We start from the raw sequence: 115,343 nt of genomic DNA, 5'->3' as shown, positions 1-115,343 counted from the left end.
GAGGAATACCGTACTCGTTCTTCACACTGTTTAAAAAAAACTTTTGGATCAAAAACAACAAAACAATCATATGCATATGTTTTTCCGTCAATCAGGTTGATATCCTTTCCGTCGGGAAGTTTCATGCTTGTATCATAGGCTTCGCATTTTTTAATGAATTTTTGAAACTGTCCTCTCATCTGCTCTATTGCGTAATCATATCGATGGTCTGTGTTATTGCTCTGCATATAGCACATGCTTATCATATAGGCCTTCAGGTAGAGTGAGGTGGTATAGGCCAGAAAACGGGATTTAGCAGGAATGGTTTGAGAGGACCAGTTATAGCGTGAATTATAAAGATTCACATAGACATCTAAAGTGCTGTCGCTTTCCATGACATTATCACCGAGAATGGATTTTCCGAAAGCCAGAGTGTCTTTTGCAAAGGTGTCGCCGCCCCCAGCGCTGTATGCAACCGTATTATTAATCTGATTGACATAGGTATGATATTCGTTGGAAGCAGTGTCCGTGACTTCCATTAAGTTAGCAATCGCATTATTTTCCTGACTGTTGATTTTATTTACAGTCCAAGAGAGGCGGTCAGCCTCTTTTCCGAATGCAGAAACCTTATTTCGCATTTCTGTATCTTTGATGTGATTTACCAGATATTTTAGATCCTGACTGATAGCATCTGCTTTTTTATTGAGTTCGGCAACTTCAGCATTCAGTGCGATCAAATTATCTTTAATTTCACCCATTCCACTGGAGGATAAAGCATCACCGCCGAGCCCCAGGATTCCGGCACCTATTCCCCAAGGAGCCTCCTTGGCAAAGAAATTGGCAATGCTTAGTATTTTAGAAGTATATGTGAATGATTTTGCGAGAAGATCTTTTCCCGACGCATTTGAAGCTAACAGTTCATCGTCTGAAGCATCACTTTCATAAACGACCATGGCGTATTCAGAAGCCTGAACGGGGACGCCGTAGGCGTCAATGACACAGTTTGTATCCAGATAAAGCTTTTGAGAGTAGGCCCAATAGGCAAAAAACATTTCAAGCCCCTCGTCCTCCTCAGCCCAGTTGGGGAGCTCAGGATCATCGATTGTCACTGTAAAGCTAAAGAGATTGTTGGAATCTCCTGAAATCTTTAAAGGTGAAACACTGACACCAGGCTGCGGCGCGTCGGCAAGAGCGATGACCCCCTGCGTTAAATCAACACTGCCATTGAGCGAGCTTACACGGCCAGTAAACTCAGCTGTGGCCTGAGTCTCTTTTTCAGAGCTGCGTACAGCATTCGCCAGAATTAAATCGGTGTTGATTCTTTCTTCTTCAAGCGTCAGCGGCAGCGTCAGACTGTCACAATTAAGTGCAGCACTGTCAATGGTCATTGTGGCGCCGCGAAGCGCGTTTAGGATGTCCGTCTTGCTCTCCGCACCATCAACACGTACTTCCAGAAGCCCATCCCTGCTGGAAAGAGTTGAGGGTATGGTCAGGTTAACTGGCTGGATGGCTGGATCATCAAAGGTAAAGGCTGACGCGTCCGCCGTTTGGGAGAACTGTGCAGTGTCAATGCTGAATTGCAGAACAGCCGTATCACCCTCGTTAAGGTGCACATTGTCAGTGCCCTCCGCAAAGTACGGTAGCGGAGAGGAGACATCAACCATCAGACGCCCTTGCTTTTCGCCGTCCTGTTTAAAGCAGTTTTTGTTAAGCTCAAGCAGTGCATTGCTCTCATCCTCTTTATCCAAAGGTCCAGTGAGACTCAACGCTAACGTATGCTCGTCCAGAAGAGTGATTGTATCAATTCTGGCATTTTCAAAAGCATTTTTCAGGACAATATCCTCAGCCTTCACAGCGTCAGAAAATGGGTCACTTTGGCTGGAAATAACAATATCGAAAAAGGCAGCGCCAGCGGCGACAGAGCTGTTAGTCTGAAGCGCTTCATATGTAATTTCAGACAGCTCAACCAACTCGACAGAACCAATGGTGACAGTGGTAGAAAGTACTTCTGTGCTCTCGTTTACTGTCAGATCGCTGCTAACAGAATAAGAGATGCTCTCTACTTCATCAGACAAAGAAGTATCCGTATCACTTTCCTCCTCGGCGTAAACGGGATTTGGAAAAGCCGTCAGCAGAAGCTGTGTTGTCAACAGCAGGCAGAGCGCAATCGAGAATACCATCTGCCCCTTTCTTCTTTTGCAGAGCCAAACAGCAAAGACGATCAATGCAGCGGTTAGGGCAATACCAATGCCGATAGTACCCGGTGCTCCTGTTACAGGATTTGAAGGGATGCTGGAGAGTGACACAGGGATCACAGAGCTTTTGTCGCCAACCTGTATTGTAAAGCTGTGAAGGATTTTTTGTCCGGCGGCGATTTTATCATAGGTTCTTGTGGTACTTTCAGAATACAGCCCCTCAGGGAGAGTGGTCTCAAGGGTTACATTCATTAAATCAGCGTTTGTCTGGTTGTCCAGCTCTAAGGTTGCTGTTACCTGGTCGCCATCCTTTACAGATTCTTTATTAAAATAAAGCTGTGTGTGAGGATACCCTTCGGGAGGCCCGGTATCCGAATCCTGAGCAAAAACTGAAAAATTCCCCAGCACCAAAAAGATAAAAAGCATAGAAATCGTTGACAAAATTTTTTTGAACTTTTTCATTTAAAAACACATCCTTTATAATTTATAAAATATTTTCAAAACGTTACTTTTTCAAAATTATCTGTTGACAGACAATCGAGATTCACAAAATTTTTATCGAATTGAGCCGTGCAGGCAGAGAGCCGATGTGGTGGCCGCCGAGGTGGCCGTGCATAGCCATTGAGAGAATTGCTGTCTGAGGTCTGGGCTAAAGCAGGCATACTCCAAAGCATTAAGAACAAAAGAAGCATGGAGATTGTTGACAGAGCAGTTTTAAATTTTTTCATTTTAAAGCACATCCTTTCATATTATGTTTGGCACCATTTTAACACAGGATTTTTTTCGCACAAGTGTTTTAAATAAAATTAAAGAATATGCTTTTGTTTAGTGTTATGGTTTAAAAAACAGGAAAAATGAACAGAACAGTTATTTCAGGCTATAGGCCAATAATAAACAGGTTGTCACAGTGGTGTCAACAATGGTGCGTGAAAAAGTTTTATATTCGTTTCAAAATAAGTTTTTTACTGTTATACTCAAAAACCAGGCATGAAAAGATAAGCGTCAAAGATGACAGGAGGAATTTATATGAAAAAGTTTTACACACGAGAACTTCACAGGTTAAGTATAGGGTTGCTGATCATACTTACGCTGTTGTTCGCGTTTTTATTAAATACTGCCGTTCAGGCAGAAGAACAGGAGTTACTAAAAGCGAAACAGGTGATTTATACCTTTGATATACCCGATGGAAGTTTAGACGACCGGGATGTTGCGTTAGGAACCAGCCAGGAGCAGCTAGACCTCCCTTCTAGCCTGATTGCTAGGGTAAAAAACGCCGAAAAGGAGCAGAAGTTCGAGGTACCAGTCACCTGGACAGCCCATCCCCAGTATGACAGGGACGCTCCGGGAGAATACCGGTTCACCGCAATACCAGCAGAGGAATATACACTGGCAGATCATCTTACGCCCCCGGGTGTTACAGTAACTGTAAATGAAGCGGAGGTGGATGATCCTAAAGCAGTTGATGAGAGGGAAGATGTGCGATTTAAAGAGGAAAAATCGGAAGATCGGAGTCGCTCCAATCAACCTTTCTCATTTGATATCGCCAGTGGAAGTGTTGTCATTGAGCCTGATACGACAGGCCAATCAGATATTCAGGTCACACAGGGCAGTACAGTCACACGTGGGATCGACTCATCAGATACGATTGAGCTTTACAGCACCTCCGGCGCCACCGTTAATCATTTCGTCATGGTGAAAGGCGGGATCGAGACGAATGTTGCTGCAAATGGTATTAACATTAAATCACCCAGCGGAGACGGCTTTTCCATTACTGAGAATTCGACTGTTACACTTACGCTTGTTGGAAATAACTATGTTCAACCATCAGGCTCCTATTATGCGGGAATATTAGTGCGTGTCGGAAGCTCACTCACTATTGAAGATGGAGGCAATGGTTTTATTGAGGCCAGAGGAGGAAACTACAGTGCAGCCATAGGAGGTGCCTCGTCATATGATGGTACAGGTAGTGGTGACATAACAATAAACAGCGGGACAATTAATTGTTATGCGGGAAAATGGAATGCCATTTTGGGAGGTGATGATGCAAATATAACAATAAATGGTGGAAAGGTAAATATTACTAATACTAATAGTAATTTTGATAAAAAAGGAATTTCAGCAGATACGCTGGTTTTAAATGGAGGGACTGTCTCGGCCGATGGGTACAGAAACCGTAGTATAGAATGCAGCAAAGCAATTATAAACGGAGGAAGTCTGTATGTAAATTCCTCAATATCAGGAACTTTTATCAACAGCGCAGGTCTCCCAGTGTCCCAGAATCGAATTGACGCAAGCTCTGTTTATGGACCGAATGAAATGGTAAAAGCAGGTGAGCTTGACGTCCTGATGGCCAGGCTCCACACGGCACAGGTACCGAATGCTTACTCTAACCTTTACGGCGTCAGGGATGTCTATACCGATTCAAGCGCAAGTGTATATTTATGGCTGCCCCGGGTTAATATGCCGCTCACCGATATTGAAGATCCATCTTCCGTAAAGGACTATGATAACAGCGGACTGCCGGAGAGGATAACCGCCAAATATCTAAGTACGCCAGTCACTTTAAAGCTCTTAAACCCCGATGATTATTCATCATCGGGGTTTATCAATGGCAATTGAACGGAAAAGATATAGAGGGCGCAACAGCACAGACTCTGGAAGCAAAAGACATTGGTACATATACACTAAATATAACGGACGGAGGTTCTGTTTCCAGCTATCGTCAAATCATATTTTCCGCTGTCTATACGCTTGCCTTTGACAGTAACGGAGGCAAGGGCGTGATGCCGGACCAGACAAAAAATTATGGCGAAGAGCTGCCATTGAACCCAAATGAATATACCAAAACCGGCTACACCTTTAGCGGCTGGAAAGAATTGAAAAGTGGAGCTGTTTATCCCGATAAAGCCACACTAACCGAAGATTTTACAGTCATAGATGGCGAAGTAGTCAAATTATATGCCCAGTGGCGTGCAAATAACTATAACGTCAAATTCGACGGGAACACCGCCGATGGCGGCATCATGGCCGATCAGGCCATGACCTATGACGAGGCGGCCAGTCTGGCGAGCAACAGCTATACCAAGACCGGCTACACCTTTACGGGCTGGAACACCCAGGGCGACGGCAGCGGAACTGCCTATGGCGATGGTGAGAAGGTTAAAAATCTGACCACAGCCGATGGCGAAGTAGTCAAGCTGTATGCTCAGTGGCGTGCCAACAAGTACAGCATCCAATTCGACGGCAACACCGCCGATGGCGGCAGCATGGCCGATCAGGCCATGACCTATGACGAGGCGGCCAGTCTGGAACGCAACAGCTATACCAAGACCGGCTACACCTTTACGGGATGGAACACCCAGGCCGACGGCAGCGGAACCGCCTATGGCGATGGTGAAGAGGTTAAAAATCTGACCACAGTCGATGGCGAAACCGTTCCACTGTACGCCCAGTGGCGTGCCAACAAGTACAGCATCCAATTCGACGGCAATACCGCCGACGGCGGCAGCATGGCCGATCAGACCATGACCTATGACGAGGCGGCCAGTCTGGCGAGCAACAGCTATACCAAGACCGGCTACACCTTTACGGGCTGGAATACCCAGGGCGACGGCAGCGGAACCGCCTATGGCGATGGTGAGGAGGTTAAAAATCTGACCACAGTCGATGGCGAAGTAGTCAAGCTGTATGCCCAATGGCGTGCCAACAAGTACAGCGTCCAATTCGACGGGAACACCGCCGACGGCGGCAGCATGGCCGATCAGGCCATGACCTATGACGCGGCGGCCAGTCTGGCGAGCAACAGCTATACCAAGACCGGCTACACCTTTACGGGCTGGAACACCCAGGCCGACGGCAGCGGAATTGCCTATGGCGATGGTGAGAATGTTAAAAATCTGACCACAGTCGATGGCGAAACCGTTCCACTGTACGCCCAGTGGCGTGCCAACAAGTACAGCATCCAATTCGACGGCAACACCGCCGATGGCGGCAGCATGACCGATCAAGCCATGACCTACGATACGGCGGTCAATCTGACGGCCAACGGTTACACCAAAACCGGCTACACCTTTACAGGCTGGAACACCCAGGCCAATGGCGGCGGGACCGCCTATACCGATGGTGAGAATGTTAAAAATCTGACCACAGCAGATGGCGAAACCGTTCCACTGTACGCCCAGTGGCGTGCCAACAAGTACAGCATCCAATTCGAGGGCAACACCGCCGACGGCGGCAGCATGGCCGATCAGGCCATGACCTATGACGAGGCGGCTAGTCTGGAACGCAACAGCTATACCAAGACTGGCTACACCTTTACGGGCTGGAACACCCAGGCCGACGGAGGCGGAACTGCCTATGGCGATGGTGAGGAGGTTAAAAATCTGACCATAGTCGATGGAGAAGTAGTCAAGCTGTATGCCCAGTGGCGTTTACGCACACCGAGCATTGTCACAAGCCAGAGTATTGGAAAACATGGCGATACGATTACTTTGACAGGTGAAGACTTTGAACCGAATGCAGAAGTCATTTTTACGCTGCACTCGATGCCAAAAGAGATTGGGAAGGCACCAGCAGACACAGATGGAAAGGTGACACTTACATTTCAGGTGCCTTTTGACACCGAAGAAGGTGATCATCAGCTAAGGGCAGATAACGGTATTCATTCAGCCCAGACTGGGCTTAAGGTGCTGAAAACAGCCAAAGCGGATTCTGAAAAAATTGATAACAATACAAATGGAACACCTGTTGGAACAGGAATACAAAGCCATGGGTATATTCCGCTCGTTCTTGTTTTAGTACTCTGTGGTATCACTTTTGGTGTACTGTTAAGAAGAAATAAATTGAAATAATACACGTTGCAGATAAATATATGGTTTTACTTAATTAAAGGATAAGCTGTGAAAAATCAAATGACTGTTCAAAATTTAGAAAGGAAATTTAGATGATGAAAAAAACGAATGATACAAAATTATACAAAATATATATAAGCCTGCTAATGATGGTAGTCATGATATTTCCGATTTTTCTCAGCACAGCCGTTCAGGCCGAAATAGTAGCTCCAGAAAATCCAATCCAGGTGATTACCGCCTTTAATGTTTCTGACGAAGATCTGAAAAGCCGGAATATTGCTTTGGGGACAAAGACGGAGCAGCTGGGCTTGCCGGACAGCGTGCTCGTTGATCTTGAAGAATCAGACGAAATGCCGGAAAGGGGTGTGGAGGTACCACTTACCTGGACATCGCAGCCCCAGTACGATAAGGATACTCCAGGCGAGTATACCTTTACAGCCTCTGCAGGGGAAGAATACGTGCTGGCAGACGGTCTCGCTGCGCCAAGCATTAAGGTGGTTGTAGAAAAGGAAGCGGATAACCAAGAGAGATTGCTCAGACAGGCGCAGCCCTTGTCAAATGCGGAGCCATATCAGATTAGCAGCGCCGGCAGTGCTTTAGACCAAACAAAATACACGACGCTGAAGGCCGCTTTTGACGCCATTAACCTGGATACAGCGGCGCAGTATACCATCAGCCTGAGCAGTAATGACGATATGACAGGCGATGGAGCGGCAGAGCTTACCCGGGCAAATGTAAAAATAATTTTAAATGGAAATGGACACACCATTCTTCAGGGGGATAACGCCAAACATATTAAAAGCACCAACAATATTGATCTGGAAATGATCAACATAAAATTAACGGCCAGCGATAATACTTATGGCGGCATTGAAGCCAACGGAAAGGTGAGCATAAAAGATTCAAGGTGGTCGAATATGTCGTCAGGCCTTCTGTCAGTAACAGCAAGCTTTACGAACAGCACTTTTCAGAATATCACAGGTCAAATGATATACAGGCCGCAAAGCAGTGCGTTCACCGATTGCACATTTAAGGATATGTCGAGTGATAATTTTATGTTTATTTACTCGTCTGGAAGCACCTTATTTAAAAACTGTATCCTGGAAAACGTGGGCTATCTTCATCATGACCGCAGCAGTCCGCTGACCATTGAGGATTGTACTTTCAAAAACACCGGCCGGATTTTTACATGGAATAACTGTACTTTAATCTTAAAAGGGACAGTCCTTCTGGATGGTACGCCTATTGAAATGAGAAATAATGCTATTTTGACCGTAGAACCCGGCAGCGACCTCACCATAAAAAACACAACAACGTCCGCGATTTACGGCGATAAGCTGAGCAATATCAATTTTTCCGGCGCGAGTGTTAAGTTTGAAAATAATGGCAGAAACATCCGTTCCAGAAAGCCCACCAGTGAGGAAATCGCCCAATACCCGAATATTTCAGCGGTCCGCACCAGCATTGTGGAAAAGTATTATAACTATCTGCATCCTCTGAACAACAAAGATATTGCCTTTACAGGCGGAATAGATTTTCCATCGTATATACCGACCTACGACCCCAACGAGGGCTCAGGCACAAGGTATGAAGACCGGGATACCCGGGAACCGGACTATAAAAATGTGTTTTACGGGACAGGCGCAGGATACATTGTTTTGGATAATACTTCGGACACACATCTGAAGTACTCAAGAGTCGGTTATGAGTTTGTTTCATGGAACACCAAAAGTGATGGTACCGGCCATTCCTATACTGCATACGATGTTGCTACGATAGACGCGGATAACAATACTTTTTACGCTTTCTGGAAAGCGCACCAGTACACAATAAAGTTTGACGGTAACACGGCAGATGGCGGCAGTACAGATGATCAGACCATGACCTACGATACGGCAGCCAACCTGACGGCCAACGGCTATACCAAAACTGGGTACACCTTTACCGGCTGGAATACCCAGCCTGACGGTACGGGAACTGCCTATAGCAACGGTCAAAATGTAAAGAACCTGACAACTGCAGATGGCGATATGATAACACTGTACGCTCAGTGGCGTGCCAACAACTATACCATCAAATATGACGGCAATGCTGCGGACAGCGGCAGTATGAATGACCAGCCAATGGTTTTTGACGTTGCAGCCAACCTGACTGATAATGCCTATGCCAGAATCGGCTATACCTTTACAGGCTGGAATACCCAGCCTGACGGTACGGGAACTGCCTATAGCGATGGTCAAAATGTAAAAAACCTGACCGCTGCAGATGGCGATACGATAACCCTGTTCGCTCAGTGGCGCGCTAACAGCTATACCATCCAATTTGATGGCAACACCGCCGATGGCGGCGATACGGCCAGCCAGAGCATGACCTACGATGCGGCGGCCAATCTAACCGTCAACGGATACACCAAAACAGGCTATACCTTTACGGGCTGGAATACCCAGTCCGATGGCAGTGGAACCGTCTACACCGATGGACAGAATGTGGTAAACCTGACCGCTGTCGAAGGAGAAAAAGTTACACTATATGCTCAGTGGCGTGCAAATAATTATACCATCAGGTTTGATGGCAACACCGCCGATGGCGGCAGTACCTCAGACCAGGCCATGACCTATGACCAGGCGGCCAACCTGACAGCCAACGGCTATACCAAAACCGGTTATAGCTTCAAGGGGTGGAATACCCAGTCCGACGGCGGCGGAACCGCCTATACCGATGGACAGAATGTGGTAAACCTGACCGCCGTCGAAGGAGAAAAAGTTACACTATATGCTCAGTGGCGTGCAAATAATTATACCATCAGGTTTGATGGCAACACCGCCGATGGCGGCAGTACCTCAGACCAGGCCATGACCTATGACCAGGCGGCCAACCTGACAGCCAACGGCTATACCAAAACCGGTTATAGCTTCAAGGGGTGGAATACCCAGTCCGACGGCGGCGGAACCGTCTATACCGATGGACAGAATGTGGTAAACCTGACCGCTGTCGAAGGAGAAAAAGTTACACTATATGCTCAGTGGCGTGCAAATAATTATACTATCAGGTTCGATGGCAACACCGCCGACGGCGGAGATATGGCCGACCAGAGCATGACCTATGACCAGGCGGCCAACCTGACGGCCAACGGCTATACCAAAACAGGCTACACCTTCACGGGCTGGAACACCCAGTCCGATGGCGGCGGAACCGCCTATACTGAAGGGCAGAATGTCGTGAATCTGACATCTGTTGAAGGAGAAAGGGTTACCCTGTACGCCCAGTGGCGTGCCAACAGCTATACCATCCAATTCGATGGCAACACCGCCGACGGCGGAGATACGGCCGACCAGAGCATGACCTATGACCAGGCGGCAGACCTGACGGCCAACGGCTATACCAAAACCGGCTACACCTTCACGGGCTGGAATACCCAGTCCGATGGCGGCGGAACCGCCTATACTGAAGGGCAGAATGTCGTGAATCTGACATCTGTTGAAGGAGAAAGGGTTACCCTGTACGCCCAGTGGCGTGCCAACAGCTATACCATCCAATTCGATGGCAACACCGCCGACGGCGGTAACACGCCAGCCCAGACCATGACTTACGATGCGGCGGCCAATCTAACCGTCAACGGCTACACCAAAACAGGCTATACCTTTGCGGGCTGGAATACCCAGTCCGACGGCGGCGGAACCGCCTATAGCGATGGGCAGAATGTGGTAAACCTGACCGCTGTCGAAGGAGAAAAAGTTACATTATATGCTCAGTGGCGTGCAAATAATTATACCATCAGGTTCGATGGTAACACCGCCGCCGGCGGTAACACGCCAGATCAGAGCATGACCTATGATACAGCTGTAAACTTGACCGCCAACGGCTATACCAAAACAGGCTACACCTTTACCGGGTGGAATACCCAACTCGATGGCGGCGGAACCGCCTATACCGATGGACAATTGGTCAGCAATCTGACTTCAGAAAAAGAAGGGTCAGTCACCCTGTACGCCCAGTGGCGCGCTAACAATTACACCATCCAATTTGATGGCAACACCGCCGACGGCGGAGATACGGTCGACCAGAGCATGACCTATGACCAGGCGGCCAACCTGACAGCCAACGGCTATACCAAAACAGGCTATACCTTCATTGGCTGGAATACCCAGCCCGATGGCGGCGGAATGGCCTATGATGATGGACAAAGCGTCATAAATCTGACGCCAAATGATGGTGAAACCGTCACGTTGTATGCCCAGTGGCGCGCTAACAGCTATACCATCCAGTTCGATGGCAACACCGCCGACGGCGGTAACACGCCAGCCCAGACCATGACCTACGATGCGGCGGCCAATCTAACCGTCAACGGCTACACCAAAACAGGCTATACCTTTGCGGGCTGGAATACCCAGTCCGACGGCGGCGGAACCGCCTATAGCGATGGGCAGAATGTGGTAAACCTGACCGCTGTCGAAGGAGAAAAAGTTACATTATATGCTCAGTGGCGTGCAAATAATTATACCATCAGGTTCGATGGCAACACCGCCGAAGGCGGAGATACGGCCGACCAGAGCATGACCTATGACCAAGCGGCCAACCTGACCGCCAACGGCTATACCAAAACCGGCTACACCTTTACCGGGTGGAACACCCAGTCCGACGGCGGCGGAACCGCCTATACTGATGGACAAAATGTCATAAACCTGACATCTGTCGAAGGAGAAACGGTTACTCTGTTTGCCCAATGGCGCACCAACAGCTATACCATCCACTTCGATGGCAATACCGCCGATGGCGGCGATACGGCCAGCCAGGTCATGACCTATAATCAAGCAGCAGACCTGACGGCCAACGGCTATACCAAAACCGGCTACACCTTTACCGGGTGGAACACCCAACCCGATGGCGGCGGAACTAGCTATATCGATGGACAGAATGTTACAAATCTGACGTCTGTCGATGGGGAAACCTTTACCTTGTTTGCCCAGTGGCGCGCCAACAGCTATACCATCCAGTTCGATGGCAACACGGCCGACGGCGGCAGCACACCAGAGCAGACCATGACCTACGATCAGGCAGCCAGCCTGACGGCCAACGGCTATACCAAGACAGGCTACACCTTTAGCGGCTGGAACACCCAACCCGATGGCGGCGGAACAACCTATACCGATGGACAGAATGTCACAAATCTGACTTCAAAGGAAGGAGACAAGGTAACGTTGTTCGCCCAGTGGCGAGCCAACAGCTATACCATCCAATTTGATGGCAATACCGCCGATGGCGGCGATACGGCCAGCCAGAGCATGACCTATGATACAGCTGTAAACCTGACCGCCAATGGTTATACCAAAACCGGCTACACCTTCACGGGCTGGAACACCCAGTCCGATGGCGGAGGAACCGCCTATACTGAAGGGCAGAATGTCGTGAATCTGACATCTGTTGAAGGAGAAAGGGTTACCCTGTACGCCCAGTGGCGTGCCAACAGCTATACCATCCACTTCGATGGTAATACCGCCGATGGCGGCGATACGGCCAGCCAGAGCATGACCTATGATACAGCCGTAAACCTGACCGCCAATGGTTATACAAAGACAGGCTACACCTTTACCGGGTGGAACACCCAACCCGATGGCGGCGGAACTAGCTATACCGATGGACAGAATGTTACAAATCTGATGTCTGTCGAAGGAGGGACGGTTACCCTGTACGCCCAATGGCGCGCCAATAATTACACCATCCACTTCGATGGCAACACCGCCGATGGCGGCAGCACACCAGAGCAGGCCATGACCTACGATCAGGCAGCCAGCCTGACGCCCAATGGCTACACTAAAACAGGATACACCTTTATGAACTGGAACACCCAGCGTGATGGCGGCGGAACCGCCTATACCGATGGACAGAATGTCAGTAATCTGAGTTCAAAAGAAGGAGACAGCGTAACGCTGTACGCCCAGTGGCGCGCCAACAGCTATACCATCCAATATGACGGCAACAACGCCGATGGCGGAGATATGGCTAACCAAAGCATGACCTATGATCAGGCGGCCAACCTGACGGCCAACAGCTATGCCAAAACAGGCTACACCTTTGCGGGCTGGAACACTCGGCCCGATGGCGCCGGTACGGCTTATGGCAACGAACAAAGCGTGGTGAACCTGACACCAGACGATGGCAGTATCATAACCCTGTACGCCCAATGGCATGCCAATAATTATAAAGTGGCATTTGACGGAAATACGGCTGACAGCGGAAGTATGAGCGATCAGCCAATGGCCTTTGACATTGAAGTGAACCTGACCGCCAACGCCTATACCAAAACCGGTTACACCTTTGTGGGATGGAATACCGAGAAAGGCGGCGAAGGGACAGCCTATACCGATGGACAGACAGTGGTTAATCTGACAGCGGTCGAAGGCGAAACCGTCACGCTCTATGCCCAGTGGCGCGCCAACAAATACATTATCCACTTCGATGGCAATACGGCCGACGGCGGCAGCACAACAGAGCAGGCTATGACCTATGACACAGCGGCCACCTTGACGGCCAATGGCTACACCAAAACAGGCTACACCTTCATTGGATGGAATACCCAGCCCGATGGCGGCGGAATGGCCTATGATGATGGACAAAGCGTCATAAATCTGACGCCAAATGATGGTGAAACCGTCACGTTGTATGCCCAGTGGCACGCTAACAGCTATACCATCCAGTTCGATGGCAACACCGCTGACAGCGGCAGCATGACAGACCAGAGCATGACCTATGATCAGGCAGCCAGCCTGACCGCCAACGGCTATATCAAAACAGGCTATGCCTTTGTGGGCTGGAATACCCAGCCCGACGGAGGGGGAACCGCCTATACTGATGGACAAACGGTCAGTAACCTGACTTCAGAAGAAGGAGGGACAGTTACCCTGTTCGCCCAATGGCGCGCCAATAATTACACCATCCACTTCGATGGCAATACGGCCGATGGCGGCAGCACACCAGAGCAGGCCATGACCTACGATCAGGCAGCCAGCCTGACCACCAACGGCTACACTAAAACAGGCTACACCTTCATGAACTGGAACACCCAGCGTGATGGTGGCGGAACCGCCTATACCGATGGACAGAATGTCAGTAATCTGAGTTCAGAAGAAGGAGACAGCGTAACGCTGTACGCCCAATGGCGTGCCAACAGATACACTGTCCAATTTGACGGCAACACGGCCGACGGCGGCAGCACGCCGGAGCAGGCCATGACCTATGATCAGGCAGCCAGCCTGACGATTAACGGCTATACCAAAACCGGCTACACCTTTACCGGCTGGAACACCCAACCCGATGGCGGCGGAACTAGCTATACCGATGGACAGAATGTTACAAATCTGACATCTGTCGAAGGAGGGACGGTTACCCTGTACGCCCAATGGCGCGTCAACACCTACAGCATCCAATATGACGGCAACACGGCCGACGGCGGCAGCACGCCGGGGCAGGCCATGACCTATGATCAGGCAGCCAGCCTGACGGTTAACGGCTATACCAAAACCGGCTACACCTTTACCGGCTGGAACACCCAGCCCGATGGAACAGGAGCAGCTTTTAACGATGAGCAGACTGTAATCAACCTGTCTCCAAGGGACGAGGATATTGTTATCCTCTACGCCCAGTGGCGGGCCAACCACTATACCATCCAATTTGACGGCAATACTGCCGAAAGCGGCAGTACGCCTGACCAAATAATGACCTATGATCAGACAGCGGAACTGACGGCCAACGGCTATACCAAAACCGGCTTTGCCTTTTCGGGCTGGAATACCCAGGCCGACGGCCAGGGAACCGGCTATACAGAGCGAGAAAGCGTAAAAAACCTGACCACTGTGGACGATGATACCGTTCTTTTATATGCTCAGTGGCGTTTAAGAATACCGGGCATCACCGTAAACCAGAATGTGAGCGCGCATGGGGATACCATCAACGTGACAGGCACCGATTTTGAGCCAAACGCAGAGATCACCTTTACAGTGCATTCAACCCCAAGGGAAGTCGGGCGAGTACATGCCGACAGCAATGGGGAGGCCCTGTTTACCTTCCAGATGCCCTTTGACATTGAAGCCGGGGATCACACCCTTTTAGCCGACAACGGTATCCACTCCGCTCAGACACCCGTTAAGGTAACAGCATCCGCACACGCCGATTCCAATGCGGCGGACAACAGCGGGCATACAGGCGGTAACAGCGCAGGCACCGGAATACAGGGAACCACCTACATTCCGATCATCATGATACTGCTGCTCTGCGGTGTTTTAGTGGTTGTATTATTAAAGAGAAAACATTCAAAACGTTAACTTTTTATCATTGGAAAGACACAGGTAAGTCCACATAACGATGCCTATGTGGACTTACACTTTTGGACTAGGAGAAAAACAATGGAAAATTTCGTTGCAATAACAGAAGTAATCAAAAATGTGGTTTGGAGTAATATTCTTGTTATCCTCTTAATGGGAGCTGGTATTTATTTTTCGATCCGGCTGAAATTTCCGCAGCTTCGTTTTTTTAAGGAGATGATCAGAGTTTTAAAAGGCAACGGCGACACAAGTGATGGGATCACACCATTCCAGGCATTTGCGACAGCCCTTGGGGCGCGTGTCGGCGTCGGGAATATCGCGGGTGTAGCGACAGCCATCTATTTTGGCGGGCCAGGTGCTCTTTTCTGGATTTGGGCCTTTGGATTCTTTGCCACCTGTACGGCTTTGTCTGAAGCTGTGCTGGGACAGGCCTATAAGATTAAAACAGGTAACGAATACCTGGGTGGCCCGGCTTTTTATATTGAGCGGGGATTGAAGTGTAAACCTTTAGCAAAGATATTTGCCATCATACTGATTCTGGGCATTGGAATACTCATGCCCGGTATCCAGATGGACGCGATTGTCACAACGCTGGACAACGCCTATGGTGTCAACACGCTGGTTACTGCCATTATCGGCACAGCGCTCATAGGGATTATCATCTGGGGCGGGATCAAGCGTATCGGACGGGTAGCCGAAGGCATGGCGCCCTTCATGTGCGCCATTTACCTGTTGTTTGGCATTGCTGTCATTATTCAAAACATCACAAAGGTGCCAGAGGTATTCTCAGTGATTTTCACCTCTGCCTTTGGAACAAACGCTATTTTTGGCGGTATTCTGGGTTCAGCGGTTTCGTGGGGCGTAAGGCGCGGGATCTTTTCGACCGATGCGGGCTATGGCTCCGGCGGTATCATGGCAGCGGCGGCAGAAGCGACCCACCCGGCCAAGCAGGGGCTCATTCAGGCTCTGTCCATTTATCTGAGCATCTTTATCGTCTGCACAATCTCAGGCTTAGTCATCCTGCTGTCCGGCATTTATAACGTTGTGGACGAGAGCACCGGCGCCATGCTGGCGCAGGGTGCGCCTAACCTTGAGCAGGGCGCCCTCTGGGTACAGACCGCGCTCAATAACCTGACACCCAACACCATTCCGTGGGAAGGTAAAATTTTGAGTGTCATCATAGCGCTGTTTGCCCTGACCACCCTGCTCGGATATTATTACCAGATCGAGAGCAATGTCCGGTATTTATTCAGAAATGTGGGAACACTGGGACGAACAATCTTACGCCTTGCTTTTTTAGCCGCTATTTTTATTGGCGGTATCGCGGATTCGTCAATGCTCTGGAATGTCATGGATATTGGCGTGGCCTGCATGGCATGGATCAATATTATTGTTGTGCTGCTTCTTTCAAATCAGGTTGTAAAGATTATGAAGGATTATGAAATACAAAAGAAGGCAGGCGTTATGGAGCCCGTATTTAATCCGAAGCTTCTGAACATAGAGGACACAACACAGGTATGGTCTAAATATCAAAAGGAGAGTGACAGTTTATAGGGCAGCGCCTTATCTGCTTTTTGCTGGTAAAATTCACAGCTTTTGGTGCAGAAAACGGAATGATGGCCGATTTCCCAGAATAGGCCAGAATGATTGTAACCTTCAAATGAAGCTGTTAAGATAAAACCAGATGAATAATCGTTATCAAAAGACTGGGAGGGAAAAGTTATGATGCAGAAAATTCAGAAATTTGGCGGGGCAATGTTTACACCTGTTTTGCTCTTTGCTTTTGCGGGGATTGTTGTCGGCATAGGAACACTTTTTACCACCCAGGCCATTTTTGGCGAGCTGGCAAGCCCGGAAAGCCTCTGGTTCAAATGCTGGAACGTCGTGCTTCAGGGCGGCTGGACCGTATTCCGGCAGCTCCCGCTGCTGTTTGTGGTGGCCCTGCCCATCGGTCTTGCCAAAAAACAAAATGCGCGCTGCTGTATGGAAGCGCTGGTCCTCTATTTAACCTTCAACTATTTTGTCTCAATCATGCTCTCCCAATGGGGCGCAGACCTTGGCATTGACCTGACATCTCAGGCAGAAGGCGGAAGCCATTTAACCCAGATTGCCGGTATTGAGACCCTCGATATGGGGATGTTCGGGGCATTGGGAATTTCGGCGCTCGTCATATTTCTGCACAACCGGTTTTATGAAAAAGAGCTGCCGGAATGGCTGGGTATTTTCAGCGGCTCCACCTTTGTATTTATGATTGGCTTCTTCGCAATGCTGCCAGTGGCAGTCTTAGCGATCCTTATATGGCCTCAGGTTCAGCTTTTAATGAGCGCCCTTCAGCAGTTTGTACTGGGAGCAGGCACCTTGGGTGTGGGCTTGTTTGTATTTTTGGAAAAGCTGCTGATCCCCTTTGGCCTCCACCATCTGCTTTACTCCTCTTTCTACTTTGATAATGTGGTCATTAACGGAGGAATCTATTCTTACTGGGCCACACAGCTCCCTCAACTCGCGGCGTCGACAGAAGCATTAAAGGAGTTGGCGCCGTGGGCCTCCTACACAGCCACAGGATTTTCAAAGATATTCGGCTGTCCGGGGATCGCGCTGGCCTTTTATTTCACCGCTAAGCCACAGAACAGGAAACGTTTGCTGGCGCTGCTGATCCCAATAACACTGACCGCTGTTTTGTGTGGGGTGACCGAGCCCATTGAGTTCACATTTTTATTTATCGCGCCTGTTTTATTTATTGTGCACGCTGTACTGTCAGCGCTGCTGGCCATGGTGATTAACCTGCTGGGAATAACCGGAATCTTTTCCGGGGGCCTTATCGAGATGGCCTCCTTCAACTGGATTCCCCTCATGGGAAGCCACTGGCAGCAATACCTGCTCCTGTTTGCCGTAGGGCTTGCTTTTACAGGTATCTGGTTTGTCGTGTTTCGCTTTATAATTCTTAAGCTTAATCTCAAAACACCAGGGCGCCAGGATGAAGAAAACGTCAAATTTTATTCCAAGTCGGATTACAGGGCCAGTAAAAGCGATGAAGAGACACTTATTGTGCAAAAAGTGCTCGAGGCACTGGGAGGAAAAGAAAATATCATCGACGTCACGAATTGTGCGACACGCCTCAGGGTGAATATTAAAGACCCAAAAGTGGTGCTGGACGATCAGGCTTTTAAGGACCTCGGAACACATGGGTGCATTACGAGCGGCAGATCCGTCCAGGTCATTATAGGATTGTCCGTCGCAAAATTTCGGGAACAGTTTGAAAATTTATTATAAACACAGGAGGATAATGCAATGACACAAAAATATACCATTACAGTAGCAGGCGGAGGCAGTACTTTTACACCAGGTATTGTTCTGATGCTGTTAAAAGAGAGCAGCCGCTTTCCGATAAGGAAAATCATGCTCTATGACAACGACCCCGAGAGACAGAAAATAATCGCAGAAGCCTGTGGAATTTACCTCCGCGAGAACGCGCCGGAAATTGAGTTTGGTTATACCGATGATCCAAAGGAAGCTTTTACAGGCATCGACTTTGTGCTGGCGCATATCCGTGTTGGAAAATACGCCATGCGCGAAAAGGATGAGAAGATTCCCTTAAAATATGGGGTTGTGGGTCAGGAGACCTGCGGCCCGGGCGGTATCGCCTACGGCATGCGCTCCATCGGCGGCGTCCTTGAGATTTTAAACTATATGGAAGCGTATTCTCCGGACGCCTGGATGCTGAACTATTCAAACCCGGCCGCCATTGTAGCCGAGGCGACCAATCGGCTGAGGCCAGATTCAAAGATTTTGAACATCTGTGATATGCCCATCGACCTTGAAGAAAAAATGGCGGGAATAGCAGGGCTCAAGTCGCGTAAGGAAATGCAGGTCGGCTACTATGGCCTGAACCACTTTGGGTGGTGGCACCAGATCTATGACAAAGCAGGCAACGACCTGATGCCCGTTATCAGGGCATACATTGCGGAAAACGGCTTTCCAGTCAGTGCAGAGCAGCAGGTCGATGACAGCTGGGCTCACACCTTTAAAATGGCCAGAGAGGTTTACGCGATTGATCCGGAGACAATCCCAAATACTTATTTGAAGTACTATCTGTTTCCCTACGAGATCGCTGCCGGGCTGGACCCAGAATATACCAGAGCCAATGAAGTTATGGACGGGCGGGAAAAAAAGGTGTTCAGCGTCTGCCGCGAGATCATCGAAAAGGGAACCAGCAGCGGCAGTAATTTTGAAGCAGACGCCCACGCTACCTATATTGTCGATTTGGCCAGGGCGATTGCGGAGAACACCCAGGAGCGTTTTTTACTCATCGTTCCGAATGAAGGGGCCATTGAGAATTTTGAGCGGACCGCCATGGTGGAAATTCCCTGTATTGTCGGAAAAAACGGTTATGAGAAAATCTGCCAGGGAAAAATCCCGCGTTTTCAAAAAGGGATGATGGAGCAGCAGGTCAACGTCGAGAAACTGGTGGTAGACGCATGGATTGAGGGCAGCTACCAGAAGCTGTGGCAGGCCCTGACACTTTCCAAAACCGTCCCGAGCGCGGCAGCGGCAAAAGTCATATTAGATGAATTTATCCAGGCCAATGAAGATTACTGGCCTGAGCTTACTTAATCACATAAACATAAGAGGAAAACATGAAACTTGATGAACATATTAACAAGTACTACCATAATCTCAACGAAAACGACTTATATATCTGGAAATACATCAAATCAAACAGGGAGGCGTGCAAAAGCCTGACAATCACTGAGATGTCCAGCCGGTGCCATGTCTCACGGACCACATTATCGCGTTTTGTTCATAAAATTGGATTTAACGGCTTTAGTGAATTCAAAGTGACATTAATACACGACAGCCAGACGCCCAAAGAGGATTACACCAGCATGAAAAAGGTGATCAGCCTTTATAATGAGGTGGTCCACCGCATTGTGGAGCAGAACTGTGATAAAATTTTTGAGCTGATCGACAGCGCAGAGAACCTGTATATCTACAGCTCCGGAATACTGCAGAGTACTGTCGCCCATGAAATGACCCGGATCTTTGTCTCGGCAAAACGGATATTTTATGAGATTAACGGAAACGCAGAGACAAACCGTATGATTGAAAAAATCACCCCAAAAGATGTGATGTTTATGGTTTCATACAGCGGCGAATCCCCCGAGGTGGTAGAATTTGCGCATGCGCTGAAAATCCGTAATGTCCCGGTTGTCTCAATCACCACCCTCCACGAAAACGAGCTGGCAAAGCTCAGCACCGTGAATTTATACACGTCAGGGCTGGTCATAAAAAAAGATGATCTCGATGTGTCTTACACGTCGGTTACCAGCTTTTTTATATTGATTGAGATGCTGTTTCTAAAATATTTGGAATACCGTTCCCACAAGGAGCAGTGATATGGATATTAATCAATTAGTTAATCAGCACTATGAAAACTTCAGCGAAACCGACCATTGCATATGGCAGTATATTTATAAGCATATGAAAGAATGCCCCCAGTATTCACTCAGTGAGCTGGCACAAAGGTGCAGCGTTTCAAATAATTCGATCCTGAGTTTTTGCAAAAAGCTGGGCATGGACGGTTATGGGGAGTTAAGGGTTATTTTAAAGTGGCAGGAACAGACAGACGATGTGTTGGCAGTCAATCTGCTCAACCGTACCTATCAGGATTATTATCTCACCCTGGACTATTTAAAAAATCTTGATCTCACAAAAACCTTTGAGCTGTTCGACTGCCCCGGCCGGATTTTTATCTTTGGGACCGGAGAAGTACAGCGGCACGCGGCCGAAGAACTGAAACGCCTTTTCTTCATACTGCAAAAGCGTGCCTTTGTCATTGAGAGTAAAACAGAGCTGGGAACAATGACAGAGCTTCTGAAAAAGGAAGATACTCTGATCGTTTTTTCCCTGTCCGGCAACAACCGGCCGGTAAACAATCTGGTGCGCGGAGTAAAAAATAAAGGGACGTCCATATTATCCGTTACCTCCTATGAGGATAATGAGCTGGAAAAGCTCAGTGATGAACACATTTATTTTTACAACCACCGCATTATAAAAGGCAGAAGCCAGAAAACAGACGGCTATCTCTGCGCACCATTCTTCACCATTATAGAAGTACTGTTTGTGCGCTATTTAGAAGCGCATTATTTAGAAAATAAGCGTTCATAGAGGACAGGAGGCAGCATGGATATTCAATATTTATTTTTATTACAGAACTTTCGGTTTTATTCAGAAGGCGTATTCAACGACTTCTTTTCATTCATCACAACCCTTGGAGAATCCTTTATTCCCGTCCTGCTGATGGCAGCAGTGTACTGGTGCTTTAATAAAAAAGCCGGAACGTATATGTGCCTGGCAGAGGGCGTGGGGGGATTAGTCAACAGTGTGTTAAAAATCAGCTTTTGCGTTTACAGACCGTGGATAAGAGACCCGGGGATAGAACCCATCGCGGGGGCCAAAACCACAGCCACAGGCTACTCCTTTCCCAGCGGCCATTCAACAAAAGCCACCTGCTATTACGGCTCACTGGCCCTGTACTTCAGGAAATACCGTTTTGTCGTCGTGTTTTTGTTCAGTGTCATCTTTTTAGTCATGCTGTCCCGGAATTTCCTGGGCGTTCATACGCCGCAGGATGTGTTGGTAGGATTTGGCAGTGCATTTCTGGTCATCCTGCTTATGGGTTATGTGTTAAATGATTACCTGGAAAAAAAACCAGAGAAAGATATTTGGGTGGTGGCGGCCATGCTAATCTGCGGCGTCCTGATCATTATCTACGCAATGACAAAAAGCTATCCGCAGAACTGGGTTGACGGCAAACTCCTGGTGGACCCGGCTAAGATGGTCACCGACGTTTTCGGCAATGTAGGTTTTGCGTTTGGCGGCGCGATTGGATGGATCGTGGAGAGAAGGAAAATTAAATTTTCAGTCGAGGGGACACTCTATTTTAAAATCAGACGCTACCTCATCGGCGCGGCAGTCATAACCGTCCTGCACTATATTCTCAGAAACGTGTTTAACCTGTTTTTAGACGCCTACGCCGCGGCCTTTATCTATAATTTCCTGGTCCCATTTTTTATTCTGGCAATTTACCCGGCGCTTTTCAAAAAGTTTGAAACAAAATGTTCATGAATGAACAGGAAAGGAAAAAACCATGAAAACCTTATACCGAGTGATCAGTGTCATCACACTCGCTTTACTGCTGTTGCTGTTTGTGGGGGCATCGACCCTAGCAAGGGGATTTGACGTCACCTATATAAAAGACCTGATCCCCACACAGCTGACCTTTGACAAGCGAACCATAAACAACGGCGAGCAGATAACAGCGACCTTGGCGCTCGACAATCCAACAGAGGCGGGACTTTACAACGTATCGCTGAAGACGACCCTCCCCGAAGGCCTGCACGCGAGCGCTGCCGAAAAAACCTATGACCACATTGCAGGCGGTCAGAAAATAAATTACAGCTTTAAAATAAACAACGGAGAGGTCAGCAAAGCAGCACTCCTGACCGCTAAAAAAGGCGCGAACCCCCATACAGGATACCAGGGCCCCCACGCCATATTCGCCGTATTGATGCTGACCATTTTAATTTTGGGCGTTATCTTTTTTAAAGGAAATGCCAGGCGTAAACAAAAGATGATGTCAATCATACTCTGCCTGAGCATCGGAACACAGCTGGGGCTAGCGGCCCTTCCAAGAGAAGCCCTGGCGGCCGGAGAAGAAGCCGCATCAGAAGAATCCGAGCTGCCCACATCACTCGAGAACATCACCTACGACGTAACAGAGCAGCTGGTGGTAGACGGCGAAGAACAGACGGTTACCACCACTGTTTCCATCGAAAAGATCGCCCCCCTTACCGTGACCACCGCCAGCTATGAACCCATGACAACAAAAACAGAAGTCGCCGCAGACGCCAGGTTCTTTAATGTGGTTGCCACCAGTGAGGAAGACGCCTTTTCAGATTCGATCTCAGCCGCTGATATTGAACTGGCCAATGCCTTTCATGGTGTAAGCATTGATGAAATCAATTTGCTGGATGAGCACACAATCCGTCTTAAAATGTCAGGAGAACTGGACCACAGCGACGAGAGCTGCGGCGTTCTGTATTTCGACAAAAACAGCTTTAAGCAGGAAGGCGATAAAGTGGGCGTTCTTGTGGTCGATGTCATGAAACCGCTGCCGTATTTTGCAGACGGAACCGATAACGTCATGGTCAACGATGACGGCACCGCCGACATAAAATTCTGCCTGGACACCGCCGAGTTTGCAGATACTGCCGGCACCGCCCATTTTTCATTTGACAATACAGCAGTCCAGCCCGTAGCGCTGACCATTCCCTCCACCGATGCCAGAAAAGATGGTGTTTTAAAAGTCGCTGTGAACGGCACAGCCGATAAAACCGAAATCCTGGACGCCCTTGACGGCGTCACCATGACCATCGACAGCGCAGGGCTCAACTGCGGCAGCCTGGAGCTGGAGCTGGCACTGGCGGAAGAGCGGATTACAGCAGAGCTTACGCTAGATACCGTTACCGCCGATCCACAGTCCTCCACTAAGGCAGCCGCCTCCTTCACCGGTACGGTGAGCTCCTTAAACGGCAGTGTAAATTTAACGCCAGGCTCTGTCAGCCTTACAAATGACACACTGCCCGACGCCGTTATTTCGCCAGTTACCATCGAAAGCGGGTCAGACGGCACCTTTGCTTTTACCGTAGCCATTGATAACCCTGAGCTGCAAAAATGGTATGAGGAGGAAGGTGAGGAAGGGCTGAGAGCATTCTTTGCCCATTGGGCCAGCAATGAAAACCTTGTGCTGGCCGAAGGCAGCCTCATTGACGCCTACGGTGTGCCTGTCGCTGCTGACGATTATGAGGTCATTGTTTATGACAACATGCTGGCGTCAAACAGCGCGGCCTCCACAACCGACTTGGTGTCAAAAATCCTCACGATTGTCAACTCCTTTGCCAAGGACGCGCCAATAGGAGGAATCGCAGGTATCCTGGGGCTTGGCAGTCTGGCCATGTCCGAGAGCAAGGAATCAATGAGTGGAATAAGCGACAGCGTTGCTGCCCTCAGCGAGTCAGCGCTGGAAATAAACAAAATGACCACTAAAATTCAAAGTGAAGTCAACTATTTAGTCGATGCATCCCTGGAATCAAAAATCAGTAAATTTCAGGACAACGCCCGTTCCATTAACTTCCGGGCAGGGCTTCTGTCCAGCAGCACGAACGATATTCTGGCACAATTGGCCAAGGTAGAATCCATCGAATCACAGGAATATAAAGATCTTATGGACCAGCTGAATATTATTTTAGGAGGCACGACCACCGGAGGGCAAGGCTTTGTCTACGATGCCTATACCTTTGGGCAGTACATCCTTGGTGAGGGGGTTGTGGGCAGTGTGCTTGATGATTATGTCATGCTATACAACCGGCGCTACAACTGGGATTCACAGACAACAACCGCCAAATCGGAATATTGGGCAAGCAATTACCAGCTTTATATTAAAGCGTACATGATCAGCATGTGCTATATGAATGCCAATAATAAGGATCATATGTATGATGCGCAGATCACCAAAATGAAAGACCAGTTTAACAGCATTGATACTAAGTGGACGACTTTTCAAGAAAATCTGAAACCGCCTGTGGGAAAAGACCGGAATCTCGTCGATAAACAGCTGTATACTGTCAAGACGGCCAATACGGTAACTCTTGACCCTCTAAAAGATATTCATGAAATTTTGGGCGATAAATATAGAGGCAGTTTTAATATGAAAGTCGAAACACTTTTCAATAATCTGATTAAAGACAAGAAAATTACATCATACCAGGCGGATAACAAAAAAATTATTTCAGTGGATACACTCAATACAATGAAAAACCGCCTGTCCTCCAGCGGCCATAAAACGCTGTATGATGAAATGACAGCAGTCGGTATGGTGCTGCCTACAAAATATCTTTATATTGGAAATGAAAGCCTCAATGTTGACGACCGGCTTTGGATTATGTCGATCCTAACGGTCTTTGCTGGAGCCTCAGGGACGGGAAGCTTTAGGGGCGACGTGTACAATCTGGAGACCAATGCACTTGAAAAAAATGTAAAGCTTGTAAAGTTTCGTTTTATTACAGGCGGTGATTTCTTCGAATATAATTTAGACAGTTACAAGAGTGCGTACGATAAAACACCATTTGTGTTTAAAACAACAGCACAGTAATAAGAATCAAATAAAAAAGCATGGCGCATAGTTCCTTACTATGCGCCATGTTTTTTTTGTTTTTATAATTATAACATTAAACAGGAAAAAATGCTAGTATTAAATTAAATAAGGTAAATTTTGACAAACAAAGGAGAGCAATATGAAACGATTAAAAGAATTTATAAACTTTTTTGTAGGGACTGTACCGATGGACATACTTTTTGATAAATGGTTAGAAAGCAAAAACCATTTAAAAGCACAGACAAAAAGGACTTATGTTCAATTAATTAATCGATATTTGCGTCCCGTATTTGGAGAAAAGTCCGTTAAGACCATCAGTGAGGAAGATATTCAACGGTTTGTTAGCGACATACAAAAGGATCTGAGTGCGAAAACTGTGCATGAAGTTTACCGCTGTTTGCGTGCAGTATTTGAGCTGGCAATAGAGAACAAAATTATAGAAAGAAATCCATGCGAAAAAACAGTTTTACCTCAAAAGGAAAAGGTAAAAGCAAAGGCGCTAAGTATAAAAGATCAAGAAAAAATAGAAAATGCTTTGGGACAGAGTTCAAAGGCACTGGATATCGCTATACTGCTTGCTTTGAATTTAGGTTTGAGATTGTCGGAGGTGATCGCATTGCGTTGGCAAGATATACGTTTTAATGAAAATATAGTAATTATTAGGCATAGCATGGAACGTGTTCCGACAGGTGATGGAAACAAAACAGTTGCCCATCTGGGAACGCCAAAAACACAGAGCAGCCAGAGAAGAATTCCTTTGGAATTTGAATTTTCAAAATGTTTAAAAGAATATTTCCAGAAGCAAACATCAGTGCAAAAAAAGCCTGATGCTTTTGTGGTTGGGAAAAAAGATGGAAATTCTTATAATGGACGGACGGTTGAGCGGCATTTTAAAAAAAGGCTAAAAGAGCTTATGATTTCTGAGACTTATACCTTTCATTCATTAAGGCATAGTTTTGCGACGCGCGCCATGGAAAGCGGCGTCGTAATAAAAGTTATCAGTGCTTTGTTGGGGCATAGTCAGACAGCTACCACAACAGATATTTACTTACATTTAAGTGAGTCTTTTATTCGGCAGGAAATGATGAAAATGAAAGATTTTAAAAGGAAAAGACACTCCGGAAGTACGCGGGTGAGGCACGCCGCATAGTAAGGAACTATGCGGCATTTCTAAGTAATTAAATACCCGTTGCCAGAAAAAATACAAAAAACAGAGAGAGGCTAAAGAAATGCTCAAGAATTTAATCAATATGGTACTGCTTTGTCCGGAAGGCGTTCAGGAACATAATAAACGAACCGGTCGATTAATCCGTGCTCTCCTTACAGAAATCGGGCGGAGTGATCTGATTGAAATTTGGCGTTTTGGTGACCTGTCTCCCTGTGACTATCATGATCTGGGTAAAAGAAATGATGATACCGATGATCTGGAACACTGTGAACGTGGATCGGATTTTTTCAGCGATGCATTTCGGAAAGCGTCAGGTAACAAGGAATCAATATTCTGCAGTATTGCCAGTGATCTTTGCCGTTACCACCATGAACGCTGGGATGGCAAAGGGGGACCGGAGCATCTGACAGGCGACAATATTCCAATAATTGCAAGGGCTGCCGCAGTAGCGAATGCCTGGGACCATTTAAAAACAGAATGTCCCGGGACAAACGATACCGAGCTGCTTAAAAAAATTAAAAAACATGAAGGCGTCTACTATGATCCGGAGATGGTGTGCGCCTTGTTTCGTCTATTCCCGGCATAGCCGGTGATATAGAGTCTCTTTTTTACCTTAGGCGGTGTCTGCGCCATTAGACACCGTCTATTTATCAATAGAAAAACAGAATATACCCCGCAGGGGACCATTCATGGACCTGCTTTCATGCAAGCTATATTTTGCATGAAAGCGGGTCCTTTTTATTATGTGTGTGAAGTAAAGGAGAAAGAAAATGGGCTACGCCGCAGCAATGAAACGCTTAAAACAGGAAACGCTCGAACAGCATATCAAAGACCATCCCGACCAGTTTGAGGCTGTTGATACCGGTTATCTTTTAAAAAAAGGCGGAGAACTGGTGGTTGAGCTTATCTACCATGGCCATCATAAGCAAGTCTGCCGCCATTGCCAGAGTCCGCTGAAACAGAAAACCATGCGCCTGAAAGAAAAAGATGGTAAGGTTTGTGTGGTCAATGGCTTATCAAAGGAAATTGAGGATGATGAGGGACTGGTTTATGTTCTCTGGGTATGCTCAAAAGAGTGCGAGCACTGTGCAAAGCGCCAGCGTGTACTGCCCGTCTTTGCAGCGTGTTGGATGCGCCATACCCTGTTCACTGCCGCCCGTACCCTTTTACATTTGTTTGAAAACGATGAACTCCGCGAAAAGCCTCTGAACCCGCGCCGCGGCCGGCCTGTGCTCACCCTGCCCTTTTGCGGAGAACTGAGCACCGTGTACCGCTGGCGGCAGAAAATAAAAATAATTTTTAATTCATGATAATAAAAACACGTTCTCGCGTCCGTTAAAACCATAGAGTCCTGTAAGATAGAACCATCAGCAGGAGCACCGGAAAAAGTGCACCGCTGAAATCGAACCATTATATTTTACAGGAGGATTACAGAATGAATTGTAACCAGATCACCCCAACCGTCCGGGCAGAAGAAAAAGGTTTTCGTCCATGGTGTGCTTCGTGCGCGCTAAAACAGGAGGACCGCATTTTAGGGAGCTTTGAGACTCTGCCCGATGTAGACCAGCGCATCGAGCTCGCCTTTCTTGAAAAGCAGCTGAAAGCCCTGGGGCAGGAATATGACGAAAAAGCCCGGATTTATCTGGAGGATGACAGTGAGAGAAAAGAGTATGAGGACAGCAGGGCAGGCAAGGATGATATACCCGTCGCCCGTCTGGCGGAGATCATGCGGCAGCAGGGCCTGAGCATTGGGAGGAACCAGCTGTATGTGTGGCTTCGGAAAAGGGGATTTGCTTATTTTGATGCGCTGCGCAACCGTAATTTGCCAACCCGGCAGTCCCTGGACAAAAAACGTATGACCGTTGAGTACAAAACCTATGTGGAGAAAAAGAGCGGCCGTCTCAAGCAGTCCCCACAGCTTCGGATCACCCCTTCGGGCCAGGAATTCTTTATCAGCACACTGGCAGAGGAAAGAAACAGGGGATGAACTATCTGACCGAGCTCCTGGCCTTTTACAGGTGGATGGCGGAGAATCCGCTGAGCCCGCTGCTCCAGGCTTACTGGCACTTGCTTATGTACACCAATAACCGGGCAGCCATTCGGACAGCCCAGGACGTGTGGTACTGGCCGGTAGAGTTTAAACTGCCAAATACAGTGGCTATGCCCATTTTAGGCATCCGGGACCGGCGGGTTCTGCTGCGACAAAGGGGGTACCTCATTGACCGCGGCCGTGTGACGTACCAGAAGGACGCTGGCCAGCGGGCGGGAATTTACCGGATGGTCCCCTTCGATCAAGGCCTTGAGGCCATTTGTGTAAGGGATGAAAGAAGGGACAGTGTGACAAAGGTCTGGACACAGGCTGTCCCGTCAACTGTGACAGAATTGTCCCCGTTCATAAACATAAACACTAAACAGGCTTCTCTATCCTATAGTAATCAGGAGGCTGCGGCCAGCATCCACGGCTTCAACCTGCTGCCACCGCTTACGGACGAGGAAAGAGCAGAGATCAAGGCCCAGTACCCAGACGATGATGTAGCTGCTTTTAACGCCATGTGGGCAGCGAGAGAAAGGAAACAAATGGCAGGAAAAGCGCAGGGTTAAACGCCCCGCCTTTTCCTGAAGATTAAAATTTATGGAGGTAACCATATGAATAAATACGGCAGAGGCCCCAGAATCATCAACCGCCGCCGAAGCTACAGAGTTTTAGCGGAGTGCCGGGTTGAGGCAGGCTTTTATGCCCGGGACGCAGAGGAGGCAGAGGATCTGTTTAATGACCTCAGCGCCGCGGTGGAGGACCGTTTTCCAGGCATTGTGCTTGAGATCACAGATGTGTATGAGGATGACTGAAAAGGAGAAGGTGCATGGATTATAAAGAAATTGACCGGTGGGTGCTTCGCGCGCAAAAGGGGGATGGAGAAGCCATGGCTTTTCTGGAGCGTATGTTCCGCCCTCTGATGCTTGCGTCGGCGGATAAGGCCCGGCCAGAGAATTACAGCTTTGAGGACTGCCTGCAGGATGCGCGGCTCTTTTTTCTGGAGGGCATCAGGTGTTATGACGGCACGCGGGGCAGCGGCTTTGCCGCCTATATTAAGACTTATCTTTACCGGTCACTGCAAAATAAACGCAGAAAGTGCTGGCGGCGTCTGGTGCGGGACATCTCCGGCGACGGCGCCAGCCGTGAGGAGGATGAAGGAACACTGTTTGATACCCTGCCGGATTTGTCGGCCGACATCATGGGAAACTATACTCACCGGGAGGAGCTGGCAGCCCTGTCAGAAGCTCTTGGTGAGCTCACCCCTGAGGAGCTGGCTCTGCTGAGAGCTGTCTATGGGCAGGGGCAGACAATAAGAGGCGCATCCCAAAGCCTGGGGGTGGGCTACAGCACAGTCCAGTACCGCCACCGAAGGCTTTTGGACATCCTGAGAAAGCGGCTGACCGGGGTGCCGTCCAAAAAAGAATTGGTCAAAAAGAGGACTTGAAACAACTTATAGAAAAGGGCAGCTGCATTCTTCAAGAAAGCTTCAAGAAATGGAAAAAGGCTTTTTTTTCCTGTGGTCAGGTGCTATGATAAGTGCATGCTAAACATGGAGGTAAATCTGTATGAAAAAATTAGAAGATAAAGTAGCCATTGTGACAGCCGCAACCGCTGGCATTGGTCTGGCGAGCGCGAAAAAACTGGCTCAAAATGGTGCTTTGGTTTATATTGCGGGACTGGAGGATGAACTGGCGGAAAAGGCCCTGGCCGAATGCAGCGAGGAGAAACTGAATGTGAAGTTCCACCCCTTTAATGCCTTTGATTATGAGGGATATCATGTAATGGTAGAGCATGTTGCAAAGGAGGAGGGGCGCCTAGATATTCTGGTGAATAACTTTGGGATCGGGATTCCCACCAAGGATTTTGATATTTTGACAGGGGACCCTTACGCGTTTTTCGATATTCTGCAAAAAAATATCGGCAGTGTATACCTGCCCTGTAAACCGGCGATTCGCTACATGGCTGGTCATGGCGGCGGCAATATTGTCAATATATCCAGCATCGGGGGGCTTTTACCAGATGTTTCCAGGCTGGGCTATGGGGTGTCCAAAGCGGCGATTAACTACCTGACCAAAGCCATTGCCCTGCAGTTCGGCAGCAAAAATATCCGCTGTAATGCGGTAGCGCCGGGGATGATCGGCACCGATGCAGTCAAGAAGAGTATGACCGGCGATTTTCAAAAGGCATTTTTACGCCATGTACCCCTTGGCCGGGTGGGCGAGCCGGAGGATATTGCCAACGCCGTGCTGTTTTTGGCGAGTGACGATTCCTCCTTCATTACCGGACATATTCTGGATGTAGCTGGTGGCTTCGGCATCGGTACCCCAGAGTATGCAGACGCAGTGAAGGGGTAAACTAAAAGAAGGCACCGCTGATTTTGACAGCGGTGCCTTTCTGCGTGCATAGAGGATTAAGGTGTAATGGTCATTAAAATGCCAGTATAGAGCCAGCTGCTCCCTGCGATGGGGTCTCCGACAGTAAAGATCTGATCAGGTTTTTCTTCACCGTTCATGGGATCGTAAACTGTGCAGGGACAGGGATACTTCTGCTCCTGTTTTTTTATAAGGATATAGTGGAGGAGCATATCGCAGGCGGTCAGATCAAGGGTGTTGCTTGTAATGCTGATGGTGTACTGCCCTGGCTGCAGGGCCTTTAGCGGGTCTTCGCAGGTAAAATTGAACAGGGGCTTTAGTCCGTGGGTATTAACAGATCGGATGAGCGCAATAAACGGCGGATCAATAGGCATAAGACAGGTTGGTTTAAGCCCGCATTTTCTAAGATAATCGGCCATTTTGATGGGAGAGCAATAATCGGCGGTCATCACGCTACTAAGGGGATAGCTGAACTCGTGAATGCTGTCCCCAAATTTAGTTTGATTGTGGATTTTGTTTGCATACGCAATGGCGTCATCAGGATTTTCAAACGGACAAGTGTCGTGTTCAAGCTCCCACAGCAGATAGGCAATGGAAAAGGCGCCACAGTTATAAGGTTGGTCTTGTTGGATGTATTTTGGCATTTAATCTTCTCCTTTAGGGTTCGGTTATGATTTTTAGTTTTTTCTGATAGATATTCAGCTGGCTGGTTTCTTTACACTGCTGAACCAGTGTCTCAAGCAGCTCAGCGCAGGCCAGCTCATAATGAGCTTCAAGGGGGGATATCCAGTCGTAAGGAGCTCCGGCCAGTAATGGTCCAACATAGAGATCGGCTGCTCTCTGGCAGTTTTCGATCTCTGATCGTTTGTGATACAGCAGCTCAAACTCCCAGAGGTCACTGTAGACCTGAGAGGTATCCAACCCCAGGGTTCCGCGCTGAGTAATGAGGGGAATGTCGATACCCTGTTGGCGCAGGTTTTTAAACCATTCCAGTGTTTTGTACAGGCAGTACATGGCCTGGCTTTCTGTGCGGCCGGGCCAGATGGTTTCAGCGATTTTTTTCTTTGAGATCAGTGTGCCCTTCTGGCAGACCAGATGGGTTAGCAGCTCCTCTGCCTTTCTGGACTGGAGAATCAGGGGCTTCTGTGCGTAAAAGATGCGCAGGGGGCCAAAGCAGAAGACGGCCAGCAGCTTATCGGTTTTCTGAGAGATAAAGGGTTTACCGGCATACTGGAGAATCCGTTTTTTTTCATGGGATGATTGACAGGTATCAGGCAGATGGTATTTCCAATAATTTCACATTCCAGCGCGTCGCCTGTCTGAAGCTCTAATTGTTCTACCACCGAAGCAGGCAGTGTGATTTGTGATCGTTCCCTGAATTTTATATTCATAATATGAAGGTCCCTTTCTTGTTATTATTAATAAAGTTTGGCTTTTTTCTGCACGCATTATTAAAATAACATACTAATTGTATTATATCAGCAGAAATTGGAAGTTTTTTTGAAGAATTTCAGAATTTAACGAATTCACAGTAAGTCGAGCAGGTTTTGTCGCTTTTATTACCTTTTTACACAATAAAAATTTAAAAATTTACACTAAAATATGAGAATTTTACAATAATAGCAATAAATACCACCATGTTTCTATACTCTTAGAAAATACTTAAAACATAAAAATAGCGGAGGCTGTTAAGCCTCCGCTATTTATACTATTAATAGTTACCAATAACAACATTGCGGTCCTCAAAGAGTGGGATTTCAGTGCCACTGCCAGTCTCGCGGTCTGCCAGGGTGCGGATAACAGAGAAGTCCTCCCAGAAATGCATGGGGATCAGGACCTTGGGGTGCAGTTTGTCAATGAAGTATTCCGCAGCGCGGCAGGCCGAACCGCCAAGGCGGGAGTCCACCGGGACAAAGGCCACATCCATTTTGTGCTTGCCGATCTGTTCCTCGATTTTCTGGATCACTGCTTTAAAGTCACGCTCCTCGACCTCGGGGTTAATATTGGGGTGTGATGCGGTGTCCCAGTCCCACCAGTTTAAATCGCCGGAATGGAAAATATTTTTGCCTTCGGCCTGAACAAAGAAGGAAACACCCAGATCGGTCGAGCCAAAGGTTTCAATTTCGATGCCTGGAAAGCTTATTTTCTGGTAAGGCGCGATGTAATGAATATCGCGTCCTCCCTTTTCAGGGATATCATCGCTGAAAATGTAGGTGGTGTCATAGTCGCTGCCATAGGAAAGAATCTTTTGTGAGAAATGATCCTGATGGCTGTGGGTAACAAAGAAGTAATTTTTCCGACCTTTTCTCAGAAAATGAGGTGGAATATTCGTGATCGCATCAAAGATCAGTGTCATGCGCTCTAATTCTACGATGAAGCCACTGTGATGAAGATAAATAATTTTCATAAAATGCCTCCGGTTAATCATAAATTTACTTTTATTATACCATACTTATGCCCAGGTGATGGAGGGGTTATTCAATCTTTAAGAAAAGAAATCTGAAAATGTTTACGTCTCAAAAAGGTATCCGAACGTTTTAAAAACCATTGAAAATAAAGTTCGGAAATAGTAAAATACAAGTATCATTAAACAAAGGTGGAAGAGTAGTGATCAAACGAATTTTTGTAGAGAAAAAAGCGGGCTTCAATACTGAGGCTCAGGAACTGGCACAGACTTTTCAGCGCATTTTAGGCATTAAAGGTCTGAGCAGTATTCGTATCATTTACCGTTATGATGTTGAAGGATTAGAGGGAGAGCTCTTAGAAAATGTTAAACGGACCATTTTTTCAGAGCCTAATGTAGACAACATTTATGAAGACACCATGGCTTTTGGACCGGAGGAACAGGTTTTTGCCACCTCCTACCTGCCGGGTCAGTACGACCAGCATGCAGATTCAGCGGCTCAGTGTATTCAAATTTTAGCAGGCGAAAAGCCTTTAATTAAGGTTGCGAAGGTCGTTGCGGTTAAGGGCGATGTGAGCACCGAAGAACTTGGAAAAATTAAACAATACATGATCAACCCTGTAGACTCTCAGGAAACGGATCTCGGACCAAGAGATACTCTGACGGATAAAATCAAACAGCCGGCAGACATTGAGAGGATAGAGGGCTTTACTGATTTTAGCGCGGAAGCCCTGGAGGCTTACCGTAAAAAGATGGGCTTTGCCATGAGCGGGGCGGACATCGCGTTTGTACAGAAATATTATAAAGAAGATGAAAAGCGTGACCCATCTCTGACAGAGCTGAAGGTTATTGATACTTACTGGTCTGATCACTGCCGTCACACGACGTTTTCAACCTGTATTGAAGCCATTGACTTTGAGCGCGGACCGGTAACGGAAGCGGTTGAAAAAGCCTTTGAAAGCTACGACGCGACCCGTGATGCCCTTTACGGAGAAGATACTGACCGCCCCATGACCCTTATGGATATGGCGGTGATCGGCACTAAGGAAATCAAAAAACGCGGACTGATCCCGGATTTGGACGAGTCAGAGGAAATCAACGCCTGCAGTGTCAATATGACGGTTGACCACGACGGTGTGGACGAGGACTGGCTGCTCATGTTTAAGAACGAAACCCACAACCATCCCACAGAGATCGAGCCCTTCGGCGGCGCGGCGACCTGTCTTGGCGGCGCGATTCGAGATCCGCTGTCTGGCAGAAGCTATGTTTACCAGGCCATGCGCCTTACTGGTGCATGGGACCCGAGAACACCGATTGAGGATACCCTGCCGGGCAAGCTGCCCCAGCGTAAAATTTCTCAGGAAGCGGCTCATGGCTACAGCTCCTACGGGAACCAGATCGGCTTGGCCACCGGACAGGTAGTCGAGGTCTATGATCCGGGCTTCCTGGCCAAGCGTATGGAAGTCGGCGCGGTTATCGCGGCAGCGCCTAAGGAAAATATTGTCCGTGAACGTCCGCAGCCGGGGGACGTCATTCTTCTGGTCGGCGGCAAAACCGGCCGCGACGGCTGCGGCGGCGCGACAGGCTCCTCCAAGGCACACACCGAGGAATCCATCCATGAAAGCGGCGCTGAAGTCCAGAAAGGGAACCCGGTTGAGGAACGTAAGATCCAGCGTTTATTCAGAAACGGTGATCTGGCCCGTATGATCAAGCGCTGCAACGACTTTGGCGCGGGCGGCGTATCGGTAGCCATCGGCGAGCTGGCAGACAGTCTGGATATTGATCTGGATAAGGTGCCGAAGAAATATGAAGGCCTTGACGGAACCGAACTGGCGATCTCGGAATCCCAGGAACGTATGGCGGTTGTCGTCGCGGCAGAGGATGTCGATCATTTTATTGAGATGGGCAACGCCGAAAATCTGGAGGTTACCCAGGTAGCGGTTGTCACCGACACCGGACGTTTGGTCATGAAATGGCGCGGCGAGGAAATTCTGAACCTTTCCAGAGATTTCCTGAACACCAACGGGGCTGCCCAGTACGCCGATGTTCTGGTTAAGGAACCGGAAACGCTCTGCGAAGAAGCGGAAACCATTGATTTCACACGTAAAACAAAGGAAGTGCTCAGCAGCCTGAACGCCGCCAGTCAGAAAGGCCTGGCCGAAATGTTTGACAGCACCATCGGTGCGGGGACGGTGGTTATGCCTTATGGCGGTAAGTACCAGCTGACACCTCAGGATGGTATGGCGGCTAAAATTCCGGTAATTCACGGGGATACCACCACCTGCAGCATTATGACTTACGGCTACACACCGGAATTATCCAAGTGGAGCCCGTTCCACGGCGGTATTTACTGTGTGCTTGAATCCCTGTCCAAAATGGTGGCCATGGGCGGTGATTTCAGAAAAGCCCGCCTGAGCTTCCAGGAATATTTTGAGCGTCTGAACAAGGACCCCGAAAAATGGGGCAAGCCTTTTGCAGCGCTTCTGGGTGCCTTTGAAGCCCAGAAGGCCTTTGGCATTCCTGCCATTGGCGGTAAGGACAGTATGTCCGGAACCTTTGAGGATATGACAGTTCCACCGACCATTATCTCCTTTGCTGTAGAAGCGGATAAGGTCCAGAATGTTCTCTCCAATGAACTGAAAAAGACGGGCTCCAGCCTGTACCTCTTTGAGGTGGAACAGGATGACAATAAGCTCATTGACTATGATAAGGTAATGGCCATGTACGACCGTATCCGCGGCCTGAACATTGAGGGCAAGCTGCTCTCTGCCAAAGCGGTATCGGCCAATGGCCTGGTCGACGCTCTGGCTAAGATGGCCTTTGGAAACAAGATCGGCGTGGATATTGCAGACATTGATGAAGCGCGCCTGTTTGCCCCGCTTTACGGCAGCATTATCGTGGAAACCACCGAAACTCTGGACGACGCTGAGCTCATTGGTAAGACCACAGATGCTTCCGCCATCACCTGCAAAGGGGAAAGCGTGGATATGGACGAACTGATCGAAGTGTGGGAAAGCGCCATGCGCAGTGTTTACCCGGAAAGCAAGACAACAGAGGGCAAGGTTCAGAAGATCGAATATACTGGCGGCCCTGTCACTTTCGCCAAAGAAAAATTCGCGGCGCCCCAGGTCTTTATCCCGGTATTCCCAGGGACGAACTGTGAGTACGACACCGCTAAAGCCTTTGAGAATGCCGGTGCCAAGCCGGAGATCGTAGTGTTCAGAAACCGGACAGCAGACGACATCGCGGCATCCGTCAAGGAAATGGCAGACGCCATCAGACAGTCCCAGATGATCATGATTCCCGGCGGCTTCAGCGCTGGTGACCAGCCAGACGGTTCGGGTAAATTCATCGCGGCTGTTTTCAGAAACCCAGAAATCCGGGACGCGGTCATGGAGCTCATTAAAAACCGCGATGGCTTAATGCTTGGAATCTGTAACGGCTTCCAGGCCCTGATCAAGCTTGGGCTGGTACCCTACGGCGAAATCGTGGATATTGAGCCTGAAATGCCGACCCTTACCTACAATACCATTGGCCGCCATGTGTCCACCATTCCAATGACAAAGGTGGTCTCAAACCTGTCGCCGTGGCTGGCGGGCGCCAAGGTGGGCGAGACCTACCGGATTCCAATGTCACACGGCGAAGGCCGTTTTATCGCAAGTGACGCGGTGATGGAAGAACTCATCGCCAAGGGACAGGTTGCGACCCAGTATGTCGATTTTGACGGCAACGCCACCATGGACGGCGCTTTTAACCCCAATGGTTCTACCTGTGCGGTCGAAGGGATTACCAGCGCAGACGGGCGTATTTTGGGTAAAATGGGTCATTCCGAACGTATCGGAAAGGGATTATATAAAAACATTCCGGGTGAGAAGGATCAGCTGATCTTTAAATCCGGTGTTGAATATTTCAAGTAAAAGAAGGAGAATACAATTATGCCAAAAGTTGCAGTTATTATGGGCAGCGACTCGGATTTTGATGTTGTTAAAAAATGCCTGATCGCTTTGGAAAAATTTGATATTGAATATGACGCTGAGGTAATTTCAGCACACAGAAATCCGGACAAGATTTTTTCATATGTCCGTTCTGCCGAAGAAAACGGCATTGAGCTGATCATTGGCGCTGCCGGTAAAGCAGCTCATTTACCGGGTGTTATGGCAGGGCTTACCCCGCTTCCGGTTATTGGTATCCCTATTCAGACCTCTTTCCAGGGCGGCCTGGATTCCTTACTGTCCATCGTGCAGATGCCATCCGGTGTACCGGTTGCCACTGTTGCGGTAAACGGCGCTGAAAATGCCGGTATCCTGGCAGCCCAGATGCTTTCCATCAAGTATCCTGAAATCCGTGAAAAGATGAAAGCCTACAAAGAAACACTGGATGAAGAAGTAGCGGCTAAGAATGAAAAGCTTCAGGCTAAGATTAATGGTTAATTCATTATTTCAAATATAGAAAGAGGTATTTAAAATGCAGAAATTAGAACAGTTATACGAAGGCAAGGCAAAAAAAGTTTTTAAAACAGAAGATCCGGACCAGTTTATCATCGAATACAAGGATGATGCGACCGCAGGAAATGGCGAAAAAAAAGGCACCATTGTGGGCAAGGGCGTCATCAACAATAAAATGACTGCCACCATTTTCAAAATGCTCGAAGAAAAGGGTATCCCGACACATTTCATCGAACTGCTGTCAGACAATGAACAGCTGGTTAAGGCTGTTACCATCTTCCCACTGGAAGTGATCATCCGCAACACCGCTGCCGGTTCCATCTGCAAGCGCCTTCCATTTGAAGAAGGACAGGCTCTCGAAGCCCCAATCTTTGAATTCTGCTATAAGAATGACGACTACGGCGATCCAGTCATCAACGACAATCATGCCACTGCCCTGAAGCTGGCAACCCAGGAAGAGCTGGACGCTATCCGCGAAATGACCATGAAGATCAATGAGATTTTGAAAGCATACTTCCTGGAAAAGGGCATTAACCTGATCGACTTCAAGATTGAGTTTGGTAAAACCAACGACGGACAGATTGTTCTGGCCGACGAAATCTCACCGGATACCTGCCGTTTCTGGGATGTAAACACCGGAGAAAAACTGGATAAGGACCGTTTCAGACGTGACCTCGGCGGTATTGAAGAAGCTTACGAAGAAATGTTAAAGAGAGTCAACGGCTAATCGCCCGTACTCATTACGATTTGTCAACAGACTGTACGGAGCTGGCGCAAAACAGCGCCTGCTCCAAAGAAATATTTACGGAATACGGTATAGAGTGTGTTTCAATGGATGACAGCATGATTCCATTTTTGGAGGAAGAACGAATCAATGAGAGAAGACAAATTTCATGACGAATGTGGCGTCGTAGGTGTGTATTGTAAGAGTCGTGAGACAAACTGCGCTTCTTATATCTATTATGGCTTGTATGCGCTTCAGCACAGGGGGCAGGAGAGTGCGGGCATCTCGGTTAACCGTGATGGCAGGATCACAACCCATAAGGATCTCGGCCTTGTGGCAGATGTCTTTAAGGGGAATGTCCTGAAATCCATGAAGGGGAACCTGGGAATCGGCCATGTGCGCTATTCGACCTCAGGCGAGGGCGGCGTGACCAACGCCCAGCCGTTAACGGTCAGCCTGAAATCGACCCAGATTGCTCTGGCTCACAATGGCAACCTGGTAAACGATAAGGCCCTGAGGGATATGCTGGAGGATTCCGGCGTTGTTTTCCAGACCACCATCGACACAGAGGTCATGGTTGATATTCTGGCAAGGGGCCTGCGCCACGGCGTGATTGAGGCCATCCAGCGTATGGTCGAGATCATCAAGGGTGGTTTTGCGCTGGTGATCACACTGGAGGATAAGCTCATCGGTGTCCGCGACCCATACGGCCTGCGTCCGATCTGCCTTGGCAAAAAAGATGACATGTACATGCTCGCTTCTGAGAGCTGTGCCATCGACGCCATTGGCGGCGAGCTGATTCGCGACCTGAACCCGGGTGAAATTGTCGTCATTGATGAAAATGGTATTCAGAGCTATGGGCAGAATAACTGGGCCAGCAAGAGAGCCTGTATTTTTGAGCAGATTTACTTTGCGCGTCCCGACTCTGTCATGGAAGGGCGCAGTGTTTACCAGGCCCGCCATACCGCTGGGCGTATCCTGGCCAGGGAAAGCCCTGTGGAGGCAGATGTGGTGATCGGTGTACCGGATTCCGGTATTCCGGCAGCCATCGGATACGCGGAGGAATCAGGCATTCCCTATGGCATGGGCCTGATTAAAAATAAATACAGCGGGCGGACCTTTATCCAGCCCAACCAGAAGCTGCGTGAAGAAGGCGTGCGTCTGAAGCTGAATCCGCTGAGAGATACCATTGAGGGTAAGCGGGTAGTCATTATTGACGACTCCATCGTAAGGGGGACAACCTCCAAACGGCTTGTTGAAATATTGAGAAGCGGCGGCGCAAAGGAAGTGCATTTCCGCGTGACCAGTCCGCCGGTATCCCATACCTGTCATTTTGGCATTGATACCCCAAAACGTAAATATTTGATCGGCGCCAAGAAATCGGTGGAAGAAATCCGCGGGATTCTGGGTGCGGACTCACTGGCCTATATCAGCCTCGACGGCTTAAACGAATCCGTCGGAGGCGGCACAGAGTACTGCCGGGCCTGTTTTGACGGCGACTACCCCATGGAAGTCCCTGTCTTAAAAAAAGATGATTAAAAGGAGAGAAAAGATGGCACAAACAGATGCTTACAAGGCAGCAGGCGTAGATGTCGAGGCTGGTTATGAATCTGTCAAGTTAATGAAAGCAGACGTTCAAAGAACGTTTAACCAATATGTTTTATCTCATTTAGGAGGCTTCGGCGGTTTGATCGAGCTGCCCGAGGGCTACAAGAAGCCCGTCCTGGTTTCCGGTACCGACGGCGTCGGCACCAAGCTGATGATTGCCTTCATGATGGATAAGCATGATACCATCGGTATTGACGCGGTGGCTATGTGTGTGAATGATATTTTATGCCAGGGGGCAAAACCTTTGTTTTTCCTGGATTACATTGCCTGCGGCAAAAATTATCCGGAAAAAATCGCGCAGATTGTAAGCGGTGTGGCTGAGGGCTGTGTCCAGGGCGGCATGGCGCTGATCGGCGGCGAGACCGCTGAAATGCCGGATATGTACAGTCTGGATGACTATGACCTGGCCGGCTTTGCCGTTGGCGTTGTCGAAAAGGATGAAATCATCACAGGTCAGAGCATCGCGGAAGGGGACGTTCTGGTCGGCCTGCCGTCCTCCGGCGTTCACAGCAATGGCTTTTCACTGGTGCGCAAGCTGCTTTTTAAGGACCTGAAGATGGATGTCCATACGAAGGTTGACGAGCTGGGCGGCACCCTGGGTGAAGCGCTGCTCACCCCGACCCGTATCTATGTCAAGGCCGTTGAGGATCTGCTTGCACCTTACGGCGTTAAAGGCATGAGCCACGTTACCGGCGGCGGCTTCTACGAAAACATTCCGAGAATGATTCCGGAGGGCCTGTGTGCCAAGGTGGACACCGCTGCCATCGATACCCTGCCAATCTTCAAGTTTATTCAGGAAGCGGGCAATATCACAGATGAAGCCATGTACTCTACCTTTAACATGGGAATCGGACTGGTTTCCGCATTGCCGGCGGATCAGGCGGACGGCTTTGTGCAGGCCTTAAAGGATAAGGGTGAAAAGCCTGTGGTTCTTGGCGAAGTGGTCAGGGGCGACGAAAAGATTATATTATGACAAAAATAGGCGTACTGGTGAGCGGCGGAGGGACAAACCTCCAGGCCGTCATCGACAGGGTTCATCATAAATCGGGCGAAATCGCCGTTGTCATTGCCAACAACGCGGAAGCCTATGGTCTGACAAGAGCGCAGAACAGCGGGATACCAACTGCTGTGGTGCTGGAAAAGGATTTTGAGGATTACGACGCCTTCAATGCCGAGATTATCCGAACCTTAAAGGATAAAGGCGTTGAGCTGGTCGTGCTGGCAGGCTACATGAAGATCATTACCCCGGCCTTTGTGGAAGCCTACCCCAATAAGATTGTCAATATCCACCCAGCCCTGATCCCATCCTTCTGCGGTGAGGGATATTATGGGCTGCATGTGCATGAGGCGGTCATTGACTACGGCGTTAAGGTCACGGGCGCAACGGTTCATTTTGTCAATGAGGAGGCGGACGCAGGCCCGATCATCGCTCAGAAAACCGTTGAGGTTGCGGACGATGACACACCGGAATCCATTCAGAAAAAGGTGCTTGAAATTGAGCACACACTGCTGCCCTGGGTGGTGGAGCAGTACTGTCTGGGCCACATAACCGTGGAGGGCAGAAAAACAAAGATAACCAGCGAACAATAGGGTTTGCTGCGGTTTAAATAAAACGATCAAAAACTTGGAGGAGAAACTATGAGAGCTTTAATCAGTGTATCAGACAAAACGGGTATTGTTGAATTCGCACAGAAGCTGGCCGGTATGGGCTGGGAAATTTTGTCCACCGGCGGTACCGCAAAAGCCCTGCGTGAAGCGGGTGTGGATGTTATCGGCGTTTCCGACGTAACAGGCTTTCCGGAATGCCTGGATGGCCGCGTCAAGACCCTGCATCCCAAGATTCACGGCGGTATCTTAAATATCCGTGATAATGAAGACCATCAGAGACAGATCAAAGAACTGGGCATCACACCCATCGACCTGCTGGTCATCAACCTGTATCCTTTCAAAAACACCATCTTGAAGGAAGGGGTTGCCTTTGAGGACTGCATTGAAAATATTGATATCGGCGGACCGACCATGCTGCGTTCAGCTGCCAAAAACTTTAACGACGTTACGGTTGTCGTAGACCCGGAAGATTACGACGTTGTATTAAACGAACTGGAAAAGGACGGCGCTACCAGCTATGACACCCGTTACCGTCTGGCGTTAAAGGTTTTTGAAACCACTGCGGCCTATGATACCATGATCTCAGATTTCCTCAGAAAGCGTGTCGGCGGTGATGTTTTAAAAGATACCGTCACCATGACCTACGAAAAAGTGCAGGATCTCCGCTACGGCGAAAATCCGCACCAGAAGGCGGCGTTCTACAAGGAAATCGGCGTGACCAGGGGTGCTCTGACAGCTGCTGAACAGCTTCAGGGCAAGGAATTATCCTACAATAATATCAACGACACCAACGGTGCCCTTGAAATCCTGAAGGAATACACTGACGAACCGACCATCGTTGCGGTTAAGCATGCAAATCCCTGTGGTGTGGCCAGTGCCGAAACCATTTCAGAAGCCTACAGAAAGGCCTATGAAGCGGACCCAACCTCCATTTTCGGCGGAATCATCGCGTCAAACCGTGAGATTGACGCGGATACGGCAAAACAGATGGTTGAAATCTTCCTGGAAGTCATTGTAGCGCCAGCTTATACCGACGAAGCTCTGGAAGTGCTGAGCACCAAGGAAAACCTCCGTGTGCTCAAGCTGGACGATATTCTGTACAGCGAACCAGGCTATGAAACCAAAAAAGTACTTGGCGGCCTGTTAATCCAGGAACGTGATACCAAAGATTATGAAAAGCTGGAGGTAGTCACAGACCGCAAGCCTACCGACAAGGAAATGGAAGACCTGCTCTTTGCCTGGAAGGCTGTTAAGAATACCAAATCCAACGCCATCACCCTGGCCAAGGATAAATGTATGGTCGCCAACGGACCAGGACAGGTTAACCGGATCTGGCCGCTGGAAAACTGCATTGAACACGGCGGGGAAAAGGTAAAGGGTGCTGTGCTGGCATCGGACGCTTTCTTCCCGTTTGACGACTGCGCTACCGCAGCGGCCAAGGCAGGCATTACAGCCATTATCCAGCCGGGCGGCGCAGGACGCGACGCAGACTCCATCAAGGTCTGTAATGAAAACGGCATTGCCATGGTATTTACAGGCATGCGCCACTTTAAACACAGCTAAGCTCAGAGGAGAAACGACATGAAAGTATTAGTAATCGGCTCGGGTGGACGTGAGCATGTGCTCACCTGGAAAATTGCCCAGAGCCCAAAGGTAGATAAAATTTACTGTGCCCCCGGAAACGGAGGCATGGCCAAAATTGCCGAGTGTGTTGACCTTTCGGTGGAAGATATTGACGGCTGCGTAAAATTTGCCAGAGAAAAAGGCATTGACCTGACCGTTGTGGGCCCTGAGGTGCCGCTGGTAATGGGGATGACCGACGCCTTTGAGAAAGAGGGCATGCGGGTGTTTGGCCCCAACGCAAAATGTGCGGAGTTTGAAGGGAGCAAGGCCTTCACCAAGGATTTTCTCCTGCGCCACAACATTCCGACAGCCGCCTACAAGGAGTATACCGATCTCAATGAGATCATGAAAGATATCGGCGTTTACGGATTTCCGATGGTTATCAAGGCCGATGGACTGGCAGCCGGCAAGGGTGTGCTGATCGTAGAAAACGAGCAGGAAGCCAAAGACGGCATTAACATGATCATGGCTGACCATGAATTTGGCGCTGCTGGTGACAAGGTTGTCGTTGAGGAATTTCTGACTGGCCGCGAAGCCTCCATGCTGTGCTTTGTCGATGGCAATGTCATTGTGCCTATGGAAAGCGCCCAGGATTATAAGCGTGCCTACGATAACGATGAAGGCCTGAACACAGGCGGTATGGGTACCTATTCTCCTAACGTTTTGTTTGATAACGCGGTGCTGAACAAGCGCATTGAAGAAACCATTCTGACACCGATTATTGAGGGTTTCAAAGCAGATGGTATGGACTTTAAAGGGATTCTTTTCATTGGTCTGATGATCGAAAATGATATGCCCAAGGTTCTGGAATTTAATGTCCGCTTTGGCGACCCGGAAGCCCAGAGCGTGCTCATGCGCATGGACAGCGATCTGGTGGACATTATGGAAGCCTGTATTGACGGCAAGCTTGCAGACTGTGACATTAAGTGGAAGGATGAAGCCGCAGTGACGGTGGTTCTTGCCTCCGGCGGATACCCGGGACCTTACGAAAAAGGTCTTGAAATCACCGGGATTGAGGATGTGGAAGGCTGCGAAGTATTCCATGCCGGAACGGCTCTCAAGGATGGCAGGCTGGTAACCGCCGGCGGGCGCGTCCTCTGTGTTTCCGCTCTGGGTGAAGACCGTGAGGCAGCGAGAGCCAAGGTTTACAGCCAGGTAGATAAAATTAAGTTTGACGGTGCACGCTACCGGACAGATATTGCAAAAATGGACTGATGACAGTATAATAAAGGCACGCAATGATATTTGCGTGCCTTTTTCTGAATAATCTGGAGGAGAATAACGTGTGGAATAAATTAAAAAAGAATATTGCACTTGGAATATTTATCGCTGTTTTGGGTGCAGTGGTCGGAGCCATTGTCTGGTTTCTGCTGTGGCTGATGAATCTGGGCATTGACTTTTTCTGGACCTGGCTGCCCGGAAAATTTAATATCCCAGTCTATAATCTGGTGATCTGCGGCGTCGGCGGGCTGCTTGTGGGGCTTTTGCAGACAAAGTTCGGCCCCTGTCCCAGTGAGCTCAGTGAAGACATGGCGGCCATCAAACAGGGCAAACGCCTGCCCTACGATAATCTGCCGGTCATCGCAGTCTGTGCGCTGGTACCCCTCATTTTTGGCGGAAGCCTCGGGCCCGAAGCCGGGCTGACCGGTGTGATCGCCGGACTGTGCTATTGGCTGGCTGACCGGTTTAAGTATGCCTATGAGGAAGTGGAAGATCTGGCGCAGGTCGGGATCGCTGCGACACTGGGTGTTATCTTTCACGCCCCTCTCTTTGGTTTTGTAAATCAGGTTGAGGACGAAAAGGGTGGGCAGGCCATCCCCAAAAATTCAAAGATTTTATTGTATTTTATCGCGATTTTTGCTGGTTTTGGTGTATACATTCTGCTTTCAGGATTGTTTGGCGGCGGTATGGGGCTTGGCCGTTTTGGACACATCACCATCGGGCGCAATGAGCTTCTGGCAATGCTGCCCCTTGCCCTTGTGGGTGCGCTCTGCGGCATTCTGTATTTTTATTTTGCCAAGGGTGTCAAGGTGGTAACCGCTCCTCTTGAAAAACACAAGGTATTTCTGGGAATTATCGGCGGTTTGGTTTTAGGCGGTGTTGGAATGCTGCTGCCCTTTACCATGTTTGCGGGCGAACATCAGATGGGTGAAATGATGGAAATCTGGCAGACCCTGCCCATATGGCTGCTGTTTTTAACAGGAATTGTCAAGCTTTTAATGATCAATATCTGTATCGGCACTGGCTGGCGCGGCGGGAATATTTTTCCCATTATCTTTTCAGCGGTCTGTATAGGCTATGGCTTTGCCGCCCTTTTTCCAATGGTCGACGCGACCTTCTTCGTGGCTGTGGTAACAGCAGCAGTGGCTGGCGCTATTATGCGCAAGCCCATTGCCGTTGTCATGCTCCTGATCATCTGCTTTCCAGTGGATGCCATTATCCCCATGTGTGTCGGCGCTATCATCGCGGCGTCCATTCCTCTGCCCAAGCGATTCCGGCAGATGACTGACGCCCAGGGAGAATAAAAGAACCCATAAAAAACACTCCGCTTTTGCAGAAAAGGGAGTGTTTTTTATGGGTTTGTATTATTCGCTTCTTTTACGTTTGATCAGGGCAATCACACCGATGAGAATCCCGCCGCCAGCAAATAAGCCGATGATGGAAGGAATCATCCAGGCTGGAACATCCCCGTTCATCAGGGCAGCCTGACGGATACTGGTATCCGGGTTGGTGCCTGTAACAGTGGCGGCCAGCTTCTTAATAATATTGCCGTCTCCGCTGCCACCGTCATTGTAGGTCTGGGTGGTACCAGCGCCTTCGTTTGAATCCAGTGCTTTCACTTCGATTTCGCAGGTTGCGGTCTTGCCATTGGCTGTTGTTGCGGTAACGGATGCGGTGCCTTCTTTGATGGCCGTAACCTTGCCGTTTTCATCAACCGTTACGATGCTTGGGTCACTGGAACTCCAGGTAACATCGGCATTGGTGACATTCGCAGGTTTGACAGTTGCTTTTAAAGTGGTGCTGGCATCCGGCTGAATTTTCAGATAGTCATTGGACAGCTTGACATCCGTTGCGGCTACCGGGGTTTTGACAGCTGCGTAGTAGCTGAAATGTGGTGCTTCGAAGGATACGGTTTTGCTGTCTTTGTCTGCTACAGCATTGTCAACAACATTTACTTCATCCTTACTGTCATCAAAATGAACGATTTTGATATCGCCATTATCCTTGTATTTTTCATTCAGATCAAGCTCGACAGAAACAGTCCCGCCTTCTGGCTGTTTTTCTTCATTTGTGGTTTTATCAATGGCTTTGATATCCATGATTTCCAGAATTTCGGCTTCCGGGTCCAGTTTGTTCTTTACAGCCTGATCCGCCTTATTTTTAACTTCATCGCTGACGGATGAAACCTTTAATTCCGCATCTGGCAGAACCTTGCTGTCTGCGGAGACCTTTACCTGGGTGCCATCCACATCCGCAGTTGTTTCGACTTTTTCAGGCTGAGGCGATGGTTCTGGAGTCGGCTGAGGGGTTGGCTCAGGCGTTGGCGCTGCAGTTGGCTGAGGTGTCGGTTCAGGTGTTGGCGCTGCAGTCGGCTGAGGTGTCGGTTCAGGTGTTGGCGCTGCAGTCGGCTGAGGTGTCGGTTCAGGGGTTGGCGCTGCAGTCGGCTGAGGTGTCGGTTCAGGGGTTGGTTCTGGAGTCGGCTGAGGGGTTGGTTCAGGGGTTGGCTCTGGAGTCGGCTGAGGGGTTGGTTCTGGTTCTGCATTGTCTAACAGATAAATATAACCCAAGAAATTGCCGCCCATGCTGTTGGCATTGTCATAGTCCATATAAAAATCACGATAGCTCCAGCCAGAGTTGGAAGTGACAACCTCATTGCCATTGACTTCCTCAACAACAGCCACATGGCCGCACCAGCCATTGGTTATTGAGCCGTCCCATACGGCAATGGCGCCTACAGCAGGTTCAGACCCATAGGCAAAACCGCCGCGGCCTTCGTCGTAAAGCTCTTTATTATCAGACCAGAAATACTTTGCATTGCTTCTGAAGCTTCCCCATCCGTTTGGATTGCTGTCCACCTGTTTATTTGGAAGCGGATAGCCCAGAATTTCGTAAGCACGGCCCCAGGCGTAGTAGGTACAATTACCTCCCGTCAAAGGGTTTAACTCAAACGGATTTCCACTGGACTGGCTGTAAGGATAAGAATAATAGTCCGGTTTTTCAGTCCTTGGTGAGAATTCCGCAGCCTTTACGGTCGGTGCAAATTGCAGCGAATAGGCAAACAATAGGCAGACGCATAAAAGCGAAGGAACAAATTTGTGAATAAATTTTTTCATGCTGTGATTCTCCTTCTGAAATGATTTCGTTAAGCATAATAATGTAAAATAGTGAAGATCAGTTAACTGCTGTTAGAAAATATTATACCTTATTTCATACCGTATTTCCTTAAAATGTAACGAATTCTTAAAGAAGAAAATCCAATTGTAACGGAATTGCAAACAAAAAATATAGTTGTTGATTTTTAAGTTTTCAATAAAAGGCGCTTGTTAAAACAAAAGTTAATTCTAAAAGTAGAATGCCTAATTTTCCTGTGACCGGAGGATTTTATTGTGATAAACGATAAAACCGCAGAGGGCAGTGAGAATACCAGTAGCAATAATGATCAGCCGGACGTCAACCATATCCGCCAATGGGCCAAAGACTGTCATGCCGATCGGAAAGGCTGTGGCGGCCATAATCTGGACAAGGCTGAAAACACGGCCCTGCATGGCTTCCTCCACCCGTTCCTGAAGCAGGACGGTGATGGGCGCGGTGATAAAGGGAACAGTTAACCCCACAAAGAGCATAAACCCTAAAAAGACAGGAAAAACTGGTGAGAGTCCAAGCCCCAGGCAGAAGACGCCGCACAGGGTACTAAAGACCATAATGGTGGTTACACGGCTCTTAAAGCCGCCCCAGGCGGCAATGACGAGGCCGCCGATCATGGCGCCGACACTGTAGATGACTTCGTTGGCAGTCAGATACCATACCTCCCCGCCAAAGGTTCTGGCTATGAGAAGGGGGGTCAAAAAGGCGGTGGGTGTCACTAAAAACATGAGCAGCGCATAAAAAACAAGCAGCACCTTGATGAAAGAATGCCGGTAAGCGTAAAGAATGCCGGTTTTTAAATCGGAAACAGTGCCCGTGTCCTTGGCAGACTCAGCCCGTTTGTGGGGTGGGATTTTGAGAATGGACAGCAGGGAAATGCCAATGATGGCAGTGACAACATCAATGAAAAAGGTCGATTCCACAGACACTGTGGCCAGCAGGGCGCCACTGACCGCCGGAGCCACAATCATGGTCATGTTCTGGAGGCTTCCGTTAAAGCCGGTCACACGCATAAGCATGCTTTTGGGCGTGATCTGCGGAATGAGCGCGTTGACGGTGGGGGTCTGGATACCAGTGCCTACCGAGCGGATAGCGGATACCAGGAAGATAATCCATAACTCCCGGTAGCCCACGAAAAAGCTGAAGGCCAGCCCCAGTGTGGAAAGGGCGACCAGAGCATCGGCGCAGATAATCAGGTGTTTCCGGTTATAGCGGTCCGCCCACACGCCGGCAAAGAGGGAGATCAGTACCTGCGGAATAAAGGTGACAAGTGTGGAAATGGTCAGCATAAGCCCTGAGGAGGTGGTCAGTGTGACATACCAGATGATGGCATACTGGGTGAGAGAAGAGCCGAGAAGGGAAACGGTCTGGCTGGTTAAAAAAAGGATGATCCGTTTTTTCCAATCTTTATCGCGGGTACTGGCTTGCTGGTTCATTGGTTCCTCCTGAGGGCTTGCTGCCCGTTAGTTTAAGGTAATAAAATCCCGAATGACTGGATTTTTCGAGGCTTTAAAGGCTTTGACACTGCCGTTAAAGAGGAGCCTTCCGGAATCCATAAAGCTCAGGGAGTCACAGATGCGGTAGGCCTGGCTTGGATTGTGGGTGATGATGATAACGGTCAGTCCGGCTTCACGGTTTCTTTTAATCAGTGCAGCTTCAATAATTTTCAGGCTCTGAGGGTCAATGTTGGCGGTGGGCTCATCCAGAAGCAGGGTATCTGGTGAAAAGGACAGCGCACGGGCCAGGGCTGTTTTCTGGGATTCGCCGCCGGAAAGCTTTTTGGCGTTCTGCTTTGCGATCTCCTCGATTTTAAATTCCCGCAGCAGCCCCTCGACGATGGGGGCGGCGGCAGCTTTTCCGTACTTGCGTATCTTCAGGGGATAAGCGATGTTGTCATAGACCGACATGGCGAAAAGGTAGGGGGTGTGGCTGGCGTAGGTCAGCTTTTTCAGCACAGTTTCATCACCAGGGAGGCCATTGTAAGTGATGACGCCGCTGGTGGGGGCGAGAAGCCCGGCGACAGATTTCATCAGGGTGGTTTTTCCTGAGCCGTTAGGTCCTAAAATTCCGTGGATTTTTCCGGATTCAAGACGCAGGCTGTCCAGTGACAGGACGGTTTTTCCGTGATAAGTCTTGGTGAGTTTTTCAATCGCGATTTGCATAAGGGTCTCCTACCATATATTTGTACAGGATCGAATTCGTGACAAAAGAGATGACCAGCAGAATAATGCCCATGGCGATGGAAACAGCGTATTCACCCATGTTATTGTTCATGGCAATAAAGGTGGTCATGACCCGTGTATAGTTTTTTATATTGCCGCCCACGATCATCACAGCACCGACCTCGGATACAGCCCGCCCGAAACCGGTGACCAGAGCGATCATGATGCTGGCCTTAAGCTCCCGGATCAGCAGGAAGAGAATATCCCGGCCGCCTGCCCCAAGGGTTTTACCCATGGTTACCACAACCTGGCCGTTGACAGTGGTGTCGTTAAACACAATGCCCATGATAATAGGCGTAACGAGGATCACCTGGGCGATGATCATGGCAGTGGGCGTGTACATGAGCTTTAAATGCCCTAACGGACCGGAGCGGGCGAGCACCAGTGAGGTGAACAGTCCAATGATGACCGGCGGAAAAGACATAAAAGTGTAAAGCAGCCGGGATACGATCCGCTTTCCCCTGAATTCCTTGATGCCGAGCAGGATGCCCAGTGGCACGCCGAGAACAGTGGAATAAATGGTGGAGGAGAAGGATACATACAAGGAAAGCCCGACAATCTGGTAAATTTCCGGGTCGCCGGAGATCAGAAGATGGAAGGCCTCAATGAAGCCATTGATAATATAATCCATAGGAAACCTCGTCAGTCTGTCAATTCAAAATCAGCGCCCGAAAAAACGGACGCTGACAAATTCTAAATTCAGTTAATGCTTATTTGCTGGCGTTTGGTACAAAGGTTGGTTCGCCGTTGATTTTATAATCAGCGATGGCCTTTTGCGCTTCGTCGCTTAAAATCCATTCCTGGAATTTTTTGGCGCCGTCGGTGTTCAGCTCAGCACTGACCTTGTCAGGGTTGACGACAATGACTCCGTACTGGTTATACAGGTTATCATCCTTTTCGACAACAACTTCAAGATCCAGATTATCCTTCATATTTAACCAGGTAGCGCGGTCAGACAGGGTATAGGCTAATTTTTCATTGGCCATTTTCAGGGTGTCGCCCATGCCAGAGCCGGATTCGATGTACCAGGGCTGTCCTGCAGGGGTAACGCCTGCTTTTTCCCACAGGCCCAGCTCCTTGGTATGGGTACCGGATTTGTCGCCTCTGGATACAAATTCAGACTGGGTTTCAGCAATGGTCTGGAAGGCTTTTACCGCGTCGTTTGGAGCGACTTCCTTCAGTTTTGCCGGGTCATCCTTACTGCCCAGAACAATGAAGTCATTGTACATAACGTCAAAACGTTCGATGCCATAGCCTTCCTTGACAAAATCCTCTTCCTGAGATTTTGCATGAACCAGAAGCACATCGGCTTCTCCGTTTTTGCCCATTTCAATGGCTTTACCCGTTCCGACGGCCACAACCTTTACGGCAATGCCGGTTTCCTCTTCAAACTTGGGCAGGAGCACATCAAGCAAACCGCTGTCCTGTGTGCTGGTGGTGGTGGCCATAATAATTTCACCGTTGGAGCCTGGCTCCAGCTTTTCGGTTTTAGCAGTATTGTTGTTGCTGCTGCATCCTGCCAGGCCGATGACCATGGTCATCGTCAACAGCGCGGCCAGAACCAGTGTTAATTTTTTTTTCATTTCTCTTCCTCCTTGATAATGAAAATTAAATATATAAAAGAATAATCTTCTATACCATTATAATTTGCGAGGAGGAAATAAACGCAGTGCGCACGTTTATCATCTATCCTTCTCACAATGGAAAGCACAGCCGTTTCCCGCTGCACTCTGACGATTTTGAATCCATGGATTGACTTTAGGATAAAAAATTCGGATAGATAAATCTTTAAAACGATTTCGATATGACTATTTTAACAGAAAATGGCGAAGAATTCAAGCGGCAGTACTAATTGACAAGGGCTGTCAGGCGTGCTAGGATTAATCTGTCAGAAGAACACAGGGATTAGAACAATATTGAGGAGTAAAAAATGAAGGAAATACATATTTGTATTGGCAGTGCCTGCCATGTCAAGGGTTCCTATCAGGTGGTACAGCGCTTCAAGGAGCTGGTGGCTGAACGGGGCCTCGAAAATGAAGTGGAGCTGATGGGTACCTTCTGTCTGGACGCCTGCAGCGACGGGGTGGCTGTCAAGGTTGACGATCATATTTATACGGTTAAGCCAGAGGGCGTTGACCAGCTGTTTGACCAGATAATGGAGGGAAATAATGGGTGTCATTAATTTTACCAGGGCGAGCTGCCGGAATTGTTATAAATGTATTCGATACTGTCCGGTAAAGGCCATTAAACTGATGGATAATCAGGCTCAGATCGTTGAGGATCTGTGCATTGGCTGCGGTAACTGTTTTCGGATTTGTCCCCAGAATGCCAAATATGTGGCCAGCGATGTGGACAGCATCAGGCAGTGGCTGGAGGAGGGACCGGTGGTTCTGAGTTTGGCGCCGTCCTTTCCCGCCGGGTTTAATACGGAAGACCCGCTGCAGGTACTGGGCGGGCTGCGGGCTCTGGGATTTACAGTGATTGAGGAGACTGCTATTGGGGCAGAGCAGGTCTCAAAATACTATGCCAAGGATTACTGGGGCACAAAACGCCATGTGATCACAACCTCCTGCCCGACGGTTAACATGATGATCGAAAAATATTATCCCGATGTGGTGGAATACCTGAGTGAGGTGGTATCTCCCATGACCGCTCACGGTATGATGCTGAAGGAAAGGTATCCCAACGCGAAAGTTGTGTTCGCAGGGCCCTGCATCTCAAAGAAGATGGAAGCCGTCGACGCTGCCAGTCCGATCATCGACGGCGTGCTGACCTTTGATGAGCTGGATGTGTGGTTTAAGGAAGAAGGGATTAATGTAGCCGATATGCCAGCAGGCAGCTTTGACGCGACGGGCTGTAACGTGGCGCGCTTCTATCCGCTGGCCGGAGGTGTGGAAAAGACCAGTGTACCAGGTGTGCAGGGCGTCCGGCGGGTCATAAAAATTGACGGCCTCAAAAACTGCCGTGACTTTCTGGATGATATCGGTAAGCTGGAGGGCCAGTACTGGATCGAAATGAACGCCTGCGTCGAGGGCTGTGTCAACGGCCCGGGTAATACCCACAGCCCTCTGGTCAAGTATGAGCGGATCGAGCGCGTGACAGATTACATTAATAATAATGCCCGGAAGGACCCGGAAACACCGGAGCAGGCACCAGATTTCAGCCGTGGCTTCGCTGTTGAGAAAAAGGACCCCTTTGCGGGTGTGCCGGAGGAAGCCATTGAAGAAATTCTGCGGCAGACAGGAAAATTCACCCCGAAAGACGAGCTGAACTGCGGTACCTGCGGTTATGACAGCTGCCGTGAAAAAGCCGCGGCGGTTTACTGCGGCATGGCAGAGCTGGACATGTGCCTGCCTTTTATGCGCAACCGCAACGAGGCCATCTCCAATTTAATTATCGCGTCGACGCCAAACGCCATCGCGGTGCTGGACAAGGATTTCAGGATCGTTGATTTTAACGGGGCAGCCGAAAAGCTGTTCAAGACCGCCAAAACCGATGTGCTGCACAAAAATTTCGTTGAAGTCTTTGACTACAACCCGTTCAAAAAGCTGGACAATGTCGAGGGCAATTATTACAGCGGACGGGGACTTTACGCCCGCGGCAATATCCATTTTATGGAAATTCTGACCTATATCCCGGGACAGAAGATGTACATGGGAATATTTGTGGACATCTCCAGAGAGATCAAAAAAGAACGGGCATATCAGAAGATGCAGGAAGAAACCCTGGATATGGCCCAGAAGGTCATCGACAAGCAGATGCGCGTCGCCCATGAAATCGCAGAGCTGCTGGGTGAAACCACTGCCGAGACCAAAGTTACGCTGACCCGGCTGCAAAAGGTTGTAGGAACAAGAGAGGAAGAGGAATAATGGCTTTTTTTGTCGATATTGCCCATGACAGCATCAATAAGCACCACCAGGAGCTGTGCGGCGATAATGTGGAAATCCGCATCAACGATGAGAGCGTGATCGTTGTTCTGGCCGACGGGCTTGGAAGCGGTGTGAAAGCCAATATCCTGGCGACCATGACCTCCACCATTGCGGCGACCATGCTGGAGGACAAGATGTCGCTCAAGGATGTGGTGGAAACGCTGGAGGCCACCCTCCCGGTCTGCCAGGTCCGGAAGCTGGCTTACTCGACCTTTACCATCGTCCAGGTTTACTGGAAAACCCGGCGGCTTTATATCGTTGAGTTTGACAACCCGCCCATTGTCTATATCCGGGACGGGGAAATTTTAGAGCTGGAACGCCATCCCATCGAGTTCCAGGGCAAACAGATCTACGAAACCACCATGAAAATTGAGGAGAATGATGTTCTTGGCTTTTTCAGTGACGGTGTGATCCACGCCGGGGTGGGAACCCTGCTCAATTTCGGATGGCAGTGGGAGGACGCGGCCGACTATCTTCTGGCACGCACCTATGATGAGAAAATGGTCACCTCAAAGGATATCTCCATGCGGATGATCGAGACCTGCAATGACCTTTACGGCGGCGAGCCCGGCGACGACACAACAGTTGTGGTGATGAAGGCCGAGGAGCACCAGTATGTGACGCTGTTTTCAGGGCCGCCCCTGGACCGGACCAAGGACCAGATGATCCGAGAGATTCTGGATGAAGCCAAGGGCACAAAGGTGGTATGCGGCGGCACCGCCAGCAATATTGTGTCCCGGGAGTACGATGAGAAAATCGATATTGATCTTGACACCATGTCGGAACGGGTACCGCCAGTTGGCCGTATGAAGTCCATTGACCTCGTAACCGAAGGGGTGCTGACCATCCAGGAAACTGTCAATATCATTGAGGATTATATCCACAAGCGCCGGGGGCATGAAGTCTTTGAGGGAAACAACGGCGCGTCCATTCTGGCAGATCTGCTGGTAAACCACTGCACCCATCTGGATCTGATTCTGGGCAATTCCATCAACCCGGCCCACCAGAACCCGGATTTCCCCGATGCGCTCAGCTCAAAGTGGAAGATCACCCAGCGCCTTATCAATTTGCTCAAGGAGCTCAACAAATCCATCAATATTGTGTACGTGTAAACAGCCGGCCTGCGGGCCGGCTTGTTTAAGTTGTACTTAAGCGGTAAAATATAAACTTCTAACATAGCATTGATTCTTGACACTAAATTCAAAAAAGTATAAAATAGACTTTATAATGAGTGTCTAAAAAAACAATAATAACAAAATATTTACTTTAGGGAGGTGAATGTTATAGACATATTAACTATATGCTTAATCGTTGGTATAGTCATTGCCTTTGGCGTTGGGTATTTTATCCGCAAAAACGTCGCTGAGGGCAAGATAAATAGTGCTGAAGAAACAGCCAAGAAAATCGTAAACGATGCAGTCAAAGAGGGCGAAGCCCAAAAGAAGGAAATGCTGTTTAACGCCAAGGAGGAATCCTTAGCCTTAAAAGAAGCGATTGAAAAAGATAACCGCGAGAGACGCGCCGAGCTCCAGAAAACGGAAAACCGTTTGATCCAGAAGGAAGAAAACCTGGACAAAAAGGCGGCAAATCTCGAGCGCAATGAGGACAAGCTCGAAAGAAAAAACAAAGAGCTTGATAAGAAACAGGAAAAGCTGGACAGCCTCTATGAAGAACAGGTCAGGGAACTGGAACGTATTTCAGGCATGACCTTTGAGGAAGCAAAACAGATTTTACTGGATGATGTTGCCAAGGAAACCCGCGCCGAAGCGGCGGTAATGATCCGCCAGATCGAGGCTGAATCCAAAGCGACAGCAGACAAAAAGGCCAAGGAGCTGATTGCGCAGTCCATTCAACGCTGCGCGGCAGACCATGTGGCAGAAAATACCATTACTGTGGTCAACCTGCCAAATGATGAAATGAAAGGCCGTATTATTGGCCGTGAAGGCCGTAACATTCGTACACTGGAAACCCTGACGGGCATAGACCTGATCATTGATGACACACCGGAAGCCGTTATTCTTTCCGGTTTTGATCCGATCCGGCGTGAAGTAGCCCGTTTGTCACTGGAAAAACTGATTATTGACGGACGAATCCATCCAGCAAGAATTGAAGAGATTGTAAAAAAATCTCAAAAAGAAATGGATGCTCAGATCAAGGAAGTTGGAGAACAGGCCTGTTTTGACACAGGTATCCACGGATTACATCCCGAAGTTGTCAAGCTGTTAGGACGTCTGAAATACCGTACCAGCTACGGCCAGAACGTGCTCAAGCATTCCATTGAGGTTGCCCACCTGGCTGGCCTGATGGCCGCTGAACTGGACGCCAACGTTAAAATTGCAAAACGCGCAGGCCTGCTGCACGATATCGGCAAAGCCATCGACCATGAGGTTGAAGGAAACCATGTCGAAATCGGCGTAAACCTGCTGAAGAAATACAAGGAAAACAAAAATGTGATCCACGCGGTAGAGGCCCATCACGGCGATGTGGAAGCCACAACCATTGAGGCTGTGCTTGTGCAGGCTGCTGACGCCATCTCAGCCGCAAGACCCGGCGCAAGGAGAGAAACACTTGTCTCCTACGTACAGCGGCTGGAAGAGCTGGAAAAAATCGCCACCTCCTTTGATGGTGTCGAAAAATCCTTTGCGATTCAGGCTGGGCGCGAAGTGCGCATAATGGTTAAGCCAGACTCTGTCAATGATGACGACATGATGATGCTGTCCCGCGATATTGCCAAGAAGATTGAATCTGAAATGGAATACCCGGGAAATATCAAGGTCAACGTCATCCGTGAAACCAGAGCCGTGGAGTATGCCAAGTAACGCAGATGACGAAAAAGCCATCCTGCAAGGGATAGAAAGGCTTTTGAGGAATCTGTGATCCGATTAAAAATAATAAAAGGGGAGGGGCAAAGCCCCTTCCCTTTTATTTATTCATGAAAAGAAGACTGGAGTAACGATGAAAATATTAATGATTGGCGATGTGGTCAGCCGGCCGGGGAGAACCGTGCTCAAGGAACAGCTGGACAGCCTGATCGAGGAATATCAGATTGATTTTACCATTGTCAATGGCGAGAACGCTTCCGGCGGAAACGGCATTACTGAAAAAAACGCCAGGGAGCTGTTTAACCTGCCCATTGATGTCATGACCATGGGCAATCACGTCTGGCAGCAAAAAGAAATGGTCAATTATATTGAGAAATTTCCAAGGATTATAAGACCGCTCAACTATCCGGCTCCCTGCCCGGGCAAGGGCTATGATTTTTTCGAGCACAGCGGCAAAACCATCTGTGTGATGAACCTGTCCGGACAGATCTTTATGCCGGAGCTGGATTCCCCCTTTAACCTGTTCAGCCGCGTATGGCCGGAAATTGAGGGCAAATTTGACCTTTTGATTGTGGATTTCCACGCTGAGGCCACCTCAGAAAAGATCGCCTTTGGGTATTATCTGGACGGAAAAGCCTCCATTGTGGTGGGAACCCATACCCATGTGCAGACTGCGGATGAGCGGATTTTGCCCGGCGGAACCGCCTATATTACCGATTTGGGCATGACAGGCCCTTTAAATGGGGTTATCGGTGTGGAAAAAGACATTATTATAGGTAATATGGTGACCAAACGGCCAGAGCGTTTTGTCATCGAAAAAGCCCGCCCCTGGCAGATCAATGGGATCGTGGTTGAGGTTGACGACATGACAAACCAGCCGGTTAAAATTGAACGGATATACCGGATTTATGAGGAGTAGACAATGAGAGCAAGAGTAGCAGAAAAAGTAGAAAACTGTATTGATTCCCTGACACTGAGCCTGTCGGAAAAGGCAAAGGCTTTTCGCGAAGCAGGTGAATCCGTTGTGAGCTTTGGAACCGGAGAACCCGATTTCACCACGCCGGAGTACATCTGTGACGGCGCCAAGGCCGCCATCGACGCCGGACATACCAAATATGACGCAGTGACAGGAGTAGCGGCGCTGCGCAATGCCATCGCCAAAAAACTGAGGGAGGATAACGGCCTGAGCTATGGCATGGATGAGATCATTGTTAACAGCGGCGCCAAAAGCAGCCTCTCAGTGGCCTTACAGACCATTCTGAACCCGGGAGATGAGGTTATTATTCCCAAGCCCTACTGGGTCAGCTATACAGAAATGGTCAAGCTGGCAGGCGGTGTGCCCGTAGTGGTAGATACAGACCCTGAAAATGCCTTTAAAATGACCGCAGAGCAGATGAAAGCAGCCATTACAGATAAAACCAAAGCCATGATGCTTAACACGCCTGTAAACCCCACAGGGGTATTATACAGCCGTGAAGAGCTCCAGGCGCTTGCAGATGTGGCAGTAGCGGCAGATATCCTGGTGATAGCCGATGAAATCTATGAGGAATTTGTCTATGACGGCAACAAAATGGTCAGTATTGCTTCTTTGGGAGAAGCGATCAAAAATAACACTATTCTGGTCAACGGCTTTTCAAAAACCTATGCCATGACAGGCTGGCGGCTGGGTTACGCCGCAGCGCCCGCGGACATTATCGCAGGCATGAAGCGGATTCAGGGGCATACGATTTCCCACCCCTCGACCATTACCCAGTACGCAGGGATCACTGCGCTTGAGGAAAAGGGTGAGGTGGTGAATGAGATTATCCGTATTTTTGATGAGCGCCGCAGGGGAATGATGGCCCGTCTGGACAAAATCTCACAGCTCAGCTATATCTACCCCCAGAGTACTTTTTATATTTTTGTAGACATCAGCCAGGTTATCGAGGATAATAGATACGGAATTGCGTCCGGATACGAATTTTCACAAAGGCTGCTGAACGAGCAGAAGGTCGTTACCATACCAGGTGAGGCCTTTGGTGTTACCGAGCATATCCGTTTATCCTTTGCCACTTCGATGGAAGAGATTGAAGAAGGATTTAACCGGATTGAAGCGTTTTTAGCATCGGCATGCCCTGCATGACCGCATTAATATATAAATAGGAGAAAGAGAGTAAGAAGATGAAAGAATTTTACGAGAGTCCACTGATTGAACGCTATGCGTCCAAGGAAGTCTGCCGGATTTTTTCTGCCGATAACAAGTTTTCAACCTGGCGTAAGCTTTGGGTTGCTCTGGCAGAAGCTGAACAGGAGCTGGGACTGCCCATCACCGACGAACAGATTGAGGAGCTGAAATCCAAGATTTATGATATTGACTATGAAACAGCTGCCAGAGAAGAAAAAATCCTGCGCCATGATGTGATGGCCCATGTGCACACCTATGGGGAGCAATGCCCCAAAGCGAAGGGGATTATCCATTTAGGCGCTACCAGCGCGTATGTGGGGGATAACACAGACATTATCACCTATACGGAGGGCCTGGTACACATCCGCAAATGCCTGCTGAACCTTATCAGCGCTCTGTCGAAATTCGCGCTGGAATACAAGGACCTGCCGACCCTGGGCTTTACCCATTTTCAGCCTGCACAGCTGACCACTGTGGGCAAGCGCGCCAGTCTCTGGATACAGGACCTGATGATTGACCTGGAAGATCTGGACCATCTCATCAGCATCGTGCGCCTGCGCGGCGCCAAAGGCACCACCGGCACCCAGGCCAGCTTTATGGACTTATTTGAAAATGATCAGGAAAAGGTAAAGCAGATCGACAGGCTGGTAGCTGAAAAAATGGGCTTTAAGGCAACCTATGCCGTCACAGGACAGACCTATCCCCGTAAATTTGACAGCCAGGTTCTGGCAGTGCTCAGCGGTATTGCCCAGAGCCTGAGTAAGTTTGCCACAGACATTCGTTTGCTCCAGCACCTGAAGGAAGTGGAAGAGCCCTTTGAGAAAACACAGATTGGCTCGTCAGCCATGGCCTACAAGAGAAACCCCATGCGTTCCGAGCGTATCTGTTCACTGGCGCGCTACATCATTGTCGATTCTCTGAACCCGGCCATTACGGCGGCTACCCAATGGTTTGAAAGAACGCTGGACGATTCTGCCAACAAGCGTATTTCCGTGCCAGAGGCATTCCTGGCGGCGGACTCCATTATTTCCATCGCCATCAATATTTCCGAAAATCTGGTGGTTTATCCAAAGGTGATCCATCAGCATATCATGAATGAGCTGCCCTTCATGGCTACCGAAAATATTATCATGGAAGGCGTGAAAAACGGCGGAGACCGTCAGGATCTCCATGAGAAAATCCGGGTGCTCTCCATGGAAGCCGGGGCGACTGTCAAGGTTGAGGGCAAGCCCAATGACCTTATCGAACGCATTGTGGCGGACGGTACCTTTGGGATTAAAGAAGAGGACATCGAAAGCATTCTCGATCCTTCTTTATATATTGGCCGCGCGCCGCAGCAGGTGGTGGACTTTATTGAGGAAGAGGTACAGCCTGTACTGGATGCCAACAAGGACCTGCTTACCATGACTGAAATTGACTTGAAGGTTTGAAACCCCAAAACAGAGCTGCCGCAGCAGGCAGCTCTGTTTCGTCAAATTGTACACTGCGTAAAAAAAATAAAAAAAATTTAAAAAAGTACTTGCATTCCAGTATCGATATGGCTATAATATACGAGTACCTTAAATCTGAGGTCACACAAATGGGCCATTAGCTCAGTTGGCTAGAGCACCTGACTCTTAATCAGGGTGTCCAGGGTTCGAGTCCCTGATGGCCCACCATTTCACAATAAAGCAATCAGATTTAAGCATTACTAAAAATTAAACGAGCCTTATATGGGACTCGAACCCCGTGGGGGTTTGAGCGTGAAAAAAACCAATTGGTTTTTAGCGAAAATCTCCGAGGTTTTAAAAACCGAGGAGGACAAATGCAGAGCATTTGTGTCCCTGATGGCCCACCATTTGAATTTAATACACGAATAACACCAGTCGCTTTTGCTATGCAAAAGCCATTTTTCTGTAGGGGTATAGCTCAGTTGGTAGAGCAGTGGTCTCCAAAACCACGTGCCGAGGGTTCAAATCCTTCTGCCCCTGCCAAATTTAATCATAAACTCTAAAATTGGCTAAGACAGCCGACTTTTAGAGTTTTTTTATATTCAGCTTTAGCCAAGAAAATTGACGTATCTGTTTTTTTATATTATAATAACGAACGGTTTGTAGCGTTTTTTAAACAAGTTTTAAGAATGCTGCTTATCCATATACTCAAAATAAAAAAAGAGAGAGGACGAAGAAATGAAGAGTGTAAAAAAACTTTTTGCTCTGCTGCTTGTAGCCGTACTTGCCATCGGTATTGCAGGCTGCGGAACCGGTGGAAGTTCTTCTGGGGGAACATCTTCAGACGGTAAGATCCGTGTAGCAATGCAGGATCCTAATGTGCCGATTGACCCGCAGAAACAGACTAGTAGTTATTTAATGATGGTTGCTGACCAGATCACACAGCCATTAATCAGCCTGAAAAATGATGGTACATTAGCACCAGAATTGATCAAGGAAATGCCAAAAATCTCTGACGATGGTTTAACCTATTCTTTTGAATTGAAGGATAATGTTAAATTCCATAATGGAGAAACTGTGAAAACGTCTGACGTTAAATATTCCTTTGAACGTTTATTAACCGAAGGTGTTATGGGCTCTATGATCGACCAGATCGTGGGCGCACAGGCATTGATTGACAAAACAGCTACCTCCCTGGAAGGTTTTAAAATTATCGATGACCAGAAGTTTGATATTGTGCTGGAACAGCCTTTCAGTCCATTTACTTCTACCATTGCAACAGCTTACGTAGCCATCTATCCAGAAAAGGCCTGTAAAGATGCGGGCGCAGATTGGGGTAGAACAGTGCTTTACGGTACTGGCCCATACAAAATGGACAGCTATGTTGCAGGACAGGGAATCGAATGCTCTAAATTCGATGACTATCATGGCGAACCAGCCAAAAACGCTGGTGTTTCTTTCAAATTTATGGAAGATGCCAACACACAGGTTATGGAATTCCAGAAGGGCAACATTGATATTGTTCAGTTAGACGCTACCTTATACCCACAGTATAAAGACAATGCAGACATCAAGGACAGCATTCACTCCTTCATGCCAATCGGGGAAATCTATTTAACACCGAGTGTTGAAATGATTCCTGAAGTTAAAGTAAGAGAAGCTTTAAGCTATGCGATCGACAGAGAAGCGATCTGCAAAGATTTATTAAACGGTACTGCTGTTCCGGCTAAGACTTTCCTTCCAGAAGGCCTGATCGGATACAATGAATCAGCACCTGCATATGAATATAATCCCGAAAAAGCAAAACAGTTATTGGCAGAAGCCGGATATCCGAATGGTTACACCATTGATGTGCCATTATCTTCAAAATATCCATTCAAAACCAAAATTGCAACCGCTATTCAGGACCAGGCACGCGCAGCTGGCTTTACACTTAATTTAAGCGAAGTTGACGGCGCTGCTTACAATGATATGGATTTAGGCGGACAGATTCCTTTGGGCGTCAGCAACTGGTATGTTGATTACATTGACCCAGATGGAATGATTTATCAGCGTTTTGCACCGATCGTTACAATGACACATTCAAGTAAATATCAGAATCCTGAATTTGATGCGCTGTTGAACGAAGGCCGTCAGATTACCGACGAATCAAAACGTCAGGAAATCTATTCAAAGGCAGATCAAATGATTACACGTCAGGATTATGCTGCTATTCCGATTTGTCATGAAACCAAATATTATTTGATGAACTCTGCAGTTAAGAATTTTGAAGTTACGGATATGTTCCGTTTCCATTTTGAAACAGCAGAATTATCCTAAGTGATATAAAGGGTTATTTATAAGTTTAAAGACACGGTAGGACAACTCGTAAGGTTTTGTTCTGCCGTGTATTTTAAATGGTATAAATTAAAAAAGGAGGAAAACAGTTTGGGTAAATATATCCTAAAAAGACTTGGGCAGACATTGCTGGTTCTTTTCGCTATCAGTATCATTGTCTTCTTATTGATGAATGTGCTGCCCGGTGACCCTGTAGCGTTGATGCTTGAAAAACGTGCAGATCCTGCAACTGTTGAGCAAGTGCGTCATTCGTTAGGATTGGACAAACCTTTATTCCAGCAATATTGGGATTTTCTAGTTGGAATTTTTCATGGTGATTTGGGGACTTCTTATTTCACAAAAGAGCCGGTTATGGCAACATTAACCCGCAGCTTTTTCATTACGCTTCAGTTAGCAGCATGTTCTTTTGTCTTTGCCGTAATTATTGGGGTGACTTGTGGAATGCTGGCTGCTATTTACAGAGGTAAAGCACTGGATTCAACATTAATGACACTCTCTATCGTAGGTATTTCCGCACCATCTTTCTGGGTTGCCATTATTCTACAGATTATCTTCGGCCTGCAGCTTGATTTACTGCCGATTTCCGGGTTTTCATCGCCCATTTATTTTATCCTGCCGAGTATTGCGCTCGGGACGCGGTACGCCGCATCCATTGCCCGTATCACACGTACGAGTATGCTGGACGTTATCGGGCAGGACTATATTCGTACTGCGAGGGCAAAAGGGGTAAAGGAAAGTGTTGTCATGTGGAAGCATGCCTTCAAAAACGCCTTGATCCCGATTGTTACTCTGTTGGGGACACAGCTTGGCTACATGCTTGGCGGCTCCATGCTCATTGAAAAAGTATTTACAATTCCAGGAATTGGTAATGTTCTGGTTACGAGCCTCAATAACCGTGACCTTCCGCTTCTGCGTGGTGCCATGCTCTACGTGGCCGTTGCCTTTGTACTGGTAAACCTTCTGGTCGATATTTCTTATGCATTCATTGACCCAAGAATTCGAGTTACGGAGGGTAAAAAATAATGAAGACACCAAATCTTGGATATAAACGAAACAACTACGCTGAGGAGAAGACAGGACAGGAAATTGTCGTCCAGTCAAAAAGCTACTGGAAGGACAGCTTCAACCGCCTGAAGAAAAATAAGGTTGCCATGGTCTGCATGGGGATCATTATCATTCTGGCGCTTGTCGCCATTCTGGCTCCGCTTATTTCTCCCTATGATCCAAACCAGCAGAATTTGGCCATTGCCCTTCAGTCACCTTCAGGCGAGCACCTGTTTGGCACCGATGAATACGGGCGCGATATTTTATCCCGTGTTATTTACGGTACCCGCGTATCCCTTTCAGCAGGGATTATTGCCCAGATCATCGCGACCATTCTGGGTGTTACCCTCGGTTCGCTGGCGGGCTATTACGGCGGTAAGGTGGATACTGTTATTTCCAGAATCATGGAAATTTTCGCAGCTTTCCCAGACCTGCTGTTAGCTATGGCAATCATGTTTGCGCTTGGTACTGGCCTCACCAGTCTGTTTATCGCCCTTGCGATTGTCAACTGGGTGCAGACAGCCAGAATGGTCCGCGGGCAGGTTATGCAGCTCAAAGAAAAGGAATTCGTTGAGGCCTGTATTGCCAGTGGCGGCAGTGGCTTCCGAATTATCATGAAGCACATGATTCCAAACTGTATTTCAACCATTATTGTATTGATAACCCTTGGTATTCCAAGTGCGATTCTGACCGAGGCGTCTTTAAGCTTCCTCGGTATTGGTATCCAGCCGCCAGATCCGAGCTGGGGCTCCATGATCAGCTACGCGCAGCCATATATCAACAGCGACCCGCTGTATAGTATATTCCCCGGAATCGCCATTATTATCACAGTAATTTCCTTTAATATGTTCGGTGACGGCCTCAGAGACGCCCTGGATCCGAAGTTGAAGAATTAAGATCAGAAAGCGGTGATTACGACATGAAATTATTAGAAGTAAAAGACCTTAAAACCTATTTCTACACCGATGAAGGTGTCGTTAAATCTGTTGATGGTGTTAGTTTTTCTGTAGATAAAGGCGAAACACTTGGGGTTGTAGGTGAGTCTGGCTGTGGTAAAAGTATCACATCGATGTCGATTATGCAGCTGATTGGAAAGCCGGGGAAAATTGTCAACGGCGAAATTGATTTTAAAGGTGAAAACCTGCTGAATAAAGATAAGGAAGAAATGCGGAAAATCCGTGGCAAGGAAATTGCCATGATCTTCCAGGAACCCATGACTTCCCTGAACCCAGTTTACACTGTAGGGCAGCAGATTATGGAAGCTGTCCTGATTCACGAGGATATGACAAAGGAACAGGCCCGGGAACGCGCGATTCAGATGCTGGATCTCGTCAAGATCCCAGATGCCGAAAAGCGTCTTAATTCCTATCCCCATGAGTTTTCAGGCGGGATGCGCCAGCGTGTTATGATCGCCATGGCCCTCTCCTGTAACCCTGAGTTTTTGATCTGCGATGAACCGACAACGGCACTGGACGTTACCATCCAGGCCCAGATCCTCAACCTGATCAATGAGCTCAAGGAAAAAACCGGCACCGCTGTCATGATGATTACCCATGACCTTGGGGTTATCTCTGAGGTTGCCGATAACGTTATGGTTATGTACGCGGGCCAGGTCGTTGAGTATACCGATGTGGACACCGTGTTTGAAAAACCGCTGCACCCTTATACCCAGGGCCTGATTAGCTGTATTCCGAAGCTGGGCGGCCAGGAAGAAAAGCTTTCAACCATCAAGGGCATGGTTCCAAGCTTTAACGATATGCCGGAGGGCTGCCTGTTCTGCCCGCGCTGCGAATACGCAAAGGATATTTGCCGCAAAGAACGGCCAGAGCTTGTTGACCTTGACGGCCATCAGGTACGCTGCTTTAAATATACCGATCGATGGGAGGAAGAAAACTAATGGCAGAAGAAAAAAACAATGTGTTGCTGGAAGTTAAAGACCTGAAAAAATGGTTCCCCATCAAAGGCAGCGGATTCGGCAAGGAAAAAGCCTTTGTCAAAGCGGTGGACGGCGTCAGCTTTACCCTTAACCGCAGTGAAACCCTCGGTATTGTAGGGGAATCCGGCTGTGGTAAATCCACCATGGGACGCTCAGTTCTCCGCCTGATTGAGCCGACTGAAGGCCAGATCATCTATGAGGGTGAAGATATTATGACCCTGGACCGCAAGGCCCTGCGCGCAAAACGTAAGGAATTCCAGATGATGTTTCAGGACCCTTATGCGTCGCTGAACCCGAGAATGACGGTTGGTGAAATTATCGGTGAGCCTCTGGAAATCCAGACGGATATGAACAGCAAGGAGCGTGAAGCAAAGGTTCTTGAGATCATGGACCTTGTTGGGCTCAATACCCAGTATATCCGCCGCTATCCACACGAGTTTTCAGGTGGACAGCGTCAGAGAATCGGTATTGCCCGGGCAATCATTTTACAGCCAAAGCTTTTGGTGTGTGATGAGCCCGTATCCGCCCTCGACGTTTCCATTCAGGCCCAGATCATTAACCTGATGGAGGACTTGCAGCACCATATGGGGATTGCCTTTATGTTTATTTCCCATGACCTGAGTGTTGTACGCCATATTTCGGACAGGGTTGCGGTTATGTACCTGGGCCATGTTGTCGAATACGCGGAGAAGGATGAGCTCTACAATAATCCGTCTCATCCTTATACCATTGCATTGCTGTCTGTTATTCCGACGGTTGAAAAAACCAAGAGAGAAAAAATCATTCTTCAGGGTGACCTGCCAAGCCCGGACAATCCGCCGAGCGGCTGTTGTTTCCATACCCGATGCTACAAAGCGCAGCAGATCTGTAAGGAATGTACCCCTGAGCTCAAGGATTTAGGCAATGGCCATATGTGCGCCTGCCACTTCCCTGGAAAATAGACGGCTCAGTATGAATAAAACGCGAAAAGCCTGGAAATCCAGGCTTTTGCGTTGTATACAGGAACTTTAACAGAATAAAGGGAGAAAGTATCTAAAATGAAAATTACGAAAATCAATACAAAACGTGTCAAGATTCCTTTGGTTGAACCATTTCATATTTCGTTGGGCGTTATCACCCACGCAGAGCAGATTCTGGTTGAAATTGAAACCGATGAAGGTCTTGTGGGGATCGGTGAAGGCTCAGCCGCTGTTTTGATCAGCGGTGAAACCCTGGAAAGCATTGAAGCCGGCATCCGCATCATGGAAAAGGAAATTATCGGCTGCGACCCAATGGATATTGAAAAAATCTACTGGATCATGGACCGTGCCATTGCCCACTGTCCTTCAGCTAAAACAGCCATTGACATCGCCTGCTATGATCTGATTGGTAAAATCACAAACATGCCTTTATACAAGGTTTTAGGGGGAAATTCCAATACCTTTGAAACGGACATGACCGTTGGTATCAACGACCCGGCTTATATGGCTGAAAAAGCAAGAACCCATGTGGCCGAAGGCTTCGACACCATCAAAACAAAGGTCGGCACCACTGTGGAAGCTGACGTAGCCCGCGTTAAAGCCATCCGTGACGCAGTAGGCCCGGATGTTAAAATCCGTCTGGACGCAAACCAGGGCTGGACGCCAAAGGAAGCCATCGCTGTGATCAACAAGCTGGCAGACTATGACATCGAGCTCATCGAACAGCCTGTGCCTTACCATGATTTTGACGGTCTGGCATTCGTTACTGCCCACTCTCCAATTCCGATTATGAGTGACGAGAGCGTCTTTAACTCAAAGGATGCCATGAGAGCCATCAAAATGCATGCCGTTGACCTGATCAATATCAAGCTCATGAAATGCGGCGGTATACGTGAAGCGCTGAAGATCAACGCCATCGCTGAAGCGGCTGGCGTTGAATGTATGCTGGGCTGCATGGCCGAAGAAAGCAACATCGGTGTCACCGCTGCTGCCAGCCTGGGCGCTGCCATGAAAAATATCACGAGAGCAGACCTTGACGCTCATCTGACCCTGACCGACGTAGCTGTAAAAGGCGGCGTTATCATGGAAAATGGCAAGACCATGATCCTGCCTGAAAAACCAGGTCTGGGACTGGAAAAGTAAGAAAAGAATTAAAAGGTTAATCATAAACAGCCACCAGCTGCCTGTTGCAGTCTGGTGGCTATTTTTTAATGGAAAATTGAGAATGGAAAATGGAAAATGATAGAACCCTTTTGCATGTGCAAAAGCGATTGAGACCGCGGCCGAAGGCCGCTGTTTAAATCACTTTTTCGATAGAAAAAGTGTTCGTAAATTTTCCATTTTCCATTTTTCATTCTCCATTGATGACGTCCACAATGTCCATACGGCGGATTTTTTTGGTTGGCCCGATGATGGACAGAAAGGTTGTGGCCAGGGACAAACCGATGATGATGACCAGGGGCAGCCAGGGCAGGCTCCAGGCGTCGCCCCAGCGGGTGGTGATCATCTGGTCATACAGGAAAGCGTGAAGGGGAAGTCCCAGAACCGCGCCGGCTGCGCAGCCCACAAGGGCATAGGCGGCCGACTCTGAGGCCACCATCCGCACAAGCTGCCTGCCGGACATCCCCACAGCGCGCATGACGCCGTACTGGTTAATGCGGCTGGAGACGCTGATGTTCATGCTGTTGATGATATTGAAAATGGTGATCAGAGCAATGATGAACAGGAAGCCGTACACAAAGGTAGACATGGTGTAAAAGGCTGAGCGGGCCTCCTGATTGCCCTGTCTGGAATCCGCCACAGTAATGTCATAGCCTGGGGTGCCGCTGTGCGCGCTCTCCGCTGCTGCGACAAGGGCGTTGACCGTGCCCAGGGTGTCATCGCTGGCGGCTTCATTTACCTGCAGGTCGATGACCGTGTAGCCCTGGCCGCCCGTAATGCGGTCAAAGGTATCTTCTGAGCTGATGAGGATCTCGCCGTTTTCCTCTGCGTTAAAGGGCAGGGAGGAAAGCACGCCGCCCACGGTAACGGTTTTGTCACCGCCTGCGGCTGGCAGGGTAATGGTGTCGCCGGTCTTCCAGTTCTGGCGGTTGTCATAGCTGACCAGCACCGTATCAGGATTTTCCCGGACACTGTCAATGCTGCCGTCCACCAGCACCGCTTCGGACCAGTCAAACTGCTGATCTTCGTAGGAGATAAGGCTGATGGCGAGTCCGTTTTTTTCGGGCAGCGGGGCGTATTTTCTGCCAAAAGCCCGCTCGATTCCCGGAACCTCATTAAGCTTTGCGGCCAGGTCATCGGGCAGATAAAGGCCGTTTTCCTCCAGGGCGACTGTAATATCCGGTGTGCTGGGTTTCAGCGGACGCATGGCATGGGACATAAAATCAATGAACACCGTAAAAGATAAAAAGAGAATAATGCTGATGGCAAAGGAGGCGGCCATCAGAGCCATATTCTTCCGGTTCCCAAAGGCGTGGCTGGTCCCCATGGCGATGTCCACAGGCAGGCGGCTGGTTTTTGCCGCCCGGTGCACCTTGGGCAGATTGCTTTCCATATTGCCGGTAACTGCGTTTAACGGGGAGACCTTTGAGGCTTTTTTGCAGGGGGACATGGCCGCCAGAAATACGGTCAGAAAACCGACGATGACACCAGCGGCCAGGCCGATGGGGCTGAGCTGAAACAGGGGCAGGTTGCCGTAAAAGGTTGGGTTGAAATGCCCCACCACGGCGCAGGAAATCCAGATGATGACCGTGCCTGCAAGCAGTCCCATTGGGATGCCCCGCAGACTGAAGCCAAGGCTCTCGCGCCGCACGTATCGGCGGACCTGTTTTTTGGAGGCGCCCAGACAGCGCAGCAGACCAAAAAACTGGGTCCGCTCCAGAATACTGATGTTAAAGCTGCTGGAAATCATGATGGTGCCTGCGATCAGTACCAGCAGAAACAGCACCAGCGCAATGCCGTAAAGGGCATAGGCGTAAGGGTCGCCGCTGACGCCGTAGAGCCCGAGAAGCCGCTGGTTTTCCTGAATCTGGCCGGGGGACAGGCCATAGGTAGTCTGGATATCCTCGATACCCGGGCGGATGTCAAGCGCGTTTTTAAACTGAAGGTAATAGACGGTCCGGGAATCCCGGTTTTCCAGACACTGTTTTATACCCGCTTCATTGAAAAAAGCAGCGTGCCGGTCTCTTGACTTAAGGGCGGAAAAATCATTGAAGGTACCGCAGATGGTAAAGGTGACCGGCGGGCCGCCCACCGCCTCGGTAGTGACGGTGTCGCCGATGCTCAGGCCAAGCGCATCAAGAAGCTGCCGGTCTACAAGGGCTTCATCCGCTGTCTGGGGAAAGTGCCCTTCGCTCACCGTAAGCCCCATCTCGGCCGACAGGGCTTCGCTGCTTCCCTGGAGCATGAGTTCCCTGCCGCCCAGCGCTGCGCTTGAAGCAGCAGTAAGCCAGCCGGAGACAGCCACGTCGGGCCGAAGGCCGATCATCTGGCCGGCGGCCTCGTCCAGGTCCTTGATGGCGATGTGAAAATTGCCGTCCTCCCGGATGGCCCGGTCGACTTCTGCCCGGATAGCCATATCGGCCATGCCGAAGATCGCGGTGACCAGGCAGACCGCAATGGTGATACAGAGCACGGTGATCCGGTTTTTCCTGCGGTGCACCCTTGCGTACTGTGAAACAAGGTCGAGGTAGCTTTTCATTGCAGGGCACCTCCCAGATCGGTGAGGAAACCGTCAGAAACCTGAAGCACCCGGTCGGCCTGCTGCGCGATGGCAGGGTTGTGGGTGATCATGAGAATGGTCTGACGGTAGTGCCTGGAGGTGGATTTGAGCAGAGAGATAACCTCACGGCTGTTTTTGCTGTCCAGGTTGCCCGTGGGCTCGTCGGCCAGAATGAGCATGGGCCGGGTGACTAAGGCCCTGCCGATGGCCACACGCTGCTGCTGCCCGCCGGAGAGCTGCCGCGGCAGGTGGCTTCTGCGCTCCCTTAGCCCGAGAACCTCCAGAAGCTCCTCCACATAGGCCTGATCGGGCTTTTGATAATCGAGCAGGAGGGGGAAGATGATGTTCTGCTCTACGCTCAGCTCGGGAATCAGGTTGTAGGACTGGAAGATAAAACCAATGCTGCGTCTCCGGAAGATGGTGAGCTGCTCCTCCTTCATGGAGAAGATATCCTTGCCGTCGATAAAAACCTGCCCCTTCGTCGGGGTATCCAAAGCCCCAAGGGTATTGAACAATGTGGTTTTACCAGAGCCGGATTCGCCCACAACCGCCACGAATTCGCCCTTTGTGATATTAAAGGAAACGTTTTTCAGGGCTTCTACACGGGCGTCGCCGTCCCCGTAAATTTTTGTCAGTTTTTTTACTGTGAGTAAATTCATGTTGTTTACCACCTTTCTTGATCTGCTAACAGGATAACACGGGCAGCTTACGGGCAGATGTCCCAAAGCTTACAATTTTGTCATCTTCAAAAAGGTCATGGTAAACAGGGCACCCTGGCCCGGGCTGCTCTCCACCGAGAGCGTGCCCTTATGAGCTTCGGTGATGGCCAGAGCCAGAGGGAGCCCCAGCCCGGCGCCCTGGGTATCCTGGGAGAAGCGGCTGCGGTAAAAGCGTTTGAAAATATGGTGGATATCCTCCGGGTGGATACCGCTGCCGTTGTCCTGGACCGTGATGCGGGTGACTGCTGCGCTCTCATCCCATCCAACTGCAATCCAGCCGCCGGTGCTGGTATGGTCAAGGGCGTTTTTTATCAGGTTGCTGACAGCCTCGGTGAGCCAGTCGGGATCGTAGAGGAGCCGGGCAGCCGGGCTTCCGGAAAAGCGCAGGGCTTTCTGTTCCCGTCTGGCCCTTGTCTCAAAGCTGTGTGACAAATCCTCCATCATCGCCTGAACAGGCCTGAGGACTGGTCTCAGGGTGATGGCGCCTGCGTCCAGACGGGTGATTTTAAGCAGGTTTTGAATCAGGGTTTCCATACGGTTCAGCGAGTCGTTTACCTTATCTGTGAAACGGGCCAGCACCTCGGGGTCGGCGCCGTCCTCCTGAAGAATTTCATTGTACATTTTCAGGGCGGCCAGCGGTGTTTTCAGCTGATGGGAAATATCGGAGAGGGTATCCTTGAGAAAGGACTTTGCCTTTTTTTCTGTATCCAGATGGGCGGTGAGGGAGGTGGCCAGGCTGTTGATGTCCGCAAAGAGCTTATACAGGCTGCCATCCGCGTCGCTTTCCAGACGGGCGCTGGTGTTGCCGCCCATGAAGCGTTTGAGCTGAGTTTCGGCCCGGGTGATTGTGCGCTGCTGCGCGCGGAAATACAGCACACAGAGCACTGTGACACAGAGGGTGAAGAGAAGCCCGTAGGAAAACAGCGAGAGCATGCTGCTGTACCGAAAGGCCGACAGAAAGGAAAGGTAGGCGGCAGGGGTGTCCGGCGTGTAACCCGCCCGGGTGAGCAGCGCCGAACCGGCCTCGCCCTCACTGGCGGTGAGGTCCCGGGTAAAGACATCAGCGACTTCCTCGGCAGGAAGCCCCTTATCCAGCAGCGCGCCGGCCAGCTCAGTGTCTCTGGTGTAAAGAACACTTCGGGCGCTGGAGGAGAGAGAAAAGGCGATGAGCTGTCCGGCGAGCAGCAGAAAAATCGTCGCTATGCCTAAAGCTGTAAACAAGCGCCGGATATCCCGGTTGTTAAAAATTGTGCTCATGATCAGTCACCAGCGCTTTCGGACTGCCATTTGTAGCCCATGCCGCGCACAGTGAGCAGCCGGGCAGGATGGTTGGGATCATCTTCGATTTTGCTGCGAAGGCGTCTTATATAAACCGAGAGGGTGTTGTCGTCCACAAAATCGCTCGGACTGTCCCAGAGGCGTTCCAGAATGGAATTCCGGCTCAGTATCATGCCGGGATTCTGTAAAAACATGATCAGCAGGCGCTGCTCCGCGGCGGTGAGCTCCAGAGACTGGCCGTTTTTAGTGGCGCTGCCTTTCATCAGATCCACCGCGATGCCGTGGCTTTCGAGGATGGGAGACCGGAGCTTTCGGGCGCGGCGCAGCAAGGCCTTTATTCTGGAAACCAGCTCACCCAGATTAAAGGGTTTGGTGATGTAGTCATCGCCGCCGATGTCCAGACCCATGACAACATTGACCTCCTCATCCGAAGCTGTCAGAAAAATGATAGGCACCTCAGAGTGCCTGCGGACACTGCGGCAGATATCAAAGCCGGTGCCGTCGGGCAGTGTCAGATCAAGCAGAAGCAGATCAAAGGAGTCCTTTTCGAAAAGGAGAAGGGCCTCCTGCACGGTCTGGGCAACGCGGACATTAAAGCCGTTTTTGACCAGTGTATATTCGAGTCCGTCAATGAGGCTTGTGTCGTCTTCAACTAAAAGGATACGGTTTTGGATCATAAAAAAACCTCCTGTACATAAGTGCTTTTATTATAGCACAGGAGGTCAAATGGTATTCTGAAAAGACAACATTTATTTAAACGGTCGTTTTTCGGTTTAAACGGTATAGAAAGGGATGTCAAAATTAGTTATAATAATACAAAAAGTATCAGAATGGAGGAAAAAAGTGAAAAAGAAATCATTGCCCAAATCATGGAAAGGACGAATTACCGCAGCCATCCTGGGCGTAACCCTAAGCTTTACGGCTTTTACCGGCTCTGTTGTGCTGGCAGCGCCGGAGATTCCAGTGGATACTAGCGGTGTCGATAATTATGACGGCGGCCGCCTGCCCGCAGGGCTGGATTCATCCTATTACACTCTGCCCCAGGACACCAACGGCATCACGCCAAGGGGCGTGACGTTACCGGAGCAATACGACCTGCGGAATAAGGGGCTTGTGACCGGCACCCGGAATCAGAACCCCTGGGGCTCCTGCTGGTCCTTTGGCAACACCTCCAGCATCGAATCCAACGCGGTGCTGAAAGGCGCTGGCAGCGCCGGCAGCCTGGACTATTCCGAGCACTATATGGCCTGGTTTACCTTCCAGCCCTACCAGGGCGAGGGGTATGAGATCGTGGAGGGCGCGGCAAATGTCCTGGACTTTGGCGGACGTCGGCAGATGGCCACAGCGGACACCACAGCCTGGTTTGGACCGATTGATGAGACGCTGGCGCCCTATGTCAACGCCGCGGGAGAACGGGATGACAACGGTATTCCGTTGAAAACCGGTGACTGGAGCCTTCCGGAAAGCCTGCGGGATGAGGCAGAGGAGGTGCACGTGCAGAACGTGGATTACCTGCCTGAGACGGGCGTCTTTAAAGGCACAGCGGTGGATAAAGATGGTATAACCTATAAAACCGGTTACTCTTTTGACGAGGCTGCCCTAAAGGCCGTTAAAAGCGCTCTCATGGAAAACGGTGTGCTGGACGTGTCCTACTATGCGGCAAAATCACTTCCAGATCAGGATGAGAATACCACTGAAATTTTTAATACCGAAACCCATGCTCAGTACAGCCCAAGAAATGCCTCGGCCAACCATGAAGTCTCCATTGTGGGCTGGGATGATACCTATAGTGTTGATAATTTTAGCACCACGCCGCCGGGACCAGGTGCGTGGATTGTTAAAAACAGCTGGGGCAAGGGGAACGGTGGCGCAGGCTCTGTGGATGCAGAAGGCTACTTTTATATCTCTTATTATGACCAGACCGTCAGTGAGTTCACTTCCTACCAGGTGGACGTGCCGGAAAACGGTCTGTTCAGTTATGATAATAATTATCAATATGACTTTTTAGGCTATAAGTCCTTTGTGTCCGTTCCGCCGAGCGAGGACAACAGAGGTAACAAGGTAGCCAACATCTTTACTGCGGAAAAGGATGAGGTATTAACGGCAGTGTCCGCCATTACCGTGGATACGAACAGTACCGTTGAGGTTGAAATTTACAAGCTCGCCGATGGCGCAGACCTTTCAAACGCGGGCGAGGCGGTTTCCACAATCACTGCCCAACCCACCTACGGCGGCTATCACACCATTGAACTGAACAAGGATGTTGAGCTAAAGGCCGGCGAACGCTTTGCCGTGGTCGAGACCATTACGGGAGATAGCGGTGGCTATCTACCGATAGAGATGGGCTATAGCGGTGTTATTACCCAGGGCAGCGGTGGTAAAATCCAGACCATTGCCAAGATTGAACCAGGCCAGAGCTATGTTTTTTCCAAGGAAAATGGTCAGTGGATTTGGTCTGACATAGCAAATACGCCTCCAACAGTAGTCGGCGATGAAACCAGTAACTATGGCAATGCTATGATCAAAGCCTTTACCGTCGATCAGGATGACGCAGTGGCAGCGGCTCTGACCGTTGAAAGCCTTGACAGCCAGAAGCAGTCTCTGGGAAGCCAGGAGGTAACGGATTTTGCAGCCCCGGTGCTGCTGCCAGCCGGGACAGAAACTATCCGCCTGAGCGCCACAGCCCAGAACGGAACCGCCAGCCTGAGCGTGGCTGAAAATACCGAAGTTGCCAAGGAAGATTTCCAGAATACGCCCATAGTCCTCAGCCTGACCTCTGAGCCAAGGGGGAACAACGGGGCAGAGTATACCCTGAGCTTTAACATTGAGAAAGTGCTGGTATCTGAAGATGGTAGTACAACTCTAATCGACAATCAGGAGCTGCTGCCAGAGGGAACGATCTTTGATGCCAAAGCGCTGACAAAGGGCGACGCCTACGAACAGGCAAAGAAGACATTGAAGGATGGGCATGACGCTTTTACACTTTATGAAGTTACAACGCTGGATAAGGATAACAAGCCTGTCACCCTGGCATCAGGAAAAAAACTGACCATGGAATTCAGACTGCCGGATGGTTACGAAGCGGCTAAAACCAAGATTTATACCATCGGTGATGATGGAAGTCTTAAGGATATGAACGCCGCTGCAAAAACTCCAGAGCCCCAGGCCACTGTACTGCGTACTGCTGAGGCGGCAGAGTCCAAAACCGTGCTGAGTGTGGATACTAACGTACTCAATGGCACCTACGCTATCGCCGTGGTTAAAAATGACACTTCTGGCGGCACAGATGAACCCCAGCAGGGCAGCGGCGGCACAGAAACCAAGTATGCAGAAGCGCCGGCTCAGCCGGGGGTTCTGACAGGCCTCACTTCCGCCGCCAATATCGTACTGCCCATTGGCATTATCGTTTTGGTGATTGTCATTGCGGGTGTTTGGATCTATCTGCGAAGAAAAAATAAATAACGTATACTGAGACCTGGCTGCCTGCCGGGTCTTTTTTAGTACGGAACAGAGACAAAAAGATGATAGGATACAGATGTTGAAGTAAAGGAACAGGTGCCTTTATATGAATGAATCAAGAGAAGATGATCTGTTTTTAGAGCGTTTATCACTTCACTAATGCTTTTCAAACTACAATTTGCTATAATAGAATCATGAGCAGAAATGGAGTGATTGTAAATGAAAATTTTACTATGCGAAGATAATCCGGCAGATCTGGAAAAAGCCCGGGAACAGATCGAGGCAGCTGCAGAAACCTACCCGGAGGAGAGCATGCTTGAAATTTGCCAAACTGCAGAAGCCTGCAGAGCTTATCTGAAAAGCGAGGTGCCGGATCTGGTTTTTATGGATATCTTTATGGCAGAGACCTCCGGCGTTGATTTGGCCCGTGAAATCCGAAGCCTGAGTACAGATGCAAAGATCGTATTTCTGACCAGCTCTAATGAGTTTGCGGCCGAATCCTACGAGGTTGGAGCCATGGATTATATCCTTAAGCCCCCGACGCAGAGTCAGGTGAAAAAAGTATTTGAAAATTATATGAAAACCCAGAAGTCCCAGAGGCGTTATATTTTAGTCAAGCGGGGCAGAGACGAGGTTAGAATTGAGGAAGCTGGCATTCTTTATGTCAGAACCATCGGCAATGAAACCAGTATCCATACAAAAACCGGCGTCATCAGAGCCTACTATCCCTTGAGAGAAATTGAAAAGCAATTGGACGTCAGCCGTTTTCTGAAAGTCCGAAAGGGGCTGATCACCAGCATGGATTATATCGAATCCATGGAAGGTGATTATTGCGTGCTGAAAAATGGCGAGGAGTATGCCATCAGCCGGAAAAACAAGTCGGAAAACCGAAAGAAATTTTATGACTATCAGTTTTCACAGATTGAAAGGAGGTAAAGGGTTGCTCGAATCCAATGTTTTTTTGCGGTATATTCTTGGCTTCTGGGTGCAGGTGGTGCCTGTGGCAGCCCTTTGCTATCTGGCCTTTGACCCGGAGGATTACCGCCTGAGCGTCAAAAAGACCGCTTTTCTTAACCTGGGGGTCATGCTTCTGCTGTCCATTTTGGAGACTTTTTTGTGGGTCTGGAATGAGCAGCTTCAGGGCACTGATTATGAGGCGGCCTTCAGCGGCAACAGTACCATTTTTTACGGCTTTCTGCTGCTTTGCTTCTTTTTGTTTCTGGCCTGCGTGCGCAGTACCCTGGTCAAGAAGCTGCTGGTCTTCTCGATGGGTTTTGCCTACGCGGTCTTTGTGGCCTCCGGCGCCAACACTTATCTGACTGTTTTTCCTGAAAGCAGTTTTTGGGATGCTTCCCGTGAGGCAGGGGTGATGCTGCAGGGGGGCTCCATCTATGTGATTATCGTGCTGGAGTGTGTGACACTGCCGCTCATGATACTGTTCATGCGAAAAATCGTCCGGCCGGCACTGCGGGTTCTGGATACCAAGACAAGCCGTTATTTCTGCCTGGCCATCATTATTATGCTCATGCTGTACTGCGCGAGCTATACCCGCATCACCTTTAATTTTGACACCGTACTGTTTGTGTTTTACTGCCTGACCCTGTGTGTGTTTGGGTCCTTTGGCATCTTTTTTTACACAGCCGGGCAGATGAACAAAAACAGGGAAACAGAAGAAAAGGCACGCCAGCTGGAACACCAAATCCAGCTTGAGGAGCTCAATTACCGGAATATTGTCGGCAATCTGGAGAATGCCCGCATGCTCCGGCACGATGTGCGACACCATCTGCGGCTCATTGGCGAGCTGGCCGAAAGCGGCAATACCAAGGCCATTCAGGATTATATCCAATCTTACGACGACCGTATCCAGTCTGAGACCACCGTACAGGCTTCCGACAATTATATCTTTAACAGCATCTATCAATACTACCTTGCAAAGTGTGAGGAAAGCGGTATCGAGCTGAACGTGAAGGTAAAGCTGGGGCAGACACCAGGTATTGACCAGGTGGATCTTACGGTTCTGTTTTCCAACATTCTGGAAAACGCCTTTAACGCCTGCCAGAAGGTCGTCGGCCAAAAGCCCTTTATCGACCTGCGGGTAGGGCCGGTGGGCAGTTCCATGGTCATTATCATGAAAAACAGCACCACGATGGTCAGCGAAAAACAGACCCTGACCACCGCAGAACTTCAGCGCCTGAAGGAAAACGGGCGTAAAAGCCTTGGACTGCAGAGCGTTCAAAGCATTGTGGACGCCCATCACGGGTATGTGGAGTACCACTGCAGCGAGGGCGTGTTCAGCACGAAAATAAGTATCATCTGTGCCGCAAAAGACACCGATGATAGCAGGGAGGAAAGAATATGAAAAAAATAATATCAGGAATGATGGCGTTGGTCCTCTGCTTTACACTGGCGGCCTGCACTGCCGGGTCTGGTACGGGTATCGCAGGAACCTGGAAGGAGGAGACCGCAGCCGAAACAGACCAGAGCGGTTACCAGCTGACTTTTAAGGATGACGGCAGCTTTGAGGAAAGGATTGAGCCAAAAAGCGATCAGGCATCGCCCACCACTGTCAGCGGAAAATACACTGTGGACAGCGGCAGAATAAAGCTGGAGGTCACCAGCTTTTCCGGAGGCGGTATAGAGGCGGAAAACCTCATGAACCTGGGCGCTGGCAGCAATGTGGTGGAGCGGCAGTACGAAATTGAGGGCCAAACCTTGTATTTGTACGAGAACGAAAAACAGGAGGGCCGTACCGAGAAGGCCTTTGAAGGAAAGTTCATCAGAGAATAAAAAACAGATAAAATGTGACGAGTGGTCAAAACTCGATGTAAACGGTATGCTGTCCGTGGGAAAAGTATGATATAATAAAAAGGATTTAATAAAACCTGAGAGGAGAATCATGTGAAAAAGCGAATTTTAGGCATTATGCTGAGTCTGCTTATGGTCTTTTCCACCGTGCCGGCAGGAGTGCTGGCCCAGGAAGACAGTCCGGCAGATTATGGAACACCCGGTGTAGATTACGCCGAGGGCGAGGCCATCGTCTATGTTGACGGCGGCGCAGCAGCGCTGAACAATACAAACAGCCGTAGCCGTAGCGCCTCAGCCTACGAGACCGAGGAGCTCATGACCGTAGAGGCAGCGGCAGAGCCCGCGGCCGAAAACAGCCCCATGCTGCGCAGCGCAGCCGCCCAAACGGGCAAAAGCCTGGTGCTGGTAAAAAGCGGCCAGGACACCGAAAGCCTGATCGCGGACCTGCAAAACAACCCCAATGTTGAATTTGCAGAGCCGAACTATTTTGTGGAGGCTTATGGTGTAAATGAGCCAACAGACCCGGATTATACTTACCAGTGGGCTTTAAAAAATCAACTGAATCCCGGAAGCACCAGCATTCCGTCGGCGGATATCAACGCTGCAGATGCGTGGAAAGCAGTTGATACAACAGGCAATACCCCCGTGGTCGCCGTGCTGGACAGCGGCGTGGATTATCACCACCCTGACCTTGAAAATATTATGTGGAAAGACGGCTTGAATTACAAATCTCTTACTGATATGGGCGGTGGTGAGTATGGTTACAATGCTATTACAGGTGAGGATAGCAAAGATCCCATGGACACAGATACTGGCCATGGCACCCACTGCGCGGGCATCATTGCCGCCGAGTGGGATAACGATATCGGCGTTGCCGGTGTCAGCCCAAACGCCCAGATCATGGCCGTACGCTTTCTCGGCCAGTCTGGAAGCGATATGGCCGGAGCCATCCGCGGTTACGCCTATATCCAGGCAGCAGCAAAGGCTGGCGTGAACGTGGTCGCCATCAATAATTCCTGGGGCCCCAGCGCCGTTGAGGGCCGGCAGCTGCGGTCTGTTTCCACGGCAGCCACTGCCATCGGCAGAGATTACGGTGTGGTTTCCTGCTTTGCGGCAGGCAACTCCAATACCAACAACGACCTGAACAGCGGCGGCATTGTCAACAGCCCCTATGTGGTAACCGTTGGCGCCATGGACAGCGAGGGCTATCGCAGCTTTTTCTCCTGCTATGGTAAAGAAACCGTGGATGTTTTTGCACCCGGCAGCCAGATTTTATCGACCACCACCACCTTTACGGATGCAGCGCATCCCATGAACACACACGTCATGCCTGTGCAGTATCTGCCGCAGATACAGGAGGATGGGGATTCTTATTTCTATGAAGATTTTGAGAACACATCAAGGGTGGGTCTGCGCCTTTTGGACGCAGACGGTAAAGTTGTTGAAACAGCAAAATCATCCGTTTTATCCCCTGGCTATGCCAGTGACAAAGGCCTGCAGATTTCTTTAGACAGCATCCAAAATGATGAGGCTTTCGCCATTGAGATGGTCTTTAACCGGGATGAATTAAAGAGCATTGATACAAACGCGCTTTTCAATATCGCATTCCAGGCAGGCTGTGACAACGCCATGTACGGCCAGACCTTCCTGCTCCAGTATCAGGATAAGGACGGGAATTGGCAGGGCATTGATTCAACTCAGGTATTGACAAAAGATCCAGTCAGCTATTTACCTGCCCGTCTGCGCCTGTCTGACCACAACTGGAACCAGTCGACCCAGGAAGTCAACTTGCCTGATTTTATGGAATATAAGAACCCAGAAGCACAAAATGAGGTCGTCTTACGTCTCATCCCCAAGCCGGCCGAAGAAGGGCAGCAGGGCGTAATGAGCGGAAAGACAGCCGATACCGCCACCTTCCGTCTGGACGATGTGGGCTTTGGTAAAAAAGCCTCCGACTATTTTTACTCCGACGGTACCTCCATGGCCACCCCAGTGGTCACCGGGATTGCGGCCCTGCTGTCCACGAAATTTGACAGCGCAGAAGAAGTCTGCGCACGCATCAAGGGCGGTGTCAACCGCGAAGAAGCTCAGGAGGATCTGAAAAACGCGTCCGTTTCCCAGGGCTTTGTGGATGCTGGAGCCGCCTTTGACGATACACAATGCGTTCCAGTCCTCAATGATCTGACCATCGACGGCGATACAGCCACCCTTAAAGGCTATTTCTTTGGAACACAGGGAACCGTCAGCGTTGGCGGACAAAACGCAGCTATTACCGGATGGGCAGATAACACCATCACTTTTACCATGCCCCAGGGCATAAAGGGAAAACAGGAGGTTATTGTCACGCCGGAAAATAAAGATTACGGACGGAATATTTTCGAGGTCAGTACCTATGTTAAAGGCTACAGCACCCTGGCAGCCCCAGATCTTAAGCTCGATGAATTCGGTGATTACGACCTCAGATCAGCCGACCTGTATCCTCTGACCATGGCAGCCACCGAAAACAAGCTGGCCTATCTGGGAATTATACTGGAAAGCAGCAAACTTAAGATGTCCGTTTATGACATCGCGGCAGGAAAATGGGATGAAAAGCCCGTTTCGTTGCCAGAAAATATGGTAGAAACGCCAAACCTGTCCTTTTATTCAATGACCGCGGGGAAAACGAAGTTCTACTTATTGTACAGTGCACAGGAAAAAGTGATTAAAGACGGAAAAGAAACCACAAAAGATATTGTCCGGATTGGCACCTATGACCCGTCAGCAGCCACCTGGAAAACAGTGGACACAGAGCTGGGCGGCACCGAAAAGCTTGTAGTCTACGGCGATAAGCTGCTGGCCGTCGGCGGCGATGATATTACCGTAACAGATAACGGCGTGACATCGACCGCTAAAAACAGCGTGCTCATCATCAATCCAGAAACCGGTGCGACCACCGGCAGCCTGAAGGATATGCCAGAAGGCCGCAGCGGAGCAACGGTCAGCGCATCGGGCAGTACACTCATGGTTCACGGCGGCAACAACGGGCTGCTGAATCCAGATCAAAAGACCTATGACAATACCTTAAGCTACGACGGCAGCAGCTGGAACACCTATGACGACAGCTTTCCGGCCGCCGGGCAGTTTGATGCCAACCAGACCCTTGACGCAGCCTATACCGCTCTCAACAACAACGGCATGCTGGCAGTGGGCCCGGTTAAAGACCTGGACAAAGCCGAGATGATGGACACCTGGAGCTTTAACGCCAAAGACAAAGCCTGGGCAGGCGATGCCGGCAAGCTCTACAGCCAGACCAAGACCACCCAGAACATTGGCGCGGCCTCAGGCAACCAGTTTTATGTTTTAGGCTATACTGGAAGAGACACAGAACCGCTGGTATTCCGCTCCACCACCGTGGACTATACCGGCCCGACTGGCGACCCGTCCGGTGACCAGCCCACACCGCCGGAGCCAAGCCCCAGTGTGAACCCATCCCCGACAGCGGCGCCCGCAGATAGCGGCACTACTGGAAACGGATCAAACGCGGGAACTGGCCTCTTTGGCGGCGCCTCAGGCATTGCCCTGACCGCCGCGGCGCTTCTGCTGCTGGCAGCAGGCGGCGGCCTGGTACTCTACCGCAGAAGAAAAGGTTAAACCTGAAAACCCCCGCAGTACAGCTGTACTGCGGGGGTTTTTTAGTGGCTTATTGTGGCTTATGATTGTTTTTTACCCACACGCCGCAGATAAAAGGCACTGAGGCCCACGTAAAGCACAAAGGTGACCAGAACAGTGGGGCTGACACCGCCTGCAGCGCCTGCCGAAGCAGACGGTGAGCCAGCAAGATACTCGACAGCCACCGCTGGGACAATGTCATTGACCGCGTGAAAAATCATCGGCCCCACAAGATTGCCTGTGCGCAGATAAATCGTGGAGAGAAACAGGCCCATGCCAAAGTTGCTGATCACCTGAGTCAGGGTGTAGGAGAGATCTGCCTGGCCGATGAGGTTAAGGCAGTGGGCCAGAGAAAAAATAAGTCCGGCGATCACCGCTGTTTTGATGGATGAACTGCGGGAGGCGCCCAGGCCGTTCTTAACAAGGTTGACCACGCCAGCCCGAAAGACCAGCTCTTCAAAGAAAGCAACCGAGGTCATAAAAACAATTTGAGCCAGCAGCCAGCTCCAGCTAATCCCTTTGTCCGAAACATTGGCAGAGATAAACGAAAGTGCCAGAATGCCAGCAAAAAGTAGAAAAAAGGGCCAGGCGAGTAAAAGGGATTTTCCAAGTCCCTTTCCGGTAAAGCCCAGCTTTTCTGCAACCTCAAGCTTCAGGAGCAGTAAAATCATAAGGGCTCCCAGAATAAAGCGTATGGCCGTGGCCGATAAAATACCAGGCAGCCCAAGGCCTCGGATTAAAAGTACCTCAAATCCAAAAAGAACCGCAATGGCGGCAACACCGAGAACAAGGGCAGCGAGAATACCGTGCCGGCGGCACCCGTTTTTCAGTAAGTCCATATGAAACACTCCTTTACTCAATAATCTGTTTCTATTTTATGCTAAATAAACAGGCCTGTAAACAAAGACTATGCAAACGGTCGTTACTCGGTTTAAACGGTATAAAGAAATGGTTTGAATTATGATATAATAAAAATAATTTAGAACAATGAATATAAGGAGAAAACGATGAAAAAGCAAAAAACATCAACGGTTCTGCTGCTTACCCTGCTGCTCACCATTTTGTTAGCCACACCAGCGCTGGCACAGCAGGCCGCAGTGGTGGATAAAACCGGCCCCAATTACGAGGGAAAAGTGATCATGGCCGAAAACCTGAATCTGGGCATTGGCTCAGACGAGGAGCTGGCCAAAACACAGAACACCGGTATTCCATCCAGTGCATTCGGGAGAAGACCGGGAAGCACAGCAGACAGCACACACATCGAAGAGCCGGAAAACAGGGACGCGCGCTGCCTGACCATGGCACTGCCACAGCATGATTACCCGGAACTTTCCCGGGCGCCAGAGCCCAGAAACGCTCAGCCAGAGGAATATAAAACAGGGGACACCAAAACCATCTATTCCGATTATTACGCAGACGGCAGCGGCAGCTTTACCGCCGAGGTGGCCGCCGTCGGAAAAACCTGTACCATCTGGCGGGATACCGCCCACCGCGACCAGCTGAGCGATGAAGCTGCCCAGGATTACGCCGATGCCATCGATACCCTCATCCACGATCCGCTGGAGAATGCTTTTGGTGGATGGAGCAATGCAGACGTAGACCAGGACGGCAAAACCGCCTTTATATTCTACCCCATGGACGGCAATGCGGGCTATTTCTATGCGGCTGATCTCTACACAAAAGAGCAGGCCGAGTGGGCTACCGGCAATGTGATGGATATGTTGAACATGAACATTAAGAACACATCCAATGTTATGACCACACTGTCCACCCTGGCCCACGAGCTCCAGCACCTCATCAACTATGCCCAGACCGGAGGCGACAGCGACAGCTGGCTTAACGAGACCTTTTCCCAGAGCGCCATTGCCATCGCCGGGCTGGCCAGCACCGAAACCGTCTATGAGGTGCCAGCCTTCATCAATTGGACACAGGACAAAGGGTACACACATCCTTTTATCTTTAAAGAATGGTATGTCCCAGGTGGGAGCGAGGCTGGAATCCCCTACGGCAGCTGGTACCTTTTTGGCCGGTATCTGGCTCACCAGACCCAGGATCTGGAAGGCGGAGGCGACAGTATCTATCAGACCATCACAGATGTCAATGATGGCAGTACCAGGCTTAAAGATATCGAAGACGCCCTTGTTTCCATTGGTTACATGGGCGAAGGAAAAACAGTGGCCGATATGGATGAACTCATCACCAACTATAACCTGGCCCTGTACCTCAGAGAGCCCTCCGGGCCCTACAGCCTTTCCGGCAACGCCCAGGAGCCCTCAAACCTGGACGGCGTGCAGGTCGGTCGGCTGTTCCAGACACCAAATGCCCCAGAAGCCCTGCCCGGCGGCGGCGCGGCCAGCTGGAGCCTGATTAAGGGCGACGACAGCGTCACCCCTGTGGCCTTCGGCCCCAATGTTCACTTTGCGGGCATCACTACTGAAATCATGGAAGGAGCTGCTGCCGAACCCCGTTCAGGCATACTGCTTTATGGTGACACCGTTCGTCTGAGTACTGCCGATGAAAACGCCGAGATCCGTTACACCCTGGACGGCAGCGATCCGGTCAAAAACGGCATGGAATATACCGAGCCCATCACCATGACCCAAAAGACCACGCTCAAGGCCTGTACAGTACAGAGCAGTGGAAATTATTCCCCGGTGAGCACCTGGGAATATCAGGTTAAGACTGGCGCCGTCAGTGCCAGTGTGCCTTCGGGGCGGGTAGAAACCGGCACCCCGGTTACCCTGAGCTGCGCGACGCCGGGCGCAGAAATCCGCTATACCGTAGACGGCAGCGAGCCTTCGGCCACCAACGGAGCCGTCTATACCGGACCCGTCACCATCAGCCAGACCACCACCCTCAAAGTCGGCAGCCTGATGCCCGGCCGCAGCGATGTGCTGCCCGGCGACGTGCGCACCTTTGCCTATGAAGCCGGCCAGGGGATAGGTGACCGCTATGAGCCCAACAACAGCATCACCGCCGCCACAGCATTCAGCTTTCCAGGCAGGCTTGAGGGCACCATCCACAATCCCGAGGATGTAGATGTTTACGCCTTTACACTGGAAAACAGCGCAAAGCTCAGCCTGACCCTGACACCGCCCGACGGCGCATCCTTCAGCCTGACCCTCTGCGACGAAAAGGGCAATATCCTCAAGGAATCCGCCTATGCGGGAAAGAGCCAGAGTATCCGCTACAAGGCGGCCTCGGGCAGATACCTGGTAAAGGTAGCCGGCATGGACGGCAGCGCCTCCGAGGTTCAGCCCTATACCTTAAGCCTGACCAGAGAGATGGAGGAAAGCGCAGTTAAAAGCCTGGATATGTCCGAGATGAACATGCTCACAGCCTTGACCGATAAAAGTGACACCGGCAGCGACTACGCCTGGGATTGGGGCTTAGAGGGCGGCGGACATTTCCTCATGTCCATGGCCTATTATTCCCATTGGAACGGGCCTGTCAGTGAAAGACTGGATCCCTTTAGTGAAACCGGCCCTTTTAATTATCAGAACCATTCCGGACAGGCCGAGTACCATGTCCAGAACGCACTGTACCTGCCCAATGACCAACGTCAGAGCAGCATCGAGCACATTAAAAACGCCGTGTACAGCTACGGCGCGGCCGATATCTACATCATGTCTGCCAATGCCTACTGGACCCTGGACAAGGTAAACCTGTACGTAGATAAGAATAACTACGATTATGAAATAAAGGGTCACGACGGCGGCCACATCGTCACCATTGTGGGCTGGGACGATGCCTACAGTAAAGAGAATTTCAAGGGATGCCCAGAGCTGGCAAAAGCCTGGGGCTACGAAGATGTAAGCATCCCGCAGCCCGAAAGTGACGGAGCCTTTATTGTTAAAAATTCCTGGGGCGATAACGCAGGTGAGCAGGGGTACTTTTACCTGTCTTACGAGGATGCCTTTATGCTGAACAATAACCCGACCGTCTACATGGCCGACGATATGCCCGACAACTATAACCACCAGTACATCAACGATCCTTACGGCACTTTTGATTTCTGGACATTGGGCGATGCCTTCACAGCCACCGAGCGGTTTGTCAACGAAAAGGAAGCGCCAGAGCTACTAAAAGCCGTGTCCTTTGTGACCGGCACAGCCAATACAAGGTACGAGATCAGCGTGACCCAGAACGGCGAGACGAAAAAAGTGGCCGAGGGCGTCAAGAAATACCCAGGCTTCTACACCGAACGGCTGAACCAGTCCATTACCATCCCACAGGGCGGCACCTTTGACATTAACGTGAGGGTTGAGAGTACCGTACCGGGACAGAGCACCAGCATTGGCGTCAGCCTGAGAAAAGAGGGAACCACCAGCGGGGTACAGCCCAGGAGCGATGTGGCCTTCATAACCTTAAACGGTATGACCGAGGACGTTGGAAAAAAAACCATCTTCCCCAATATCCGAGCCTATACCTGTGACGTCAATACCCACGCCTATACCGAAAGCGGCATAAACACCGAAGCGGCAGACCAGAAAACAGAGGCGGCTTCGCAGACACTTCCTGAGGGAGCATTGCAGAATGTCGAGATCACCGGGGAGGATACCGCCTCCGTCAACGGCGCGGTGGCCCTTTCCATCAAAGACTCCGGCAGCGCCCAGGCCCCAGCGAGAGATCTGCCCGCCAGGTTTGACCTGAGGGATACCAGCACCCTTACCCCGGTGCGTAATCAGGGAGCCACATCCGCCTGCTGGACCTTCGCGGCCACCGCCTGTGTCGAAAACAACATCGCCCGGACCGGCGGCTTTGCCACCGACTACCCCACTGGCATCAGCCTGAGCGACAGTGAAAAAAACGTCCTGCTCACAAAAGACGCACCAGAGCAGCCCGTCACCCTGACCGCCCGCCTCACCGGGGCCGACAGCCCGTCAAGCACCCGGATCAACTGGAGTGTAACCGGGGATGTGGACAGTGTGCGCCTGGACAGCACCTTCAGCCAGAACGGCGAGAGCGTTCCAGTGCTCACCGCCTTAAAGCCCGGTGTGGTCACCCTGACCGCAGCCAGCGATGCCGACATGACCGTTACAGCCAGCTGCACCATCACCATCACCGCCCAGGGCGTGGAAACTCTGAGCATCAGCCCGGCCGCCCTCACCCTGAACAAGGGCGAAACCGGAAAGCTCACCGCCCAGACCGGCCCCGAGAGCGCTGTGAATAAAACCGTGCTCTGGGAAAGCGACCACCCCGAAATTGCCAACGTGGACGCAGACGGCAACGTTACTGCCATCTCCGGCGGTAAGGCCACCATCACCGCTAAAGCAGGCACCGCCGTTGCCACCGCCGAGGTCACCGTCAAGGGCACCCCGGCCATCAACCCGGGAGCAGACAGCCCAAAAACCGGCATTATTCAGGACAGCACCCTGTCCGCAGCCCTGTGCGCAGGGCTGCTGGCACTGTTTGCGATCTGCGGTCTGGCCTATAAAAAACAATAGAATGAATACCGTCATTAAGGAGAAGAAATGAAGAAACGATTTTTAGGCATACTGCTCAGCCTGCTCATGGCATTTTCAGCCCTGCCACTGCCAGCCCTGGCGCAGGAGAGCAGTCCGGCAGACTACGGAACCCCGGGAACCGACTATGTGGAGGGCGAGGCCATTGTCTGCGTGTGCGGCGGAGCCGGAGCCTTATCTGGCAGAGCCCAGCGCCGAAGCGCCGGGCCCTCCTACAGCGCTGAGACCCTCATGAACCTGGACAGTAGCCAGAACGCAGGAGAAGCCGTCCCGGCGATGCTGCGCGCCGCAGAGCCCCAGACAGAAGACACGCTTGTCCTTGTCAAAACACAGGACGGCAGCAGCACCGAAACCCTCATTGAGCAACTGAGTGAAAACCCGGCCGTGCGCTTTGCCGAGCCCAATTACATCCTGAAGGCAAACGCCGTGGATGAAAACACCTATGAGGATATGAGCGCCCAGCAGTGGGGGCTTGCCAACAGGCGCCAGAATCACGCCGACCTGAATATCGCGCCGCTGTACCAGTCTGGTGAGAAGGGCAGCGAGGAGGTTGTGGTGGCCGTTATCGACTCAGGCATCGACGCCACCCACCCCGATCTGGCCCCGCAGATGTGGGACAGGGGGCTTGATTACCCTGAGCTTGCCGCCATGGGCGGGGGAGCGTACGGCATGGTCACCAACGCCAACTATGACGATACCCGGAACACCAGTGACGACAACGGACATGGCACCCACTGTGCAGGCGTTATCGGCGCGTCCTGGAACAGCCAGGGAACCCAGGGTGTCTGTGCTGATCTGCGCCTCATGGCCCTCAAATATCTGGATCAGAACGGAAACGGCAATGTGGGCTGGGCCGTCAGGGCCTACGCTTACCTGTCCAAGGCATGTGATCTGGGAGTAAACCTCAGGGCTGTCAACAATTCCTGGGGCGGCGTATATATCAGTAGCGCCGTCAGGGCCGCTGTGGATGAGCTGGGGAAAAAGGGCGTCGTCTCGGTTTTTTCTTCGGGGAATAATGCCCAGAACACGGACGAAAATCCGCGCACCAGCCTCTCTTCAGCCCAGAGCCCCTACGCCCTCAATGTCAACGCCATGGATGAGTACGGTCGTCCCGCCTCCTTTTCCAATTACGGCGCCTACAGCACCGACATTTATGCCCCCGGCGTCCGTGCCCTGTCCACCCTTCCTCAGGATAAGGCAGAGTACAACAGCCTGCTGAGCCGGGACAGTCTTGTTTATACAGGCTTCGAGAAAGAAAACAGTGCCACCGACAAGGCCGATATCCCAGACGCCAATGGCAACGCCCTTACCTTCTATGCTTATGATGATACGAAGGAATACAAGCTGGGCGAGCCTTTTATCGCAGCCGGGCCGGATAAGGTGGCCTATGGCGCCAGCGCCCTGGACATAAACCCAGGGAAGCAGAAAGTCACCCGGATCATCTCCGCCCCCATTACCCTGGGGGCGCCGCAGGAAGGGCTGAGTCTCTCCTTTACAGCTACCGCCTCGGATTTCAGCGCCGTTGAGGTTTATATTCACAACCTTGCAGATCAAAAGACCTACACGCCAAAGCTTTATAATTGCGCCGGCTTTTACAATGAGGATGGCAGCGTTCTCTCCATCACCGATGGCGACTGGGTTAACAACACGGCAGCGCTTGAAGCCGGGTGGGTGGACACCCCCTTCCAGATCGAGATCGATTTGTATGAAGCTTCCGACACCAATGTCCCCACCTATATGGACACCGTAGGTATCGGCAGCCGTAAGGTGCCTTACGGCACCATGAGCGGCACCTCCATGGCAGCGCCCGCGGTTACGGGTGCGGTTGCCCTGCTGTCCGCCGCCTATCCCGATGAGGACGCCGGAAAAATCAGCGCACGGATCAGCGGCGGAGCCAATCGGAGCCTGAACGCAGCCATGAACAGCCAGTGTATCAGCGGCGGCAGCCTGGACACAGCCAAGGCCTGGCAGAACCCCGATCCAGCGCCCAGACATTTTGTGCAGGATACCGGCAGCCTTACCATCGACGGCTATTTCTTTGGCGAGGATCAGGGCAGGGTAGAAATCGGCGGTGCAGAAGCCACCGTTACCAGCTGGTCCGATACCCATATCACCGCAGCCCTGCCCGAGGGTTTTGAAGCCGAGGGCATGACCGAGGTGCGCGTCACCCGGTCAGACGGCAGCTGGGGAAGAAGCTATCATTCATTTACAGCCAGTCCGGCCCAGTCCGCCTTCCAGGCGCTGGCCCTGCCTGCCGAGTCTCCGGATTACACGGGCTCCATACTCGAAAAAGCAGGCACTGCCGGCGGTTTTATGGCCGCCACAGGCCAGAAGCTCTACTATCTGGGAAGTGACATATTCAACGAATCCAACTATGCCGGAATCACCGATTACGCCACAGAGCTCTGGTGCTACGATATTCCGGGCAATGTCTGGCAAAAGCTTGCCAGTCTGCCAGACGTCCCCTATAATTTAAATGGCTTCTGCGCATGGGAGGGAAAATTATACGCCTTGGGTGAGTACCAGCCAGACGAGGACAGCGGCGAACAGTGGGTTTATACCTATGACCCCGAAACCGGCGCCTGGAATGAAGGCCATCGGGTGGATACCCATTATCCTTTGTGCGGCGGCCTCATCAATTATCAGAACAGGCTGGTTATTGTCGGCGGCCTAAACCCATGGGAGGCTGCCGATACCGCGGGCCTGTATGCCCTCGATCCAGAAACCGGCAGCCTCAGCCAAATGGAAGGCGCCTGCCTGCCCGAGAAAATGTCCAATGTCAATATTACTGTCGGCGGTGCAGACCGGGAGCAGCTTATCATCAACGGGTATAGTCAGCTGGTTGGATACATGCTCATCGATGTCAGAAAAACCTGGCGGTACGATGGTCAGAACTGGGCGGAAACCATCATACCTGAGAATACCGCGCCCACCGGAACCACTGCTCTTGGCGGCACCAAAAGCGGCGCCCTGATCACAGGGTACAGAAGTACCAGCGAGAGCAGCCAGGACACCATCGGCATGAGCCCGGATGGGGCAGTCTTCATACAAGACAGTTTTTATCCCACCGCGTCCTGCACTTTTTACAGGGGCATCGCCTACAGCGGACATTACTATGTGATGGCGTCCGCCTCAGACACCTCCAGCCTTGTCTTTAAGCGTATGGCCGCGGATACGGCCGAGCCGGAAGAGCCCGTCGATCCGGAGCCATCCCCCAGTGTGAAACCGGCGCCGTCCGAACCCCCGGCCAACAGCAGCCAGAACCCCGGGGACAATGCAGGCACTGGCCTCACCGGACAGCAGACAGCTCTGGCCGCCGCCCTGCTCACACTCGTCGCCCTGGCAGGATTGGCCCTTTGGAGAAAGTTTATGTAGGGAATTAAGCCGTCAGGCAGCCCCCGCGGCACGACGGGGCGTCGTGCCCTACATGTCAATAAAGAATCGGCAGAAACTGGAAGCCTTTATTCAAAAACACGCAGACTAGTGCGGATGAACCATCCGATTCCGTTTATTGCCCGGGCCACCGATTTAAGCGAAAAAGAAATAGAAGAAATCAAAGCGAGTATGGAGTCCTGAAGGTAGGGAACCACGCCCCGGGGTCTGCCCCCGAGCTGTTTGATCTGCCTGACAGCCTTTCAGACGCGCAAACAGCCCGGTTTTCCACATAGTGAAAACCGGGCTGTTTTTATGTCTTAATCCATAAAGCTGTTAAGCTTTTCTGTTTCTGCGGTAGAGGATAAAGCCGCCGCTGGCTGCCAACAGGAGGACGGCCGCGATGGTCAGACCCATGCCTGCTGTGGTGTCGAAGAGCCCTGTTCCCACGTTTTTGCCGCCGCTGGTAACATTCTGTCCGTTATCATTGGCTGGGGGCGTGGCGCCGGAGCCTTCACCGGTGCCGGGGTCGCCGCCGGAAGGCGTGTCTGGGGTTACGGCCATATTCAGCACATAATGAGCGCCGTTGTTGCCGCGGGGCGCCGAGGTGGTATCAACGGTCACAGCACCTGGGGTGTTTAGCACTGCTGCGTCAAGCTTTGTGCCCTCCTCATAGGCCTCGCCGCCCACTGTAATAACTGCCTCGCCATTCTCTGTCTGTGCGCTCAGGCTAAAGGCTGCCGCGCCCTTGGGCAGGCTGATGGCTGCGGCCAGGTCGGTGACGTTCTGGCTGCCGAGGGATTGTCCCTGGGCGTCAAAGGACTCGCCGCCCAGAGTGACCGCCGGAGCCGTGTCCTGATCGACTGTAAAGGCCTTGATCATAACATTACCAGGGTAGGCCTTGTTATCCCCACCAATAGGTATCACCTGAAATGCGTTAGTAATGGTTTCATCGGTAATATCCTTCCATACCGGCACCGGCGCTTCAGCCTGATCAGTAAACAAGGTGTTAAGGCCGTAGACAAAACTCTGTCCAGGCGCATTGGTCGCTGTCTGCTGAGTATAGTAAGTGTAGACGGTCTGCCCGTTTTTGTCCTTAACATCAACCGGTGCAGCATTTTTCAACCCTATCTCAATGGGGACACCGTCGTGGTCTGGATAGGTAATGGTCTGGACAACGGAGAAATGCTCGCCGGCCTTTAAGCTAATAGGCGTTTCAGATCGGAGCTCAAGGGTGTAGTAGCCCGTATTTGAGAACGTGTCCTCCTGAGTATATACAGGAGCGCCAGAAATAGGACTGCTGGTATCTGGCACGCGGTAGATCTCCGTGGTAACCGTCGCGTTGGCGTCATTGGCGGTAAGGGACACAGCCTTTAAGACCTCAGCCTTGTCCGCCGTGAAAATGTTGGCAACCTTCAGAGGAATATTCTGGGCTTTAGCAATTTGTCCGACAAACGTATCAATATTTACAGCAATGGCGTTCTTGTTACCTAAATAGTCGTACTGATAGTTGTTGTCATAGTCATACAGGCCCATTTCGCCGCTGTCGGCTGTGCAGCTGGCGTACATGGTCATAGTGGCGTCATAGTAGGACAGGTAAAAATACCCATCAGTGCCCCATTTGTCGCTCCAGCTATTTTTGACAATCCACGCACCGGCTCCTGGCGGTACAGTGGTGAAATTCTCAGAATTGGCTGTAAAAGTGTCGTCCCACCCCACAATGCTCACGCCGTGGTTGGGAGCCATAAAGGTATCATGGTAGTAGGCGCTTGTATCGCGCTTAAAGTAAGGGCTGGGAGAGGGATTTTCTTCGGTAACATCCTCCGGCTTAGATTCGTCAGCGTTAAACATTACCGCGACGGCTCCGTTGCTCATGATTTTATCCTTGACTGCGTTTACGACAGCACCAACCTGGGTCATATCGGTGCTGCCGGATTCCCTGTTTACTGCGCCCATGATTAGCTCCATATCCTCCAGATGGTAGGCATTGTCATTGATCTGGCTGTAAGGGACAGACCAGTCGTCTTTCGGGTCAAAATAAGAGACATCGTAGAGGCTGCCATCATGGCTGGGGACTTTACCCATAACGGTATTTCCCTGAGCGCCTTGATATGGGATTTCCTTCTCTGTGCTGGCCCCATACCAGGTAGAAAGCTGAGCGCCAAACCCGTAGAAATTGCCGCCTGCATCGTATAGCTCATTGGCGTTCTTTGAGACAATGGTGGTTCCTTCCTTGTTTTCAGGCGTTGTGTTCTGCGCCTGATAGGTGAACCAGGTCGCAGCCTTTTCAGACAAATCGATACCTGCGGAGGCTTTGCCTTCAGATAAAAGGTTGGATTCCACAGAGCTGATGCCCGCAAAGGCCCAGCAGGCGCCCCAGGGGTTCTGGAACTTTACCGGGGTGGAAAAGCCTTTTTCTCTCAGATCATATTTATCTGGATAGCCCATTCGGTTTTGAACGGGTGCAGATGAAGTACTGGGCAGATTGTCCATATCCATCACAATACCGCCGTGCTGTTCCAGATTCATGGAGAGGCCCGCCCCTTCAGGCAGAGCAGACGCAAAAACCGATGCGCCCGGCAGGGCCAGGGCTGCGGCAAGTGCCAAACCGACAATCCGACTGATCAAATGTTTCTTTTTCATATCTATTTCCTTTCTGATAACGGTTAATTCTATTCTAATATAACCAATATCAGGAGTAAACAGTGATTATGTAAACAGTCATTTTATTATGTAAACGGTCGTACAAGAAAAAGAAAACTTAAGAATTAAGAAAAACATGAAGATACAATGGAGGTACATGATTAATTTTGTGTCCGGAAAAATTATGAAGTTAAAAGCCATTTGGGTATAACGGTCCAAAGGCAGATAAAAAGTAAAGGAGCCTGATCAAATGATCGAAAAAATAACCATGAAAGAATGGCTGTCCCGGCGTGTGCCAAAGGTGAAGAGCAGCAGCCTCAAGACCTACCGAAGCTATGAGCGCGCTCACATCCTGCCCTCTCTGGGGAATATCCCCATAAGTGAGGTGGGGGCCATGCTGCCAGCCTTCAGTGTGCAGCTGGCCGAGCGCCTGGCCCATAAAACCGTGCGGGATATCCTCACCTATGTGCACACCATCCTGAGGGAGGCCGAGGCAAAGGGGCTGGCCGAAGCGTCCAACATGCCCAAAATAACCATGGAACCAAAGGAAAAGGAAGTGCTCACCTACAGCGAGCAGAAAGCCCTGACCGCCCGGCTCAGACAGAGCGCCGCCCCGCTGGACATGGCCGTGCTGCTGGCACTGGCCACCGGGCTGCGCCTGGGCGAGGTGGCCGGCCTGCGGCACAAAGACATCGATCTGGAGGCCGCCGTCCTGCGGGTGCGGCGCAACAGCCAGCGCGTCTATGACGGCCATGACGGCCACACCCCCCTTAAGAATACCACGCCCAAAACCCGGCGCAGCCGGCGGGACATCCCCCTGCCCAGAGCCTTTGTCGCAGTACTGGCCCGATACATGGAAGACCGCGAGGGGCAACCAGCCGCCGCGCCCCTCATCGCCGCGCCGGGCGGCAGCGCCTACGATCCGCGCACCATCGAGCGCCGCTTCGATAAGCTGAAAGCCGAGCACGGCCTGAGCTCAGGCGTCACCTTCCACAGCCTGCGCCACAGCTTCGCCACCCGGGCCCTGGAGGCAGGCGCCGACATGCGCACCGTGTCCGACCTGCTGGGCCACAGCAGCGTGGCCTTTACCATGAACTGCTATAGCCACAGCGCGACAAAGCTCAAGCGGGAGCAGATGGAAAAGATCAACGAATATTTTTAAATGCAATAAAAAATGCCGTTAAGTTGGGAACTTAACGGCAAAAATATAAGTAATATCATTAATAGAATAGCATAAGGGTGAGAAATCTGCAAGTGTTAAATAAAAAACAAAATAGGAAATTAAGCCACCCCTAAATAGGGGAGGTTTTTTGAAATAAACATCAGTATTCTCTTTAAGCTGTCGTTAAGTTCCCAACTTAACGGCGTAAATTCCTGAAAAAGCTTAAAATAACCTGAGAGATCAAGAGAGGATATAGAAGATGAAGGCAAAGCTCAAAGACAAGCGGCTCCTGCTCACCGCCGTATTTTTCTGCGCCCTGGCTGCAATGTTTTTGTGGTCAACAGAGGTAAAGGCAGCGGGCGAAACCGGCGACTTTACCGTGACGGGTGGAACGTTGGGGACAGATTATAGCTATGATAGCACAAGCGGTGTGCTCACCGTCAACGGCGGCGCGAATCTGACCATCAAAAATACCAACCCCGGCACGGCTACCGGCAATCGCATTGTGGTCGCTGGAAATGCCAGCATTACCCTGAGCGGGGTTAACATCGAGGTGAGTGGGGGATCGTCTTCCTGCGCCTTTAATATCCAGACAAGCGCGAGCGTCAATCTGACGCTGTCAGGCGAGAATACTTTGAAAAACAGATACGGTGGCGGGTTGTTTGTGCCGGAGGGCGCGGCCCTCACCATCGGCGGCACGGCCGGCAAAGACAGCCTCACGGCGACCAGCGGTAGTGTGGGGGCAGGTATCGGCTTCGGCAATTATGACTCATGCGGTAAGATTACCATCACTGGCGGCAGTGTCAAGGCCACCGGCGTTATGGGTATTGGCGGCTGGGGTGATAAAGGCGACCAAACAGTCGAGATCAAAGGTGGCGAGGTCGAGGCCAACAGCATCGGAGGTGGATCCACTGCGGTGGCGATTAGCGGCGGTACGGTGACCACAAGTGAGAACATCAGCAGCTCCGGTTTGATGACAATTAGCAGCGGTACGGTCAAGGTTGGAAAAAACATCAATAGTGGCACCGGTACGGTAACGATTACCGGCGGTACGGTGACTACAGGTGAGAACATCGGCGGCACCGGTTCGGTGACGGTTAGCGGCGGTACCGTTGATACCCATAATATCACGGCCAACACGCTTGCCGTAACGAACGGCAAAGTTACAGCAGAGACTGGCATCAAAGGCGGCACCCTCAATGTGAGCGGGGGGACGCTTACCGCTAGTGGCGAAAATGAAAAAGCCGCCATCAACAGCGATGTCACCATCAGCGGCGGCAGTGTCACGGCCAACGGCGGCAGCACTGCTGCCGGTATTGGCGGCAACAATGGAGAAGCCGGTAAAAACGTCACCATCAGCGGCGGTATGGTCATCGCCACAGGCGGCACCGGAAATGGACTGAGCGGAGCCGGTATCGGAGGCGGTAATAAGGAAGCTGGCGGCAAGGTCACCATCAGCGGCGGCAAGGTCGTCGCCAAGGGCGGCGACTACGCGGCGGGAATCGGCGGCGGCCGGGATGGAAAAGGCGCTGACGTCATTATCACCGGCGGCAGCGTCAAGGCATCTAGCATCGGTGGAGGAGGAGCGTACGGCGGCGCCGGTGGCGGTAGCCTGACAGACGGCAAGGGCAACAGCGTCACCCTCAAAACCTTCACCTTACAGGATAGTAGCGGAAGTCCCGTTACGGATACGGCTATCGATGCTTTTACAATCCCCACCTACGGCATCAAGGACGTGCGCACCGACACTGAGGGCAAGCTGTATTTCTACCTGCCCAACAGTATCACGGACGGCACCCCGGTCACCGTCACCGCGGACAGCACAGGATATGAGGGGAGTGTAAGCGGTTCAGCCACGCTCAAACCCTTTGCCGGCGACATCGACCTGTCCCAGGGCTCAGGCAACCTGTACATCTGGGGCGACGGCTATATGCGTGGAGGCAGCGCGGATGAAAGCGCCAAAAAGACCTACACCGGCGATTACACCCTGACCGGCGGTACAGCCGAATCAGCCACTGCCAACACAGTCACTGTCATGGGCGACTACAACGGTAACCCGGTGAGCGGTACGGAAAAGACCATCACCCTGAACGGGGTCAATATCGACGTGAACAGCCAATCGTATGCCTGCGCCTTTAGTATCCAGGCAGGCACAGGCGCGGGCACAGGCGCGGACGTCAATCTGATGCTTTCAGGTGGCAATACCCTGAAGAGCGGCTCATTCGCTGCCGGACTGGGCGTGCCGGAAGGCGCGTCCGTCACCATTGACAGCGTGCCCGACACGGGAAGACTCACTGCCACCGGAGCTGACGCTGCAGCGGGTATCGGCGGCGGTAATAACAAAGCCGGCGGTACCGTCACCATCAACGGCGGTATAATCGATGCCATTGCTGTATCGAGACAAGGCACAGGCGGCGGAGCCGGTATTGGCGGTGGAGCCAGCGGTGCAGGTGGAGATATCACGATCAACGGCGGCAAGGTCACGGCCGCTGGCTGCAACAGTGCGGCGGGCATCGGCGGAGGATATCGCGGAGCCGGCGGAGCGGTCACCATCAACGGCGGCAGCGTCGTAGCTAAAGGCGACGGGGCGGGCATCGGCACCGGCGACCAATACACCAGCAGCGATTTTGGAACGGTCACCATCAGCGGTGGTACCGTTACGGCCACGGGCGGCGACAGTGCGGCGGGCATCGGCGGTGGCTATCAGGTATCTGGGGAAGATGTCAAAATTACCGGCGGCAGCATTGCGGCGATGGGTGGTAGTGGCGCAGAAGCCATCGGCCACGGCACCAACGGCTCCGGATCTGGCACCCTGACAGACGGAAGTGGGAACGACGTCTATCTCAACACGCTCACCGTAGGCGAGGGCGGCCAAAGCATGGAAATTGCTGTGGAGAATGAAGTCACCATTGACGGCGCCACCAACTATGGCACTACAGATGTCACCACTATGGATGGCGGCAAGCTCTATTTCTATCTGCCAAATAACACCACCAATCCGGAAATTGCCGTCACCCACGACGGCACCACCTACAGCCGGAACTACCAACGAAACAGTGCGGCACGGGCCAATACCTACACCGCCACCCTCCTGCCCCCGCCCACCTACACCATCACCATCCCGGAAAAAGTGGATTTTGACAGCCCAACCTACCAGCCAGCGGGGAGCGGGCAGTACAACGACAAAACCTTTGAAGTCATACCGACAACCCTCACCAACCTGACCGACGGCCGCGGCCTGAGCGTCATGGTGAAAGACGGCGGCACCAGTCCCAGCACCGGCACTGATTATCAGCTGACCGGTTCAGATTCAAGCGACACCCTGAATTATCAGGTCTATCAAGGCGCCAGTGCCACAGGTAGTGCTTTAGATGCCGCAGGGGCGACCCTTGTAAATAAATGGGAAAAAGCCGCGGGCGGCAGTTTACCAAGCGCCCAATCCGGCACCCTGCGCCTCGACCAAACCCAGATCAAGTACAGCGGCAGCTACACCGGCACCCTGACCTTCACCGTCAACGTGGTGGACAGCAAGTAGGAGGAGCTCATGAAAAAACAGACAAACATCCTGATTATTGTGCTGCTGGTACTGCTGACCGCTGCGGGCGGCGTGATCGCCTGGCTGGTGACCCATCGTCCCGACCCGTTGGCGTTGGAGCCCAACGTGGTCGCCCTGACGCCCACCCCAGCCGGACAGACCGCGCCAGACGGCATCCAGATCCCCGGCTATCCCACCTTAACTGTGGACAGCGCCACCGGTACGGTGAACACCGTGTTCCAAAACCCCGAGGGCAACCGCTGCACCTTTGAGCTCACCCTCACACGGACCGACACCGGCGAAGAGCTCTGGCATTCCGGCAAATTTAAACCCGGCACCGGCATCCAGAACCCAGCCTTAACCGTCACACCGCCGCCCGGTACCTACCCCGCGGCGCTCACCTATACCACCACCAGCCTGAAAGACCAAAGCCCCATGAACGGCGCCGTCATCAACACCGAGCTGGTCGTCAAATAAAATCTAAGAGAGGATAAAAGAATGAAAATCAGAAAAACACTCACCACTCTGGCCCTTGCCTGCCTGCTCACCGCGACATTGGCCGCTCCCGCGCTGGCAGCAGACCCCACCATTGTCTCGCCAGCCACAACCGCTGGTTCAGCCGTGAACGCAGCAGTCGATAATGCCTACACGGTCACCATTCCAGAAAAAGTTGATTTCGGAAAATTGACTAAGGATTCAACCGGTGACGCTTTGATTAAAGATTTGACCGTCAGCGCAGCCGGTGTTGTCATTCCAGCCGATAAAAATCTGAATGTTACAGTAAAAGGCGATGGAACGAGCGAAGCCTTTACCATTGACACAGCCGCTGGCGGGATCATAGGATACAATGTCTATAATACGGTGGATACCACCGGAACAGGCGTCACTACCGGAGGAACTTTTAAAGATTTTGAAGCAGGAAAGCCCTCCACTACACAAACTGTCAATGGCAAGGTCAAATTGAAAAACGCACCCGTCCATTCCGGCGATTATACCGGCACTCTCACCTTCACCTGCACTGTCGCAGCACCAACCCCATAAAAAGGAGACCATCATGAAAATCAAAAAAGCCCTCATCCCGCTGGTCCTCACCGCCCTGCTGGCCCTCGCAGCCACCCCGGCTCTGGCGACCGAGATCGAACAGGGAACAGCAGCACCGACCTACACAAATACCGGCGACACCAGCGTCACCGCCAGCGTGGACACTACCTACACCATCACCATCCCGGACAGTGATACCCTGAAGTTTGAAAAACTGACCGGCACCGCCGAGGAAGCCGCGCATACTAAAACCTTTAACGTGAGCGCAAAGGGCGTCACCCTGGAACCCGGAAAACAGCTCAACGTCACCGTTTCCGGTGAAAACAATGATTTTAAAATGACCAACGCTGCGCTTTCGTCCGTCAAGCTGCCCTACACCATCACCCCAGCTGCCGGCTCAGCCCTGAGACCCGGCGGCACCATCGCCAGCTTTGCAAACAACAGTACCGAGACGGTCATCAGCACCCTCATCGTCAACGCCCCCACCATGGGCGCAGGCAATTATTCCGACACACTGACCTTTACCTGCACCGTCGCAGATAAAACCCCATAAAAAAATGGAGAATGGAGAATTAAAAGAGCAAAATGCCGCGCATTTTGAAGGGAAGAATGGCCGCAGGCCGTTCTGATCAAATCTGCAAAAGCAGATTTGCACCAGAATTTTCCATTTTCCATTCTCAATTTTCCATTATTAAATCCTGACAAGAAAAAAGGAGATCACCATGAAAATCAAAAAAGCCCTCATCCCGCTGGCCCTCACCGCCCTGTTGGCCTTTGGCGCAGCGCCCGTCCTGGCTGGTGATATTATAAGCCCGGCCACCACCGGCACCGCCGACCTCCGTGCTCAGGTCGATGCCACCTACACCGTGGTTATCCCAGCCTCCATGACCGAGGACAAAAGCCTGAAGGGCGGCACCAACACCATCGGCGCCCTGAGTGCCACCAGTCTGAACCTGGAGCCTGGCACCAGTCTCACCTGTACCCTCAGCGGCGATACCCTGACGCGTGAGAATGGTGTGGAAACCCTGGCTTACAACGCCCATTTCGGCACCGACCAAGCCGCCAAAACCACCACCCTGGCCGAGAGCGCCAGCGTTGACGTGAACGTGGAGGTAGACAGCGCCCGTCTGGCCCAGGCCAAAGCCGGCACCTACCGAGGCACCCTGAACTTCACCCTGAGCGTGCAGTAGGAGAGCGCCATGAAAAAGCTTCTTTCCATTCTGACCCTCCTGCTGGTTCTGATCGCCGGCCTGAGCGCGCCCGTGCTGGCCGACGAGGTGAGAGGCACCGAGCTGCAGCTGATCGTTACCGAAACACCTACGCCAACGCCCGAGCCCACAGTGACACCTGCGCCAACGCCACCAGAAAATTCAGCGCCCCAGGAAAGCCCACTCACTGAGAATCCTGTCCAGACAGAGGTCAGGAACCCTGTCACAGGCAACCCCATGACCCTGAAAGAAATCGGGGTGGCGGGCATGGCAGTGGCTGCGCTTATTCTGACAGCCTGCATGGCCGCGGCACAGCATAAAAAGAAAATTCACGTAAAATAAAATAGCAGAAAATGGGACAACGGCTGTCACCCATCAAAACACCGAGAAAAAGGAGAAAAAATGGCATTTGCAAAACGTTTGAGAGACCTGCTGAAAGCACTGGAACTGGATCTTAAGACCTACCTCAAAAAGCACTACGAGCTCTTTGAGGCCGTGGATACCGGCTATGTGGCCAAAGACGGCAGAGAGCACCTGACCGAGCTCATCTACCACGGCCACAGCGGCCATGTCTGCCGCTATTGCAGGCGCGCGCTCAAAAAGAAAACCCTGCGCCTGGTGGAAAAGAACGGCAGAAACCATGTGGTCAACGGCCTGTCCAAGGAAGTGGAGGACTCCGACGGGCACCTGTACGTGCTATGGGTGTGCAGCTGCGAGTGTGGGCACTGCGCCAGACGCCAGCGCGTACTGCCTGTTTTTGCAGCGCGCTGGATGCGCCACACCCTGTTCACTGTGGCCCAGACCCTTTTACATTTGTTTGAAAACGATGAACTGGACGCAAAACCCCTGAAACCGCGCCGCGGCCGGCCCGTACTTACCATGCCTTTTTACGGGGAGCTGAGCACCGTGTACCGCTGGCGGCAGAAAATAAAAATAATTTTTAATTCATGATAATAAAAACACGTTCACGCGTCCGTTAAAACCACAAATTCCTGTAAGATAGAACCATCAGCAAGAGCAAGAAAAAATTGCACCGCTGAAATCAAACCATTATATTTTACAGGAGGTTTACAATGAATCGTAAACAGACAACCCCAAAGTGTGAAACGGACAAAAAAGTGTTGAGGCCATGGTGTGCTTCGTGCGCCCTGAAACAGGAGGACCGCCTTTTAGGCAGCTTCGAGACCCTGCCTGATGTGAATAAGGGCATTGAGCTTGTCTTTCTGGATAAGCAGATAAAAGTCCTGGAGCAGGAATTTGCCGAAAAAGCCAATATCTATCTGAAGAAAACAGAACCAGAGCCAGAGGGCTGTGCAGTGGCAGACACGGCGTGCAGTGTGGAGGAACTGGCCGAAAAGCTGCAGGAGTACGGCGTCGATATTGGCAGAAACCAGCTGTTTAAATGGCTGCGGGACAATGGTTATGCCCGCTACAGCAACGGCAGTGCTTACCAGAACCTACCCACCGAGGAAGCCTTAGAAAAAAACTATCTGATCACGGTACAAGTACCCTATCGAAAAAAAAGAACCGGGAAACTCATGCACAGCCTGCGCATCCGGGTGACCCCTTTGGGTCAGGATTTCTTTGGCAGAGCCCTCATGGCAGAGTACGGCACAGCATCCAAGGCGGTGCGCCAATGAGTCACGATTGCCTGAACCTTGAAACCTGCTTCTGCCATACCGCCTATATTTTTGGCAAAAGCCATGAGCCCCTGCGCGCCATGATCGTGGGCGGCCGCTCCCTGGCCTGGCATATGGAGGACCTGGCCGCCCTGCTGGGCCTGGACGATGAGGACGGTTTCCTCGATAAGCTGCGGAACAACCGGCGTGTGGGTGTATGGCGCCGCCATTTTCCCTCCAGAGAGGACCCGATGCGGCTGGAGGTCATGGAGTTTGTGGACATCGGCGGCATGTGCGACCTGCTGCAGTACGCCCGCGACAGCGGAAAGCTCACCCCGGACGAGGCAAAGGACTGGCACTTTTTCCTGGACGGCTTGATGATCATGCAGCTGCGAAAAAGCCAGGGCTGCGGCACCGCGCACCTGCTCTTTTCCACCCGATGAATTACCTGACCGAGCTGCTGGCCTTTTACAAATGGCTGGAGACGCACCCCCTGAGCCCGCTGCTCCAGGCCTACTGGCACCTGCTCATGTATTACAACAACAAAGCCGCTGTCCGGGCAGAGGACGGTGGCTGGCACTGGCCCGTAGATTTCAAGGTGCCCAACACTGTGCTCATGCCCCTTTTAGGCATCAAAGACCGGCGCGTACTGCTGAGACAAAGAAAGTACCTCATAGACCACGGCCGCGTGACGTACCAAAAGGACAAAGGCCAGCGTGCAGGCACCTACCGCCTGGTGCCCTTTGACAGAGGCCTGAGCATGGCAGCCCTCAGGGCAGAGACAGGGGACAGCGTGACACAAATCTGGACACAAGCTGTCCCGCCCCCTGTGACCGGAGTGTCCCCGTTTATAAATATAAATAATAAACATGCTTCTCGATTGTATTCTAATCAGGAGGACGCGCCGTTTATGCCCCAGTTCAATCTGCTGCCCCAGATCACCGAGGAGGAGAAAGCCGCCATCCGGGCAAAGTACCCCGGCGACGACGTGGCCGCCTTTAACGCCATCTGGGCCGCGAGGGAATTAAAACAAATGGAGAATGAAGAATTGGAGGTAACAACATGAATCAATATGGCAAAGGCCCGGCCATCATACGCTGTCGCCGGGCTTACCTGGTCGAAGCTGAGTGCCGGATGCAGGCCGGCTTTTACGCCCGCAGCGCCGAGGAGGCCGAGGATGCCTTTAACGAGCTCAGCGCCGCCGTTGAAGACCGGTTTCCCGGCCTTGTGCTTGAGATTACAGACGTCTATGAGGACGAATAGGAGGCTTATTGAAAGAAAAATACGCGTTGATCGACACCTGGGTCCAGGAAGCAAAAAACAATGACAAAGCAGCTAAAGAGCAGCTGATCAACACCTTTAAGCCCCTGATCCTGTCCGTCATGCAAAAATACATCTACGACACAGACGCCTATGAGGACGCCCTGCAGGACGGCGCCCTGGTCGTGCTGGAGGCCGTACAGGCCTACGACCCGGATTTAGGCGTCGTATTCCCCTTTTATCTGAAAAACCGCCTGTTCCATCATTTTGTCAATGCGGCCAAAGCCATCAAAAAACAACAGGAAAACGAGCGCGCCGTCACAGGCGGTGGGGAGGATGGGGAAAACAGCCTGGAACAATATCCAGATGCTGGGCCATCGCCAGAAAAAGAAATGGTCAGACAGGAAAAAAACGCAGTGCTTGAGCAGATGCTCGCAGAAATAAGAGCAGAAAGAGCAGACGTTATCCGGCTGCGCTACTTTGAGGAAAAAAGCCTGAATGAAATCGCCCAGATACTGGACATTAGTCCTTGCCTGGCCGGCGTACACGTGCATCGGGGAATAGAAGCCCTAAGGAAAAATAAGCACCGCCTGCAATAAGAATAATCTTTCAATAAAAACAACCAAAGCAGCAAATTTGGTTGTTTTTATTTTTTTTGAAATAACTGTAAAATTTCCACCCTTTTTTCCATTGTAAGAGTGTAAGGCAAAACGCCGAAACCAAAAACAGGAGGTAAGCACATGGCAATTGAAAAAACAGTGGAATCGGTAGGGATGAAGATCACCGTCAATCATGGCGAAGTGGGAGGCAAGATCGTCAAGTCCTCCAAGACCTACGGCGACGTTAAAGAGGGCGTGACCGACGACGCCTTTGTGGCCACCGCCAAAGCCATCACCGGCATGCAGGAGCCCATCCGGGAAAAGCAGGTGAAAGTGACGGCCGAAGAGATGATCGAAGTGGCTTAACAGGATTGGAACCCAGAGCACAAATTAAAAAACCAGGAGGAAACAAAACATGGCAGCAACAACCAGCAAAGATTTAACCATCACCTTTCAGCGCGCAGACGGGAAGGATCATAAAATCACCATCCCAGATTACAAGGACGGCATCACCGACGCCGAGATCAAAACCGGGGCCCAGGCCATCGTGGACCAGGGCGCCTTTGAGCCCGACGGTTTTGCCCTCGCCAAGGTCGTGGGCGCAGTGCGGGTAGACACCACCAAGACCGACGTGGCAGTGGAGTAAGAGAAGCGGTAGAAAAGGGCGAAAGCCCTTTTTTAAGTGGAAGCTTAACCGTTGATACAGAAAGGAGATTCCATGAAAAGTGTGCACAAACGTATTTTTATCCTATTAATAGCAGTGCTAATCATTGCGGCCAGTGGTGTGTTTTTTAAAAGTTTTCAGACAGGGTCAGAGGCGTCAGTTCTCAAGCCATCGCCCCCGGCACCTCAGCAGGAGCGCGCGCCAGAGACCAGCGTACCAGAACCAGAGCCACCGTTACCGCCAGAGCCCGAACCCCTACCCGACGGGGCCGTCATCGACCACCCGCTGCCTGAGGACCCCATCCTCACCAACGGCCCCTGGGCCTCGGCCCACTTCCTCATGGACGAGTACGCCTGCGACTGCGCGGGCTACTGTGACGGCTGGCCCGCAGCCATGGACCCCGAGCTGCTTGAGAAAATCGAAGCGCTTCGGTGTTATTTTGACCAGCCCATCATCATCACCTCCGGCGTTCGCTGTGAAAGACGCAACGCCGAGGTGGGCGGCATCCCAAACTCCTGGCATCTGTCCGGCCACGCGGCCGATTTGTACTGCCCGGGGGTACCTTATGACGAGGTGGCTCGGGCGGCCAGAGAACTAGGGCTTGGGGTCATCGAGTACCCGGACCAGCAGTTCGACCATTGTGAAATATGGCATTAAAAGGATGTCCCGTAACAGGGACGTCTTTTTTTGTGCAGCAAAAGCACCATGTTATAAAAAAGCTGTTCAACAGCTAAAAAAGAGGTTATAATGAAGAAAAAGAAGAAAAAATGAAGGAGTATCAATGGAGAAAGAAAACTTTATCGAACGGTTCTGGAAGGTCAAGGCCTCGGGCTCAACCGTCAGGACTGAGATCATTGCCGGGTTTACGACCTTTTTGACCATGGCCTATATTGTTTTTGTCAATCCGGCTATTATTTCGGCGCCGGCAGGGGTGGATGCCGCTTATTTTTTTGGGGCGGATGCCCAGACGGTGCAGTCTGCACTGTTTGTGGCCACCTGCCTCTGTGCCTGTATGGGGACGCTGCTCATGGCTTTTCTGGCAAGGGTCCCCTTTGCCCAGGCGCCGGGTATGGGGCTCAATGCTTTTTTTGCCTACACCATTATGCTGGGCATGGGCAAAACTTACGCTGAGGCTCTGGCCATTGTGCTGATCTCGGGCCTGCTGTTCATTGTTTTAACGGTTACAGGCCTGCGGGAGGCCATTGTGCGGGGGATACCGGCCAATATACGGGTAGCCATATCGGGTGGTATTGGCCTGTTTATTGCGTACAGCGGCCTGAAGAACGCAGGGCTGCTTAAGTTCACCCTGGACCCGGGCAGCTATCTGGTAACCGACCCGTCCGCGGCCACGGGCCAGAGCACTGTAGTGGCCAATGCCTCGGCGATCCCGAGTCTGGTGGATTTTTCGTCCTGGACGCCTGAGACGGCCGGCGCGGCCCTGGCGCTTCTTGGGCTTATTATCATCGGGGTGCTTTACGCCCGCAAATGCAAGGGGTACATTTTCATTGGGATTGTTGTTACAGCCATCATCGGGATTCCCCTTGGCGTCACCACCTTACCGGCATCCATTGATTTCAGCCGTATCGGCCTGCAGTTCCAGGACTGGGCCCAGGTTTCACTGCTGCATCTGGATTTTTCATCGCTGGTTCATGAGGGCAGCCTGGTGGGCACGCTCTTTAATATTCTGATGGTGGTCGTGGCTTTCTCGCTGGTCGATATGTTCGACACCCTGGGGACCATCATCGGAACTGCCCAGCAGGCGGGCATGCTGGACGAAAAGGGTGAGTTCCCGGCGCTCAAGCGTACACTGATGGCCGATGCCTTTGCCACCACAGCCGGCGCGCTCATGGGCTCCTCTACGGTCACCACCTTTGTGGAGTCCAGCACTGGCATCTCGGAGGGAGGCCGGACAGGGCTGACTGCTCTGGTCACCGCGGTGCTCTTTCTGGCGGCGCTGGTGCTGTCACCGGTGCTGGAGATTATCCCGGCTGCGGCCACTGCGCCGGCGCTCATCTTTGTGGGCGTGCTGATGGTCGGCCCCGTCAGAGACATTGATTTTACGGACATCACAGAGGCGATCCCGGCCTTTGTCACCCTATTGTTTATGCCGCTGACCTTCTCCATCGCCGACGGCATTGCCTTTGGGCTCATTACCTATGTGCTGTTAAAGGCTCTGACCGGGCACTACAGAGAAATTCAGCCGGTGACGGCGGTTCTGGCGCTTTTGTTTATCGTCCGGTTTTTATTCATGCAGTAAAAAGAATTGGGTGCTTTCCAAATCATAAAGGGCAGAGGACGTCAAACGCGCTGGCTGCAGATGGGTTATCCTTTAGGTGAAGGAGGTGCTTACAATGCACGCATGGGATGCGATCCAGACCACTCTGGATTATATTGAGACACATATGGATGAGGAACTGAAAATTGAGGCGCTGGCAGAGCAGGCGGCCTTATCGCCCTTTTATTATCAGCGGCTGTTCTCTCGGCTGGTAAAAAAGCCAGTGCGGGAGTATATAAGACTGCGGCGTCTGGCGCGGGCCAGCACGATGCTGAGGGAGGGGGATGCCCGGATTCTGGACATTGCCCTGGACTGCGGCTTTGGCAGCCACGAGGTTTTCAGCCGGACCTTCAAGGACGCCTATGGCATGACCCCGGCGGGCTTCCGGGAGGCTCCTGTGGCCCTGAACCAGTTTGACAAGCCGGATTTGCTGTTAAATTATGTGCTGATCGACGAGGGGGTGCCCCTTATCAGCGAGGGTCTGGTGCTGGAAATGAATTGCCGGCATCTCGGTAAGCCTGTCCGGTTTATGGGCATCAGCGGCGCTGTGCCCATCGACGGCCAGATGCCCCTGGGCGAGGCCACCGGTGTGGATATCCCCGGAGAAATCTGGGAGCGGTTCCACCGGGAAAAACACCGGATACCGCGGGCAGCTGCCAGCCGGGAGGTGGGAGTGGCCTACATGGGCGGCGCGCCTGAGGGCTGCTTCACGTATTTTACCGGCGCCGAGGTGGCCGCAGATGCCGAGGTTGATGGGTTTATGACCTGGGAGCTGCCAGCCCGGGAATACGTGGTCTGCGGCTTTGAGGCCGAAAGCTTTGAGGAGCTGGTCACTGCCGCCCTCAATAAGGCGGTCAAATACAGCGCCCAATGGCTTGAGCATAAGGGCCTGACCATGGGGGCCTACTCGCCGGAAATCTACTATCACCGGGATCAGGCAGTACCTTATATGGAGCTGTGGATGCCAGCAGAGAAAAAGTAAAAAAAGGATGCTCCTGTAAAGGGAGCATCCTTTTTTAATGGTTTAGCCAAGGTTTCGTTTCCGGTAGAGCAGCAGTCCTGCCGCGCAGGCGGCCAAAAGCACGGCGGCCAGCAGGATACCGGCATTACCGCCCACAAAGCCTGTGGATGCGTTGCCGCTGGTGCTGGGGCTGTCCGGCGTCGCTGGATTGACCGGATTTACGGGGTCGATGGGTTTTTCCCGCTCCTCACCGGGCTGGGGCAGGGTTTTTACACTGCGGTCCACGCTAAACACGCGGTTGTTTTCGGCGTAGTTGGTTTCACCCAGAACGTAGAAAGCATTCCGGTAGGCGGTACCGGCGCCGCTGAAAACCCGGGCGGTGTTCACAATTTTACCGGTTGGCTCAAAGCCGCCTGTGTCAAAGTTCAGGGTATAGGTATCGGCAGTGACCTGTCCGCTGTCTGTGTCTGTGACCACAGGGCCGGAAAGGATCATGCCGCCGTCGATGGTGCCAAAGGCGCCGGTGTAGTCCTGGCTTTGAGCCAGATCCTGAGGCAGGATGTTTTCGCGGACTGTTGCGCTCTGGCCGTTCTCAATTTTTTCGAGGCCATCGGCCATGCTGCCGTCCGCCGCGGTTCCGGCGGCCACATAGACGCTGTTGTCTGCCGTGTAGGCCACTGCCGGTGAGACGCGGGCAGTGATGAGATCGCCGGTTTTTTCAGTGGTCTGGCTTTCCATATCCACGCGGATGATGGCAGTCTGGGCAATGTCTTTGCCTTCCACTGTTTTTTTACCGCCCACGAGCAGAACCTCGCTGCCGTTGTTGATGAGCGCCGGCATGGAGAGGTCTGCGGTCAGATCGGTGGTAAAACGGCTCCATGTGTCTGTGTCCGGGTCATAAATGCCAATACCGGCGCCTTGAGGCCCTTCGGTGTAGATGACGAGACGGCCGTTCCAGGTGCAGGCGTTATTTGCTGAGGGGAAGATGCTCTCATCGCAGTTGAGCCGTGTCCAGCCGTTGTTTTCGGCCTGCCCGGGGGTATAGCGCCAGAGCTCGACTGTATCGTTTGAGTTGAGGCCCGTGTAGTACAGGCTGCCATTCAGGCCGGTGAGGCTGCCGTAGTAGCTGTTGTAGAAGCGCGCGTCATCGGGCAGGGGCAGGCGCTCGTAAAGGTTTTTGACTGCGCCCAGGTTAAAGGACTGGTGGCCTGAGCCTTTGTCTGAGGTCACCTCAATGCGCTTAACGCCGGCCTCCATGCCCTGGGGCAGATTGACCACAATGCTTTCATCCGATGAGGATACCACCGGGACGGCTGTGCCGTCAATGGTAACTGTTGGCGCGCTGCCGAAGAAATAGCCGCCGATGGTCAGCTGGCTGTCGCCGGTGGCGGCAGCGCTGTTGACAACCGGAACCGTGTTTTCTGCCAGTGCCCGGTCGACCTGGGCCAGACCCTCGGAGACGCTTTTGCCCTTCTGGCTGTCAATTTTTTTAACACTGCCGATGACCCGGGCAGCGGTTTTGGCAGCGTCTTTATCATCAAAATGTTTTGCCACAATGGCAACTTCGCCGGTGACAGCTGGCGTGGCCATGGAGGTGCCGCTCATGTAGTCATAGGCGGCGGTGTCATCGCTGAGACCCAGATTGTCGATGTAGACATCGCCGGGGACAGTGGTTTGGCCGTCAGGAAGCACACGCAGCGTAGCGATGCGGATCTGGAAGCTGCTGTAATCGGTATTGTCGGGCAGTGTGTAAATTGCCGGGCCCCAAGCTCCGGCCAGTGTAACGGACTGGGCGAGGGGGTGCCATTTTGGCGTGCCGTCCTCGTTTAACTCAGTAGTCTTAACGCTGACACCGGTTAAGGCTGCCAGAATGGTCTGGTCTGGGGTGGAATCGGCACGGTACATATAGGACAGGTACTTGTATGGGGTGGCGGAAAGGTTCAGGGCTTCGCTTTCAATGGTGCCCTGGTTTGCGGCGGCAGTCACCCTGAAGCTTTGGCTGCCCTCAAAGGCCATGCCGCCCGAATAGGCGGTGGTGGTGCCTGGGTTGGGTTTAAAGGTTATTTTGGCAGCCGCTTCATCCTCAAAGTCTTCAAGGAATGGTGCGGTAATCAGGCGCGGGTCGGCCTTCCCCATGCTGGTGGGCACAGTGGAAAGAATGTCGACGCCCGGAGCGGCCACGTCGGTGGTGGTGGCGCCAAAATTGCTGAAGCTTGCCATGCTGCCGCCGACGTCAGTCGCGTTGACGGCAATGACATAGGGGTTGTCCCGCAGGGTAGAGACAGTTTTAGAGGCATTGTCACAGTCGGCGCTTTCATTGCCTGCGGCAAAAACGCTGACCACACCCTTTTCTCCCACAGCGGTGACTGCGCGGTCCAGCGCCTTGCCGCTGCTGCCACCGCCCCAGGAATTGTTGATGGCTGTGACGGGCACGCTGTTTTCCACGGCGCGCTGAATGTAGGCATAGCCCCTGAGCACGCCAGCGGATGCAACGCGTCCCTGATCGTTTGCGGCCTTGACGGCCATGATCTGCGTGCCGCTGGTGGCGCCGCTGACGCCCATGTTGTTCCAGGACGCGGCAATGATACCTGCACAGTGGGTGCCGTGGCTGTGGTCGTCCATGGGGTCGGCGGCATCGTAGGGAACGTCCTCGGAGTTGGCTGCGATGGCGTTATAGCCGTGGTCGCCGCCGCCGATAATGGCTTTAAGGCTGCTGTCGGCAGTCCACATGACGGATTTCAGATCCTCATGGTCGTAGTCGACACCGGTGTCCAGTACGGCGACCACTGTACCGCTGGTGTCCACTGCAGGGGCTGGCGTACCGTCTGCTTTGTATTGGTTCCAGCCATCAATGGCCATGCTGAAATCGCCGTTTTTATCATAGGCCCACTGCATACCGGTGAGATCCTTGGTGCCTTCGGAGACAGTGTATATGTAATTGGGCTCTGCGAATTCGACCGTGTCCAGCTTTTGAAGCTCGTCGATGAGCTCTGCGGTGCTCAGGGTGTCGGAGCGCACCAGCTTCAGGCTTTCGGCGGGTGCGGCGCTGCGGCTGTAGGCGTTTGCGCTGCTGTCCAGAGCCATGAGGGTTTCGGCTCCGGCCAGCAGCGCAGGCTCAGCCGACCGGCCGTAAAAGCCTGTGTCCTTTACGCAGACAATGGCCTCTCCAGGGACGTAGTCGCCAGTAAGGGCGTCTGAGCCGCCGTTTTCCTGGGCCAGGGCCGAGATCGGCAGGCTGCCGAGCAGGAGTAGAGCGGTGAGTAACAAAGTTAGTAATTTTTTCATCGTATCCTCCATATTTTAATTTGTTTGATGGGCAAAGTATAACATGCCTGCGGCCGACAGGGCAAGATACGTGTAAAGAAAGCTTAAGACAAAAAAGAAAAAGGACTGCTGCAGCAGTCCTCAGAATTTGGTTTAATCAATGGGGAACATTTCCACGATCACACGTTCCTCGTCAAAATCATGGAAGGTAAGGCGGCGGTTTTCGTATTCGCACTCGCCGCGCTGGTTGTCATAGGGGTCGGCCCGCAGGTAGGTTTTCGGCGGATCAAAGTCCAGCTGGAATTCGGAATTGGCGGCCATACGGAAGGGCTCCAGATTGCCGAAATAGAAATTCCAGCGGTTTTCGGCGCCGTTTCTGTAGGCGCTGCCCCCAAAGGAGCAGTCACAGTGCAGCCAGCCATAGGGCGCGATGTAGAACATGGCCCAGTCGTGGTTGCCGATGCTGGCCGGATTGACATAAGAGCCAGACTGCCACTTGGCTGGGATGCCCGCGCAGCGGCACAGGGTAATGAACAGCAGGGCCTGAATGCCGCAGTCGCCCTTGAGCCCGGTGGCCATGTAGTCCGGTATGTTGGTGATGGTCAGGTACTCACGCACGTAGGAGTAGTGCACCCGGGTGGTGATAAAGTCATAAATTTTGCGGGCCTTGACGAGCGGGTTGGTTTCGCCGCCAGTCAGCTCTTCGCACAGGGCGCGGATATAAGGTGAAAAGGCAATATGGGGCAGAAGCTCCTGGGTTTCAAAATCCGGCTGCTCTGCGTCTACCTTGTCCGGGTCCAGCTTCACGTATTTCGCATGGTTTTCATAGGAATATTCCACGGTAAAGGTGTCGCCCGCCTCCAGTGGCTTTTCAAAGTAGACGGTGCGCTGGCCATAGGTTTCGTCTGCGATCTTGACCGGCTCTGGTGAGATGTCAATGAGCTTAATATTGCTGATCTGATCGGCGTTCTGCGGAATGGGCAGATAAACACGGATTCGGTTGCCAAGCTCCTCGGCTTCTTTTTTGATCTTAACGGTGTGGCGGATGTGGATGAAGTAGTTCTTTTCACCCTTTTCAATCATTTCGTTGACGGTCTCGTCCAGGATTTCTACTGGGCTTACCTCGATGGTCTTCTGGTCTTCATCCACCTCGATGTCCTTGTATTTCGGGACAGTCTTTGCGATGCTGGCCACAAACATGTCTTGGAAGTGTACGACACCGTTCACGTAGATCCAGTCTGCATAGCCGTCATCCTTAAGGGTTTCCAGGTCTTCACGGGTAAAACCCGGAACCTTTTCCTGCATCATTTTCAGGGCCTCGTCATAGGGGTAGGGGTACTGCATGGGCAGCTCAGCCAGTATGGAAAGCTCCAGCGTAAGGCGTTCGGCCAGAGCCTTTGGAATGGGGCGTGTCAGATATTTTTTAATGAGTTCTGCCGCTTTGTCGAAGTCTCCCCAGGCTTTGAGCAGGGCGATGTCCTCGGGCAGGTTTGTTTTAAGGGCTTGCATGTTGTTCATTTATTTCTCTCCTCCTTATATCAGCGTTTTATTTTAAATTCTCTAAAACCTTTACCAGGTAATCCCAGGTGCGGGCTGTCGATGAGATGGACAGGCGTTCCTCCGGGGTGTGGATGTCCTGCATGTCTGGTCCGATGGACACGATGTCGAGCTCTGGCAGCTTGGCGGAGATCAGGCCGCATTCCAGGCCAGCGTGGATGGCTTCCACTGTCGGGGTCTTTCCGTACATTTCCTCAAAGGTTTTGCACATCATGTCCCTCAGGGCAGATTCCCTGCGGTATTCCCAGGCCGGATAGGAGGACGCTTCAGTGTAGGTGCCGCCCAGATATTCGGTAAAGGCCCGAACCCTGGCGCTCAGGGCTTCCTTGGCAGTGCCGATGGAGCTGCGCATGGCAAAGCTGACGAGGAAGTAATCCTCTTTGGTGTACATAATCCCCAGGTTCAGCGAGGTTTCCACCAGTCCCTCAATGTCGAGGCTCATGGCCTGGACGCCGTTTGGTATCTGCATGAGCACAAAGATGGCGCGCTCCGCGGAGGCTTCGTTAAAAACCATGAAATCCCCTTTTTCGAGGGTTTTCAGGCTCAGGGTAAGCTCTGGGTCCTTAGAGGCGTAATTCTTCTTATAGAGGACTTCCAGAGCTTTCAGGCGGTCGGTTACAGCCTGTTCATCATTAGGGTCAATGACAATGGTGGCGGTTGCTTTTTTGGTGATGACATTGTCCTTGGTGCCGCCGGTCAGATCGATGATATCAAAGCTCAGGTCCTGGGACAGGTCGTTCAGCAGAGTGCCAAGAAGCACGCTGGCGTTGGCGCCGTAGCGGTTGATCTCCTGTCCGGAGTGGCCGCCGTGCAGGCCGGATACGGCCAGCTCGCAGGACAGGCCGCTTCTGGCGGTGCGCCTGATATCAAAGGTGCAGTTGGCGCGGACACCGCCGGCGCAGCCGGCCAGAATAATGCCCTCGTCCTCGGAATCGAGGTTGATCATATAAGCCGCGTCGCTGACAGGAGTCAGGTCGATGGCGTGTGCGCCCTCCATTCCCACTTCCTCCTCGGTGGTAAAGATCACGTAGAGCTTGGGATGGGGCAGGGTGTTGTTGTCCAGCAGTGCCAGACCGTAGGCCACGGCAATGCCGTCGTCGCCGCCCAGGGTGGTGCCGTCAGCAGTGATCCAGTCGTCTTCAATCATGAGCCCCAGAGGATCGGTTTTAAAGTCGTGGTCTGAGCCATCAGCCTTTTCACAGACCATATCCAGATGGCCCTGCAGGATCACGGGTTTGGCGTTTTCGTAGCCTTCGCTGGCTTCTTTTATGATAATGACATTATTGGCGTCGTCCTGATGGCAGGTGAGTCCCCGCTCCTCGGCGAAACGGACGCAATAATCCGAAATTCGTTTTGTGTCAAAGGAACCGTGCGGAATTTCACAGATTTCTTCAAAATAGTGAAAAACCGGTTGGGGTTCCAGGGTGTTTAGTACTTTATCCATAGTGGACCTCCCGATAATAATTTGTCTTGAACCAGAGAAAAACAGCCGCTGCTGATGCTTCGGTAAAGTCAGATGATCGTTTGTGTTTTCATCTCCGTACAAGAATATATCATACACCATTTAGCGGGTTTAGTAAAGTGAGGAAGCTGGCAGAAGGTTTAAAAATACTCGAATATGGTAATTAAATAGTGGTCTTTTTGGGTAGAACAAGATATAATTAAAGATACGAAGTTTTGGCTGTTGATAAGGGCTTTTGGCGGATGCTCTCCGCTCCTGGCCTTTTCTGCGGCCAAGGGAAAACAAGTTGATTCAATTAAAAGGAGAGAGTAAAATGTCAATTAACTATGTGGATGTTTACAACGCTTATGGCAGCGACCAGCCGGCAGACAAAAGAGAACTGTATCATATGAACTGTGCGGAGGTTCTGCTGCGCACCGGGAATTCAGAATATGGGCTTAACCTGCCTGAGGAAGCGTTTAAAATGATGCAGGGCTTTGGCGGCGGCTTTAACTCTGGCCGGACCTGCGGCGCGTTCTGCGGCGCCCTGGCAGCCTTAAGCGCAATGTACGGCGAAGAGCGCCCCAGCACTCAGGACAAAGCAAAGAAGGCCTCCAAGCTTTTAGTCGAAGAATTTGAAAAGGAATTTGGCAGTCTGGATTGCAGCTACATCAAGGAACACCACCGCGATGAGGTAAAAGCCTGCGATCCTGTAAAACAACGTGCAGCCGATGTTCTTGCGCGTGTCGTTGAGAAAATGAACGCGGAGGAATAGAGGCGGAAAGGAAACAGCGTGAATAAAGAAAACATGAGAGTTAAGGGCATCGAGCTTCTGGACCGCGCCTATGGCAAGTGGTGGATGATGCTCCTCGAGGGCATCAGCCTGGTTGTCATCTG

Annotated in this window: 87 protein-coding genes, 2 tRNA genes and 1 riboswitch (2 of these 90 only partly in view); of the genes, 69 read left to right on the top strand and 20 right to left on the bottom strand. The window is 51.1% G+C overall.

Annotation, left to right across the window (positions count from 1 at the left end; all coding sequences use genetic code 11):
* On the bottom strand, nucleotides 1-2,636 hold the 5' portion of the coding sequence (locus FYJ53_RS13690; protein ID WP_148428665.1) for a hypothetical protein. It extends 445 nt beyond the left edge of the window; 2,636 of the gene's 3,081 nt are visible here — the first part of the coding sequence; the start codon lies at nucleotides 2,634-2,636; the stop codon falls past the left edge of the window.
* A gap of 35 nt (nucleotides 2,637-2,671) precedes the next feature.
* Complete coding sequence (locus FYJ53_RS13685; protein WP_013379482.1) at nucleotides 2,672-2,902, bottom strand: hypothetical protein; 231 nt, start codon at nucleotides 2,900-2,902, stop codon at nucleotides 2,672-2,674.
* A gap of 298 nt (nucleotides 2,903-3,200) precedes the next feature.
* On the opposite strand from FYJ53_RS13685, the gene FYJ53_RS13680 reads away from it, so the two are divergent.
* The 18 genes from FYJ53_RS13680 to FYJ53_RS13595 all read left to right on the top strand — a co-directional run bounded on the left by FYJ53_RS13680 (nucleotide 3,201) and on the right by FYJ53_RS13595 (nucleotide 31,112).
* Nucleotides 3,201-4,793 (top strand): Ig-like domain-containing protein, encoded by a 1,593-nt coding sequence (locus tag FYJ53_RS13680; protein ID WP_195840255.1) that lies wholly within the window; start codon nucleotides 3,201-3,203, stop codon nucleotides 4,791-4,793.
* Nucleotides 4,790-7,024 (top strand): InlB B-repeat-containing protein, encoded by a 2,235-nt coding sequence (locus FYJ53_RS13675; RefSeq protein WP_154557380.1) that lies wholly within the window; start codon nucleotides 4,790-4,792, stop codon nucleotides 7,022-7,024. Before FYJ53_RS13680 ends, FYJ53_RS13675 begins: the two co-directional genes overlap by 4 nt.
* Before the next feature lie 92 nt (nucleotides 7,025-7,116).
* On the top strand, nucleotides 7,117-15,342 hold the full coding sequence (locus FYJ53_RS13670; RefSeq protein WP_154557379.1) for an InlB B-repeat-containing protein: 8,226 nt from the start codon (nucleotides 7,117-7,119) through the stop codon (nucleotides 15,340-15,342).
* 81 nt (nucleotides 15,343-15,423) lie between these two features.
* Nucleotides 15,424-16,896: a sodium:alanine symporter family protein gene (locus FYJ53_RS13665; RefSeq protein WP_013379485.1), complete on the top strand. Its 1,473-nt coding sequence runs from the start codon at nucleotides 15,424-15,426 to the stop codon at nucleotides 16,894-16,896.
* Nucleotides 16,897-17,064: 168 nt separating this feature from the next.
* Nucleotides 17,065-18,612, top strand: a complete 1,548-nt coding sequence (locus tag FYJ53_RS13660; protein WP_013379487.1) for an alpha-glucoside-specific PTS transporter subunit IIBC — start codon at nucleotides 17,065-17,067, stop codon at nucleotides 18,610-18,612.
* A gap of 18 nt (nucleotides 18,613-18,630) precedes the next feature.
* A complete protein-coding gene (locus FYJ53_RS13655) occupies nucleotides 18,631-19,953 on the top strand; it encodes a 6-phospho-alpha-glucosidase (RefSeq protein WP_013379488.1) in 1,323 nt (440 codons plus the stop codon).
* A 23-nt stretch (nucleotides 19,954-19,976) separates the two neighbouring features.
* Nucleotides 19,977-20,735: a MurR/RpiR family transcriptional regulator gene (locus tag FYJ53_RS13650; RefSeq protein ID WP_013379489.1), complete on the top strand. Its 759-nt coding sequence runs from the start codon at nucleotides 19,977-19,979 to the stop codon at nucleotides 20,733-20,735.
* 1 nt (nucleotide 20,736) lies between these two features.
* Entirely contained in the window at nucleotides 20,737-21,507 is a 771-nt protein-coding gene (locus FYJ53_RS13645) for a MurR/RpiR family transcriptional regulator (protein WP_038350739.1), read from the top strand.
* 15 nt (nucleotides 21,508-21,522) lie between these two features.
* Nucleotides 21,523-22,467, top strand: coding sequence for a phosphatase PAP2 family protein (locus FYJ53_RS13640; protein WP_013379491.1), 945 nt, complete (start codon nucleotides 21,523-21,525; stop codon nucleotides 22,465-22,467).
* 22 nt (nucleotides 22,468-22,489) lie between these two features.
* Complete coding sequence (locus FYJ53_RS13635; RefSeq protein WP_013379492.1) at nucleotides 22,490-25,552, top strand: DUF11 domain-containing protein; 3,063 nt, start codon at nucleotides 22,490-22,492, stop codon at nucleotides 25,550-25,552.
* A 142-nt stretch (nucleotides 25,553-25,694) separates the two neighbouring features.
* Entirely contained in the window at nucleotides 25,695-26,705 is a 1,011-nt protein-coding gene (locus FYJ53_RS13630; protein WP_148428659.1) for a site-specific integrase, read from the top strand.
* 79 nt (nucleotides 26,706-26,784) lie between these two features.
* Nucleotides 26,785-27,309 carry an HD domain-containing phosphohydrolase gene (locus FYJ53_RS13625; protein ID WP_013379494.1) on the top strand — a complete coding sequence of 175 codons (525 nt, stop codon included), beginning with the start codon at nucleotides 26,785-26,787 and terminating at the stop codon, nucleotides 27,307-27,309.
* Nucleotides 27,310-27,493: 184 nt separating this feature from the next.
* Entirely contained in the window at nucleotides 27,494-28,033 is a 540-nt protein-coding gene (locus tag FYJ53_RS13620; protein WP_148428657.1) for a hypothetical protein, read from the top strand.
* Between the two features lie 125 nt (nucleotides 28,034-28,158).
* The gene (locus FYJ53_RS13615; RefSeq protein WP_013379496.1) at nucleotides 28,159-28,710 is read left to right on the top strand and encodes a phage antirepressor KilAC domain-containing protein; all 552 of its coding nucleotides are present in this window, start codon (nucleotides 28,159-28,161) and stop codon (nucleotides 28,708-28,710) included.
* Nucleotides 28,707-29,324, top strand: a complete 618-nt coding sequence (locus FYJ53_RS13610) for a hypothetical protein (protein ID WP_013379497.1) — start codon at nucleotides 28,707-28,709, stop codon at nucleotides 29,322-29,324. The genes FYJ53_RS13615 and FYJ53_RS13610 overlap by 4 nt, the downstream gene beginning before the upstream one ends.
* A 45-nt stretch (nucleotides 29,325-29,369) precedes the next feature.
* Entirely contained in the window at nucleotides 29,370-29,570 is a 201-nt protein-coding gene (locus tag FYJ53_RS13605; protein ID WP_013379498.1) for a hypothetical protein, read from the top strand.
* Nucleotides 29,571-29,584: 14 nt separating this feature from the next.
* Entirely contained in the window at nucleotides 29,585-30,202 is a 618-nt protein-coding gene (locus FYJ53_RS13600; protein WP_013379499.1) for an RNA polymerase sigma factor, read from the top strand.
* A 121-nt stretch (nucleotides 30,203-30,323) separates the two neighbouring features.
* Nucleotides 30,324-31,112, top strand: a complete 789-nt coding sequence (locus FYJ53_RS13595) for an SDR family NAD(P)-dependent oxidoreductase (protein ID WP_013379500.1) — start codon at nucleotides 30,324-30,326, stop codon at nucleotides 31,110-31,112.
* Between the two features lie 56 nt (nucleotides 31,113-31,168).
* On the opposite strand, the gene FYJ53_RS13590 is transcribed toward FYJ53_RS13595, so the two are convergent.
* The 4 genes from FYJ53_RS13590 to FYJ53_RS13580 form a co-directional block, all read right to left on the bottom strand.
* Nucleotides 31,169-31,774 carry a hypothetical protein gene (locus FYJ53_RS13590; protein WP_148428655.1) on the bottom strand — a complete coding sequence of 202 codons (606 nt, stop codon included), beginning with the start codon at nucleotides 31,772-31,774 and terminating at the stop codon, nucleotides 31,169-31,171.
* A 13-nt stretch (nucleotides 31,775-31,787) separates the two neighbouring features.
* Nucleotides 31,788-32,144 (bottom strand): bacterial transcriptional activator domain-containing protein, encoded by a 357-nt coding sequence (locus FYJ53_RS13585; protein WP_013379502.1) that lies wholly within the window; start codon nucleotides 32,142-32,144, stop codon nucleotides 31,788-31,790.
* A gap of 119 nt (nucleotides 32,145-32,263) precedes the next feature.
* On the bottom strand, nucleotides 32,264-32,521 hold the full coding sequence (locus FYJ53_RS21885; RefSeq protein WP_367651004.1) for an AbrB/MazE/SpoVT family DNA-binding domain-containing protein: 258 nt from the start codon (nucleotides 32,519-32,521) through the stop codon (nucleotides 32,264-32,266).
* Nucleotides 32,522-32,841: 320 nt separating this feature from the next.
* Nucleotides 32,842-33,537: an MBL fold metallo-hydrolase gene (locus tag FYJ53_RS13580; protein ID WP_013379504.1), complete on the bottom strand. Its 696-nt coding sequence runs from the start codon at nucleotides 33,535-33,537 to the stop codon at nucleotides 32,842-32,844.
* 200 nt (nucleotides 33,538-33,737) lie between these two features.
* Here FYJ53_RS13580 and FYJ53_RS13575 point away from each other — a divergent pair, with 200 nt between their 5' ends.
* The 9 genes from FYJ53_RS13575 to FYJ53_RS13535 all read left to right on the top strand — a co-directional run bounded on the left by FYJ53_RS13575 (nucleotide 33,738) and on the right by FYJ53_RS13535 (nucleotide 46,067).
* Nucleotides 33,738-37,451: a phosphoribosylformylglycinamidine synthase gene (locus FYJ53_RS13575; protein WP_013379506.1), complete on the top strand. Its 3,714-nt coding sequence runs from the start codon at nucleotides 33,738-33,740 to the stop codon at nucleotides 37,449-37,451.
* A gap of 18 nt (nucleotides 37,452-37,469) precedes the next feature.
* Nucleotides 37,470-37,964 (top strand): 5-(carboxyamino)imidazole ribonucleotide mutase, encoded by a 495-nt coding sequence (gene purE, locus FYJ53_RS13570; protein ID WP_013379507.1) that lies wholly within the window; start codon nucleotides 37,470-37,472, stop codon nucleotides 37,962-37,964.
* Nucleotides 37,965-37,998: 34 nt separating this feature from the next.
* Nucleotides 37,999-38,706, top strand: coding sequence for a phosphoribosylaminoimidazolesuccinocarboxamide synthase (gene purC / locus FYJ53_RS13565; RefSeq protein WP_013379508.1), 708 nt, complete (start codon nucleotides 37,999-38,001; stop codon nucleotides 38,704-38,706).
* Nucleotides 38,707-38,853: 147 nt separating this feature from the next.
* Nucleotides 38,854-40,242 (top strand): amidophosphoribosyltransferase, encoded by a 1,389-nt coding sequence (purF, locus tag FYJ53_RS13560; protein WP_038350727.1) that lies wholly within the window; start codon nucleotides 38,854-38,856, stop codon nucleotides 40,240-40,242.
* Between the two features lie 13 nt (nucleotides 40,243-40,255).
* Nucleotides 40,256-41,284 carry a phosphoribosylformylglycinamidine cyclo-ligase gene (gene purM / locus FYJ53_RS13555; protein ID WP_013379511.1) on the top strand — a complete coding sequence of 343 codons (1,029 nt, stop codon included), beginning with the start codon at nucleotides 40,256-40,258 and terminating at the stop codon, nucleotides 41,282-41,284.
* Nucleotides 41,281-41,901: a phosphoribosylglycinamide formyltransferase gene (gene purN / locus FYJ53_RS13550; protein ID WP_013379512.1), complete on the top strand. Its 621-nt coding sequence runs from the start codon at nucleotides 41,281-41,283 to the stop codon at nucleotides 41,899-41,901. Before purM ends, purN begins: the two co-directional genes overlap by 4 nt.
* Before the next feature lie 48 nt (nucleotides 41,902-41,949).
* Entirely contained in the window at nucleotides 41,950-43,482 is a 1,533-nt protein-coding gene (gene purH / locus FYJ53_RS13545) for a bifunctional phosphoribosylaminoimidazolecarboxamide formyltransferase/IMP cyclohydrolase (RefSeq protein ID WP_013379513.1), read from the top strand.
* A gap of 18 nt (nucleotides 43,483-43,500) precedes the next feature.
* Nucleotides 43,501-44,757 carry a phosphoribosylamine--glycine ligase gene (purD, locus tag FYJ53_RS13540; protein WP_013379514.1) on the top strand — a complete coding sequence of 419 codons (1,257 nt, stop codon included), beginning with the start codon at nucleotides 43,501-43,503 and terminating at the stop codon, nucleotides 44,755-44,757.
* A 68-nt stretch (nucleotides 44,758-44,825) separates the two neighbouring features.
* Entirely contained in the window at nucleotides 44,826-46,067 is a 1,242-nt protein-coding gene (locus FYJ53_RS13535; protein ID WP_371720660.1) for a chloride channel protein, read from the top strand.
* Between the two features lie 60 nt (nucleotides 46,068-46,127).
* On the opposite strand, the gene FYJ53_RS21515 is transcribed toward FYJ53_RS13535, so the two are convergent.
* The 5 genes from FYJ53_RS21515 to FYJ53_RS13510 form a co-directional block, all read right to left on the bottom strand.
* Nucleotides 46,128-47,876, bottom strand: coding sequence for an Ig-like domain-containing protein (locus tag FYJ53_RS21515; RefSeq protein ID WP_013379516.1), 1,749 nt, complete (start codon nucleotides 47,874-47,876; stop codon nucleotides 46,128-46,130).
* A gap of 243 nt (nucleotides 47,877-48,119) precedes the next feature.
* The gene (locus FYJ53_RS13525; protein WP_013379517.1) at nucleotides 48,120-49,343 is read right to left on the bottom strand and encodes an MFS transporter; all 1,224 of its coding nucleotides are present in this window, start codon (nucleotides 49,341-49,343) and stop codon (nucleotides 48,120-48,122) included.
* A gap of 27 nt (nucleotides 49,344-49,370) precedes the next feature.
* Nucleotides 49,371-50,069, bottom strand: coding sequence for an ABC transporter ATP-binding protein (locus FYJ53_RS13520; RefSeq protein WP_013379518.1), 699 nt, complete (start codon nucleotides 50,067-50,069; stop codon nucleotides 49,371-49,373).
* The gene (locus FYJ53_RS13515) at nucleotides 50,053-50,760 is read right to left on the bottom strand and encodes an ABC transporter permease (protein WP_013379519.1); all 708 of its coding nucleotides are present in this window, start codon (nucleotides 50,758-50,760) and stop codon (nucleotides 50,053-50,055) included. The genes FYJ53_RS13520 and FYJ53_RS13515 overlap by 17 nt, the downstream gene beginning before the upstream one ends.
* Before the next feature lie 79 nt (nucleotides 50,761-50,839).
* Nucleotides 50,840-51,712: a substrate-binding domain-containing protein gene (locus tag FYJ53_RS13510; protein WP_013379520.1), complete on the bottom strand. Its 873-nt coding sequence runs from the start codon at nucleotides 51,710-51,712 to the stop codon at nucleotides 50,840-50,842.
* An 89-nt stretch (nucleotides 51,713-51,801) separates the two neighbouring features.
* Nucleotides 51,802-51,919: riboswitch (molybdenum cofactor riboswitch) on the bottom strand.
* Nucleotides 51,920-52,059: 140 nt separating this feature from the next.
* Between FYJ53_RS13510 and FYJ53_RS13505 the strand changes: the two genes are divergently transcribed.
* The 15 genes from FYJ53_RS13505 (at nucleotide 52,060) to FYJ53_RS13435 (ending at nucleotide 67,893) form a co-directional block, all read left to right on the top strand.
* Nucleotides 52,060-52,311, top strand: coding sequence for a (2Fe-2S) ferredoxin domain-containing protein (locus FYJ53_RS13505; RefSeq protein ID WP_013379522.1), 252 nt, complete (start codon nucleotides 52,060-52,062; stop codon nucleotides 52,309-52,311).
* Nucleotides 52,298-53,998, top strand: coding sequence for a [Fe-Fe] hydrogenase large subunit C-terminal domain-containing protein (locus FYJ53_RS13500; protein ID WP_013379523.1), 1,701 nt, complete (start codon nucleotides 52,298-52,300; stop codon nucleotides 53,996-53,998). Before FYJ53_RS13505 ends, FYJ53_RS13500 begins: the two co-directional genes overlap by 14 nt.
* A complete protein-coding gene (locus tag FYJ53_RS13495; RefSeq protein WP_013379524.1) occupies nucleotides 53,998-55,170 on the top strand; it encodes a PP2C family protein-serine/threonine phosphatase in 1,173 nt (390 codons plus the stop codon). The genes FYJ53_RS13500 and FYJ53_RS13495 overlap by 1 nt, the downstream gene beginning before the upstream one ends.
* Before the next feature lie 162 nt (nucleotides 55,171-55,332).
* Nucleotides 55,333-56,877, top strand: a complete 1,545-nt coding sequence (gene rny / locus FYJ53_RS13490) for a ribonuclease Y (protein ID WP_013379525.1) — start codon at nucleotides 55,333-55,335, stop codon at nucleotides 56,875-56,877.
* A 136-nt stretch (nucleotides 56,878-57,013) separates the two neighbouring features.
* Nucleotides 57,014-57,799 (top strand): TIGR00282 family metallophosphoesterase, encoded by a 786-nt coding sequence (locus FYJ53_RS13485; protein ID WP_013379526.1) that lies wholly within the window; start codon nucleotides 57,014-57,016, stop codon nucleotides 57,797-57,799.
* 3 nt (nucleotides 57,800-57,802) lie between these two features.
* Nucleotides 57,803-59,002: a pyridoxal phosphate-dependent aminotransferase gene (locus FYJ53_RS13480; protein WP_013379527.1), complete on the top strand. Its 1,200-nt coding sequence runs from the start codon at nucleotides 57,803-57,805 to the stop codon at nucleotides 59,000-59,002.
* Between the two features lie 38 nt (nucleotides 59,003-59,040).
* Nucleotides 59,041-60,474, top strand: a complete 1,434-nt coding sequence (purB, locus tag FYJ53_RS13475) for an adenylosuccinate lyase (protein WP_013379528.1) — start codon at nucleotides 59,041-59,043, stop codon at nucleotides 60,472-60,474.
* 151 nt (nucleotides 60,475-60,625) lie between these two features.
* Nucleotides 60,626-60,702, top strand: a tRNA-Lys gene (locus FYJ53_RS13470).
* 239 nt (nucleotides 60,703-60,941) lie between these two features.
* Nucleotides 60,942-61,017 (top strand) — tRNA-Trp (locus tag FYJ53_RS13465).
* Between the two features lie 195 nt (nucleotides 61,018-61,212).
* Nucleotides 61,213-62,793: an ABC transporter substrate-binding protein gene (locus FYJ53_RS13460; RefSeq protein ID WP_013379530.1), complete on the top strand. Its 1,581-nt coding sequence runs from the start codon at nucleotides 61,213-61,215 to the stop codon at nucleotides 62,791-62,793.
* A gap of 108 nt (nucleotides 62,794-62,901) precedes the next feature.
* A complete protein-coding gene (locus FYJ53_RS13455; RefSeq protein WP_041689831.1) occupies nucleotides 62,902-63,834 on the top strand; it encodes an ABC transporter permease in 933 nt (310 codons plus the stop codon).
* The gene (locus tag FYJ53_RS13450; RefSeq protein WP_013379532.1) at nucleotides 63,834-64,751 is read left to right on the top strand and encodes an ABC transporter permease; all 918 of its coding nucleotides are present in this window, start codon (nucleotides 63,834-63,836) and stop codon (nucleotides 64,749-64,751) included. Before FYJ53_RS13455 ends, FYJ53_RS13450 begins: the two co-directional genes overlap by 1 nt.
* Nucleotides 64,752-64,774: 23 nt before the next feature.
* A complete protein-coding gene (locus FYJ53_RS13445; RefSeq protein WP_013379533.1) occupies nucleotides 64,775-65,752 on the top strand; it encodes an ABC transporter ATP-binding protein in 978 nt (325 codons plus the stop codon).
* The gene (locus FYJ53_RS13440) at nucleotides 65,752-66,732 is read left to right on the top strand and encodes an ABC transporter ATP-binding protein (RefSeq protein WP_154557376.1); all 981 of its coding nucleotides are present in this window, start codon (nucleotides 65,752-65,754) and stop codon (nucleotides 66,730-66,732) included. The genes FYJ53_RS13445 and FYJ53_RS13440 overlap by 1 nt, the downstream gene beginning before the upstream one ends.
* Nucleotides 66,733-66,828: 96 nt before the next feature.
* Nucleotides 66,829-67,893: a mandelate racemase/muconate lactonizing enzyme family protein gene (locus FYJ53_RS13435; protein ID WP_013379535.1), complete on the top strand. Its 1,065-nt coding sequence runs from the start codon at nucleotides 66,829-66,831 to the stop codon at nucleotides 67,891-67,893.
* A 208-nt stretch (nucleotides 67,894-68,101) separates the two neighbouring features.
* Here FYJ53_RS13435 and FYJ53_RS13430 read toward each other — a convergent pair whose 3' ends face one another.
* The 4 genes from FYJ53_RS13430 to FYJ53_RS13415 all read right to left on the bottom strand — a co-directional run bounded on the left by FYJ53_RS13430 (nucleotide 68,102) and on the right by FYJ53_RS13415 (nucleotide 73,145).
* Nucleotides 68,102-70,450 (bottom strand): ABC transporter permease, encoded by a 2,349-nt coding sequence (locus FYJ53_RS13430; protein ID WP_013379537.1) that lies wholly within the window; start codon nucleotides 70,448-70,450, stop codon nucleotides 68,102-68,104.
* Nucleotides 70,447-71,130 (bottom strand): ABC transporter ATP-binding protein, encoded by a 684-nt coding sequence (locus tag FYJ53_RS13425; protein ID WP_148428650.1) that lies wholly within the window; start codon nucleotides 71,128-71,130, stop codon nucleotides 70,447-70,449. Before FYJ53_RS13425 ends, FYJ53_RS13430 begins: the two co-directional genes overlap by 4 nt.
* Nucleotides 71,131-71,199: 69 nt before the next feature.
* Nucleotides 71,200-72,447 (bottom strand): sensor histidine kinase KdpD, encoded by a 1,248-nt coding sequence (locus tag FYJ53_RS13420; protein ID WP_013379539.1) that lies wholly within the window; start codon nucleotides 72,445-72,447, stop codon nucleotides 71,200-71,202.
* A 2-nt stretch (nucleotides 72,448-72,449) separates the two neighbouring features.
* The gene (locus FYJ53_RS13415; protein WP_013379540.1) at nucleotides 72,450-73,145 is read right to left on the bottom strand and encodes a response regulator transcription factor; all 696 of its coding nucleotides are present in this window, start codon (nucleotides 73,143-73,145) and stop codon (nucleotides 72,450-72,452) included.
* Nucleotides 73,146-73,311: 166 nt separating this feature from the next.
* Here FYJ53_RS13415 and FYJ53_RS13410 point away from each other — a divergent pair, with 166 nt between their 5' ends.
* The 5 genes from FYJ53_RS13410 to FYJ53_RS13390 all read left to right on the top strand — a co-directional run bounded on the left by FYJ53_RS13410 (nucleotide 73,312) and on the right by FYJ53_RS13390 (nucleotide 82,362).
* A complete protein-coding gene (locus FYJ53_RS13410) occupies nucleotides 73,312-75,930 on the top strand; it encodes a lectin like domain-containing protein (RefSeq protein ID WP_041689832.1) in 2,619 nt (872 codons plus the stop codon).
* Nucleotides 75,931-76,146: 216 nt separating this feature from the next.
* Nucleotides 76,147-76,863 (top strand): LytTR family DNA-binding domain-containing protein, encoded by a 717-nt coding sequence (locus FYJ53_RS13405; protein WP_013379542.1) that lies wholly within the window; start codon nucleotides 76,147-76,149, stop codon nucleotides 76,861-76,863.
* Nucleotides 76,864-76,867: 4 nt separating this feature from the next.
* Complete coding sequence (locus FYJ53_RS13400; RefSeq protein WP_013379543.1) at nucleotides 76,868-78,286, top strand: sensor histidine kinase; 1,419 nt, start codon at nucleotides 76,868-76,870, stop codon at nucleotides 78,284-78,286.
* Nucleotides 78,283-78,714 (top strand): lipoprotein, encoded by a 432-nt coding sequence (locus FYJ53_RS13395; protein ID WP_013379544.1) that lies wholly within the window; start codon nucleotides 78,283-78,285, stop codon nucleotides 78,712-78,714. Before FYJ53_RS13400 ends, FYJ53_RS13395 begins: the two co-directional genes overlap by 4 nt.
* A gap of 111 nt (nucleotides 78,715-78,825) precedes the next feature.
* Nucleotides 78,826-82,362 carry a S8 family serine peptidase gene (locus FYJ53_RS13390; protein ID WP_070081197.1) on the top strand — a complete coding sequence of 1,179 codons (3,537 nt, stop codon included), beginning with the start codon at nucleotides 78,826-78,828 and terminating at the stop codon, nucleotides 82,360-82,362.
* A 59-nt stretch (nucleotides 82,363-82,421) separates the two neighbouring features.
* Here the strand turns inward: FYJ53_RS13390 and FYJ53_RS13385 are convergent, their stop codons facing one another.
* A complete protein-coding gene (locus tag FYJ53_RS13385) occupies nucleotides 82,422-83,219 on the bottom strand; it encodes a CPBP family intramembrane glutamic endopeptidase (RefSeq protein ID WP_013379546.1) in 798 nt (265 codons plus the stop codon).
* Between the two features lie 168 nt (nucleotides 83,220-83,387).
* Here FYJ53_RS13385 and FYJ53_RS13380 point away from each other — a divergent pair, with 168 nt between their 5' ends.
* Nucleotides 83,388-87,827, top strand: coding sequence for a chitobiase/beta-hexosaminidase C-terminal domain-containing protein (locus tag FYJ53_RS13380; RefSeq protein ID WP_148428648.1), 4,440 nt, complete (start codon nucleotides 83,388-83,390; stop codon nucleotides 87,825-87,827).
* A 27-nt stretch (nucleotides 87,828-87,854) separates the two neighbouring features.
* Complete coding sequence (locus FYJ53_RS13375) at nucleotides 87,855-91,220, top strand: S8 family serine peptidase (RefSeq protein WP_148428646.1); 3,366 nt, start codon at nucleotides 87,855-87,857, stop codon at nucleotides 91,218-91,220.
* 333 nt (nucleotides 91,221-91,553) lie between these two features.
* On the opposite strand, the gene FYJ53_RS13370 is transcribed toward FYJ53_RS13375, so the two are convergent.
* Nucleotides 91,554-93,860, bottom strand: coding sequence for a C1 family peptidase (locus FYJ53_RS13370; RefSeq protein ID WP_013379550.1), 2,307 nt, complete (start codon nucleotides 93,858-93,860; stop codon nucleotides 91,554-91,556).
* A gap of 250 nt (nucleotides 93,861-94,110) precedes the next feature.
* Between FYJ53_RS13370 and FYJ53_RS13365 the strand changes: the two genes are divergently transcribed.
* The 18 genes from FYJ53_RS13365 to FYJ53_RS13280 all read left to right on the top strand — a co-directional run bounded on the left by FYJ53_RS13365 (nucleotide 94,111) and on the right by FYJ53_RS13280 (nucleotide 108,205).
* The gene (locus FYJ53_RS13365; protein WP_013379551.1) at nucleotides 94,111-95,022 is read left to right on the top strand and encodes a site-specific integrase; all 912 of its coding nucleotides are present in this window, start codon (nucleotides 94,111-94,113) and stop codon (nucleotides 95,020-95,022) included.
* A gap of 259 nt (nucleotides 95,023-95,281) precedes the next feature.
* The gene (locus tag FYJ53_RS13360; protein WP_148428642.1) at nucleotides 95,282-98,557 is read left to right on the top strand and encodes a hypothetical protein; all 3,276 of its coding nucleotides are present in this window, start codon (nucleotides 95,282-95,284) and stop codon (nucleotides 98,555-98,557) included.
* 9 nt (nucleotides 98,558-98,566) lie between these two features.
* Nucleotides 98,567-99,034 (top strand): hypothetical protein, encoded by a 468-nt coding sequence (locus tag FYJ53_RS13355; protein ID WP_013379553.1) that lies wholly within the window; start codon nucleotides 98,567-98,569, stop codon nucleotides 99,032-99,034.
* A gap of 21 nt (nucleotides 99,035-99,055) precedes the next feature.
* On the top strand, nucleotides 99,056-99,598 hold the full coding sequence (locus FYJ53_RS13350; protein ID WP_013379554.1) for a hypothetical protein: 543 nt from the start codon (nucleotides 99,056-99,058) through the stop codon (nucleotides 99,596-99,598).
* A 13-nt stretch (nucleotides 99,599-99,611) separates the two neighbouring features.
* Complete coding sequence (locus FYJ53_RS13345; RefSeq protein ID WP_013379555.1) at nucleotides 99,612-100,151, top strand: hypothetical protein; 540 nt, start codon at nucleotides 99,612-99,614, stop codon at nucleotides 100,149-100,151.
* 169 nt (nucleotides 100,152-100,320) lie between these two features.
* The gene (locus FYJ53_RS13340) at nucleotides 100,321-100,788 is read left to right on the top strand and encodes a hypothetical protein (RefSeq protein WP_013379556.1); all 468 of its coding nucleotides are present in this window, start codon (nucleotides 100,321-100,323) and stop codon (nucleotides 100,786-100,788) included.
* Between the two features lie 9 nt (nucleotides 100,789-100,797).
* Entirely contained in the window at nucleotides 100,798-101,148 is a 351-nt protein-coding gene (locus FYJ53_RS13335; protein WP_013379557.1) for a hypothetical protein, read from the top strand.
* A 60-nt stretch (nucleotides 101,149-101,208) separates the two neighbouring features.
* Nucleotides 101,209-101,757 carry a hypothetical protein gene (locus FYJ53_RS13330; protein WP_148428638.1) on the top strand — a complete coding sequence of 183 codons (549 nt, stop codon included), beginning with the start codon at nucleotides 101,209-101,211 and terminating at the stop codon, nucleotides 101,755-101,757.
* Nucleotides 101,758-101,879: 122 nt separating this feature from the next.
* Complete coding sequence (locus FYJ53_RS13325; RefSeq protein WP_154557375.1) at nucleotides 101,880-102,446, top strand: phage antirepressor KilAC domain-containing protein; 567 nt, start codon at nucleotides 101,880-101,882, stop codon at nucleotides 102,444-102,446.
* The gene (locus FYJ53_RS13320) at nucleotides 102,443-102,868 is read left to right on the top strand and encodes a hypothetical protein (protein ID WP_013379560.1); all 426 of its coding nucleotides are present in this window, start codon (nucleotides 102,443-102,445) and stop codon (nucleotides 102,866-102,868) included. Before FYJ53_RS13325 ends, FYJ53_RS13320 begins: the two co-directional genes overlap by 4 nt.
* A complete protein-coding gene (locus tag FYJ53_RS13315; RefSeq protein WP_148428634.1) occupies nucleotides 102,865-103,491 on the top strand; it encodes a restriction endonuclease subunit S in 627 nt (208 codons plus the stop codon). Before FYJ53_RS13320 ends, FYJ53_RS13315 begins: the two co-directional genes overlap by 4 nt.
* The gene (locus FYJ53_RS13310) at nucleotides 103,488-103,688 is read left to right on the top strand and encodes a hypothetical protein (RefSeq protein ID WP_013379562.1); all 201 of its coding nucleotides are present in this window, start codon (nucleotides 103,488-103,490) and stop codon (nucleotides 103,686-103,688) included. Before FYJ53_RS13315 ends, FYJ53_RS13310 begins: the two co-directional genes overlap by 4 nt.
* 8 nt (nucleotides 103,689-103,696) lie before the next feature.
* Complete coding sequence (locus tag FYJ53_RS13305; protein WP_154557374.1) at nucleotides 103,697-104,284, top strand: RNA polymerase sigma factor; 588 nt, start codon at nucleotides 103,697-103,699, stop codon at nucleotides 104,282-104,284.
* A gap of 141 nt (nucleotides 104,285-104,425) precedes the next feature.
* Entirely contained in the window at nucleotides 104,426-104,650 is a 225-nt protein-coding gene (locus FYJ53_RS13300) for a hypothetical protein (protein WP_013379565.1), read from the top strand.
* A gap of 49 nt (nucleotides 104,651-104,699) precedes the next feature.
* Nucleotides 104,700-104,930: a DUF2922 domain-containing protein gene (locus tag FYJ53_RS13295; protein ID WP_038351040.1), complete on the top strand. Its 231-nt coding sequence runs from the start codon at nucleotides 104,700-104,702 to the stop codon at nucleotides 104,928-104,930.
* A gap of 72 nt (nucleotides 104,931-105,002) precedes the next feature.
* Nucleotides 105,003-105,605: a D-Ala-D-Ala carboxypeptidase family metallohydrolase gene (locus tag FYJ53_RS13290; RefSeq protein WP_013381463.1), complete on the top strand. Its 603-nt coding sequence runs from the start codon at nucleotides 105,003-105,005 to the stop codon at nucleotides 105,603-105,605.
* Nucleotides 105,606-105,729: 124 nt separating this feature from the next.
* Entirely contained in the window at nucleotides 105,730-107,205 is a 1,476-nt protein-coding gene (locus tag FYJ53_RS13285) for an NCS2 family permease (protein WP_013381461.1), read from the top strand.
* Between the two features lie 94 nt (nucleotides 107,206-107,299).
* Nucleotides 107,300-108,205, top strand: a complete 906-nt coding sequence (locus FYJ53_RS13280) for an AraC family transcriptional regulator (RefSeq protein ID WP_013381460.1) — start codon at nucleotides 107,300-107,302, stop codon at nucleotides 108,203-108,205.
* Nucleotides 108,206-108,247: 42 nt separating this feature from the next.
* On the opposite strand, the gene FYJ53_RS13275 is transcribed toward FYJ53_RS13280, so the two are convergent.
* The 3 genes from FYJ53_RS13275 to FYJ53_RS13265 form a co-directional block, all read right to left on the bottom strand.
* Entirely contained in the window at nucleotides 108,248-111,469 is a 3,222-nt protein-coding gene (locus FYJ53_RS13275; protein WP_013381459.1) for a S8 family serine peptidase, read from the bottom strand.
* Between the two features lie 132 nt (nucleotides 111,470-111,601).
* A complete protein-coding gene (locus FYJ53_RS13270; protein ID WP_073382623.1) occupies nucleotides 111,602-112,966 on the bottom strand; it encodes a transglutaminase family protein in 1,365 nt (454 codons plus the stop codon).
* A gap of 28 nt (nucleotides 112,967-112,994) precedes the next feature.
* Nucleotides 112,995-114,449, bottom strand: coding sequence for an aminoacyl-histidine dipeptidase (locus FYJ53_RS13265; protein ID WP_013381457.1), 1,455 nt, complete (start codon nucleotides 114,447-114,449; stop codon nucleotides 112,995-112,997).
* 331 nt (nucleotides 114,450-114,780) lie between these two features.
* Between FYJ53_RS13265 and FYJ53_RS13260 the strand changes: the two genes are divergently transcribed.
* Both FYJ53_RS13260 and FYJ53_RS13255 read left to right on the top strand, forming a co-directional pair.
* Nucleotides 114,781-115,221 (top strand): C-GCAxxG-C-C family protein, encoded by a 441-nt coding sequence (locus tag FYJ53_RS13260; protein ID WP_013381456.1) that lies wholly within the window; start codon nucleotides 114,781-114,783, stop codon nucleotides 115,219-115,221.
* An 18-nt stretch (nucleotides 115,222-115,239) separates the two neighbouring features.
* Nucleotides 115,240-115,343: the beginning of an HdeD family acid-resistance protein gene (locus tag FYJ53_RS13255; protein WP_013381455.1), read on the top strand. It continues 511 nt past the right edge of the window; only the first 104 of its 615 coding nucleotides appear in the window; the start codon lies at nucleotides 115,240-115,242; the stop codon falls past the right edge of the window.

It is taken from the genome of Eubacterium sp. BL-380-WT-2B (assembly GCF_009696115.1).
Lineage (GTDB): Bacteria > Bacillota > Clostridia > Eubacteriales > Eubacteriaceae > Eubacterium > Eubacterium callanderi.
This window is presented reverse-complemented; position numbering and strand designations above follow the sequence as displayed.

Excerpts from the sequence above, each read along its gene's own strand:
- FYJ53_RS13685 (WP_013379482.1), bottom strand. The coding sequence starts at position 2,902 with ATGAAAAAATTTAAAACTGCTCTGTCAACAATCTCCATGCTTCTTTTG.
- FYJ53_RS13680 (WP_195840255.1), top strand. The coding sequence starts at position 3,201 with ATGAAAAAGTTTTACACACGAGAACTTCACAGGTTAAGTATAGGGTTG.
- FYJ53_RS13670 (WP_154557379.1), top strand. The coding sequence starts at position 7,117 with ATGATGAAAAAAACGAATGATACAAAATTATACAAAATATATATAAGC.
- FYJ53_RS13665 (WP_013379485.1), top strand. The coding sequence starts at position 15,424 with ATGGAAAATTTCGTTGCAATAACAGAAGTAATCAAAAATGTGGTTTGG.
- FYJ53_RS13660 (WP_013379487.1), top strand. The coding sequence starts at position 17,065 with ATGATGCAGAAAATTCAGAAATTTGGCGGGGCAATGTTTACACCTGTT.
- FYJ53_RS13655 (WP_013379488.1), top strand. The coding sequence starts at position 18,631 with ATGACACAAAAATATACCATTACAGTAGCAGGCGGAGGCAGTACTTTT.
- FYJ53_RS13650 (WP_013379489.1), top strand. The coding sequence starts at position 19,977 with ATGAAACTTGATGAACATATTAACAAGTACTACCATAATCTCAACGAA.
- FYJ53_RS13645 (WP_038350739.1), top strand. The coding sequence starts at position 20,737 with ATGGATATTAATCAATTAGTTAATCAGCACTATGAAAACTTCAGCGAA.
- FYJ53_RS13640 (WP_013379491.1), top strand. The coding sequence starts at position 21,523 with ATGGATATTCAATATTTATTTTTATTACAGAACTTTCGGTTTTATTCA.
- FYJ53_RS13635 (WP_013379492.1), top strand. The coding sequence starts at position 22,490 with ATGAAAACCTTATACCGAGTGATCAGTGTCATCACACTCGCTTTACTG.
- FYJ53_RS13630 (WP_148428659.1), top strand. The coding sequence starts at position 25,695 with ATGAAACGATTAAAAGAATTTATAAACTTTTTTGTAGGGACTGTACCG.
- FYJ53_RS13625 (WP_013379494.1), top strand. The coding sequence starts at position 26,785 with ATGCTCAAGAATTTAATCAATATGGTACTGCTTTGTCCGGAAGGCGTT.
- FYJ53_RS13620 (WP_148428657.1), top strand. The coding sequence starts at position 27,494 with ATGGGCTACGCCGCAGCAATGAAACGCTTAAAACAGGAAACGCTCGAA.
- FYJ53_RS13615 (WP_013379496.1), top strand. The coding sequence starts at position 28,159 with ATGAATTGTAACCAGATCACCCCAACCGTCCGGGCAGAAGAAAAAGGT.
- FYJ53_RS13610 (WP_013379497.1), top strand. The coding sequence starts at position 28,707 with ATGAACTATCTGACCGAGCTCCTGGCCTTTTACAGGTGGATGGCGGAG.
- FYJ53_RS13605 (WP_013379498.1), top strand. The coding sequence starts at position 29,370 with ATGAATAAATACGGCAGAGGCCCCAGAATCATCAACCGCCGCCGAAGC.
- FYJ53_RS13600 (WP_013379499.1), top strand. The coding sequence starts at position 29,585 with ATGGATTATAAAGAAATTGACCGGTGGGTGCTTCGCGCGCAAAAGGGG.
- FYJ53_RS13595 (WP_013379500.1), top strand. The coding sequence starts at position 30,324 with ATGAAAAAATTAGAAGATAAAGTAGCCATTGTGACAGCCGCAACCGCT.
- FYJ53_RS13590 (WP_148428655.1), bottom strand. The coding sequence starts at position 31,774 with ATGCCAAAATACATCCAACAAGACCAACCTTATAACTGTGGCGCCTTT.
- FYJ53_RS13585 (WP_013379502.1), bottom strand. The coding sequence starts at position 32,144 with ATGTACTGCCTGTACAAAACACTGGAATGGTTTAAAAACCTGCGCCAA.
- FYJ53_RS21885 (WP_367651004.1), bottom strand. The coding sequence starts at position 32,521 with ATGAATATAAAATTCAGGGAACGATCACAAATCACACTGCCTGCTTCG.
- FYJ53_RS13580 (WP_013379504.1), bottom strand. The coding sequence starts at position 33,537 with ATGAAAATTATTTATCTTCATCACAGTGGCTTCATCGTAGAATTAGAG.
- purE (WP_013379507.1), top strand. The coding sequence starts at position 37,470 with ATGCCAAAAGTTGCAGTTATTATGGGCAGCGACTCGGATTTTGATGTT.
- purC (WP_013379508.1), top strand. The coding sequence starts at position 37,999 with ATGCAGAAATTAGAACAGTTATACGAAGGCAAGGCAAAAAAAGTTTTT.
- purF (WP_038350727.1), top strand. The coding sequence starts at position 38,854 with ATGAGAGAAGACAAATTTCATGACGAATGTGGCGTCGTAGGTGTGTAT.
- purM (WP_013379511.1), top strand. The coding sequence starts at position 40,256 with ATGGCACAAACAGATGCTTACAAGGCAGCAGGCGTAGATGTCGAGGCT.
- purN (WP_013379512.1), top strand. The coding sequence starts at position 41,281 with ATGACAAAAATAGGCGTACTGGTGAGCGGCGGAGGGACAAACCTCCAG.
- purH (WP_013379513.1), top strand. The coding sequence starts at position 41,950 with ATGAGAGCTTTAATCAGTGTATCAGACAAAACGGGTATTGTTGAATTC.
- purD (WP_013379514.1), top strand. The coding sequence starts at position 43,501 with ATGAAAGTATTAGTAATCGGCTCGGGTGGACGTGAGCATGTGCTCACC.
- FYJ53_RS21515 (WP_013379516.1), bottom strand. The coding sequence starts at position 47,876 with ATGAAAAAATTTATTCACAAATTTGTTCCTTCGCTTTTATGCGTCTGC.
- FYJ53_RS13525 (WP_013379517.1), bottom strand. The coding sequence starts at position 49,343 with ATGAACCAGCAAGCCAGTACCCGCGATAAAGATTGGAAAAAACGGATC.
- FYJ53_RS13520 (WP_013379518.1), bottom strand. The coding sequence starts at position 50,069 with ATGCAAATCGCGATTGAAAAACTCACCAAGACTTATCACGGAAAAACC.
- FYJ53_RS13515 (WP_013379519.1), bottom strand. The coding sequence starts at position 50,760 with ATGGATTATATTATCAATGGCTTCATTGAGGCCTTCCATCTTCTGATC.
- FYJ53_RS13510 (WP_013379520.1), bottom strand. The coding sequence starts at position 51,712 with ATGAAAAAAAAATTAACACTGGTTCTGGCCGCGCTGTTGACGATGACC.
- FYJ53_RS13505 (WP_013379522.1), top strand. The coding sequence starts at position 52,060 with ATGAAGGAAATACATATTTGTATTGGCAGTGCCTGCCATGTCAAGGGT.
- FYJ53_RS13500 (WP_013379523.1), top strand. The coding sequence starts at position 52,298 with ATGGGTGTCATTAATTTTACCAGGGCGAGCTGCCGGAATTGTTATAAA.
- FYJ53_RS13495 (WP_013379524.1), top strand. The coding sequence starts at position 53,998 with ATGGCTTTTTTTGTCGATATTGCCCATGACAGCATCAATAAGCACCAC.
- FYJ53_RS13485 (WP_013379526.1), top strand. The coding sequence starts at position 57,014 with ATGAAAATATTAATGATTGGCGATGTGGTCAGCCGGCCGGGGAGAACC.
- FYJ53_RS13480 (WP_013379527.1), top strand. The coding sequence starts at position 57,803 with ATGAGAGCAAGAGTAGCAGAAAAAGTAGAAAACTGTATTGATTCCCTG.
- purB (WP_013379528.1), top strand. The coding sequence starts at position 59,041 with ATGAAAGAATTTTACGAGAGTCCACTGATTGAACGCTATGCGTCCAAG.
- FYJ53_RS13460 (WP_013379530.1), top strand. The coding sequence starts at position 61,213 with ATGAAGAGTGTAAAAAAACTTTTTGCTCTGCTGCTTGTAGCCGTACTT.
- FYJ53_RS13450 (WP_013379532.1), top strand. The coding sequence starts at position 63,834 with ATGAAGACACCAAATCTTGGATATAAACGAAACAACTACGCTGAGGAG.
- FYJ53_RS13445 (WP_013379533.1), top strand. The coding sequence starts at position 64,775 with ATGAAATTATTAGAAGTAAAAGACCTTAAAACCTATTTCTACACCGAT.
- FYJ53_RS13440 (WP_154557376.1), top strand. The coding sequence starts at position 65,752 with ATGGCAGAAGAAAAAAACAATGTGTTGCTGGAAGTTAAAGACCTGAAA.
- FYJ53_RS13435 (WP_013379535.1), top strand. The coding sequence starts at position 66,829 with ATGAAAATTACGAAAATCAATACAAAACGTGTCAAGATTCCTTTGGTT.
- FYJ53_RS13430 (WP_013379537.1), bottom strand. The coding sequence starts at position 70,450 with ATGAAAAGCTACCTCGACCTTGTTTCACAGTACGCAAGGGTGCACCGC.
- FYJ53_RS13425 (WP_148428650.1), bottom strand. The coding sequence starts at position 71,130 with ATGAATTTACTCACAGTAAAAAAACTGACAAAAATTTACGGGGACGGC.
- FYJ53_RS13420 (WP_013379539.1), bottom strand. The coding sequence starts at position 72,447 with ATGAGCACAATTTTTAACAACCGGGATATCCGGCGCTTGTTTACAGCT.
- FYJ53_RS13415 (WP_013379540.1), bottom strand. The coding sequence starts at position 73,145 with ATGATCCAAAACCGTATCCTTTTAGTTGAAGACGACACAAGCCTCATT.
- FYJ53_RS13405 (WP_013379542.1), top strand. The coding sequence starts at position 76,147 with ATGAAAATTTTACTATGCGAAGATAATCCGGCAGATCTGGAAAAAGCC.
- FYJ53_RS13395 (WP_013379544.1), top strand. The coding sequence starts at position 78,283 with ATGAAAAAAATAATATCAGGAATGATGGCGTTGGTCCTCTGCTTTACA.
- FYJ53_RS13385 (WP_013379546.1), bottom strand. The coding sequence starts at position 83,219 with ATGGACTTACTGAAAAACGGGTGCCGCCGGCACGGTATTCTCGCTGCC.
- FYJ53_RS13380 (WP_148428648.1), top strand. The coding sequence starts at position 83,388 with ATGAAAAAGCAAAAAACATCAACGGTTCTGCTGCTTACCCTGCTGCTC.
- FYJ53_RS13375 (WP_148428646.1), top strand. The coding sequence starts at position 87,855 with ATGAAGAAACGATTTTTAGGCATACTGCTCAGCCTGCTCATGGCATTT.
- FYJ53_RS13370 (WP_013379550.1), bottom strand. The coding sequence starts at position 93,860 with ATGAAAAAGAAACATTTGATCAGTCGGATTGTCGGTTTGGCACTTGCC.
- FYJ53_RS13365 (WP_013379551.1), top strand. The coding sequence starts at position 94,111 with ATGATCGAAAAAATAACCATGAAAGAATGGCTGTCCCGGCGTGTGCCA.
- FYJ53_RS13360 (WP_148428642.1), top strand. The coding sequence starts at position 95,282 with ATGAAGGCAAAGCTCAAAGACAAGCGGCTCCTGCTCACCGCCGTATTT.
- FYJ53_RS13355 (WP_013379553.1), top strand. The coding sequence starts at position 98,567 with ATGAAAAAACAGACAAACATCCTGATTATTGTGCTGCTGGTACTGCTG.
- FYJ53_RS13350 (WP_013379554.1), top strand. The coding sequence starts at position 99,056 with ATGAAAATCAGAAAAACACTCACCACTCTGGCCCTTGCCTGCCTGCTC.
- FYJ53_RS13345 (WP_013379555.1), top strand. The coding sequence starts at position 99,612 with ATGAAAATCAAAAAAGCCCTCATCCCGCTGGTCCTCACCGCCCTGCTG.
- FYJ53_RS13340 (WP_013379556.1), top strand. The coding sequence starts at position 100,321 with ATGAAAATCAAAAAAGCCCTCATCCCGCTGGCCCTCACCGCCCTGTTG.
- FYJ53_RS13335 (WP_013379557.1), top strand. The coding sequence starts at position 100,798 with ATGAAAAAGCTTCTTTCCATTCTGACCCTCCTGCTGGTTCTGATCGCC.
- FYJ53_RS13330 (WP_148428638.1), top strand. The coding sequence starts at position 101,209 with ATGGCATTTGCAAAACGTTTGAGAGACCTGCTGAAAGCACTGGAACTG.
- FYJ53_RS13325 (WP_154557375.1), top strand. The coding sequence starts at position 101,880 with ATGAATCGTAAACAGACAACCCCAAAGTGTGAAACGGACAAAAAAGTG.
- FYJ53_RS13320 (WP_013379560.1), top strand. The coding sequence starts at position 102,443 with ATGAGTCACGATTGCCTGAACCTTGAAACCTGCTTCTGCCATACCGCC.
- FYJ53_RS13315 (WP_148428634.1), top strand. The coding sequence starts at position 102,865 with ATGAATTACCTGACCGAGCTGCTGGCCTTTTACAAATGGCTGGAGACG.
- FYJ53_RS13310 (WP_013379562.1), top strand. The coding sequence starts at position 103,488 with ATGAATCAATATGGCAAAGGCCCGGCCATCATACGCTGTCGCCGGGCT.
- FYJ53_RS13300 (WP_013379565.1), top strand. The coding sequence starts at position 104,426 with ATGGCAATTGAAAAAACAGTGGAATCGGTAGGGATGAAGATCACCGTC.
- FYJ53_RS13295 (WP_038351040.1), top strand. The coding sequence starts at position 104,700 with ATGGCAGCAACAACCAGCAAAGATTTAACCATCACCTTTCAGCGCGCA.
- FYJ53_RS13290 (WP_013381463.1), top strand. The coding sequence starts at position 105,003 with ATGAAAAGTGTGCACAAACGTATTTTTATCCTATTAATAGCAGTGCTA.
- FYJ53_RS13285 (WP_013381461.1), top strand. The coding sequence starts at position 105,730 with ATGGAGAAAGAAAACTTTATCGAACGGTTCTGGAAGGTCAAGGCCTCG.
- FYJ53_RS13280 (WP_013381460.1), top strand. The coding sequence starts at position 107,300 with ATGCACGCATGGGATGCGATCCAGACCACTCTGGATTATATTGAGACA.
- FYJ53_RS13275 (WP_013381459.1), bottom strand. The coding sequence starts at position 111,469 with ATGAAAAAATTACTAACTTTGTTACTCACCGCTCTACTCCTGCTCGGC.
- FYJ53_RS13270 (WP_073382623.1), bottom strand. The coding sequence starts at position 112,966 with ATGAACAACATGCAAGCCCTTAAAACAAACCTGCCCGAGGACATCGCC.
- FYJ53_RS13265 (WP_013381457.1), bottom strand. The coding sequence starts at position 114,449 with ATGGATAAAGTACTAAACACCCTGGAACCCCAACCGGTTTTTCACTAT.
- FYJ53_RS13260 (WP_013381456.1), top strand. The coding sequence starts at position 114,781 with ATGTCAATTAACTATGTGGATGTTTACAACGCTTATGGCAGCGACCAG.